We start from the raw sequence: 80,836 nt of genomic DNA, 5'->3' as shown, positions 1-80,836 counted from the left end.
TGCCTATGTTTAAGGCTTAAACGATTTTTTAATACATTAAAGTGGGAAATTCAGGAGTATAATTAAATTAGGAGGTTATTATGAAATTAAAGAAATTTTGAAAATATATTATTGGTTTATCTAGCATTTCAAGCCTTCCTTTAACAATGTCAGCAATTTTTGCAAATCAACCTAGAGACATTAAAAAATACAATCATTTATTTGATAAGTTATGAGATAAACTAGGAATCCACGAAAGAACTGATAAAAAGATTAAAATAGGTATCATCGATGGTGGATTAGTTGATTATCGAATTTTAAAATTTGATGGAAATACAACTTTAAATATTGATAAAGAAATAAATGAAGATAATTATAATATTCTAGGTTCAATTAATAATCCAAATGTTGTTAATAGTAACAGAGTTAAATATGACCCTAACCTTACTGATGATAAAATATATGATTTTTCCAAGATGAATCACTCATTTTTAGATTATTGAAATAAAAATTATCATGCAACTGAAATTGCTTCAATCATTGGTAGCGATTCTGGATTACTAAAAAATGCTGAAATTTATTCAACAAGTTATAATAGAACATATAATGCAAGCAATTATGACATATTAAAAGAAAATTTAGAGTTCTTTAGGAAAAATAATGTTGAATATATTAATATGAGTTATTCAACCTCATATCGCAAACTACTAGATCTAAATAAAATGAATGAATATTATAAAAATAGTAATCTTTCATATATAAACAATATTATAGATATTTTAAATGTAGAAATTAACACAGATTATCCAGATGAAGCCGCATTAATCGATGAATATGCATATAAATATAATATGAAATTTTTCATTTCTGCTGATAACGAAAATCTTAAAACACCAAATCATATAATGGAGGTTAATAAATGGATAAATGAAAAACTTAATTCTAAACCTACTACCTATCAAAAAATAATATTAGAAAAGTTAAGAGATACAATTAACCAGAACCCCACCTTTTGAAAAAAAGCTTCTTCTATCCAAAGAACTAAAAACACTTTTATAATCGGTGCATATAATTTTAATAATGATCAAATTGAAGATTTTTCAAATGGTAAAATTAAAGGTTTTGAGGATTCTCCTTTAGGTATAGGTCCAGATAAATTTAGTAATCAATCACTTTTTTTAAATGATCAATGATGAAAAACAGACACATTAGTTGATGATCCAGATTATTGACGATGATCAGGAACAAGTTTTTCTACACCTATTTATTAGCTGCTTCTGCTTTACTATCGGCAATAAAAAAACCTAATTCAAGTTATCAAGTTCCAGAATTAAAAGCTATTTTAATAGCAAGTTTTGATTTAAAACAATATAATGATAAAATCAATATATTACCATTAAACCTTGGTGCAGGATATATAAATTGAGACAGAATGAAATTTTATGCAGACAATGTTAGAAAATACAGTATATATGATTTATATTACAGTAAGTCAAAACAATTGACATATAAAAATCTAATCTCTGGTGGTGAAAAACCACTTGCTGCTTATTCTACATATTCTGATTTATGAAGATTATCAAATTCTGAGAGAAGAAAACTAAGTGTATCTGAAATACATAATCACTCTAATATATTTAATGTAGGTATGGTAGGTGTTATTTATGCAAATTCATGATGGATTTACAGACAATACCACCTTTCAACATTAAAAGTTAATTATCCAAATCTGAACAATGATAATAGCGATGCAACAAATCGCAATATGTTTGTAGCGGGTAGAAATTATCATTCATGACCATATGAATTTACCTTAACTATTAAACTAAGAAATGACTTTGAAAACACAAACCTTACAAACAAAAATGTCTATTACATTTTAAATGATAAATATGCTATTTATGAAACTCGTTCAAAATTAACAGCAGAAAAATCATGACCAGAAACCTAATAAAATTATTGAGTCTATGTTTATCTGGTCCTTTATTAACAGTTTCGATAGCATGTAGTCATTATGAAAATAAAACTCCTTGGGAAGCAAAAAACGAATCAGAAAATAATGATCAAGTAAGAAAACTAAAAGAAAATTTGAAATCTCAAAATTTAATTCTTGATACTAAATATTCAAAATTAAACAATATTATCGATAAAGAGCACTCTTTTTTTGCTTTAGTAACACAAAACAATGAACAAACTCTAACTTTCAAAAAAATAAGTAGTTCTTATAATTTTCAATGAAACTATAATAATATCAAGAACATATTTTCAAATGATAAAAATAATTTATTTTATAAAAAAAATAATAATATGGTAATCGAGATGTTACCAATTAAAAATGAAAATAAAGTTCTTATAAATTTATTATTTGTAAGAGATATCGAAGGAGATTTTTTTCCAATTCGTGTTTACAATTTGATTACACAATACGGTGCAGAACCAATAGGATATCCAAGTTACTTTTATTATTATCCTGACAAAATCGAGAAACTGAATAACAGTTCTATCAATACTGTAAAAAATGAAAATAATCAAATTAATATATCTATAAAATTAAAAAATAATAATATTAGTCCAGTAACTGAAACAAATCAAATATATACAAAGTTTAAAGATAACATTAAACTTCCCTCATATAAATCGTATTTATTCTATAGTAAAAACTATGTTCCAGATAAAACTCTTGTTCCTAATAAAATTATTAAAATTCAACAAAGAGAATTTGATGATATATGATATGCAATATATTATAATCACTTTGAAGGACGCATTTGAACTCGAAATAATGTAGAATTTGTTTCAAATTATGATAAATATGCTAAATTAACATCAAATACGCAAACATCTGTATTAAAATTACTTGCTAAGTCATATATAATAAATTTAAAAAATACTAAATTATCTTATGATAAAGATGGTAAACCAAATAATATAAAAATTACTCTTTCGTAAAAATAACACAACTATTTTTGGTTGTGTTTTTTGTGTTTTATACCAACTTTAAAATAAAAAACTAAGTTTTCAGAAGTATGTTTTCTTTTTTATCTAGTATACAGACAAATAAATTAAGTTACCATATTTTTATAGCAAAGAAAAAATGATAAAATAAACATAAGTATTTTAATACTTATTTTTATAAATCACAATAAACTAGGATTCGCTTGGGTGTGCTTGAATAATTATAAGTGCTAGGTGTTAGAATAGTTTATTTAGACAAAACAAACTAAAGGAAAAAAATGACAAATCAAAGTAAAACTGAAATTAAACCTGAAATTAAGGTAGAAAAAACTAATAAAGAAACAAAGGAAGTTAAAGAAAACAAAGAAAAAAATCCTATTGTTTCAAGAACAAAACTTTTAGAAGCCGGAGCATATTTTGGACATAAATCACATTCATGAAATCCAAAAATGAAGGAATACCTTGTTCCAAATAAAATGAATAAAGGTGCTCACATTATTGATATCTTTAAAACACAAAAATACTTAGAATTTGCTTACTCACTTGTAAATTCATTAGCCGCTAAAAATGCACAATTTATTTTTGTAGGAACTAAAAAACAAGCTCGTGATTCTGTTAAAAATGCAGCTGAAAGAACAAATTCATTTTTTGTTACTGAAAGATGACTTGGTGGAACATTAACAAACAATGAAACAATTATGTCTCGTGTTAAAAAGATGGAAGAATTAGAAGAAAAGGCAACTAATAATTTTAAAGGTTATACCAAAAAAGAGGCTTTAAATTTCAAAAAAGAATTAGACAAGTTACATAAAAATCTAAATGGTATTCGTAATATGAGAAGATTACCAAATGTTATGATTGTAGCAGATCCATTGCAAGATGAAATCGCCGTCAAAGAAGCTCGTAGAAAAGGATTAAAAGTAATCGCTATTCTTGATTCAAATGCAAACCCTGATGCAGTAGATTTCGGTATTCCCGCCAATGATGATTCATCAAAATCAATTAATTTAATTATGACAATTTTAGCTGATGCAATTGCTAAAGCAAGAGGCGGGCAACAATTATTTGCATATCAAGATGATGAAAAAGTTATCTTACCAGAATTTCAATCAAAAAATACAGAAACAAATAATTAGGAGTAAATTATGTCAGTAAATAAAATAGAACTTATAAAAGAATTAAGACAAAGAACTAATTCAGCATTAATTGATGTTAAAAAAGCTCTTGAAGCAACTAATTATGATATCGAAGCAGCTGTTAAATGACTAAAGGAAAATGGAATTGTTAAAGCTGCAAAAAAAGCTGGCAGAATTGCTGCTGAAGGTGCTGTTACTGCAATTACCAACAAATATCGTTCATTATTAATAGAAATAAACAGTGAAACCGATTTTGTTGCAAAAAATGATAAATTCTTAGAACTTGTTCAACAAATCTCTCATGCTATTTTTGATGCCAATGTATGAACTAAGGAAAAAGCATTAGAAGTTATTCTACCAAATGGTTTAACAGTAGAAAAAGCATTAATCGAAGCTACATCAGTTATTGGAGAAAAAATTTCATTCCGTCGTATGTTTATGGTAAAAGCAAAAGAAGGTGAAATACTAGGAACATATGTCCATGCTAATAATCAAATTGCTGCTGTTGTTAAAATAAAAGGTACAGATATTTATGCTGCAAAAAATGTTGCAATGCATGTTTCAGCAATGAACCCTGAAGTTACATTAGTTTCTGATTTAAGTGAAAAACAATTATCAGAAATAAAAGAACGTTTTGAAAAACCAGTGGCTTTCGAATCAAAACCTGCTAAAATTCAAGAAAAAATCCTTCATGGTTGATTAACTAAACAACTTTCAGAATTTGTTTTAGAAAAACAGGCATTTGTAATGCAAGATTCTATTTCAGTAGGTAAATACTTAAACGATCATGGTAGCCAACTTGTATCAGCAATAAGATTTGAAGTAGGTGAAGGAATTGAAAAAACTCAATCAAACTTCGCTGCCGATGTTGCTGAAATGGTAAGGAAATAATTTATATTAAAAAAAGGAGATTATGAAAATTCAAAAATTAAAAAAATGAAAATTACTTTCTAGTACATCTTTATTAACTTTGTCCGTTGCTTTAGTTGTTGCATGTACACCAGAAAAAACAACACAACAACCACAACAATCAAAGGAAATTGTTTTAAAATCAAAACAAATAGACGAGATGTTAAAAAGAGTAAATTTATACAATCTTAACTCTGAAAAATATCTTGAGAATAAAAATAAATTCGATGAATTAACTAATTCAAAAACTACTACCATAGAGCAATTAAATGCTTTATATAATAAAATATTATCTGATTATAATGCTGCTGCTTTATCAGTTATTCCAAAACTGTTTACTGAAAATTCTGATTTAAAAGTTGAAGTTGATTCACTTAAAAAAGAAAATACTAAAATTCAAGAAGAAAGTACTAAACAGCAAAAACAACATGAGGAGTTATTAAAAAAACAAAACGAACAAAATGCTCAGCATAACAAAGAAACTATCGAACAACTACAATCAGATAAAGAAAAATTAGAGAATGAAAACCAAGAAATTAAAAGTAGTTTTTTAAAGCGACATTATTCAGGCAAAAAAGCTTTGATTGAAATAAATGATTTTACTATCTTATTTTTAGAAAAAACTATAGAAGAAATTAGAGAAGCAAAAGACATAAGTGCAGCAAATAAAAGATCATTTATAAATCAAATTAATCGTTTAATTGAACCACTTAAAAATAATCGTGAAATATATCAGCAAACTGTAGAAAACCGTGCATCATTATGAAATATCGCTTCAATCATCGAATCTAGAATTTCATATTTTTCTCGAATTTCAACTGCATTACAAGATGCAAAAATTAAGTTACCAAAATTATTAGAATCCAATAAATCATTTATGAACGATTTATTTAGATGAAGATATGATAACATTGTTGCAATCGAACAACAAGTTAGTGCAACTGATAAATCAAAATTTGTATCTACAAACCAAACAGATGGGCAAAAAGTTAAGGATGAAAAAATCCAACAATCAAAAGTTTTTGCATTCACAACAGCAAGATTAGGTGGATTAAATCTGCAGACATTAATGTCAAATGATAAAAAACAAGATGCAAACCTTATTGCAGAAGCAAAACCATTTCAAGAACAATTAATTAATTATGCAACTTTTTTATCACAAATTTGAACTCCTAATTATGCATCAAAAGCAACTTCTTCTGATGGTAATCCAATAATTGACAAGAGCAAATGATTTATCGACTTTGTCATAAGTGACTTTCCACTTTCAAATGCTTTATTAAAAACCGATGATATTTTAAGTCTTAAAAATCAAGCTCAAGAGCTTCATAAAAAATATGCTGATTATTTAAAAACGCTTGGAGATGGTTTTAGAAGTATATACTACTATAAATTGAACAAACCTTTTTATTCCACTCTAGGTAATTTAAAATATATTGATTATTTTAATGGAGAACAAACTAAATTAGGAATTTTAGGATATCTTACACAAGCAAATTCAGATTTTAGTAAATATAAACTAACTGCAGATAATCTTAAATCTGATTTAGAAAAATTCAAAAAAGAAAATACTGAATACATTAAAAAAATTGATGACAAAATTACAGAAATAACTGCTAAAAAATCGCAAAACGATGGTAATCAAAAATTTCATAATGAAAAAATCGATCAACTTTTAAAAGATTTTAATACTGAGTATACACCAATTAAATCTAAAACTGAAGATGATATGCTAAAAACTTTCGATAAGAAACTTAAACTTAGATTTTTATATGAAAAATTATTAGTTTTATCTAATTTATACTTATATTGAGAAGATTTAGGCTTAAATCCTGACTCACAGGAGCTAAAAGATCAATTAGGATATCAAAAAGATACTTCTGAAAATAATAAATATAATTACTATATTCCTGGTCAAGAAACTATTGCTTGAATTCGTCAATGAACTAATTTATATTCTGATCAATGAAATGATTTATCATTAGAATCAACAGTAGTCGATACCGATGCTTATAATACAACTACTAAATCTTTATTAGATATATCGCAAAACGATGATATTGCTTATATCAATAGCACAGGTGCAAATTCATTTGCATCAACTTCACAATCTTTCGATGTAAAAACTTTTTATAAAGAATTTGATGCTCTAGAGAAAAATTACTTTTTAGCATCAGAAAAAGTATTTAAAGCAATACAAAGTAAAGATACCAACCTTGAACAACTTAAACAAGAACTAACAGATGCTCGTAATGCTTACTATACTAAATTAAATAATCCAAACATCAGTTTTAGATCGAATGCTTTTACTAAATTTGATACGTCTGTGTATGCTCCTGCAACACAAATCAAGGCTGCATTCACCCCATACACACTTGCAAATGCATTTGCAACTTTCAAAGCTTCATTAGCTGTTTTAGAACATTTAAATGTACTTTGAAACACCACAGAAACAACAAAAGTAACTTCAAATAATCCTAAATCACAAGCAAGCACTAATGAAAATCAAGGAGCAAAAGAACAGGTTAATACCGAATCTAATAACAAAACTACAAATAATCAACCTGCAGAAAACAAATCAACAAAAACAAATACAAACTCGTAGAGTTTGTATTTTTATTATCATTAAAATATACATAATTGTAAATTAGTTTTTTTGCTTTATCATAGCATAAAAAAATCAAAAAATATTTAAAAAATAATTTTTGATATTCTGCTTTTTTGTTATAACTTATATATAAATTATATGGAGGTTAAGATGTCATATAAACGTAAGAATTTCATTCTCTTAGCAGCTATTTCTGGTAGCTTAATTTTATCTAGCAGCATTGCTTCAGTAGTTTATCAAACATCAGCTCAAATTCTAAGTGGAAGCAAAACTGATTTATCAAATCAAGATGCTAGATTAATTCCTGAAAACAAATTAAACACCAATCTAGCAAACTCATCAAATATAGATAATAACTTGCAAAAAATTAAAGAGCAACCTACTAATCCGGTTGTTATTAATATCGCTCCAAGTCAACCACAAAAAGAACAACCAAAAGAACCTATCATAAAACCTGAAAATCAACCAAAACAGCCAAAAGAGCCAATTATAATAAATGCACCAGATTTTAAGCCACCACAAACACAACAAAAACCTATTGATTTACAAAAACCAGTTGTTATTACTACACAACCTGTAAAACAAGAGCCGATAAAACAAAAACCACCTGTGCAAAAAGTAGAGAGCAAACCACAACCTTCTGCACCTGTTATAGTCGAGCAACCTAAACCTATACAACAACCAACAACGCCAAAACCTACTCAACCTATTACAAATACACAGTATAACATTGACGGAATCGGAGATGGTTATACAGAAATAAATATTGCAAACACAACAGCAAGGGCTAAGGTAGATTTTAAGGTTATACCACATGAATATTCTAAACAAGATATCGAAGATGGAATTGCCAATCCGAAAGGATACCAAAATGTTACTACCGGAAAAATTATCTCTGTTGAAGTAACACCACAACTTATTGCAGCAGATGCTAAGGTTGCTATCGATGGGATTAATGCTAATGCAGGTAAAATTGCAGATGCTACCGATGATTCAGAATCTGAAAATGCTCCATATATACTATCTAAAGGTTTTTGAACTGGAATAAATGATCGTTTTGGTAGAATTGCCGAAGAAATTATTAGACATAAAAATGATCCAAGATATCTGCAATATATTAAACAAAACTATCGTGATATCTATTTAAAACGTAAATTTAATAGCTTCATAGAAGAAAAAGTTTATGTTGTTTTCCATCTCGATCGCAGCAAATTTACTAATCTTTCACAAAGAGCAATCGATTTTCTAAAAAAAGGTTACACACTTGATCCTGATAATGTATTTATTAATGAAAATGGAGAACTAGATAGTTATGGACAAGAACTACCTCCTGGATTTAACCGTGTAACTGCAAGAGTTACCAGAGATAACAAATACAAAAGAGCTTTTGGTTATGATGACTGACAAGCTATCACACCAGGAAATTTAGAAGAAGGAAATTATCCAGGTTGAACTAAAACCGATGTAACTAATGGACCAATTTTTAGCAAATATGTTAATAACACACCCGGAATTAAAGTTTATGATTATACCCGTGATGACAAAAGCCCAACCTTACGCAACCAAGGGTATGCGCTCTATATTGATATGAATGATACAAATGCTTACCAAAAAACAGCTTCTTTAATTAAAGAACTTGAAGAAAATAAAATACAAATTACTTCATATCGCTTTAATAACTTAGGTAAAGCAAGTGCTGCACAAAAATATATTGATATCTTTAAATTGCTTCCTAATCATATTCCACAACTACAATTATTCTTTGATGCTTCAGCAACTAATACATCTGCATTAATTGCTTTAAAAGACAAAAACATTGATGAACTAGGTTTATATACCTATGGAAATCCTGTTTTAGATGCTTGAAGTTATAACCCTTGAGCATTAAACAAAGTTGCTTGAATTAATACTAATGATTATAATCCTAACCAAAACTATAAAAAGAACATCCCGATAGCAACACGAATCATCTTTGATACCATTGCTTTTGATGAATCAAATTATTTAAAAAATACTTCTGATCCATATAAAGAAATTAATTTAGGTTTAAGAATGGTATATTGAACTCGCAACAATGAACCATTCTTTCAAGGTAGTTACGGATCTGGATTAGATCCAGATACCAAAGAAAAAGATAACTCATATCCTCAAGGACTTGATTTTTCTAGGGTACCAGAAATTAAATCATTAAAAGGATTAATATTTTTTGATAATCAAAAAGCATCAAATAATAAACCACGTAAAATCCGTCGTTTAAAGTTATATAATAATTCGCAAATTTTTACAATGACTGCAGACGATATTAATAATGCGGGATTTAATGAAAACTTTGTACTTAATTCCCCTCAACTAGATTCAAAAATTACCTTTAGCAACGGAGAAACTAATCAATTATATATCAGTGGTAACGGAACACTTACATCAATCGGTTTATCCGAATTAAGAACATTAACAAAAACCTTATACCAAGAATTTGCAAGTAAACCTATTTTAGTTGATAAAATTGCTACTAATTTAGCAGCACAATTACAACAAAACGGATACAATGTGCAAGTATATAGTGATCAAGATACATTAGAAATCACATAAAGGAAAATATGAAACACTTAAAATTAGATTTTTCAAAAGCCCCATCATTAGAAGAATTAAAATACTTACAACCTAAAATATCTCAAATCCATAATGATATAGTTAACAAAAATGTCGCTGAAAAAGATTGGTTAGGTTGATATAATCTACCTGCTGATTATGATAAAGATGAATTTAAAGCAATGCAAGAGAAAGCCGATTTTTGATTTAAAACTGGAATCGAAGTTGTTGTTGTCATTGGAATTGGAGGTTCATATTTAGGTGCTAAAAGTGGTTATGATTTTATCTACGGACCTTATTCAAGCAAAAAACCTAAAATGGAACTTTTATTTGCCGGAAATGATATTTCAGCAGAAACATTAGTTGCAAAACTAAAATATGTTGATGATAAAAAATTTGCTATTAATGTAATTTCCAAATCCGGAACCACATTAGAACCATCAATTGCTTTTCGTGAATTTAGAAAATTGCTTGAAAGTAAAATCGGTGATCAAGCAAGCGATTATATAGTTGCAACAACTGATAAACAAAAAGGTGTTTTATTTGAATTAGCAACCTTAAAAGGTTATCAAAAGTTTGTTGTTCCTGATGATGTCGGTGGACGCTTTTCGGTATTAACAGCAGTTGGTTTATTCCCGTTTTTATGTGCTGGAATCGATGCAAAAGGAATTTTAGATGCAGCAAACCAAACTAATAAGGAACTTTCTGAATCAAAACTTGAATCAAATCCTGCTTACTGATATGCTGCTGCTCGTTATCATTTATATAATAACAATTATGCTATCGAAATCATGGTTTCATATGAACCAAAACTACAATACTTCTTAGAATGATGAAAACAACTGTTTGGTGAATCTGAAGGAAAGGATGGAAAAGGGTTATGACCTACCAGTTGCTTATTTTCTACCGACTTACACTCGCTAGGGCAAATGATTCAAGATGGTAATAAAATTCTTTTTGAAACTGTTTTAACCTTAGAAAATCCTTCTGCTAACATTGAATTTTCAAAAGAAGCAATTTATTATGACAAACTAAATTACCTAGCTTCAAATAATTTACACCAAGTTAATAACATTGCTTTTAATGCTACTGCAAATGCACATCATATCAGTGGTAAAATCCCTGTAATTCATATGTTATTTGACACATTTAATGAAGCAACCTTAGGAACCTTATTTATCTTCTTTGAACGAGCATTAGCAATGAGTGCATATTTATTAGGAGTTAATCCGTTCAACCAACCTGGTGTCGAAGTATATAAAAAGAATATGTTCAGTATGCTAGAAAAGAAATAATGAACAAAAAACGATTAGGACAATTCTTTACTATTTGTAATCCATTTGATAATATTATTTTCTTTAAGTGACTTAAAGAAAATAATTTATTATCCCATAATATCATATATTTAGAGCCTTTTGCGGGTTCTAATAATATACCTTTCTTGTTATCACAACTTAATTTAAATAACCCATGAAAATGTTTTGATATTCAACATTTTTATGATCAAAACAACAATCAAATTAATCATTTTGATAAATATCAAATTAACATCAATGATTCATTAAAAAACTATCCTAAAGGATATAAATTAGCTATTACTAATCCACCGTATTTAGCAAAAAATAGTGCAACAGGTTCTAAGATAAATAATGATTTTGGTGGTTATGATGACTTATATAAATATGCTTTGGATATTATGCTTAAACATACTGATTTTGTTGCCGCAATTATTCCTGAAACTTTTATCACATCAACTAATTTAAATCTTAAAAGTCGCTTATATGCAGTAATTTCGTTGCAAATGAAAATGTTTAATGATACTGAATGTCCAGTTTGTCTTGCTTTGTTTAACAAAAATCCTACTGAGGATTTTTTGGTATATAAAAATGATGTTTTTATCGGTTGATATAAAGAGTTAAAACAACTTCAAAAGCAACCACAAAATCAATATAAATTTGTTTTTAACGATAATAACGGACAAATATGATTAAATGGCATCGATAATACAAAAAATGATAGTATTATGTTTTCGTTAGCAGATTCAAAATGCAAAAATGTCAATAATTCATCACGAAGTTATACAAGAATTAAATTGCCTAATGACTGAAATCTTGATGATAGTCAATTAAAAGCATATATCAATGCATTAAACGATTATTTAGTTAAATATCGCTGCGAAACTAAGGATGTGTTTTTATCTTCGTTTAAAGGTTTAAGAAAGGACTTTAAATACCGTCGTAGACTTAGCTGGACTGAGGCAAAACGAATAATGAGTGTTGTCTATGAATTAGGTGGTTATGATGATTAACTGAGATTTAGAATTAAAGAAAAGAAGAATGCATAATATCAAGGATGTTAAAAGATTGCTGATACAAAATGATAAATCATTGCTAGAAAAAATTTATAAGGATGCAAATAGATATGATTTAGATGTTGATTTTATTAAGGATAAAATCATAAATGAGGATATTTTTGCTCTAATAAGATATGCAAAAGATCCAAATAAACAAAACATCCACGAAGATATTTTACTCGAATACTTTCACAATCAACTTTATAATGTTACCATCCACAAATTACCCAAAACTGGTAAGAATGCTAAATTTATCAACAGTTTCGGAAACATCCTTAATTTATCTGATCGTGAATATAATGAAATTACAAACAAAAGTATCGACTTTGAATTCATCAAAGACGATATAATTTTTTATTTCACTTTCAAATATACCAATGAAAAAGGTGGTGCTCAAGATAATCAAAGAAACGATGTGATGATATTTATTGAAAATGCTAATAAAAATCAAGATGACAAAGTGAAATTCTTAGTCATCTTGGATGGAAATTACTATGTTGATCAAATTAATAAGATTAAAGAATGTATTAATTCTGAAAAGACATTTGTCTTAAATTCATCACAAATCTATGATTTCTTTGAATTTAAGACTTATCAAAAAGTAAAATAAACTATTTGAAGATATCCTTAAATTGATCAGGGTATAAATATGCCATTTTCTTTACAACCTGCTCAAAAGTAGTTGGATTATAAGGTAATCCACGATTTTTTAAATATGCATATTTTTGTGTATCAAAAACTAAAAAATTATTTGATCCTCAGTTTCCGGCTTGCTTATCTAAACCAACTACATTACCATCGCTATCATAAACCCCACTACCTGATGAACCACTTCCTCAGTCAAAATCTGGAACCTCTCCTCATAGTGCAGGGCGTACAGCATCAATGGTACTTTTATCATTACCATAATATTTAATCGGGTTATTACCGATTAAATATTCACGATAGCGTAATCCGGGATAACTTTCTTGATTACCTAAGGTAACAACCTTAGGTAGAGTTGCTATATAGAAGTTTAAATTATTAAAGGAACTAAGATATAAAGATAAATCCGAAATGTTTAATGGTTTAAGGTTTTTGAAATTAAGAAAGTGCTTTATTGCATTTTTTTCATGCTGAGTTAACAATCTTTCTTTGTATTTATATGTATCCAAATCTTTACCATCAAAGGTTGTAAAAATTGGTTTGAAATCTACAATAGCAACAATTGCATCGAGGTTATTATTTGTGCTTCTGCTGATAATTTCTCCATCAGTATTTTTAAAATTTCCATATGAATTTTGAACTTGTCCGCTAAAATCTAAAAATAAATCAAAAGTTATTCCTTGTTCACTGCTTGGTATTTCAAAATCAAACATATCACCATCAGGTGTTAGTTTTGGATATGTAAATTTTTTATCATTTGTATCATCCGAAGCATTATTTGCTTGTTTATCAGTATAAATTGGTAAATATTTATTGTTTTGTTGATCTTGGGTTGGTCTGTTAATATTAGTCGAAGAAATCAATTTAGGATGTTGAACTACAATTCTTTCATATCCGTTATGATGTTGCGTTCAAGTTCCAATCCCTGAATGACGATTGGTGTTTCAAACATGAAAATTAACAAAGGCATAATAACGAAAATCATTAGGATTATCATTAACTTTGGAAAAGATATTTCAAGTTCCATCAGCATCAGCATTTAAACTAAACACTCTGGATCTACCCTCTTCGATTGGTTTAACTGAATCTTCTTTATATAAACGTTTTGAACGGTCATCCTTGGCAGGTGCATCATCTAAAATATTATTTCTCGCTTCTATATTTTGAACTGTTTGATTATGTGTTTTTAATTCATATGTATTTTTATAACCAATTGATGAACCCTGAATTGAGTTTTTATCAAGTTTCTTAGCTTGTTTAAATTTAATTTTTTCATCTGTATCAGTTTCATTTTGAATTCAATTTACAAAAAATTCATTTCTCGAAATAAATGCTGAGCGACTAGTTGAATGATTATGTGTAGCAAGGATGTTATTAAAATGGATATTATTATTTCTTGTATGTAGTTTTAATGTAAGTTGATCATTTGTTAATGATAAACTAAATTTAATATTGCTCTTAATTTTTGAATACAGACTTTGTTGAAATGCAGGTGTTTCAGAAACATAATCATACATAAAATCAACATCATCAATATATTGGTTTTCTTGCAAGGTTTTCAAAGAAACAGGAACTCTAACACGCGAATGAATATTATCAAATTCATTTGCATCCTTAAACTCTCTTGGATTTAAATCAAGTTCAAAAACAAATCAGAAAATTATGTTCTCTTTATCAAAATCACTTGGGATAATAATTGAATTTAAATCTTCAGAAATAGATGCAGTAGCATTATTTTCGCTTAATTTAAAAATTGAATCATTAAGATATTCTCGAGTTTTAAATCAATGAATTTTTTGAGCTATATTATTTTTTGTAATTGTGTAATTACGGTCTGGATGGTTTTCTTTTGAATTTTTATATCTGGTTTTTCAGTTAAAATAATCAAAATTATAATCTAAAACTGCATTGAAATTTTCAGGTGAAAAAGTAATGTTGCTTTGATGTGTTGTAGATAATAAATCATACTTTTTTACCTTACTTACAGATGAACCATCGTCAAGTTGGTTTTTAAGTTTATTTTCTGATGTTCAGTCAAAATTATATGAAAACTCAATGTTCTTATTAGAAACTTCTTTTCTTGGAATAAAATTTAGATAACTTTTATTATTTACTACATCAATATATTTAAGTTTATACTTAATTTGTTCTTGAAAGGCTGCGAGTGAAAATTTAGATAAATCTTTAAAAGGGATATAAATTTTCTTACTTGCTGGCACAGCATTTTCAACATCAAAGGCTTGATCTTTGTTTACAATAACGGTAGGTCCAAATGGAAAATCTGTTTTCTTTTCTTCTTTATAAACTTTTTTCTCTACTTCAAAGTAGAAAACAAAAACTTTATCTGATAAAATTTTAACTTGTTCAGTTGTTCAATTAAATGAAGTTGTTGCAAAAATCTCTTTTGTGTTCTGATTTTTATAAATATCAAAGTTTTGCAACATTAAATTATCAAATGAATTATTTTTCTTAGAAAACTTATATTTTGACTGCAAATTAAAGGTTGCTACTTTATTATTATTAATAACAAGTTGGGTAATAATATAGTCATTTTGATAGTTACTTAGATTGTTTGCATTAAATGAAAGTTGATTACTATTAACACTTAAATCAATGTATTTTACTCAAGGATTATATTGGTCAAAACTTTTTACCAATGCTTTTGCAGATGTTATGCCTTCCGATGTGTTAGTAATATTTATAGTTATTGTATCATTTGTAACATTTATGCTAGAAACATCTACATTAGATGTTTGAGTATATTTGTTTTCAGTGTCATTTGAACTTGTTTTAGTAGTAGGAGCATCTAAATAATTAAAATATATAGGATAATAAGAATCTTTTGTTTTTAATGTATCTTTATTCAATTCATGAAAATCATTAGATGTATTAATATTTAAATCATTGCCTGAAATAAGATTAGCATTTTGCAAGGTAAAAATGTTACCATAGTTTTTGATATCATTATTTGAAACTGGTGCAGTATTTTCTTTTTGTGGTTTTTTTTCTGTGACAGTAAATGAATATGTGCCTGAGAAACTATTTTCAAATGTTTTTCAATTTCCATTTATATTTACTTGAAAGTTTTTAAATGTATATGTTCCATTCGAAAGATTGTTTATTGTAAAAGTATAATTTGTTGCATTATTTAATGTTATTTCACTGCTATAAATATCACTCCCATTTTTTGTTAATACTATTCTTGCAGATTTATTTTGATAAATATCTTTTATGTTATTTATAGTTACATCAACTTGGTTGTTAGCATTTGAATTTGGTTCTACCAATAGCGAACTATGATAAATATTAACATTAGTTACTTGATCTGGTAATGACAAGGTTTTAAAATTAAATTTGTTATTTGAATCGCTATAAATTAAATGATCTTGATTATCTTCATTATATGAAATAGATTTAATAAAATAACTTGTATTTTCACTTAAGTTATCTGCATTAATATTTAGTTTTAGCTGATTAGGACTTAGAATTTGGTAAGTAGCATTGTATCGGTAATCATTACTCAATATAAGTTTGAAAGTTAAATTCGGCTTAATAGTATTAAAATTTTTTGTTTGGATATTCAAAGATAAATTAGCAGAATTTGTAGTTATTTCAGATGACGAAAATTGTGCATTATTAAAGTCAAAATGATATTCATTTGGTTTTGACTCAGAATTGTTAGAGTTATCTGTTAAAGTTGTAAAAGAGATTTTTTGGGAATCCGAAGTGATTATATCGATGTTATTTAATAAAATTTGTGAAATATGATATGTAGAACTAGCAGCAAGGTCACTAATTTGGTAAGAAGATGTGTTGTTATTTACAACAAAATCCTTATCAAATCCACTTTTGAATCGAATTTTAAGATTATATTCTTTGTTAGGTTCCAAATTTTGTAAATCTAACGATAAATTTACACTATGTGATTTTATATCAGTTGTTTTAATACTTCTTAAAATAGGATTCGCTTTAGTTTTGAAGCTAAATTTATTAGAATAGTTATTGGTATATATAACTTTACTACTACCATTAGAAAATAAAATGCTTTTGACAAAATAATTTGTATTAGCTTTCAAATTAGTTGCATTTACAGTTAATTTAATTTGATTTAAATCGATAACATTATAACTAGCATTATAGATTTGATCATTATTTAATATCACTTTAAATGTTGAATTTACATCTGAATTATTAAAATTTTCACTATTAAAAGTTATCGATGCATTAGCTGAATTTGTTGTTATTTCACTTGTTTTAAAAACTGCATTATCAAAATTAAATTTATACTCTTTTTGTTGTGGCTGGTTAGTTTGCATATCATCTAATGTTTTAAAAGATATTTTTTGATTATCTGATGTAATAACTTCTTGGTTATTAAGTAGAATTTGAGCAATTTGATATGTTGTATTGGTTTGAAGATTATCAATCAAGAATGTAGCATTTTGAGATGTTAACAAGAAATCATTTTGCATTCCATTGGTGAATTTAATTTTAAGATTATATTGTGTATTTGTTTGCAAATTGTTAAAAGCAACATTTAAATTTGCACTATTTTTTGTTATATCTGATATATTTACAGATTTTAAGGCAGGATTTATTGTATCAATAGATGTTGTTTGAAAAGCAAACTTATTAGCATCGCTATTTTTATAAATTTCTTTGCTTTGTTCTTGATTAACTAATAAAATAGATTTAACATAATAACTTGTGTTAGCACTCAAACCACTGGCATTAATGCTTAAACGAATCTTATTGTCATCTAAAACATAAGTTGCATCATAGTTTTTGTCATTATTTAAAACTACTTTAAATTGCACATTATTATTTCGAAAATTCTTTGCTATAAAATCCAAAACAACCGATGCAGAATTTGCATCAGTTTTTAAAACATTAAATGTTGCATCATTAAAATCAAACATACTTTGATCATCAGATTTTTTAGTTGTAAAAGTAATTTTTTGATTATTATTGTTAATAATATTTTGCGAATCAAGCAAAATTGAATTGATATGATATGTTGTATTAGCTGTTAAATTATCAATTGTAACTTTAATAGCTTTATTAGAATTAACACTAATATGCTTAGAAATTCCATTACTTAATTTTACTTCTAGATTATAAGTTTTATTTGGTAATAAATTATCGATTTGTATTGATATAAGTGCATTATTTGAACTTGTTGAAACAACTACAATATCTTTTAAATGTGGTTGTTTATCCGAATTATTTGCACACGCAATAGTTATAATTGATGTTGCTAAAACAAGTGGGCTTATAGTTCATAATTTCTTTTTCATAACAGTCCTTATTCAGTTGTTTAATCCTTATTTATAATGTTGAAAATATCATTATAAAGTTCTCATTCAGGCTTTGTATCATTTTCTTTTGGTAGTTGGTAAGATATAACTTTATTTGTAGTCTGATTAAATACAGATTTTGCTTGCAGTGCCTTTAGCATCACTTGAAGTTTTGCTCTTGTATATTTTGATTTCTTATTCGGATAATTTTTATCAAGCAGATACATAATATATTCTTTTAAAAAACTTGCTAAACAAATCAATAAATTATATGCATCATAGTGGTTTTTTTGATATATATACCAAAATTCATTTCGAATATCATCTTCAAATAAGTCAACATTTTTTAGAACTTGTTTTGCATCTGAATCAACCTTTTTAATCATCGATGCAGTAATATCTATTAAATTAGTTTTATAAACCAAATAACCATCGAGTTCCTTTGATTTCTCAATTGATTCTAAATCGAGATCCATTATTGGGTCTTCATCTAAAAAGCGTCCTAAATCATATCCTGATAAATTACCCAAAGTTCTCTCATCTTCAGCAGTATTTTCATAATCTTCTAAAAATTCATTCCTTAACATCTGATCTTCATGTTCAAGTTTTTTATTTCAAATTATAACCTGTTTAATATCATACGTTTTTGAATCAATTTGTAGTTTTTTGTCTCTTTGTTTTTCTTTACTTCCATCTTTAAAATGTTTATAATCACCTTGATCCAGAATGTAATCAAAATCTGAACGATCACCATAAAATGCAGAAATTGATGTAATGAAATTTATATTGTTTTCAAGCATATAATGAATATTTTCTTCAGTTATCATTTCTTTTTCTATTGAAAATGTTGGATTTGAATTAGGAAACATTTTTAAATAAGCATCTAAAAAGTCGGTAAGATACTGGGATTCATCACCAAAAGTTACATTATAAGTTTGCACAAACACAGGAGCACCTAACTTGTTAAAAGCCGCAACAACATTCTTTTGGGTTCGTCAAAAATCATTATAGGAGTATTTTGTTCCTGCTTTTTTAGAATTATCGAATTCTGCATATGTCATAGGTTTAACTGCAACATATAAAATTTTGCTATCTGTCATTTGCTCACTAATTCTTTGAACATTTTTATATAATATTTTATGATTCTTTCAAATATTATTAAGTGCTTTTATGTATATATTATCTTTGTAGTCTGATTTTTTATATATTTTATCAAGTTCAATTAATTTATCCGATGCTCCCCTTACATCTGTTAAAAACAAATTAAGTAATGTCATAGTCACAGTGTTTTTTAAATCATCTTTATCATATTTAAAATGATCAAACAAACCGATGTTATTAATTAGTTTTGTTAATCATAATTCATTAGGATTTCTAGTTGGATAAGTTAATTTTGCTTCCGATAAAGCGTTTTCAATATATGCTTTTAAATCTGTGTAATCTTCATTAACTATATTTTTTAAATCATAATCACTAATAGCAGATTCAATCAATGGTATATGTCATGGATATTTTTTACTTAATTTAGTATATAATCCTAAATCCACAACATTAGTCATTTTATCCATACCATCATAATTCTTTTGTTTTGCTATATAAACATGAAGATTTTTATCTGCATTATTATCTAAATTTACAACTAATTTCATAGTAAAATTATATCACTATGAAATTAAAAAACTACATAGAAAACTATGCAGTTTTAGGTTTTTTGTATCATTTTATTAGTTTGCTTGCTTCAAAATATATAGTAAGTAATAATCCAAATAATATCGGTGCTAACCAATATGCAACATTATAATTAGTTATCTTAGAGATATCAGCCATTTTAAATGCTACTCTTATTCCAGGTATAAATGCTACAAAGATTACACAAATCAATGAAAATAGTGATGCTGCATAAACTAATTTATATTCTTTAATATTACATCTAAAGATAGATTTTACAGACATCAAATTAATTGAATTAATACTTGCACCAACTCCTAAGGCAATGAATGTTGCAGTAGATGTCAGTTTGATAAAATCATCGCCTTTGATGTTATTAGAAATGGCCACTAAAGCAGCTGTCAAATATGCTAATAGAGCACCAATTGAGATAATTACACTTTGAATAAGTAATTGCTTTCATAACCCATTTGCAAAAATACTCTGGTTCTTATTAATCGGTTTTTGCTGCATCACATCTAAATTGCTTGGTGTCATACCTAGTGCAATCGCTGGTAGTCCGTGAGTTAATAAGTTAATTCATAAAAGTTGTGAAGCCGATAGCACTATTACTTCAGCATCCGCTATGTGTTTTTTAAAGATAATTGATAAAACAAACAATCCGATAATCATTACAATAATTTCACTTAATGAAGAAACTAAAAGGTTTAAAATAACAGTTTTGATGCGATTATATGTTTCGCGACCACTTTTAATTCCTTTAACAATTGTAGTGAAGTTATCATCAGTCAAAATCACATCTGCTGCTTGTTTTGATACATCAGTCCCTGTAATCCCCATTGCAACACCAACATCGGATGCTTTTAAAGCAGGAGCATCATTTACTCCATCACCAGTCATTGCTACTACTTCATGATAACCTTGTCAAGCTTTCACTATTCTTAATTTATCAGTCGGTGACACACGAGCATAGACACTAATATTACGAACATTTTTATATAACTCATCATCAGTCATCGTTGCTAATTGAGCTCCTGTGATAGCTTTATCACCATATTTATAAATTCCTAAATCAGTAGCTATTGCTGTAGCAGTAGTAAGATGGTCACCGGTAATCATAACAGGGTGGATACCAGCTTGTTTTGCTATTTCAATACTTTCTTTAACTCCTGCCCGAGGTGGATCTTGCATTGCGATAAGTCCTAAAAAGACTAAATTATTTTCATCATCAAATGTAATTTTTTCAGCACTTGCATCCATTTTTTTATAACCAACTGCGATTACACGGTAAGATTTTTGTGCCCAACTTTCATTTAATTGGTATTGATATTCACTAGCATCCTTGCTCTTAGCAAAAATTACATCAGGGGCACCTTTAGTTATTAGAATTTTTTCTCCTTTCGGATTCTTTACCAAAACTGACATTGTTTTTCGATCTGAATCAAAAGGAAGTGAATCTAATTTTTGAAAAGCTTGATAAAACATCTGAGCAGAGTTTTGGTTATCTAGTCCAAACCTAAGTATTCCAGTTTCGGTTGGGTCCCCTACTTCAATGTATTCTCCATTTTCTCCTATTTGCACACTAGCATCACAACAAGCAACAAAAGCACCTAATGCCGAAGATTTTTCATATGGAACATCTGGATCAATTGCATCATATAAATGCATTACAGTCATTTTATTTTCAGTAAGTGTTCCGGTTTTATCTGAACAGATTACACTAGTAGCTCCTAAGGTCTCAACTGCAGGAAATGCTTTAATAATGACATGTTTTTTAGTCATTGTTGCTACACCAATAGCCAATAACACAGTTGTAAAAGTAATCAATCCTTCTGGAATAGCAGCAACAGCCAGTGAAATCCCTATTATTACAGCATTAGAATAAACTTCTGGGTTATTTCAAATGTTTGTGAAAACATTTGAAATAATAAACTGAATAACTGTTGTTATAACTAATAAAACAACACCTGATATTCCAAAAAGTTTACTTAATTTATTAAGTTTAATTTGTAAAGGAGTAAATTGCGGTTTTTGTTCTTGAATCAGTTTATTAATATTACCTATTTGAGTGTCTTTTCCAATTGCGACTACTTCTGCAACACAGTGTCCGTTAGTTAAATAAGTTCCCGCAAAAACGCGATTGGTATTTTCAATAATATTTTGATGTTGATTATCTTCTAATGCGTTTTTTTCAACAGGTAATGATTCACCAGTCAAGGCCGCTTCAACAACATTAACACAGTAAGCTTGCAATATTTTTGCATCGGCTCCGGCATAATCTCCTGCATCTAAAACAATAATATCACCTACAACCAATTCTTCAGCCGGTAAATGCATCAGTTGTCCATCACGATACACTTTAGAAATCAATTGATTGTTTTTTTCTAATGCTTTAACTGCTTGATCACTTTTTATTTCTTGATATGTACCTAAAATCGAATTTAAAACTATCACTATTAAAATAATTAAAGGTTCAATAAATCCAACAATAATATCCGTTTGACTTTTAGAATTTTTACTTACTGTTTCATATATTGCAACTGCAAATGAAAAAGCTGCAGCAATTAAAAGCAAAATAATCATAAAGTCTTTAAATTGTGATATAAAAACTTTAAAAATATTTAATTTTTTTTCACTAGTAATTTTATTAAATCCATTTTCTTGTTGTTTTTGTTTTGCTTGTTGTGATGTTAAACCACTATAAATAATATCTTGATTCAAAACTCTCCTTTCTTAGATATAAAAACACAAATTAATGTGTTTTTATTATTCTATTTTATCTTTTGTTTCTATATCAATGTCTTCTATATCTAAATTAATATTAGGATAAGAACTATTTATATTTAAATCATTAACTATTTTAATTTTATTTATCATTCTAAAGTTATGTATTATTATTCCACCTAATGCAAAAATACCTAATAATCCTAATGTGCTGACATAATTAAGGTATGGAATATTATGAGATGCAATGCTAAGTGCAAGCAAAGCATACATAAAAGGTCATAATTTCTTAATTTTCTGCATTTGAATACTTTGAAAATCATCGTGATAAAGGAAAACCAAGGTAACTATACCAATAATAAACATAATTGCAAAAATAACATAAGAAACAATTGCTACAGGGGATGAAGAATCAGCTAAAAAATTCAAAATTTTATATCCTGTTTCTGTTTCATTTAATTTTTCATCATCACTTATACTCTTTATTATTCCTACAAATAAAATAATTATATAAACAGTTGCAATTAATTGTTGTAAAATAAATAACCCAAAAAAACCTCAAGTCAAAAAATATATTCTTTTTTGTTTTTTATCCATAATTTGTTTATCCTTATATATAAAAATTATAACTATTTTTTATTTTATATTAAGGATATTATTAACTTTTTAACAACAACATAAACATAATAAATGCAGATGCGATAAAAACTACACCTAAAAATAATGGAATATTATACTTTGCTCGCTGCCAAGCAGGTAAATACATTCCGGTTGCTTCATAAGTAGTTTTTTTGTTTCTAGGGTTATCACGATTATATTCATCCATTTGTAACTGCTTATAATTACGAATTTTTGCTATGGAATATTTAGCATAAATTACAAAACAAATTAATGCTAAAATAACAAATAATACTCCCAAGGGAATTAAGGTGTTTTTAGGTATTTTTTCTGCTGCTCTACCTGGAACGTCTACATCAAAATACATAAACAAATCATTCAAATTAAATATCATATTTTTATTTTAGCAAAATTTATTTTTTGAATAAATTATTAGCTTTTTTGTACTCGTATAATTGCACCATCTCTTTAAGTTTCGCAACTGATGCACTATCATCATAAGGTTTATTATCTTTTTCATTAATTCACAAAATTACAAGGTAATAAACAAAGATTTTTTGTTGAATTAAATATTCTTCTCAATAATTTTCATAACGATCTAAGAAAATTTGTTCTTGTTCTGGATTTAAAAATGAACCACAAATAAAGTATGCTAAATCAAAATGCTTATCACCCATAGATGCATATTCTCAATCTACAAAATAAATTTTTCCTTGTTCATCTTTAACTATATTGCCAGATCATAAGTCATTATGCAATGGACGATTATTTTCGCTATGAGAAAGGATGTTATTGATGCGTTTATAATATTCATCGATAACAGGTACTTTCAAGCCTTTGTCTCTTATAATGCGACGGTATTCTTTAACACGTGCCGCATGATTAGTTTTTGGAAATTTTAAACCTGAATCATGTAATTTACGAAAGTTATCAGCAATTTGATGTAAATCAGATGTGCTAAAATCTACCTTTACATTTTTAATAAACTCCCATTTTGAATGATTTTGATCATTTTCAAGTAATTTTGGTACAAAATCAAACACTGAAAGGATGCTATAATCAAGTTTATGATTAAATTTATCAAACTTTTTATATTGCAAAAAATAATCACCATCGTGATATGATTCATTTGTATAACCGATATTAATTTTTTCCATTTTACTCCTTTATTTTAAAATATTATATATTTAAATAAAAATTCAAAGCATAAAATGTATAATATTAATTATGTCTATAAATAAAGAGAGTTTTTTAAAATCTAGATTAATCCCTGCATTAATAATGTTAATTGCATTAGTTGCTTTATTGGTGCTAACACGATATAGTTTTTATTGATCATATCCATTATATCAAAGCTCATTAGGTGGTTTTTGAGCAGTGCGAGCAATAGCATTGATTTTTGTTTTCATTTTTGCATATTGAATCTTTTTTGAAGTTTCCTTAGCCTTTTTACAGCATAAAATTTATGCTGCTATTCAAGCACTGTTGCTAAATTCATTAATGTTTTTAGGAACTAATTTTTTAAACTTAGTTATCACATCAAGTAATATAAGCAGTTTGGATGCTTTTGAATTAAGATTATGAACTGATTGACAAGCACACTTGATGTTATTGGTTAATGTTCTTATTTTTATTATCTTTAGAATTATCATTATCAAAAATCTTTATTTTACAGAATTATTTTTAAAGGCATTGTTGTTTTTACTAACTAGTTTAATATTAAGTTTTTTCATAAAAACATTTTTATTTTTAAACACTGTTTCATCTGGTTTAGAATATATCCTCTTATTTATTTTAATCGCTGTTAGTTCGGATATAGGTGGATATTTTGGTGGAAAATACCTAGGACATAAGATGTTTAAAAATAAAATGGCACCATTAATTTCGTCTAAAAAGACTTGAGAAGGTGCTTTTGTAGGGTATGTTGCTGCACTAATAATTAGTTTTGTGTTTATTTATGCTTATTTTGGAGTTGCAAAGGGGTATGATATTAATACCGATGTTGCATCTGTTCTAAATTCATCTAAAAATACCACTGCTGCAATAGTTATTTTACTTACATTAGCGCCAATTGCTGCAATTACAGGTGATTTATATTTTTCTTTTATAAAACGTAAATTAGCAATAAAAGATTTTTCGAGAATTTTAGCAGGTCACGGTGGAATTGTTGATCGAATCGATAGTATTTCACTAATCTTCTTTATTTGAACATTTTTAGCATTATTTAGGGGATAAAATGAGTTTTTACAAAGATCGCACCTTTGCAAACTTTGCTTCAGAAATTGGTTTAGGAAATATTGAAGCATTTTCTGAAGCATACATTGCTGCAATTTCAGAACTGCAAACACGAAATTCAAAAAGAATTATCGAAGTAGATTTAAAGCTACCATATGCACCAAAAATAACTGATTTAGTAAAGCTTCTAAAAGCATTAAAAAGCGAACGAGGAAGCAAATACCGTGTTATTTATAGCATTAATGACTATGTTATCGATGCTCCGATGTTTCGTGATTATATTACCACTATTATTAAGTCAAAAACAAAAAGTAAAATGTTTGTAAATTTGGATAACATGCTAAATCAAACACCTAAAAATCTTTATGTAAATCATGAAAATCAAAAGTGATTTATTTTATACGATGATGCAAGTATTAAGTACGAGGTAGTTGAAGCAATTGAATTTTTAACTAAAAAAATGCACGAATTTGGTTTATTGAAATTTCAAATCGGATCTCAATTTTATGAAAAAGTTATTGAAGAAGAGATCCCTGATGTTGATTTAAATTTAGTATATCAAAAACTCAAAGAAGAACAAGTTAGAGTTGAAATCCCTGCACAAAATAGCAATAAACCGTTAATCAAAAGAAAATCAAAAGAGTATTATAAAACATCAATCAAGGATATTGATAATTTAGACCACAATAAAGAACAGCATTATATTAGTGTTGAAGGAATGATTTATAAAACCGATATATCTGATAATGCAAATTACAAAATTAATAAGTACTTTATAACAGATTTTTCAGATGCGTTGCAATGTATTCAATATCTAAACAATGATGCAGAACAAGTTGAAACCTTTAAAATAAATGATTTTGTCAAAATCAACGGGGTATTAATTTTCAAACAAGTTGGTGCTGAATACCGTCGAACATTAAGAATTTATTCAATTACAAAAATTAATAATCCTATTTCACTAAGAGTTGATGATAATGAAGAAAAAAGAATCGAATTAAATACAAAATCCAAGATGAATGCAATGGACAGTGTCTTTGATGCAGCTGATATAGTTAAAATTGCTAAACAAATGGGACATAAAGCAGTGGCTATTTTAGATTCAAATAGTGTGCAATCTTTCCCCAAATTTGTTGCTGAAGCAAAAAAAGCAGGAATAAAACCTATTTATGGAGCAAGTTTAGATTTAATAAATGAAAATAACCAAATAATATTAACAAAAGACTTTGATGCACATATCAAATTAGTTGAAAGTGAATATGTGATTTTCGATATTGAAACAACTTCACTTTCTCCCAAACTAGGTGAAATAATTGAATTTGGTGCTACTGTAGTTCAAAATGGTAAAAAAATAGGTAGTGAACAATTTTTTATCAAATGCAACAGTAAGCTCTCTGAATTTACTCAAAAACTTACCAATATAACTCAATCGATGCTGGATGATTATGGATTAGATTTGAAAGTAGGATTGCAAAAAATCTATAATTTATTAAATAACAAAATCGCTGTAGCACACAATGCTAATTTCGATATGCATTTTATCTTACAAAAATTTATCGATAATAATATGCAACTTCCTAATACAGTTTTTATCGATTCATTGATGATTTCTAGACTTTTATTTTCTGATAAAAACAAGCACTCATTAGGAGATTTTTGCAGTTATTTCAATGTTGAATACAACTCATCTGTAGCACACCGTGCTGACTATGATGCAGAAATACTTTCTCTTGCTTTTATTCAATCGCTTTTTAGTTTTCAACAACAACAAGTATTGACACTAGGTGATTTATATCATTATTTACCTAATCCTGAAGCATTTTATAAAAAAGTTCGTTCAAATTATCAATACAGCATCTTGGCTAAGAATCAGTTGGGATTAAAAGAACTTTTTCAGCTGGTTTCAATGACTCTAACACAAAGATTTTGAGGACAACCAAAACTTTTTTATAATGATTTACAGGGTAAAAAGAATATTCTAATAGGTTCTGGTGGACTAAAAGGTGAATTAATTAATGCACTAATATATTCATCAGATTTGAAAATAAATGAAGTTATAGATCGCTGTGACTATATCGAAATTCCGCATATTGATGCATTAAAACATTTATATATAAACACTGAATATACAAAAGAACAGATTGAAAATCTTTTGAAACAAGTTATCAAATTAGCACTTTCAAAAAACAAAATTGTTGTAGCGATCGGGGATTGTCGTTATGAAAATCCTAATGATCAAATTTTTTATAAGAGTCTTGTTTATGCAAAAGGCCTAGGTGGAAGTCGTCATTTTTTACTTAAAACCAAAAATAGCAAAGAAGAACGTAGCAAAGATAATGAAGATGATAATCAAAAAGACATAATAAAACGAATTGATTTTACTGTTATCCCCGATTTATATTATTTAAATACCAAACAAATGCTTGAAGGCTTTAGTTATTTAAATTTTGAATTAGCTAAGCTAATTGTAATTGATAACAGCCATAAAATTTCACAGATGATTGATGATGACATCGTTGTTATTAAAGATAAATTGTATACACCTACAGTTGAAAACTCAAAAGAAAAACTTAAGAATTTAGTTTATCAGACTGCAAAAGATAAATATGGAGAAAATTTACCACAAATTATTTCAGAACGCATCAAAAGTGAATTAGATCCCATTTTAAAATATGACTTTGATGTGATCTACTGAATTTCACATCTTTTGGTTAAAAAATCACTTGATAACGGGTATTTAGTAGGAAGTCGTGGTAGTGTCGGTTCTTCTTTAGTTGCAACTTTAGCGGGTATTACCGAAGTAAATCCTCTTCCACCACATTATATTTGTGATAAATGCAAGCATTTTGAATTAGTTGAAAATCCACCTACCACATCCGGCTTTGATTTAGATGATAAAAATTGTCCTATATGTGCAACTATTATGGATAAAGATGGCAATTCAATTCCGTTTGAAACTTTTTTAGGTTTTAATGCCGATAAAGTTCCTGATATTGATTTAAACTTCTCAGGTGATTATCAAAAAAATATTCATGATGAAATCAAACATATCTTTGGTCAAGATAAAACTTTTCGTGCTGGGACAATCTCAACAATACAAGGACGTACAGGTTTCGGTTATATAAAAAATATGGCTGAAGAATTTAATATTCCATACTCAAACGATTTTATTGACTTTTTATCAACTAAATTAGAAGGTGTCAAGCGCACAACTGGACAGCATCCGGGTGGAATCATTATCATACCAAATCAATTTAGTGTTGAAGACTTCACCCCGATTAATTTCCCTGCTGATGATATTAAATTAGATTGAAAAACTACACATTTAGATTATCGTGCAATTCATGATAATGTTATAAAATTTGACATTTTAGGACATGTTGATCCTACAGCAATTAAAATGTTAGAGACTTTAACAGGTTTAAATGTCAAAACTGACATTCCTAAAAAAGATGCAAAAGTGATGTCGCTTTTTTATTCAACAAAAGCTATGAACATCAAACCAGATGACATCGGTAATGAAACAACTGGAGCATTAGGATTACCAGAATTTGGTACACAATTTGTTCGTAAAATGCTTGCTGAAGCACAACCTAAATCATTTGCTGATTTAATTTCGCTTTCTGGCCTTTCACACGGAACCGATGTATGAAAAGGTAATGCACAGGATTTAGTTAAAGAACACGGTATGTCATTGAACGAAGTTATCTCCTGTCGCGATGATATTATGAATTTTCTTATCTCGCTTGGTGTTGATCCACTTTATTCATTCAACATTATGGAAAAAGTGCGTAAAGGGAAAGGATTAACACCTGAAGAAGAAAATGAATTACGAACACATAATGTACCTGAATGAGCAATAAAAAGTATGAAATTAATTAAATATATGTTTCCAAAAGCACATGCTACTGCTTATGTTTTAATGGCATGACGTGTTGCTTGGTTTAAATTATATAAACCGTTAGAGTATTATGCAACTTATTTTAGTACTCGTGTTGAAGAATTTGACTTAGATACCTTAGTAGAAGATATTGGGATGCATAAAATAAATGAAAAAATTCGTGAATTAAATGCATTGGTAAATCCTAAAGTGAATGACAAACAACTTCTAACTACCTTAGAAATAGCACGTGAATGCTATGCTCGTGGATTTAGCATCAGTAATATAAATTTAGAAATTTCAAAAGTTAAGGAATGAGTTATTGATTATGAAAATAACTGTCTAATACCTCCATTTACAACTATTAAGAGTTTAGGTATTGCTGCTGCCGAAAAACTTGTTGCTGCCCGTTCTGAAATGAAATTTAAATCACGTGAAGACTTTAAAACACGAAGTGGAATCAATCAAACTTTGTATAAAAGGTTATTAGAACTTAAAATACTAGATCACTTGCAGGAAAATGATCAAATGACTTTATTTTAATCTAACAAAACATGTATTTTGTTCATACAGGTTTTTGTAAAATGAATAATAAAATCTGTAGAATTTGCTAATATTTTTGTATACTTAAAATAACATGTAAAGAGGTTATTATGAAAAATAAAAAATATAAACGCATCATTTCCAAATTATTTATTTCTTCTGCTATTTTACTTCCTACAATTGCATCAGCTTGTACATCAAATGATAATGGCAATTATGGTTCAAAAAAACCAAAAAATAATCCTAAAAATGATGAAAATAAAAACACTTTAAAAGTAAATAATATAACAGTTGATAATGTAACTGATAATTCTGCTGCTATTGAACTTTATTTTAGTGCGACATTGCATAAAAATGATCAATTAAAAATTGCTCTTATGGATTTGAAGACTTCTATAATAAGAAATATAGTGCAAAATGTGAATATAAACAGTAATCGTGTAAGAGTAAGTATCGATGGATTAAGTCCTAATACAACTTATAAAATAGATAATTTGTTGCAAAATAATAATAAGATTGGTTTTTTAAATACAGTTGATAATCGCTCTTTATCATTTACAACTTTAAATCAAGAATCAAATGGTAGCAAAGATGAAAATGGTAACAACCAACAAGGAAAAAATGGTGATGGAGATGATAAAAAAGGATCAGAAAATCCACAAAATCCACATTCTGGCAATATGCCTGATAAAGAACACGAAGAAAGCAAAGAACAAAATCCTGGTTCTGAAAATCAAAATCCAAATAATCACCAAAAAATTGATATTAATGCAACTGTTAGCAGTGTTAGCTACCAAAATCAATTCAATGTTTTGCTAAAACTTGATTCAGATCAAGATTTAGCAAATAAATTTGCACTAATTACAGTAAATCCAATAGACAGTAATAATCAAGTTATTAACCAAGATATTACATCAAATATTGTTACTATAAATGATAAAAATCTTTCATTTAGTTTTAATAATCTTGATTTTAATAGTAAATATCGCATTAAATCAATAGATTTCTTTGAACAAGGAAGCGAAAATCAACTTTCTAAGCTTGATAACATTTCAATTAATAATTATCCAGAATTTAATACACCTTCATTAAATATAAATGTAACTTTTAATGATAATCTAAGTCAAAATCAAGATAGTTATGTGTTAGGTTTTAATACAAATTCTGATTTTAATGGTTATATAGAGTTAAAAGTGGTAAAATCAAGCGATCAAAATCAAGAATATAGATCACTTAGATCGAGTTTGAAACATAAACAAATCAGTTTTTTAAACCTAGATCCGAACACAACATATATTATTAAAGGTGTAAGTCTTTATTCTGATGCAGGTAGTTCAAATCCATTAAATGTAAACATGACTTTCCAAAATAATAAAACTTTTACAACACCAAATCAAAAAATACAATCGAATGCTTTATTAGAACCTAAATATAGTGCAATTAAACAAAATAACATTCCTGTTGTTTATGATTTACAAAATACAGCAACTAGCAAAACAAGTGATCAATTAACTTTGGACAGTATTAAATCAAACAACACAAATCATAGTGATTATTTTACTCAAAAAGAAACAAGCGAAAACAAGCAAAATAATAGTACATTTGCTCAATTAAAAAGTTATATATATGATTCTACACATCAAAAATACAGATTAAATTTTTTAGTTCCTAACTCTTTTGCAAAAGCATACACACTAAAAATTCGTAAGAATAATGTCGAAGAAAGTATATCAGCAACCTCAATGAAATATGATCATTATCTATATGAAATACCATATGATCACTCTGCGACAATTGACTTAATTGGATTGATAGATGACAACAATCAAAGTATTAAAACATTCAATAGTAGTTTTGGAATCCATCCATATACATTTAATTTTGATACTACTGTTGATGCAAACATCAGAAGCATTTCAATACAACCTAAAACAGGTAATAACATCGATGTATTTGTTAAAGTTCGGAAGAAGACTTATCCAGATCGTTTAGCATATCTAAATAATACAAAATTAAAGGTATGACGCAATAATAACATCGTTGAAGTAACTGCTACTAGAAGAATTGATGATTATCATGCAACCATTTTAGCTGGTGATCAAATTGTATCATTTGTTTATAATACTAGCACCACCACACAAATACATGATTTACCATTAACTGAAATTAATTTTGATTCAAGTAAAAATACATATGATATTAATTCAATAACAGTTGATCAAAATGCTCAAAAAGTGAATGTTACATTAAATTCTAATGTTACAAATGCTAATAATCTAAGTTTTATAGTTAAAGGAATTGATCACAATATTCCATTTATTCGAACTATAACCCCAACAATTAATAATAATATTGCAAGTTTTGATATAAATCAACTTTCAAATGCAAATATTTCATATGTTATAACTAATATTTTATTAAATGATGGATTTATTGATTTAAGTGAAGATAAAAAATACCAATTTAATATAACAACAATTGAAAATAATAATTTAAGTGATTTTAATTATTATATGGATCAAAATACTAAAAAAGTTTATGCCTCTGCTTTCTTTAATTTTAATTCACATAACTTAAAATACCTAAAAAATATGTACTTTGATTTTATGTTTGAAAAAGAAACACAAAACTATGATAATCAATTAGTATTAGGATTTGAACCCACAAAGCACATAATGGTAAGATTTGATGATTTATGAAAATTTGAACTACCTAATTTTAATGAATATATTAAATATACACTAAAAAAAGTCCGGATCGTAAAACCTGTTACCTATAAACAATTAGCTACTATTGATGTTGCTGCAAACCTACAAAAAACACTGGCATATCATTTTAATTATGCAAGTGTTGATCAAAATAATTTCTCTGCAAACGGAATTGAACGCAGAACCACAAATGATTTTAGTCGCTATGATTTAAGAAAAAAATGACTAGCAAATGACGCAAACGATACTGTTGATTTTAGTTTATATAATCTATGATCTGTTTCAGAATATTTATCCGATTATACATTCATCAAGGATCGTGAATTTTTAAATCAAGCATATCCAAACCCGATTGTATATAAATTTAACAAAAATTCAGAAACCAAAAAAATTCAACTTTTTGGTCCAAGAGAACAAGTTAAAGCAAAATTATTTAACATTGATAATTCAAACAAAACCACTTCATTAACTAAGAAATTATCTAATTTTAAAAACCTTGATCAAATTCCTGAAAATGAATCATTAATGATGTTTGATTTTGAATTTGAATTACATGATCGCACAAATTATGACTTATACTATGCTTACACAATAAATTCAACAGTTCGTTTACCTTTTAATTTAACCAAACTCAAGCAAACTGGTAAATTAGAGAACTTAAACTTTTATTTTTATCAAATTTTTACTTCACAAGCTGTTCAAGAACACAACTATAATAAAATAAATGCAAAATTTAGTTTTAATTTATATTATGATAGTTCTAACAATACTATTACCTTAAAAGTAATTTCTAAGGATAAAGATTATAATTTTACCCAAGATATAGCCACACATAATATAGGTTTAGAAAAAAATGTTTTCATCGGGCCTGCTAGAATCGCTGTAATTCATACAAATGAAAATGTTAAAATCGAATACAACTCAGATAAAGTTGATGCATTATCAAACTTTAATCCAAAAATATCATACCTAAATGAAAATATAAATAAAAACTATGATTTTAGCTTTTCTCCAGGTATGTCAGTTGATGATATAAAAACTTGACAATCAAAACGTTTATTTAAAGAAGATAAATCAGATGCTGCTGACTTAATGCGACAACGTGCATTTAGAATCAGTGTAGGAACTTGAAACTTAATTGGTAAGGTTAAACCAGATGATGATAATGATTATCGCTTCTATGTAATGACTAACCACCATGTTGCTGTGCATGTTCCAGTTCCAAATACTCATACAAGTTTTTACATTCCAACTTTATTAGATCGTCCTGCTGCAGGAACATACCAAACTGGTCCTAGTGTACAAGATGGAAAATTGACTAAAATTTATGCGTTTGAAAATTATAAATATAATTATCAACTGATCAAAGATTACTATAATATCTGAAGTTTCATTGATAACGAAGGAAGATATCAAAAAGATAACAAAGCAGCAAATCAAGACTTAGTAATTGCAACAATTGATTTAAGATCTATTTTTGAGCAATATCAAGGAGTAGATTTATCAAAAATTCAAATGGATGCACAAACAAAAGAATCAATTAAATACATTTTAAACTGAAAAAACTTGGCACCTACAAAACTCAGTAATGAGGTTAAATACTTACAAGATTTCGATGCATTAAATTGATATGTTGCTTCCTTTCCTGGTGAAAGAACGATTGGTCCTGAAACGGTTAAATCAATCCGTTATCGAGAATACTTATTAATGTATATGCCATACTTTATGAATGATTTTGATTATGAAGAAACAAGATATAAATCAACCAAGATATCATTCAACCGTGAAGGGATTGATTTAGCCGGTGGTGCATCAGGTAGTGGTGTATACGATGAAAAAGGTAATGTAGTAGGTCTGATAACCGAAGGATGAAATTCATTTGATGGAGCTATTTCGGCACACTTATTCGCTGGACAAGTACGCAATGTTTTCGGTTCAAAAGACAATAAAATTAATCAAGATTCATTTTATGAATATATCAAACACAATAGTTTCTTATATCCTAAAAAATATACAGATATTTATTGAGATGATGACATAACAATCAAAAATAATCAAAAGACTAACTAGGAAGGTATAATGCAAAAAACTCTAAAAGAACTTGAAAACAAAGTTGTTTTATCAAAATTAAAAGGTGCAATTCTTTGTAAATTATTTGATTTTAAAGGAATGACATATTTTTTACTGGCTTATGAACGTAATAAAACTAGAAGAAGTATTAGGGATTTTGAAAATGAATATGATATTTTCTTAAATAATTCACTAGATTTTATTCCTGTTTATATTAATGTATCCACATTATATAGAATTGATAAAAAACTCTTTCAAACATCGTTTGTTAAAAATAAAAAAATTATCTTAGATAAAAACACCATTGATGTTTTTGCACATGAACATTTATTAAGTTCGGTATTAGATTTTACAAAATATGACACCGAATATAGAGGTTTAATTGAAATAACATCAGAAAATAATTCAACAAACTTTAATATCCTTTATTTAGGTAATGAAATAAAATTTTACTTTTACATCATAACTAATATAACTGAAATGGAATCAGAATATAATGATGAAATCGCAGAGATATCCAAATCATCTGATGATCCAAACAATAATGCAGCAAAAAAAGAATGAGAAGCAATCAATAGAAAGATTAATATAATCCATAAAGATATTTCATGAGAAATTAGTGATATTGAAGAACATAAAGAATTATCATACGAAATAACAAGAAGGTTTAAGAAGTTTGTAGAAGAAAATAACTTTGAACCCTATGCATATAGTCTTAATCAATTACATCTTATTTATGAAGGCTTATCTGATGGATTAAATGTAAAGGAATATTTAGACCCTAATTTAGAGCCTGCTGAGATGAGTTGAATTATGAAATCCTTGAGATCAAAAGATGAAATAGAGGAAAAACCTGATGAATCAATTTCTGATGGTGATAATATTTTTTTCTCATCAAGAATCATGAAACCATTAACCATAAAAAGTAAAATTAAAAAATAATTTAAATTTGTTTAAATACTATATATAGATAAAAAAGTCGTATTTATAAATATTTTATAAATATTACACAAAATAATGTTAATAAAATTTATTTTTGTGAAAATTAAAAAATGAAAAAAATAGCAATTTTTACCTTAATTATTGCTATTTTTTTAATCTTTTTAGTTTACTTGTATAATTTTGTGCTATTATTTTCATAACTTACTTTTTCATACAAAGTATATGCTTTACCAATAAAACATATAACTAAGGAAATTATGACAGCAAAACAGTTATTATCAACTTATTGAAACAAAAGTGCTTTTCTATTTGAGTTTTTCGCTTCTTTTACACTTGTATTTTTTATTTTGTTATGACTTTTAATAAAATATATGCATAAACCCAAAAACGAAAAGCTTTTTAATACCATCGGATTCACATTAGCTACTTTTTTAGCATTTATCATACCATGAGCTTTATCATACTTCACCGCAAATGTTCCTGCATTTCCACAGCTAAATCCATTAAGTGTGATTTTACAAACTAGATTGCAAGGATTTAGCATTTCTACAGGTGAGGCAGGGACATTAGATAAAGGTGTTTACTATTTAATAGGCGGGCAATTTTCAGGTGCTTTTGGTGGATTAATTGTTTTTGCTGGAATATTTTTCTTAGTAAAAAATTCATTATCTAAAAGTAAGGAATATAAAGAAATTTTTCAAACTTTACAAATTTGAGATTTATTAAAAGTAAGACATCCATATAATGAAAGTTGATGAAAATATATTATCAAAGAATTTATTTTTATTACAACTTTTGTTATTATCGTTCCAATGTTAGGTTATATCAACGACACAAATTATGGAACAAACCCTTACTTCAAACTTTTTATAACATTAATAGTTGTTTGAATCTTTTTATTTATTTCAAGTTTTTTTGGTTTCTTTGCCTTTGATATAGTTTTTAATGTGATTGCTTATTTATTAATAGTTATTGAAATTTTATATCATCTAAAAAGTATCAAATCAAATGATCAAAAAACAAAACAAATAAAACAATTAATGTTATTAGAGACTATAAAAATCACCACAACACTTTTATTTACTGTTATTATCCCACTCATTTACGGAATTGTTGCAGTTGAAATAGGCAAAAGTGTTCCAATGAAACTTAATTTCTAATCTATAAGAAAGGCTCTATGTTTAAAAAATTTAAAAAATTATTTTTGTCTTTATCCCCTATTGTAATTGCTCCAGTTGCAATCGCTTGTTCACACCAAGCGACCGTTAAAAAGGAAGTTGACCCAAAACAACAAAAAAGAGATGAAATTACAAAAGCACTTGCTTCTGATAAACTTACACCTGAACAAAAACAGGATTTCCAAAACAGAATCGGACAAGCAAACACCCTTGAAGATCTTAGTGCAATTTTTTCTGATATTAATGCAGTAATTCAAAAAGCAGCAAATACACAACAAAAAACCAATCCTGAACCAAAACCAGGTACACCACTAGACCCACAGCAAGTTGAACTTAAAGCACTTCGTGCCAAAGGAAATGCAGATAATAAAACAAAACTGACTAATGAAACATTATTTTTAAGAAGAATTAGTGATTATTTTAAATATAACGATGTTTCTTCACAAGTATTACAATTTAAAGCTAATACTAATGCATCAAATATAACTTTTAAAAACCTAAGTAATAACAACTATATAACTGATTACCTCGATTTTAACGATGCTGCATTTACACAAATATTAAAAGACAAAAAACTAGTAACTGATGAACAAGCTGCTAAGTTATCATATGAATATGACTATCACAACATTCGCCAAGATATCAATAATAATAATGACATCATAATTCCAATGAAAATTCTTATCCCTGTTGAAGCAACAGGAAAGAATTTAAATTTAAAGGCTGAAACCAAAGTTAATTTTGTTCTTAAAGGAATAAAATTATCAACAAGTGATGAAAAAAATTACAAAGATGTAAATGATTTATCTAAAAAGTTGCAAAATTTAACACAAGGTGATGCAATTAAAATATCTATTAAAGATAAATCTGATCCTGCTTTTGCTAAAATTCAAGCATTAATCGATGATAAATCAAATGCTATTTATAGTTTTGATGATTTAAATCGTAAACAACTTGCATCGATGTTTAATTTAACATATCCAGATTTTTCTAATTTACTTAGTCCATATAAAAATAAACAAATTATTAAAATTTTTATTGATGATGTTAATTTTACTCACTCACCGAAAATCGATCAGTTAACTGTTAAAATCAGAATTGCAAATGGTTATGATAATACCCAAAAAGGATATGAAAAATTTCCTTTTGCAAATGTAGGATTTAACAAAATAATTAACCTTACATTTGATAAAGACAACACAGTATTACGTGATGAAAAAATTCGGGCAAACTTATTAGCAAAACCCGCAAACTGAAATATTTATAACCAAAACTTTGAAGAACAAGGATTCAAAGACAATGTTTCAGATATTACCATTTTACCAATAAACTATGATTTTAAATACCTTAAAGACTCATTTAAATCAACTGATTATCGCAATGGATATTTAACTTTTACTGCTATATATGATGGTAAAATCGTAAAACTACAAAAACATATTGGAGTAGGTAAATTTGCTGAAATCTTTGATAGCAACTTTATGCAAGCAAATCCACATGCATATAACTTCCATGCTGGACATCTTACATATTCTGATTTATCAAGAGTTAATCAGTCAATTTATAACGATTATGGAAGCAACTTATTTTCAGGAGGTTATGATTCAACTCGTTCATTTTATTTAGATGATGTTAAAACCCCGATCGCTATCCATGTTGGTGAAGACTATTTAGCCAAAGAACACACCCCAGTTATCGCTCCTTATGATGGTGAAGTTGTCGCAGTATATAATGCACACCTTTCAAATGCACAAATCAAAACAGGACAAGGTGTAGGAACTGTAATGCTCACAAGAGTTAAATTAACAAAACTTAACCTTTCACCTAAAATTCTACAAGAATACTTCGGAACTTATGATACAAACGATGATCGTTGAGTATACATCGGATTTATCCACTTAGATGCTAACTTGACAATGAACAATAAAACCTTTAATTGATCACCTAAAACAATCACAATTGGAAAAGACAAGTCAGTTCGTGTATATGATATTTTAGATAATGTTTCTCCGGCACACCCACAACCTTTTAAAAAAGGGGATACACTTGCTTATTTAGGAACATCAGCAACTAACGGAGGTTGAATGCCACATGTGCATGTAACTACTTATGCAAATAATACATTATTGACAAACGACAACGACTTTCAAAAAGCATTAACATCCGCAAACCTTTATGGTGAACGTGTTGAAAAATATAACCCACAAGATCCTAAAGTTAATCCATTTACTGCTCGTGTTGATGGGATATATATTGCAAGAAACACTGACATAGAAGCGGGTAAAAAACCAATTTTTAAAGTTGATCCTATCACAGGGACACCAACAAAAGATACTGTTCCAAGCGAATTATTAAGATGAGTGTCAAATCCAATCCAAGGTTTTGAAATTCGTAGATCGGTTTTTGATCCTAACATCTTATTTAAAATCAGAGGCCCACAAAGTTATAGATTTGATATCGAAGACTTCTTTAGAATTAGTGATAATAAATAATTTTATAAAATCTCCTTTTTCAAATGGAGATTTTAATAATAAACTTTTTTGAATAATTATCCAGTTTTATTATCAAATGATTAAAAATATGATGTAAAAAACTTTTATAATTTTAACATCAATAAAAATAATATAAAATAAATATATGAAACGCTTTTTTGATACGGTGAAAAATACAGTCAAAGGTAAAAATTGAAAAGAAATTAGTTTGTTTAAAAAATGAACCATTAAAAATATGGTGATGGTTGCTATTTTAATTGCAATTTCTGTTAGTTTTACCATCGTTGTGGCTCAAATTTTACCCGTTGTCAATTTACCTACATATAAATTTTCATTTATCGGATTACCTGTAAAAATAGCAGGTTTTATCTTTGGACCAGTTGTAGGGGTCTTTGTTGGAATCATAAGTGATTTGTTATCTTTATTATTTATTCCACCTGCTGGTTATAATCCAATGTATACAGTTGCTACTGCATTAAATGGTTTTGTTTCCGGACTACTTGGGATATATTTTAATCAAATTCTTAAAACTGCATTTAGCAAGGAGTTTAGACTACAAAGAATAGGACAAAAATTAAGTATTCTTGCGATGGAGTATTTACAATTTAAAGCAAATGGTGAAATAAAAAAAGCCGAAAAATCAGCAATGAAAATGATAAAATTGAACAATAAAAAGAAATATATTGATCAACTTGCTTCAGATAATTATCTAAAAAATATCTATTTAATCACTGCAATTGTCCTGCTTTTAGTAGTAATCGCTTCGGTTGCTTGGTTTATTTCAGCCGCTTCACCTGAGGCAATTGAAAAAGGTATAATTAAAAACCGTTGAGTTTTATTAGGATTAATGAGTACAGGAACATCATTAATGATTTTCTTTGTGTTATTCGGAAGATTTTTCTTTAAAACTGAAACATTTTTATCTTTGGTTCCTATTGTAGTTTTTTGTGCATTTCTGGAGCTTGTAAATGTTCCTGTTTTAGCGTATGCAGACTTGATTTCATTAGGTAATGGGGAACAAAAAGATATTTTCTTTTGAATCACTCAACACATTCTTACAGGGCCTGTAAAAATATGATTTAATACCTTAGTTATTTATTATACATATGGGATTATTTCAAAATTAATTAATAAAAACAGTAATTTATCATATCGTTAGGAGAATATATGAGCAATGATGCAAAGTTTTTGTTCGTGCTTAAAAATTTATTTGAAGACTTTCAAAAAGGTTTTTTTACATCTAAAAAAAATAACAAACTCAGTATCAGCATTCCAAAACTTTTAATTAGCTCCTATACATCTCTTTTTTTTATTCCTGCTGTTAATACTAATTTAACATTTGAGACCCTATGAGATGTTATTAAAACAAACAAGTCAGTTGTTTTAGGTTTTCATGATCAAAATCAACAAAATTTTAATTTAATCACAAATAAAAAGAAAATATTAAACAAAATATCTTTTTTTGATGTATCAAAAATAAGTAATAACAAGGACTTAAGCATCCCATTCAACGAGATTTGAAAAGCCTGCATAGATTCTGAATATAAATATGATTGATATTTACAAAAAATCACAAACATCACTAATCAAAATACTTTTATTTTAAAAAATCTCTTCTTTAAAAGAATTACAGAATTTATCCCTTTAATTATTAACATTAACCAAGAATACAAGAGAGAGAAAGATACCTTAGATAAAAAAATTAGTGCTTTACAAAGTAGTAAATTGCTTTTAAATAAAGAATTAGAAGAAATAATTTATAAATATCGCTACAACCTGTATGAGTATCAAAATATGCTTTTTAAATACTTTGTGGACTTTTTGAAAGAACTAAAATCCGATATCGAAAGTGTTTTTTCAACCTTTGAAAATTCTAATTTTATCTTGCAAAAAGAAAAAATTAGTGAACTAAAAAAAAGATACGAATATTTACAAAAAATAAATAATACATCAATTACAAAAGTTTCAGGTGAAATTAAAAAACGAGATTTAAAAACTGAAATAAATTATTATTATAAGTTTTTAAAAACAACAAAAACCACTTCTAAAACGTTTATCAACCAGCAAATTTATAATTTAAATAAGGAAATATCACTTTTAAAATATAAATTTAAATATGCAAATATACAACACTCAGATTTTGTTGAATTATATAAAGATTACTGTGCAAAAAGAAAGTTATTATTTATTTGAAAAAAAAATAAGAAAAATCTATATTATTTAAATAATGAAGAATTAAAACTTCTTTATAACGATGTAACAAATAAAATAGATTTTTTTATTCATAATAGATATAAAACCAAAGAAAAAGATCATTCATTAATAAAAGAACAACTAAAAAATTATATTGAATATGAATTAGAAATCAATGTTGATCATTACACTTTGCTTTCAAAACAGCATTATCAAAAGATTATTAATAAAATCAACGATGTCAAGTCAAAAATTCGTAAATTTGATAATACCAATTACAAACAAATTCACAACCACAAATTTTTAGTTGAAATGAAAAATCTAAATCAACAGTTACAGTTAGCATCGGCCGAATTAGATTGAAGTAATTATGTTGAAAACAAAATTTTTGATAACTTATTAACTCACAAAAATAACAAAATTAATCAGTTTTCAATAAATTTAAAAAATGTAATTAAGTCATTTAACACATCATTTAAAAAGGTTTCCTATTTATTTAATTCAATTACAGATAAAGATGAAAATTCAACTAATATTTTCGAAAACCTTAGCTCCTTTTATAATTCACTTATTAAAAAACCGTGGATGATTAATCTTTTAGAACATATTAGTGAGTATTGCAGTAACAAAAAACCTTTATCAAAAACATTGTTAAACGAAATTATTGCGATGTTAAAATTTGTTTCATTACTTGAAAATATATCAATTTCGCAAAAGAACTTTTTAATCCCTTTTAAATACTTAAAAAACATTGATAAAATTAAAATTAAACTTATCAAATATTGAGTTGATGACAGTAAATTATTAATCATTAAAGATTTAAAAAATGATATTCCATATGATCATAAAAATGAGTTCATTCGTGTTTTAAATGTCTTTTCACAAAAATATAAGATTCCATATATTTATACAACCGATGATTTTAATATCTTGAAAAACGAATTTGATGAAATTTTTCTTTTCAATGATCGCAAACTTGTTGAATCAGGCGATTATAGTCAAGTTATTTCAAAGCCCTTTACAAAATTTGCTAACGAACTTATTAATGAACACAAAATAATGGACGAGGAGCCTACTGATGCATTTTTTATCAATGAATATATAATAAACTTACATACAAATATTAATCATCAAGTCTATACTAATTTAAAAACATACAAACAACATGGAAAAGAAGAGATAAATCAAAATTTTGATACCATAATTATTGATAAAACCCAAAATTCTGAGCAATATACCTTAACTTCTGTTTTTAATGAAATAGAATTTGATTTATCAAGCAATAGCGAGAATAATGATAAAGAAAATGCTTTTTTAGATTACGATGAATGAAATAATCAGATATATATTATTTCAAGTAATGATTTAGATAATTTTTAAAATTTTGTATAATATTTGCAAGGGCAGAGGTACTTGCAAGTTTTTGTAGGTTGAGAAACACTCTTAAGAGCCGATCTAGGTAATGCTAGCGTGGTGAGTCTTTCTTAAAAATTTTTCTGTCCTATATTAAGATAGGAGAAAAATGAAATTCAAAAAATTATTTAGTTTAGGAATTCTTACATCAACTGCATCAATATCAGTTGCAGTTTCTTGTGGAACTTCTACTAAAGCAGATAAACAAGAAAACCAAAGTGTAAAATTAAGTTTAGGAACCCCTGAACAATATGCACTTGGAAATTTAACACTTGACCAATACAAAAGTAAATTAGAAAATTCATTAAACGATGAACTCAAAGCTTTAAAATCAAATGTTAAAGTTGAAGTAATCTTCCGAGGACAAGAAGATTACAAAGCTACTTTCGATGATTTAACCAAAGGTACATCTGATTTTGCTTTTATTTCAGCTGGTTATCTACAATCGAATAAAGCAAAAGTCGGAGAACTTGGTTTTAAACTAGGCATCCAGACACTAACTCGTCAATTTAATGGTGATATTACATATGATTTCACTACCAAGGCACACGGACATTATACCGATGGACTCGATGATGATGATTTAAGAAAAATTGCAAAAAATGAAGATACACTTTTTCATGCTAAACCAAGATCTCAATGAGATGACAAAAATAATGGTTACAATTGAGATGGACAAATTTATCAATCATTATATAATGCTAAAACAGATTTAGTCCCTTACCAAAGAGGTTCAATAGTATTGATAGGAACTGATGATATTCGTTCTAGAATCAAGCAAGCTTGAAATAGCAAAAATTGAAATGAATTTATCAAATATGGTATTGTCACCGGTAAAAACACATCTGGTGGTAAATACTTATTACAACAAGCACTACTTAAAAAACACTTTGGAGCAAGTTTTAAACCACTAGCAACAGTTGCATCCGAAACACCAGACAACATCTTAATTGGGGGTAAAATCAAAGAAATGAACAACCCTAACGAAGCAAAAAAACACATCTTTTTTGATGATGAAACATCGTGAGCATGAACCAAATATAAACCACATGATGCATATGAAATTAATCAAAGCACTAGACCGAATGAAAAACTTGAAGAATTTATTGTCACAGAGGTTTTACCATATAATGTAGGAGTTTTTGGACCTAATGTAAGTTCAGATGCAATTAATCAAGTTACAGCTGCATTTGTAAACTTATACAAAAATGATAAAGATATTTTTGGTCCAACCGTTGGATTCAATGGATATCGTAAAATTGATAATCCTGATGTTGAGTTTTGACCAATTGTTGATAACATCTTAGGTTAAAATGATTCGTTTTAAAAATGTTGATTTAAAATATACCGATAAAATTATCTTAAAAAATGTCAATTTAGACATCACGACCAATTGCATTGTTGGTTTAATCGGAAAAAGCGGAACTGGTAAGAGTACAATTTTAAAATCCTTTTTTGATTTTGAATTAATTACTTCAGGTTATTATTTATACAATGGCGCTAAAATACCTAAAAACAAGTTAAAAAAGTATAAAAACGACATAATCTATATTGCTCCTGATGATAATTTAATAACTTCTTTAGATTTTTATAAAAATTTACAACATTTTTACAAAAAATACAAAAATCCTTTATTTAAATGACTTAGAATTTTCACCAAGCAGCAAAAAGAAGAAATTTTTCAACTTTGCAATCATTTTGGAATGTCAGAATTTATTTTTAAACCAATAGAACAGCTTTCTGCTGGGCAAAAACAACGTTTTGCTATCATCTTAAATCTCCTTAACGACACTAAAATCCTCCTATGTGATGAGTTAACTAGTAATTTAGACATCACTAATGCCAAACTAGTTTTTGACTACCTGCAAAGTATTAAAAAAAATAAATATATTATTATTGCACTGCATAACCTTTCTGATGCAGTTAAATATATTGACAAAATCATTGCAATTAAAAATCAAGAAATTCAAAAAATATATTATAAAGGTGAATATGATCCTGATGAGCTAAGGAAATATTTTGACTAAAAAGAAATTTTTAGTTAAAGTTTGACAAAAAACTTTAACTAAATGAACCCTATTAATAACCTCCTTAATTATTTTATTTATATTTATATATCAACTTAACATCAAACCATCAAAAATTGGTTTAAAGCTTTTTTGGGTTAATTTAAAAAATCTCTTTGAATTCCGTTCTAATTCACCTGATTTTATTAATGAAAATTTATGAATTTTAAATATTAAATATATGTGAATTACCATTAAATCTGTTTTTAGTGGAACCTTTGTCGGACTTTTTCTTGCTTTTATAACTGCTTATTTTAGTTCATTAAATTTATGAAGAAAAAACTGATGAACATGAATTGTGCGAATTGCTATTATCTTATTACGTTCAATGCCGATTTTGGTGCCAATAATGATATTCGGATCATCTTATCAAAAAGATATGATTGCGTTTATGATTTTTTGATACACAACATGATTATGATTGCATCGATATTTTTGTGATATCTTTGAATCAAGTAATACCAAAAAGTTCTGACAAGATATTAATTTAGGAATGCCACGTTATAAAAGTTTTTATATCAATATTGTTTTATCAAACAAAAACAAATTTATAATGAACTCCTTATTAGCAATCGAATCTAATATCCGTTGAAATTCTATTTTAGGTTCAGTCGGGATCTATGGAATCGGATTTGTATTCAATTTTTTCAAGGAAAAAATTGAATATTTAGGAATAAGTATCCTTTTTGTTGTTATTTTAGTCGGTTTTTTTGAGGGGATTTTAATTTTATTTAATAAATTTTTATTTGTTTCACCTAAAATTAAAAATCCATCAGAAAAAACCCCATATTCATTAGCATATAATTATAAAAAAATCCTTAAATATCTTATTTTTGCAGTTTTTTTCGCTATTATAATAACAAGTTTTGTAGATTTATCACAAACAAAAGTTAATATAGAGTTTTTAAAATTGTGATTTAACAACTTGTTTATTTTTGATTTTTCAGAAGTTACTATAGATCCAAATATATATAATTCTTACTGAAGTATCTTCAAACAGACCTATATAGCGATTTATTTAGCATTCTTGCTGGCTATTTTATATGCAATCTTGATGAGTGAAAAATTATTTAAACCGATTCAAACATACTTTTTTAAATTATTTATAGTGCTATTAAAATCAATCCCTGTTTTAATCTTTTTTATATTATTTAATTCAATCTTTTACTTTGAAACTGCAATTATTTTAGCCGTTATCATCATCGCATTTAGAGCTATGAGCAAGCAGTTTTCAGAAGTTATTAATCGAATCGATGAAAGTAAAGTTAAACATTGAAGAAAACTAGGTTATAGCAGATGATTTATTTATAAAAACATCTTGCTTCCTATGTATAAAAAGGCTATTATTTCCTTACTGCTCTTTGAGAGCGAAGGAACTTATCGAAATTTCATAACATATGGGGTGTTTTCTAACATTATAATTTACACATATATAAGTCGTTATGAAGAAAAACAAGAATTTGGAAAAATTATCCCTGCTTTTTTACCGGCTTTCTTTATTTATGTACTACTTGAATTATTATTTTTACTTTATAAAACATTTTTACTGCACAAATTATGAAAATGATTATGCGAACTTGTTATAAACATCTATAAAAAGTTGTGTAAAAGATTTAAAAAGCAAGTTCAAACTTATTAATAAACTAAATCAAAAGACAATTTATTTTAAAATTAAGATTTTACTTTTAAAATAAATAAAAAATTAACTACTTTAAGATAATTACAAAGCATCTAAAAAATAAAAATCAACAACTTTTTCTCTAAAAAGTCCAACTATTTTAAGACTTTTTGGAGATTTTTTTCTAAAATATTTGCATACTCTTTACTTTATTTTATGGTATAATTTATTTCACTTTTTATGTTTTTATGATAATACCACAAAAATGAAATTCATAAAAAAGAAAATTGCAATTTTCGAAAGGGTTAAAATGGAACAAAAAAAATATCGAATTCGTAAATTTGGTCCAAAAACTGAACGTAGAGATTATTCTATCACCAAACAATCTCTACCTCTTTTTGATATTCTTCAAACAAGCAAAGAATCTTTTGCAGAATTTATGAAGAATGGTATTCAAAATGCATTAATGGAAATTTATCCTATTACAACTGGACAAATTAGACTTGAGTGCTTAAAATCTAGTTTTGATGTTGAATTACCATATAAAAAAATCACTAGTGAAGGTGATGAAATCAACAAATGTAAAGCTAAAGGTATGAACTTTAGTGCAAAAGTTTATGTTAATTTAAATGTAGAAAATGTAAAAACCGGAGTTGTAAAACAAGAAAGAGTCTTATTAGGAGAAATTCCATATATAACTTCTGGTGGTAGTTTTATTATTAACGGTTCTGAAAAAGTTATTGTGAGCCAACTTATCCGATCACCTGGTGCTTATTTCGGATTAGGTGTACGTAACAAGCAATCAGATGACTTGTTTAACAAACTTGAAATTTTGCCAAGAATCGGTTCATGATTTGAAGTTTCGCACAAGGTTACTTCATCGAATCTGGATGTTGTAAAAGTTAAAGTCGATAAGAATAAAAGTATTGCATTAGGTACCTTGCTTGGTTCTTTTGGATTTACTCCAAAAATGCTGTATAAACTTTTTGGTAAGAATGAATTGCTAGTTGAAACCTTGAAAAAGGATAAAATTCTTGGTAATGAAGAATATAATCAACAAGAAATTATTGATTTTTCACAAGAGGAAATCTTCAAAACCATTCGTAAAGGAGATCGCGAAACAGCAGAAGCAAAAAAATCATTGCTTCCAAGTATGTTGTTTGATAAAAAAAGATACAACCTTTCTGTAACGGGTCGTTACATGCTTAATAAAAAACTTTCTTTAGTAGACCGTATTACTAAAACATACCTTGCTGAAGATTTAAAAACAAAAAACGGTGAAATCTTATTAAGCAAAGGTTCATTTATTGATTATAAAAAAGCACGAGAAATCCAAGGATGATTTAATACACGTGTTCTACCATCAGAGAAGTTAGAAGACATCGATCCAGAACATGTTTATCATAAAGTTTATCGTCCTGCTAGTGAAACAAATTCACATCATTACGAAAACCATCACGGATACAATAATCCAGAATTAAGAAAACGAACTAAAATTATTAAAGTCAAAGTATATCCGTCTAAAAAATGAATGGAAACTAAGCCGGAGCAACCTATTATTATAATTGGTAATGATCCTAAATCAATCGAAACACACTTATTAATTTCCGATATTGTTGCTGCTATTAGTTACTATTTCAATCTTACTGTTGGAGTAGGTCAAGATGATGACCCGGATTCATTGATTAACAAAAGAATTGTTTCTGTTGGTGAATTATTGGAAGCACAATTGATGATTGCTTTAGCAAAACTTGAAAAAACTACTCGCGAACGTATTGGTTCAAAGGAAGCCGAAAAAGTTACTGCAAAAAACGTAACTAATAATAAACTCATAACCAATCAGATGAAAACCTTTTTTAACTCTTCAAAACTTTCACAATTTATGGATCAAATTAACCCATTAGCAGAAGTTTCTAACAAACGCCGTGTTACATCATTAGGTCCTGGTGGTCTTAGTCGTGATACAGCTCAATTTGAAGTTCGGGATGTTCATTCAACTCACTATGGAAGAATTTGTCCGATCGAAACACCTGAAGGACTTAATATCGGTTTGATTTTAAACTATGCAACATTTGCACAAGTTGATGAACTTGGATTCTTAAAAACCCCTTATTATAAAGTTAATAATGGCGTTGTTGATTATAACGATGTTCGTTATTTAACAGCTGCCCAAGAAATCGGATATTCATTTGCCCAATCATCAGTACAAATTGATGATAACAACAAAATTATTACTCCTACACTAACTATAAGACGTGATTACAACTATATTGTTGGAACCCCAAAAGATGTTGATTTTTTGGAAGTGTCATCAAAACAAATGGTTTCCGTTGCTGCTGCAGGTATACCATTCTTAGAAAATGATGATGCTAACCGTGCACTGATGGGATCGAATATGCAACGTCAAGCAGTTCCATTAATAGAAGCTGAAGCACCTTTAATTGCAACTGGAATTGAAGCAGATATTGCTAAATACTCTTCTTATAACCTTATTGCAAAAAACTCAGGAACTGTTACATATGTTGATAGTTCAAAAATCTTTGTAAAGCGTAGCGAAAGTGGTGTAACTGATAAATATTCACTGCGTAATTTTGAAAGAAGTAACCAAGGAACAGTTATTCAGCAAAAACCACTAGTTCGTAAAGGACAACAAGTTAAAGCTGGAGATTTATTAACTGATGGTTCTTCTTTTAAGGACGGTGAATTAGCACTAGGTAAGAATGTTTTAGTTGGTTTTACCACTTGAAACGGATACAACTTTGAAGATGCTGTTATTATTAACGAAAGACTGGTTAAAGATGATGTTTATACATCTATTCATGTTGAAGAACAAATTATCCAATTCCGTAGTTCTCGTGCTGGAAACGATATATTAACAGCTAATATCCCACAAGTTTCTAAGCATTCGATTCGTCATCTTGATGAAACAGGTATTGTAAAAGTAGGTTCCGAAGTGTTACCCGGTGATGTTTTAGTGGGTCGCACATCTCCAAAAGGTGAAGAAAACCCTTCACAAGAAGAAAAGTTACTTCAAGCTATTTTAGGAAGTCGTTCAACCGGAATTAAAGATACATCCTTGAAAGTAAAAAATGGTCATGGAGGAACTGTTATCCATGTTGAAGTTCTTTCAAAAGAAAATAATGATGTTTTAGAAGAAGGTGTAGAGAAAATTGTTAAAGTTTCAATTGCACAAAAACGTAAGATTAAAGTTGGTGATAAAATGGCAGGTCGCCATGGAAACAAAGGTGTTATTTCAATTGTTTTACCAGAAGAAGATATGCCATATTTAGAAGATGGAACACCACTTGATATTATGCTTAATCCACAAGGGGTACCATCACGGATGAACATTGGACAAATCTTAGAACTTCATCTTGGAATGGCTGCTCGTAAATTGAACACCAAATTTGTTTCCCCGTCTTTTGATGGAGTAAAAAAACAAGATATTGAGGCCGCATTAGAAGAAGCAGGATTAGATAAAACAGGTAAACAAATTGTAATTGATCCCATTACAGGACGTAGGTTCGATAAACCTATTTCTGTGGGTGTAATGTATATGCTTAAACTTAACCATATGGTGGATGATAAAATGCATGCTCGTTCTGTCGGTCCATATTCACTAATTACTCAACAACCTCTTGGAGGAAAATCACAAAATGGTGGTCAAAGATTTGGTGAAATGGAAACATGAGCACTTGAATCATATGGTGCAACCAATGTTTTACAAGAGATATTAACTTATAAATCCGATGATATTTTAGGACGTAATGCCCTTTATTCTGCATTAGTTTCCGGAAAACAACTACCAACTCCAGGAACACCTGAATCATTTAATGTTTTAAGTCACGAACTTAAAGGTTTAGGAATGAAATTAGAACTTTCTGACACAATCGATGAAAGCGACCAAATAACCGAATTTGATATGATTCAATTTGAAACAGGAGGTGATGATGAATAATACTTTTGATAAAAAATCACCCATCAACAGAATTACCCTTTCACTTGCTACAAAAGCAGATGTTGAAAAATGATCTTATGGCGAGGTAACTAAACCTGAAACCATTAACTATAAAACATATAAACCAGAAAAAGATGGACTTTTTGATGAATTAATCTTTGGTCCAGTAACTGATTATAAATGTCCTGTGTGTGGTACTAAATACAAAAAAACTGATGAAAATCAAATCTGTACTAAAAATCCACAATGTGAAAAATATAAACCAGTGATTTTACCCAAAATTTCACGTCGTAGTAGAATGGGACATATCAAACTTGAAAACCCTGTTGTACACTTTTGATTTTTCAAAATTGATCACTCTATTATTTCAAAACTTCTAGGTCTTAGAGTTCACGATAGTAATAAACCGGTAACAAAGGCTGATTTAGAAAAACTTATTTATTATAAATCTCATATTGTTTTAGAAACAGGTAATTTAAAATCACTTAAAAAGAATACTATTGTAAATATTAACGAGGCACCTGAATTTTATCTTGAAGTTCTTCGTGAAATGTTAACATTAGAATACGATGATCCAGATGCTATCGAAGAAATTCAACAAACATTAGATGAACTGCTTGAATATGCACAATCTGAAGATGGAAAATCATTTGGAATTGACTTTTATTCTTACAATGAAGTTATTGAAGAATTTACCGATGCTAAAATTGGAACAGGTTCAAATGCTATTGAATACCTACTTAAACATATTGATTTAGAAGCAGAAAGAGCGGCAGTTCAAGCTGATATTGATGCAATAAACTTAGAAATTGAAGAAAACGGAGTAAATAATTCTGCTTCAAAAATCCAAGAACGAACCAAATTATACAAACGTCTTACTATTATAACTTCATTTATTCGCTCTGGACAAAAACCTACCGATATGTTAATTTATAACTTACCAGTTATTCCTGCTGATCTTAGACCATTGGTACAATTAGATGGTGGAAGACACTCAACAAGTGATATTAACGAACTCTATCGTCGCATCATTATTCGTAACACCCGTTTAAAGAAATGAATCGAACAAGATGCTCCAATGTTAATCAAGCAAAATGAATATCGGATGATTCAAGAAGCAGTTGATGCTTTAATTGACAATGGTAGAAAAAAACCAGCTCCGGTTTCTTCAAAAGATGGACAACCACTTAAATCTATTTCAGATGCTTTAACAGGTAAGAAAGGGCGCTTCCGTCAAAACTTACTCGGAAAACGTGTTGATTATTCAGGACGTAGTGTTATTGTCGGTGGTCCTAAACTTAAAATGTATGAAGTCGGTATTCCTCGTGATATGGCGGCTAAATTATTCGAACCTTGAATTGTTCGCGAACTTATTTCTAATGAAGATGGGGTTACAAGTGTTAAAACAGCTAAAAAACTCATCGAAGGTCTTGATCCAAGAATTTGACCATATGTAGAACGCGCAATTGAAGATAGACCGGTACTATTAAACCGTGCTCCTACCTTACACCGTCTTTCAATCCAAGCATTTTATCCTGTATTAATTCGTGGAAAAGCAATCAAATTGCATCCGTTAGTAACAACAGCATTTAATGCCGACTTCGACGGGGATCAAATGGCAGTACACATCCCAGTTAGTGATCAAGCCGTTCTTGAAGCAAAAGAATTAATGCTTGCTTCAAAAAATATTTTAGGTCCTAAAGATGGTGAACCAATTATTAACCCGTCACAAGATATGATTTTAGGACTTTACTATTTAACTATTGAAAAAGCAGGTGTTAAAGGTGAAGGAAATTATTATGGTTCATTCGATGAAATGATGCTAGCTTATGAAAGAGATTATCTAGATTTACATGCTCGAATTGTTTTACCTATTGCTGCATTAAATAAAAAATTCATATCAGAACAGACCAATAAACCTTATATTATTTCATCAGTTGGTAAATTTATTTTAAATCAAGCTTTCCCAGATGAATTTGAATTTGTTTTTGGTAAATACAGCGAAAAAACATATAAACAAGATTCTGATGGTAAAGAAATTGTAATCGAAAAAGAAGTAATTCATACTTCTGAAAATGCTTTAGATCGTTATACACTAAATTATGGTGAAAACTTTCGGGATGTAATTAAACATCTTGAAGTTACCCGTGGATTAGCTAAAAAAGATATTGCAAAGATAATTCGTAAAATTTACGAAAAATATGTGTATGTAGTAACCAAAGAAGATGTCGCTAACATAATTGATGCTACAACTTATTCAAACTACACTTTTAGATTAAATGATTGTGAAGCATTGCGTGATTATAATGGTGATTATATTCCATTAGAACATGCTAAATTAATTAACACATTTTTAGTTGAAGAGTTTGAAAAAATTAATTATAACAATCATCTAAAAGGAATTGATAACTCATTAGTAAGTTGAACAATCGATGAATATACAAAAGTTTTAGAAAATGTTTGATTCAAATATACAAATTATGTCGCTACAATTTTAGATAAAATTAAGGACTTAGGTTTTCAATATTCTACCATTTCTGGAACAACTATTTCGATGAACGATGTTAAGACATTAGAATCAACCAAGGAAAAAATAGTAGAAGGAGATGAACATACTGCAAAACTGCGTCAATTCTACGAAGATGGATACTTAACTGATGATGAACGCTACAATTTAACAATTCAGCATTGATCAAAGGTTAAAGAAGAAATTGAAAAAGAACTTAAAAAAGTTACACAATCAGATATTGAAAACCCATTATTTATGATGATGACATCAGGAGCCCGTGGTAATGCATCAAACTTTACTCAGCTTGCTGGTATGCGTGGTTTAATGAGCAACAACACCAAAATTTTAAAGGCTGATGCTGAAAATGATCGTGTGGTTCGTTCTACAATTGAAATCCCTGTTAAATCTTCTTTCCTTGATGGACTTAGCGCATATGAATTTTACTCATCAACTCACGGGGCGCGTAAAGGACTTACCGATACTGCTTTAAATACTGCTAAGTCTGGATATTTAACACGTAGATTAGTAGATGTCGGGCAAGGAATAGTTGTTCGTGAAGAAGATTGTGGATCTGATTTTGGTTTTGAGGTTAAGGCTATTAAAGATACCAAAACTGATACAGTTATTGAATCATTATGGGATCGGATTGAAGGTAGATATACCAACTCTGCGATTCTTGATAAAAACGGAAATATTGCAGTTGAGGCAAACATCTTAATAACTCCTGATATCGCAGATAAAATTACCAAGGAATTAAAATTAGAGAAAGTAGATATCCGTTCTGTATTATCATGTCATACACGTAATGGAGTATGTAAACACTGTTATGGAAAAGACTTAGCAACCAATCGTGTCGTAAGTACTGGTGAAGCGGTCGGGGTTGTTGCAGCTCAATCAATCGGGGAACCCGGGACACAACTTACAATGCGTACATTCCATACTGGTGGGGTTGCTGGGGTTGAAGATATTACCGGAGGATTTGGTCGTCTCATCGAGCTTATCGATGCTTATGATTTTCCGTGAGGAAAACCTGCTATTATTTCAAAAGTTTTTGGTAAGGTTGTTAAAATCGAACAAGCTAAAAACCGTGATACAGGACAAAAAACAGATATTTATATTGTAACAGTTCGTTCAACTGCACATAATGGTGAAATTATTGAAACACAATATAACGGAAAACTTTCTCAAAAATTGCGTGTTAAAAAAGGTGATAATGTTGTTCCTGGACAAAAGATTTTCGAAGGCCCTATTATCTTAAAAGATCTTTTAGAAGTTGCTGGACCTCGTGCGGTGCAAAACTACTTACTTAAAGAAACTCAAAGACTTTATCGTCTTCAAGGAATTACAATTGCTGATAAATATATTGAAATTATCATCCGTCAATTATTATCAAAAATTATGATTACTGATCCTGGGGATTCAAAATTCTTTAATGGTGCATTAATTGATACATTTGTATATCAAAAAGAAAACGGAAAACTACTTGCTGCAGGGTTAAAACCTGCTTATGGTGAAGTGAAAATCCGTGGAGCAAAACAAGTACCATTACTTTCAGATTCGTGGTTGTCAGCTGCTTCTTACCAAGAAACTGCTAAGATATTAGTTAACTCTGCTGTTGGAAATCGTGTTGATAAACTTGAAGGTTTAAAGGAAAACATCATTTTAGGACATAAAATTCCTGCTGGAACAAACAGTAATTTTGAACTAAAAGGAAAATATGATATCCGAAATCCCAGAACCTATTTTAAATCAAAATATGATCCGAATGCTCCTATTGATAACGATACTTTAGATAACATTCATGTAGACTTCGATGAATTAACCGAATCATCTTATGAAGATCAATTTGAATCAGTGCATGACAATGACTTTGGAGAATTTGAATACGAAACATTTGAATAAAATTCAACACTATAACATGTTTGTTATAGTGTCTTTTTTATTGATAAATAAGTTATGTGTCTATTTTAGCTAGATATTTTTTACGACTAAATTGTATTTGTTTTATCTTCTTTAATATTTCTTCATCTTTGATCTGTAAGAAAAAATTATTTAGGTTTATTTCTTGTGTATCCTTTATATCCGAATAACTATTTTCTCTTACAATCTTTAACATAGCCTTTACATTTATATCATTATGCAAATAATAAAGAATACTTCATAAATCCCATGTAACAACTTCTTCATCAGATAAATTTATTTTTACTTCTTTGAATGCTTCTTTATAGAAAATCAATTGCTTATAATCATATGTAATATGCTCAAAATTGCCTTCTATTAAATTTTTTAGTATTACATCTAAATAAATAGAAACTAACTTTGCATTAGTTGTTATAAATCAAGTTTTATCAATCTGTTGCATTATATTAAGATAATAATTAAAATCTTTATTATTAATATTTTTTATCATATTAAAGATGCTATCCATTAAATAAAATTCACATGATATTCTATAAACATTTTTCTTCTGAATATAGTTTTTAAATAATATCTCTTTATTTATAGTTATTTTAATTTCATTTTGATTTAGTTGATAAATTATTTTTGGTTTTAATACATCATTTATGTTAATATCATTGACTTTTGAATCTGTTTTATAAAAAATTAAATTATTTTTATTTATTTGTATATTTAATATTTGTAATCCCGAAACTTCTTCAGAAACCAAACCATATTTATTTAGTATTCTTGCAACTTTTAAAATTATTTTTTGTTTTTCATCAATTAATAAATTTTTAAAAGTCCCAAATTTTAATCTAAGAATCATATAAACTTGTAATGCATAAGAAGCATACAGCCTTAGATTATGTCTATACATATAAATAAATAAAAATTTAGATAAAAATCTTGCTAATAAATATAGAAAAATTATTGAAATTCCTAACATAACTCAACCGACACCATAAAAAATATCTAAATATATAAATAATCCAACATTAACTAATGATGCTATATATAAAAGCGATAAGATTATCAAAATTATATAATAAAACATATAAGAGTGTACATCATACCTTATCTTAAATTTATAAAGTATTGTATTTTTATTAGAGGATGCTATGAATTTATTCATTTAGTTTCTGCTTCACTTCAATATCTATTTGCTAACACAGATAATCTATATGCTTCATTATGATATATTCAATAAGAAATTGAAATTTTATAAATTCAGTGAACCTCAGATGATTTATTATACAATTTCATTAATACATCGGAAATTAAATTCATTGATACTCTTTTTTGAAACATTTGATCAATGACTTCTGCATATGCTTTTACACTTTCGCTAGGTATTTTTATTTGTGAAATTTCTTTTATCACCTGTGACAATGCATAAGCGAATTTTACTGGTGCAGCTAATTGCGATGGCAAACTATCGGAAGCTTCTATAAATGCATCAAATGAATCGGAAGCTCTATTTAAATTTTCTGAAATAAATGCAGCAACCTTGCTTATAATATTTTGCATAAAATTTCTATATGAAATAACATTATAAACATATGAACGAAATGATGAATATAGACTCTTTCATTGATATTCGCTTATATAACTATTAATAATAAATTTATTTTTATATTCATTCGAAATATTATAAGTTCTATTATAAAACCCTTGTAAATTTACTCAATCAATTGATCTTTCATTATTTGTATATCTTTTAGATTCTATAATTTCACGTACAGTTTTTAACGGGTTTGTCTGTTTTTGTTTAGCTATCTTAAAAAGACCTTCTAAGATGTCTTCTACATCTGAATCATTATATTGCTTTGCAAAATCTTTTTCTTTATTTTTTAATATTGCTTCAGTAATTCGTAATTTAATATTTTCTTCATCAGATGTTAGCATCTTTGCATTATTAATTTTTTCTTGTAATGGATAAACAATCATTTTCTCTCCTTTTTATATATATTTATTATATAAAAAATCTTTTAATATTTTGAAAATAAATTTAAAACAAATATTAAATCATTTTAATTATGAAAATAATATGAGAAACAAAAAAATGATTAATAAACAAAAATAAAAATTGTATTAAAATATATTCATGGATTTATCATTATTATTTCAATTACAAAAGAAACTGGATCAAAAAATAGAGCAAAAGCAGCAACTTAACCATCCTGAACTCACTAAATCAGATGTTTTAACCCAAAAAACCTTAGCTTTAATGATTGAAGCAGGTGAATTTGTAAACGAAGTACAAAGTTTCAAATATTGGAAAATTAACAAAAATGTTAATTTAAGAAATGTTACTGAAGAATTTGCGGACTTATTACACTTTTTAATCAACCTTGCTTATGCTTATGATGTAAATCCATTTATAAAACCGAGACAAATTTCAGATGATATCAATCAACAGTTTCAACAACTTTTTATAGGCATTGGTAAAATTATGCAAATGGCCAATAATGCTGATATACAGAGTTTGAAGACTCAAATCACAAAGGTTTTTGAAATTGCATTAGGGAGTTTTGTAATGCTTGGTTTTACATATGGACAAATGATTCAGGCATATTTTTATAAAAATCAGAAGAATTTTAAACGCTTATATAGCAATTATTAATTTAAATAATAATGATTATTACCAATATTTTTGGTAAAATATAAAATAATTAGGAGATATAATGAAAAAGATTTTAGTTATTAATGCAGGTAGTAGTTCAATTAAACTAAGCCTTTTTGATAAGGATACTTTAAAGTTAATCGCGAGTGGGCTTGCTGAACGAATCACCTTACCTAAAGGTAATATAACCATCAAATTTAATGGACAAAAACACGAAATAGATGTTGTGATGCCAAATCATGAAGTTGCAGTTGAAGAAGTATATAAATTAATGCAACAAATCAAATTAATTGAAGATAAAGCAGAAATTGAATTTATCGGATTTAGAGTAGTACATGGTGGAGATTATTTTGCTTCTACAACCAAAATTACACAAAAAGAAATTGATTTAATTTCAGAATGTGCAATTTATGCACCATTACATAATCCAGGTGCTGTGCAAGCGATGCAAGGTTTTAAGAAAGTTTTTCCAGATGCTAAATTAAGTGCAGATTTTGATACAGCATTTCACCAAAGTATTGAAAAAGTTAATTATACATATGCTATACCGCATGATTTAGCAAGCAAATTTAATATCAAAAAATATGGTATGCATGGTATTTCACATCAATTTATTACTGAAAAACTTGCTGAAATTCTAGGACAAAAAACTGTTTCTTTTGTTAATTTACACCTTGGAAATGGAGCGAGTTTAGCTGCAGTTAAAGATTCGAAATCAATTGATACTTCAATGGGACTTACTCCATTAGCAGGAATTATGATGGGAACTCGTAGTGGTGATATCGATCCATCTATTCACCAATTTGTCCTTAAGCAAACTCAAATGGATATTAATGCATTCACTGATTTATTGAACAAAAAAAGTGGTTTATTAGGTGTATCAGGTGTTTCATCTGATATGCGCGATGTTCGTAATGCAGCAGATTCAAATCCACAAGCAAGATTTGCTCTTGATTTATATGCTCAAAAAATTGCGGATTACACTGCTATTTATGCAAATAAGATTGGTTATCACCTTGATGCACTAGTATTTACAGCAGGAGTTGGTGAAAACTCAGCAGCAACTCGACAAGATATAGTTGATAGACTTTTCTTTAAGAAGATTAAGTTAGATAAAACATTAAATGAAGGTTCAATCGGTGATTATCAATTAATTTCTACACCTGATTCAGAAGTTAAAGTTTATGTAATTAGAACAAACGAAGAATTGGTGATTGCACGTAATGCCAAAGCAATCTATAAAAATTAATTCAGCATTGTATGCTGGATCTTTTAACCCTATACACAAGGGACATTTGGATATAATTCGTAAAGCAGCAGATTTATTTGACCATATTTATGTTGTAGTAAGTCAAAACCCAGATAAACCTAGTAACGATTTTAAAACTAATACTGCTATTTTGAAAGAAAAAACTAAATTTCTTGATAATGTCAAGGTTTTAGAAAATCAAAATATGCTTACTGCTGAATTTGCAAAAAAACTTAATGTTAAATACTTGGTTCGCTCAGCACGTAATCAAACTGATTATGCATACGAAATTGATTTAGCTTCTGGAAACAAACTGCTTAATTCTCAATTAGAAACCATATTAATTATCCCTGATGAAGACTACCTACAATACTCATCTGCATTAGAAAGAGCAAAAAATGTTTAAATTTATCAAATCGGCTACTAATAAAAGCAACTGATATGAGCATTCAAATTATGAAATCGCATTCTGAGGACGCTCTAATGTTGGTAAAAGTAGTTTGATTAACACGCTAGTTAATAATAAAAAATTAGCAAGGGTTTCTAAAACACCAGGTCGAACACAACTACTTAACTTCTTTGAAAATAATAAAGGTGCAGTATTTGTTGATTTACCTGGTTATGGTTATGCAAAAGTTTCAAAAACTCAACAAATGCAAATGATGCAAATGATTGAAGATTATTTAATTAATCGTAAAAATTTAAGATGTGTATATTTATTAATCGACAGTCGTCACTCTATGACACAAAATGATAAAAATGTGGTAGAATTTTTATATTCAATTAACTTACCTTTTATACCTGTATATACCAAAGCAGATAAGCTGAATCAAAAGGGAAAAAGTAAGTTATTAAAGAACATCAAAAGTGAAATGCAGCAATATAATTTTAATAAATATTACATTGTTTCTTCAGAAAATAATTATGGGATTGATAATTTATTATTAAGTATTAATGAAACATTGGAGGTTTAATGAAAAAAGTTAAGATTCTACTTCTTTCTTGTTTAGGTGTTGCTTCAACCACTGCTTTTGTAGCAGGTATTACAGTTGCAAGTTTAAATAAAAATAAGGATACATCATCATCTGATGTTATTAAAGATGCAACAATTAGCAATAATGTTAAATATAAAAATTATGCAAGTTGAGATTTTGGATTTAAACCAGGTAATGAACTAGAAAAGAAAATGTCATCTGAATTAGCAAGCAAATATGCTACAAATCCTTTGTATCGCACAGGAACAACTGTGATAGATAACAATTACTGATCAGATCAATTACTACCTAAAACAACTTTAGATCAAAAACAACTTAATACATTAGATTTTTATGCATTAAACCATTCAAATGTTCCATTAAATGTTTTTTTAGACATCAAAAATACTAGTGATGGCAAAAGAGAATCAAACAGTGAAAGTGAAGGTTATAACTTAAATTTTTATTCCTTTGCAAATGACAAGGATGGAATTTTATATTTACAAATTACCTTTATCCCAAATGCTAAAAATAAAGATCCAAAAACATATAGAACACTTTATCAAATTAAAGGTTTTAAACAAATACAACTTACTGATATTGATCAACTGATGTATTTAACTCCATCCCTTAACAAAGATTCTGATATCTATAAAAACGCTAAAACTTCAGAAGATATAAAGCAAAAATACGAAGCAGACAAAGATGATTTAACCAAGAAAACTAATTTCATTAATTCGCTGCTTAATATAAATAAAAATAAACTTGAAATTGATTATCAAAAGACAACTCTAGATTTTGACAAGGATAAGTTAAATATTAAATTTATAACACATCCTATTATCAATTGAGCAAAAGTTAATAAATTAGATGATTCACAAGTTTATGATCAAATTTCTAAAGAAATTGATGTTCAAATTTCCCTTGAAAAATAAACCTTTATGAGGTTTATTTTTCATTATAAAAACTTTTTCATTTTTCATATCAAGACATTATATTGATGCTTATGTAATCATGAAAATCTTAAAAAAATCTACTTTTTACATAGATTTTAGATTAAATTTTATAAAATATTAATACACACATTTGAAAATTTAAAAAAGGAGTATATGAAATTCAAAAAATGATTCACTACCATGTTACTTTCAACTGTAACATTAACCACTGTTTCTTGTGGACAATTTAAAGAAAGTTTAAAAACTAACACCCCAAATGATCCTGAGGACCCGAATACAACAGATAATACAACCCCTGAACAACCTAACAAAGATTTACAAATGCAAAATTTTATCAACATAAATCTTAATAACATTAAAAGCAATTCATATAATAAATTAATGTCAAATGTTAGGAATTGACTAATCAATCAAGATCTTAGTGATGAAGAAGTTGTGTCAAAATCTAAATTACTAAATAACCTTGTCTTACAATTAAATGAATTCGATTCTAATAAACAAAATTACGAAGAATGAGCATCGCTATTGACAGAAACCAAATCATTTTTAAATAATGGTTTTAGTGATATTGATTTATTTTTGAATCAGTTAAAACAAAAAATTAATAACATCCAAAATATAGTTTTAGATGATAAAGGTCCTGAATATAGAAGTAATATTAAGGATATTTTTGAAAATAATTCATCAATGTTGAATCAAGTTAATCCAATTTTCGATAAACTTAAATTATTTTTGTTAAACAAAAATAATTATGTACCACATTTAAATTCAATAAACCATAATTTTTATGATAATCTACGATATATAACTCAATTATACAATCAAATAATTACACAAACATATGAAAATGCTGCAAATGCTATATATCCTTTTGATAACGAACTTGAAAGTGAAATAACATCTCTAAATAATTATTTAAATCAAGGTGAATTTGATAACTTTTTTGATCTAAAAACAACTGATAATTTATTGGAAAAAATCAAAAGTATCCGTAAATTACAAACAGGAAAAGTGGAGTTTTTCAGTTTACAAGAAAATTCATATAAATCCTACCTTCATAAGGTTAATGCATTGAATGATTCAGATGAAGTAATTAATTCTAGTGTTTTTGAATTCTTTTATAACAATAGATACACATTCTACATAAAATTTAGATATGATCCAAATAATGAATTTTTAACTGAAGCAAAAACCCTTAATGATAAAATTAATTTTATAAAAACCATGCAAGATCAATATTTTAAAAATTCACAAAACACTTTGTTACAAAAAATCAACGATGACATCGATTTGTTCATAATGTCTATACCTGGATACAATGAATTTGAAAAATTAGACAATGATTTAGATGCTCAAACTGATAAATTAAAAAAATATATAACAGATAAAGATTTGATTCCAAGTGAATTAAAAGACAGAATAAAAGAATTAAAAGAAAAAATTACAAATGATAAGTATATTGATGATTTTCAAAGAGATGAATTATTAAATGAGTTATCACAAGTGATAACACTGAATCAATTCACAAAAGTACGGAATAAAATAAAACAAAGTGATAAAAACATTGAAGATGATAAAAAGGCATTACTAACACAAATATCAAAAATTCAAGCACCACAGAGTTTTTATAACTATAATGCTACTAAAATATATTTTTTATCAGATGCAACTTCTTATGATAATTATAAAAATAATTTATGAAATTTTATAACATCATTTAATAGTGCAAAAGATGCATATCAAGCATATAAGAATAAACGAGATAAAAAACAAATAGATACCAATGCTTTATGGGATTTTTTACACTCAGATATTACTTTAAATGCTAATAAAATTTATAATTTTATAACAGATAAATTTCAGGATTTTGACTATACAAATATACAAGAATCTATTAATACCCTCAATAAATTTAAACAACTAATTGATCAAACTTTAAGGACAGCAGGTGTTTTTAATCAAAATGACTTTGATTCTAAATTAAATACACAAGCACAAGGAAACGATCATATAGAACTTTCTGATGATGCAAAAAGATATGAATTAAATAATTACCTATATTCAGCATCCATAAATAAAAATAATGCAAAATTTTATTTGAATAACTTTAACACAGAGTTTTTAGATTATCAACCAGTAAGTTTTGAACTTAAAAACAATGACAAGAATACTTTGATTATTCATTTAAAAGCATTCTTAAAAAATGATCCAAGTTTCTTTACAACCATTGATAAAGAAATAACATTTAGCAAAGATGTGAACCCGATTATTAATGAAATTACTTTAAATAATTTAGATCAATTCTACCAAGTTGATTATTTCAATCTTAAAAAACTTACACTTCAACAATGACAAAACTTATCATTGCAAGATAAAAAAAAGTATTTTAAACCGAAAACAAGTGGTGTTGGCAAATTCTTTAAATTTGATATTAGTCAATTTATAAAATACGAAAATTCTAAGTTATATTTTAAATTTGATGTACTTTTTGATAGACAAATTATCAAAACTTCAGAATTATCAACTGATTCTACAATTCTTTTTTCTCAAAATCCAAGTAATTCTGATGCAATAAATTTACAGGCTATGCTGGATTTATTAAACAAAAAAGATGGAAATGTAACTTTTTATAACTTACTTAAAATAAAAGACGGAAGAAATTGAGGACACTCTCAGTATTTAGCATCAGAAGCTAAAAAAGCATTTGACGAATCATATGATTTACCAAAATTCGGTAGATACCAAATGATAGTAAAAAGTTCAAAGGTTAAAAACCTACGAAAAGGTGAAGCATTATTACAATTTTCTTATAGTATCGATGGTGTTGAAGCAAATGTATCAAACGAGCAACTAAAAAATTGAGAAAGAGAATTTCCTTATTTCAAATTACTTGATTTTGAAGATATTCTACCCAAATCAGGTAATAATATGACAGATTCAGATTTTACAGGATACACTTCAATTGATGCTAACCATCAAGCAATAATTGATAAGTTAAATGAAACTAATTTTAGCATTCGTAAAAATGATGGAAAACATACCAATGGTCCGAAATTTAATCTTTTTGATGCTAAGGATTTTATTGCTGCAAATGTTTTCAAAAAAGCTAATTATTTCATCAATATTTCAAATGGGGTAGATAACAAAGCAACTAACTTAGATGATCAACTTTATGTTCCTTATCAAACTAATATAAATCCAACTGATAATCCTGTCAATCCACTTGATAATGAGCAACGAAAAACATTAATATTAAACTACTTTATCTACTTTTACGATTTCAAATTAGAAGGAAAACGTGGTTTGAAATTTAAGCTCGGATTCATCAATAAATTTGATTCAAATAAAAGATATTCTAATTTGAAAGAATATCATCTTATTAATCTTGTTAACGATTATAAACAAGTTCATTATCCAAATATTATTTTAAACAACATCCAACATAGCAACTTACAAATAAACCAGAAAGAAATAGCTAAAAATTCAGCAAAATACTTTGCTAATCATCTTGATCAACTAAATGAATATATAAAAGTTACATCAAACAGAGATGATCATAACTTTTTATATAATAATTATCTTTTCCCAGAAAATCAATATAAAATTGTTGCTATCGGAGGATATAAAAATGATACTGCATATATAAAACTAGGTTATACCAATATCGATAATCAACTAGTTACAGCAAATGTATGATATAAAATAACAGGATTTAAAAATACATCGGATGTTGAATCGCTTGATAAATTAACTTTTGGTTCTGATAAATTACAAGAAATTTATCATCAACCAAACCAAATAGAAAGAACAAGAGTAATTGAGCCATATTGACAGGATGCGATTTGAAACTATGATGCTAACTCCAAAATTGCAGACTGAATCTTAAAACGTAAATATCTAGAAAAAACCTTATTGAACCCTCAGAATAAAAATAATCAAGTTTTAACTCATATATATGGTGGTATTTTGGCCAAAAATACTTCTATAAGTGGTTTTGATATAAATTTTGATTTAAATAAATTAATCGATGCAAAACGATTAAATTTTACATATGATTTTAATCATTCTGAATATACAGTAAAAATTAATGTTCAAGTGCATTGAGATGCAAAACAAGGTGTTATTTATCAAATTTGAACTGATAATAATACAGATATTGTAGTCGATCAAAACAGAGATATAAAATTTGATGAGAACAGTAATTTTAATCCGAAACAACCATTTATTATAAATAACTATGGAGCAAGAGTTAAAATCAAATATACATCTGATTCAGCATCGGAAGACTTTGAACAAATAACAAACGAATTTGATTATACTAATACCGAGCTTTCTTCATACTCTACCCCATTAGTTATATATACTAAACCGCAATATCTATGATACCGTAGAAACAAAGGGACATAACTGATCCGTTATCGGTGTAATAATCATACTCCTTTTTCAACCTTATCAAAATTTATTTTTATTCTTTTCAATATATTTTTTACTTTTTTTAACAATCAAATTTAATATCTTTGATATTAAATTACACGGGTGTACGTACACGCTACTTTAAAGTGCAAGAAAACGACGCTAAAATACCTAACGGCATCGCTATGAAATTTATAAAATAGAATATACATAGTATATTCTAAAATTTCAGTTTTCTTTTAAAAAAGGTAAAAACATTTTAACCTAATGTATACACTATTTTAAAAACACTAAAAATTGTTGTAAGAAATTATCAAAATACACCCCGTAGGGGTGAACACTAAAAACTTTTAGTAAACAAAAAAATATTTAGAGAAAACTTTTATATAAACACTTTTAAATTACCTTTATTTATACCTTATCAAATGCTATATCTTAAACCCTATTAAATTTTGATAAATTTATCAACAAAATTCTTAAAATCATTTAATTTAAACATATCAATAAACATTAAATTGATCATTTTTTGATATCAAAAATTCTTTTAGACGATCTAAAGAAAAGAGACTAAATCGTTTTGAAAGGGGAGTTTTGATATAATGATTAATATAAGATTCTGATCATCCCATATCGATATTTTGATATTTAAAGGCATTAAAAATAGCCAATTTATTCTTTTCAAACATCCTTAAAAATGATCGAATTTCTTTATATTTTGATCTAAATTTTGTTGAACTTTGTACATCTTTTTCGATCAATTTTGCTAATTTCAACACCAAATTTAACCTCTTATTTTGTATATATTTTTGTAATAAAGCAACTTGTTTTAACAAATTTAATTCTTTAAAAATTAACAAATTTTTCTTTAAAGTTGTTTTGTTATATCAAAAAACTTGATTAAATTTTTTTATAAAATGAAAGCGATCATAGACGCGATGCGCACCTAAATTGATCGCAAATTGATTAAAAACTTGTGCCCCATCAGCACATAAAAAGGTATTATTTTGATCATAATTTTCAGCAAATAATCCCTTAATTTTGTTTATCATTTCTTGCGTATTAAATTTTTTTACATCGAAAATCATTAAAGACTTTTGCTGTTTTTCATTATTTATTATCACTAACCTTAAGCATTTTTTTATCTTTTTAGCACCCTTATTTTCGATAATATAAGTATCATCAACATTAATTTTGATTAAGTTTTTATAATCAAAACCCTTATTTTTAAATGAATTTATAACCTTAAATTTATAAGAATTACAATGATATTTCACTATATCGCTCGGGATAAAATCCCTTATTTTACTACCACGACGAGCATAATTTTTCTTATAAAAAGCATCATAAATATCGATTATAAAATACTTTAAGCGTTTATTTTTAGCCAATATTTCATTATGATAATATGTAAATTTTTTACCATTTTTCTTGTTTTTATACACCCCTAATTTATAAAAATATATCGATCCTTGAATTAAAATTTTACGAATTCTTCATTTTACAAATCATCAATTTTGATATTTTTCTTCACTTTTTCTAACCACATTTTTAAAGTTTTCAGCTTGTTCATTTCAATTTTTGATTAAATTTAAAGTTTGTTTTTGATAAAAATCTTTTACTTGTTCATAGTTCATAGCAATAAAATTTTACATTTTTTGTTTTAAAAAATAATGTAATTATATTATAATATAATTACACTTTTAAATATAGCAGCAAATTATAACAAAAACTTCTTTTGAATACTAAATCAATCCCACACTTAAAATCAACTTAACCATATCTAAAGAACACATCACATCAATTTTTTATAACAAATCTATTTATTACATTAAAACCAGAAATTAAATAATATAAACAAAATATAAAATCATCACCTTATGAATTAAAAGTTAAAAAGCAAACAACAAACATTTAAAAACCCCCTTTGATTAAACCTACACAAATTTATAATCTAAATGTTGCTAAGAACAATTTAAACATTAACTTTTATCTTTATCACATTTTGATTATTTAAATAATAAGAATTTAAACCAGAAATTAATACTAATATTTAGTTTTCAAATAAATTTAACGATTAAAAATACAATCATATTTAAAAAAATCACATAAAAATATATTTAGAACAAAGCAATATAGAATTTATTATCTTTTTAAAAATAACCAAACTAACAAAAAAAGAATTTACATCATAAATCACCTATATAAAAACATAATATCGTATGTATGAGTGAGCACACACACGTACACACATTATACACGAGCACACATATAGCAAATATCAATGATAAACCATACTTAACCAAAAATTTAATAAACTAAACACAACCAAAAACAAAATAATTATTTAAATTAACCCCTAGCACCTTTTTAAACCACTTATTTTTATTTTTATATAATTTTGTTTATCTTTTTTATTTAAACCCCTTTAAAACACTTTATAACCATTATTTTAAAATAATTAAAAATTTATTTTGTTTATCTTTTTTTTATTATTATGTTATAATAATAAAGTTAATTAAGAATGTTTAGTTTTTGATTAACAAAAAATATTAAAAATCTTTTATAATTAAAAAATCAAATCTTAAAGTTTTCTATACAAAAAATTAATATATTGGATAAGAAGTTAAAGATATCGAAAAGACTCCGTTCGGGAGTCTTTTTTTATTATTCTACATCATTAATTATTTCACTTTTATTTACTTGATATAACCATTTTAATTTTAGTTTAAATGGACTTGTTTTAATCTTAATTTTAAATTTATAAAATCGATATGTAGCAAAATCATTAGTTACTAAATATGATCTAGCAGTTTTAGACGCTAAACCTAGTTTTCAACCATATTTTACAGCTAAAATTTTTGCTAAAATTACCGATCCAATAATCGCACCTAATAATGCGATTCCACCAAAACTATAACCAATAATCTGCGATATTGATCGATTAATCTTTTTAGCATCTAAACCAGGTAAGATATGTTCATTGTTTTCTTGATCGATATGTTTTTGGTCAGGAGTTTTATGTTCACTTAAATCTTTAATGCGATCTTTAGTAATTTCTTCACCAGTTTTTTTAACTTGTTTTAAATTATTAGAATTTTTTGGATCATTAGTAATAACATTTTGTTTGTTGTTTTTAGGATCTTGTAGTTCACCATTTTTAAGAGCATCAGGATTTTTTTGATTAACATTTTGATTATTAGGATTATTAGTATTTTTTGTTTGTAAACTTGCTATTTCTTGCTTTGTTTTTAAATTTCGTTCTTCTTGTCATTTTTTATTTAACTTCTTTGTTTCTTCATTTAATGTTCTTGCTTCTCGATCCACATATTTATTAGAATTTTGTATTTCAAAAACTTGTTCAGGCGATAAATGATTAATTATCTTACCGTATGCAAAACCAAAACTACGATTCTTGATCGGCATAATTACTAAATTTTTTAAATATATAGCATCCTTAGGATAATCTTTGTTTGTTGCTTGTTTTAATCTTACTTCTTGATCATGTAACTTGTTTTTTAATAAATTTGTAAGTTCGCGATCCGTTCTTATATTAGGCACAAAATCAATTTGTTTTTTGATACCACTACCATCATCATAAGTATTTTCAGTTAAATAAAATTCTCGAAAAGTTCTTATAAACGGGATTCATTTTTTATTAATATCGATATTTTTTTCATCAATATTTTCTTCATTAAATAAATAATAAGTTCTAAAATTATTTATCGCTAATGCTCGAGTATATGCATCTATATCTTTGCTTTGAAGTTCATTTAATTCTTCTTGCGTATATAAATTAACAGCATCAGTATTTAAAATCACATCTAATCACGGGATATTATAACCAGCTCCATATATTAAATAATCTTTATTAGCATATAATCCTATACTTCGACTTTGATCTTGAATGTAATTAGTTATTTTATACCTAGCATCGGATGTATTATCAACATTTAAAATCTTATCATTAGTTAATAACACATCAGATAAATCATTTAAATTAACTTCATCGTTTTTACCGATATTCTTAAATTTAAAAATAAATGAATTAATAATGTTTATGTTATTAGAAATTATTTTTATATTTAAATTATTATTAGTATTTTTTAATAACATTGTATTTAATAAATAATTATCAATTTTTACATCACGATCTAGTTTAAGAGGTTTATATAACATTCTTTTTGGATCGTTTTCTAATAATTTTTCACTTTCTTTATTTAAATATTCTTGTACATATTTTTTTAGTTTATTAGCAATTACTTCTTGATATTTTTTATCTACATAATTAGCAAATAAATAATCATCCTTTAACAACTTTATAATATAAGATAACTTTAAGTCTTCAAATTCTAAATTAATTATATTATCAGTATCTAATTTTGCATCAGGATTCTTATTTTGTATTACATTAACAATTTCACCCTTAATATCAATATCTTGCTCGTTTTTAAACGCATTAATATCAGTTATATGATTATCTACTAATATGTTTTCAAAACGCTTCACTATCGCACTTCTAATTGGTTTTTTATTAACTTCTATTTCATGATCGTTTAAACTAAAATCTTTTAAATCGATGGGAGGATAAATAACATTTTGCGCACTATTTAAAAATTCTAATTCTACAAATCCACCAGCATATTTACCTAATCCTTTTATTGGTAATTTATAAATAATTGGATTGCTAGCAACAATTTTATTTGGATCGGTAAATGTTTTAGCAAAATTATTAATTTCTACGTTATTAATTAAAACATTAAATGGTTGTATTACATAATCAACACCATATTTTAATGGATCAGATCCTATCGATAAAGAATATTTATACATTAAATTATCAGCATAATCTAACAACTTCTTAACAATCCCGTTCCCTTGATTCTTATTAATATCATCAGGTTTACCATCCCCGTTTAAATATCATAATTGGTTTATAGTAATCCCGTTTAAATTTAATTTATCATTAGCATTAAAATTATAAACATTAAACGGATTGGTAAGGGGTTTAACTTGATCATAATTATATGCATAAGAATTATTAACAAAGTCCATATATTCTTTAATCGTATTATTTAAATTAAAACTCGTTATGGTTTTTAGATCAAAACTTCGTTTTTTAATTAATCAATTAGTAAACGTTGATGGGACTACATTTGAATCATTTCATAAATAATTAATATAATCATTAAAAGTAACATTTTTAGGTTCTTTTGCTAAAATATCTTGCGCCTGTTTTAAAAATTCTTGTTTTTCATAATAACTTTTTTGATCATAATTATTTAAAAAATTTCTTACTAAATTTTTATTTTCTACTTTCTGCACACTATTTAATATATCTTGTAATCACTTTTTGATATTTTGTTCTTCTACTTCTCGACGTTGTTTTTCTGCAGCGGCATTTAATTTATCATTAAGATAAGGATCGTTTGGATCATTACTTTGCTGCGCATAATTATTATTAACTACCTTATCTTTAATCGCATCGCTAAAATATTGATCAGGTTGATTATCTTTATCAATTAATACCAGTTGCACATTAGAAATTTGATTATTACTACGACCTACAATAAAATAAAGTCCTTCCGTCGACATATATGAACTTTCACTATTAGCATTTAAGGTTGGTAGATCGATAATTTCACCACTTATATTAAAGGTATTATTAACTTTTTTATACAACTGCACAACATAATAATTAGTAGCATTTTCATTTAACAATAAATTTCTTAATGCCCCTTTACCTAGCACAGCAGCATTAGCGAAAATACCTAAACTCAGATCCACATTAGATAAATTAGGATAAAGAAAATAAAGTTTTGGTAAAACGTTTTTAAATTTATCTAAAAATTCTTTTTTAATCCATACTAATTGATCCTTAGTTCCAGTATTTGGATTAATCAATGGATCATATTTTGGATTCTTAATTTTTTTACCTTGATCATCCTTTAATACTTTACCTTGTTCATCATATAAGTAAGGAGTAATAATTTCTTTTTGTTTTGGATTTACATCAGGATTTCATGCATAATATTTAATATCTTGCGCTAAAGGATAAGAATTAATTATATAATCTATTTTATAAGTAAAATCTATAACGTAGTTATTAGTATCAGGTTTAAATTTAATTACTTCGATCTTATACTCATTTTTTAAATGTGAATTATTTTCATTTGGTTCTTGATCACTATTAGGATCATTTAACACTCTTTCTTTATCATCTATCCCGTTTCGTTCATCGCGAAGTTCTATTTCAAAGTGTCCATTTAAAACATCCACCCTTTGTCCATTTACAATTAAAACTTCATTTTCAATATACTTATTATTTTTATTTAATACATCGAAAATTACCTTAATCGGTCCTTTTATTTCTCATTTACCACCATAATGCTTTAAATTTTCAGGCGGTTGTAATTGCTTAGGGGTATCTTTAATCCATTGTTTATTAATCCGATCCGATCAATTTTTTTGATCATCATATAAATTATTTAAAGAATTAGCATCATTAACCACATAAGAATAATCTATTTGTAATCGCGATGCTAATTCTGCATTAGATGCATATCGATTATAAAGTTCACTATTTTCTAATACAACCGGGATATTATTTACCACAAGTTGCGATCCTTGATCGATTACACCTTTTATCAACTCCAGCATACTTTCATAATAATTATAACGACTAACTTTATAACTATCATTATCACCACTACTATATAAATTAAGTTTATTTAAAAATTCCCTTAGTTCATCCTTTTTTGTTAAGGTATATCATATCTTACTACTTAGATCATTTTTAATCGAAACGTTATTATATAAAATATCTTTTAAAACTAATTTTAACCCTAATTTATTATTAGTATTAAATGCTGCTTGAAATGAAAACACAATTTTTAAATTACCATAATTAACTGTATAACTTTTGCTATTTACTAGTTGATTAATTTTATCTAAATTACCTTTACCACCAGCATCAGCTACTTCTTTTAATAAATTATTATCATTTAACTTAGAATTTTTACCAGCATCTGTTATCAAATGGATCGCATTATCTTTAATTCAATCTTTAAATACATACTTTACATATTTATTTTGATTATTATTATTAGATATATTATTTAAAACATTATATAAAACTTCAAACTCATCGTTTCTTAAATCATATAAAGAAGTTGTATTATAAGTATAATTTTGTTTTTGTTTAACTTTTAAATAAGTTATATCTGGATCATCTGGAGTATGCGTATTATCATCTAATAATAAAATAGAATTATCGTTTGCTGTTTTAATTCCTTGTATATAAGTCGATGGCCACAAAAAATCTTGTTTTTGTTGATAACTAAATAAATAATTACTATAATATGCCCCTTTTTTATATTCAGGTGTTGGTGTTCACATATTTGTTTGTTTATTTATAGGTTGAATTTGTATTGTTTGTGCTTTTAATGCATTGGTTGGAGGATGTGATCAACTATTACCTAAATTAATCCATAAAATTTTATTATCAGTATCATAATTAGCATATATTAGTCGATTTTCACCATACCCTCAGTTTGATCAAAAAGTTCTATGTCCATAATTAGAATCCCATATTTCTTCAAGTTTAATATTAGATTGGTATGTATGATCTTTATTATAACTAGTAAAAAAATTATTTACTGTTTTTTTGTTAAAAGTATAATAAACTCAGTTATTTTGATTTGCTAAATCTTCTAATTTCATCCCATATTGTTCTAAATAATTTTCTAGTTTTTGTATATTTTTTATACTTATAACATATATATAATAAAGTCCTCTAATTCAACCGTTATCCTTTGAAGTATAATAAATATCATTATCTTGGATTCCTGCTTTTTTAAAAAAAGCATACATATTTTCACTAAAATAATTTTTAAAAAAGTTTTTATTTATTTTTTGATAACTGTTTATAAATCTAACTGCATTACTTTGATCCAAAATCCCCCATTGTCCACTATTTCATTCTTGTAATGTTATTTGTTTTTTCTTGATATTTGTAAATATATTATAAAAATAAACATCATCTCCAGCATCATAAATATCATGATCATAATAACCATAATAATCATCGCGCAAAATATCTTCAACATATGCTTGATTCCAGTATATATTTTTATTATCACCAAAATTAAAATTTAATTCATTATTAATATCTTCTTTATAATACATACTATGATTCAAAAAATCTACATTAGATCTTCATTTCACATCATTAAATGTATAAGAACTAGTATTTACATCCTTTAATCATACATAATCATTATTTCACCTTGCTTTATTTAAAGTTCCAACATTATCTAATGCTACACTTTCACCAAAGGGGTGATTATCATTATCATAAACATAAGAAATAGTATTTAATGTTAAAATAGGGGTCAACATAACCCCTAACATACTAATCTTCTTCAAACCCTTCTTCATTTTCAACCTCCTCTTCATCATACGGATTACCACCATTCATTTCAGTTCTTAAATATCTTTCAAAAGTTTTTTCTATTTTTTCATTTATTTTTTTACTTTTACTTTCGATATTCTTAGCACGTTCATAATTATATTTTTTTAGTTGCGCAAAATAATTTAGATCCTCGACATCACTTTCTTTTAAATTATATAAATTTACCTTTTCATTTTGCATATTTAACAATAAATTTAACTTCTTATCGATAATTTCATTAGTCATTAACAATAAATTAAAGGTATTATCGATATGATTAAAATAAGGAGTCATCGATGCAAACAATGCTTTACGCAAGGCATAAAATAATCGATCTTTACCTTTTTCGATAATTTCCTCTTCATAAGTATTATCGATAACTTTTAACACAATATTTCGCAACACTTCATAAGGAGTTTGTTTTTTTCTTTTTAATGCTGCTTTTCATGCCCAAAGTTTTTCAACATTTTCAGCACCAGTAACACGGGTTGTTATTTGCACAAAATCTTTTTCTTTCATATTATCCTTTCTTAAAGAATAACGATTTTTCATAATCGTTATAATGTAAATTAACTTTATATCTTATATTTTCATTAATCCCCAGCAAACACTGTCCACGTTGCTTTTGCGCTAATAAATTAATTTCGCTAGGAGTTAATGGATTTGCAGAATTTTCATACAGTTCTTTTACAGCATTAATATCATTACTTTTCATCCCTAAAAAGATACTATAATTACAGTTTTGTATGATTCTTGATGCACTTTCAATTACTTCACTACTTGATCGATAATCGCTTGGATTTTGCGTTGTATGAATAGTTGAACCATCGAATTTTCTAATCGTTTTAGTTGCTTCGACAATATAATCTAAGGTAGCAGGATTCTTAGCATTGATATAAATATGTTCTTCATCGATACATAAAATAATTCTAGTTGTAAGTTTATCAATTTCTTCACTACTTAAATATGTTAAATTATGTTCTTGTTTATATAAATTTCGCTTCTTTTCATTTTCGATAAAATTTTGATATATCACTTCATTACAAAAACTTAGCACTAACATAATCCCTAATTTAGCAGAAATATGCTCATTGGTATTTGTTAAGTTGTTCATTTTAAATACAATAAAATCATTTTCTAAATTTATATTTGTAATCCCATTAAACAACATTTCATACTTACCATGATGCAAGAAGGCATTATCAAAACGATCAATTAACATCGAAATAACTTTTTTACGATTCTCGACATTAAAAATGTTTTCATACTTATATTCTTTCATAAAGTTTATAAAATCACTAATGATCGGTCACTGCTCATGTTTTAATTTACTTATATCTTGTTGATAAAAACCATAACTAGCATAAAATTCTTTAAATAACGATTCTAAAATATATCATTCTTCATCGATACTTCATAATGTTTTAAAAAACTTTTCTAGCAATGATACATGCGAATTAATAAGTTGCGCCACACTTAATTCTTCAATATCATCCCTTAGCGCATTTCGAACTTGCATTAGATTAATAGTAGTTTTAGCACCACCACCAATATCAATAATTTGTCCACCAAACTTTCTCGCAAAATCGCTATACTCATTTTGCGGATCGATAATAATTACCTTATTTTTAATCGCTAAATTAGATGCTAGTATTTTAGAAACAATCGTACTTTTACCAATCCCAGAACTACCTAACACCATCATATTATGATTAGTTCGATTACTACTTTTTAAATCAAAAATATCAAAAGATATTGGAGCAGATGATCCTTGCGATAAACCAAACACTAAATTTTTATTATCATTAAATATTTCATATAAAAACGGATAACCGTTACCTAACACATAAGAAGTCATTTGATATGCTAAATTAGATAATTTATAATTTAACGATAAAGAAGTATCAATAAATGCTTGAAATTGTAAATAAGAAAGATTATTTACCTTAATATTTTGCGATCTTAACATAACATTATTTTCCCGTTCTAATTCTTTTAATGTTGTAAAATCATTAGCACTATTAATAATAAAGTAATTTACATCGTAAAGTTTATGTTGTAATTTTGTTATTTGATAAATAAACTCGTCAACAGCCTGCATATCGATATTTGCTTTTAGCATTTTTGTTGCTTGTACTTCAGTCTCGATATTATTTGTAGAATCCATATTTGCTTTATTTAAAATTCTATCAACAGCATTTTTATCATTATATGGATAATGATTGCTAATTATCACCCCATTTAAATTAAAAATCCCAGCACTTCAACTTTGATCCAGTTCATAAGGTAATTTTGAAACCCCTTTAATTGAATAAAACTTATCATTTATCTTAAAATAATTTCTATTAAATACAACTTCGTTATATGAAAATAGTTCATCCAAAATATCGCCACATTCTTCTTCATTTTGTATTTTTGCTAAATTTCTTGTATATCAACTTACTATTTCATCTTCACTAACACCAAAACCTCGATAATTATTTAAAAACTTCAAAAGTTCAACACCCTCGAGTTTTGAAAGATAAATTTTACTTTCTAAAAACTTATTATATATAACTTGTGCTTCTTCGCTAAGTTCTTTAAAATTAGGCCCATTTACAATTAAATAATAATTGCTAACTTGTAAATTTTCATTAATCGAATTTAAATCTTCATAATTAGCATTTAAATAATCATTTCATTTTTCATTATCTATTTTATTTTCATCTAAAAATTTTATATTTTCTTTAAAATTAACATTTTCATCTATTTTTACAAAAGAAAACTTATTATTAAATGAATCTAAACTTTGGATGTAACGAGTTAACATAATTTCTTGTGTTTGTGGATCTTCATTTTCTAAATTAAATCCATGAATCGCAAACACACAAAACATGTTCGAGTTAATATCTTTTTTATTAATCCCTTCCCCCAATGTTTTCTTATTTTGCACAATATCAACACCATACAACCTAGCAAAAGGATTTAACTGTTCACTTGATCTAGCACCTTTACTAGCAAAACGAGTATATTTTTTCGGCGCTAACCAATATAAAAACATTCTATATATTAAATGATATACTTTGCCGTTCGATCCATGATGTGGTAATATTAAAATCCCAAACACCAAAATTAACACTAACCAAAAAACATATTGAACCCAACCTAAATAAAATTTAGCAAAAGAAATATAAGATATCCCATAACTTACAATTAATACAATTAAAAATTCTATCCCATCTTTTAACGAAAACCATTTAGTAAGTTTCATCCAACGTTTTTTTAATCTTTTTGGCTGTAGCATTATTCTTTACCTTTTTCTTGTTGTTCTGGACCCTTTATTTGTTGTTTTATCATTTCATCATAACCATGTTTACCTTTTTGTATTTTATCAAAAACTTTCGTAGCGCCTTTTAATAAAGAAAATCCCGACATTAATTTAACACCTGTTTTTATACCAGTAGCAAGTTTGCTATTTGCTGATTTTTTAACAAAATCACCAAACTTGCTATTAGATAATTTTCGCATAGTTTTATTGTTCATTAATTTCTTTGCTAAATTAGTAGCAAAACCAAGGGGGTGTTTTTTCATAGCAGCCGACGCTAACCCGGCTACAGCACCTCCGGCTACAGCACCTCCGGCTACAGCACCAGCGCCTCCGGCACCCTTAGCGAAGGCTAATCCACGACCAACTTTATATGTTGAACCAAGAGCTCGACCAGTACTACGACCTAACCCTAAACCATTATTAGAGGTCCCGAGTTCGCCACCAATAAATTTAATCATCATTTGCGATAATGTTTTATAAGAAGCCACCGAACCAGTTAAAACTAACAAGGTAGGAATCATTTTTAATCACCCTAAATATGAACTTAAAGAACTTTGGATCAAACCTTCTTCGGGTGAACCATATAAAATAGGAAATTCTTTTTGAAATGCTTTAGAATCGATAAAAGTATTAATTACATTTATAAATATCATTAATAACTTTAAACCAATAACATAAATAGATAATGCTAATAAATTCGCTAAATATTCATCCTTTCATATCGCGACTTTTTTACCACCATCCGAAATCGATCACGGAACCACAAATGGAAAGAACAAAAATAACACTAACAAGTTCAATAATTTTGTTATTACATCGAAAATTATTGAAATAAATGTTTTTACCACTAAAAATAAAAATACTAACATTAACAGCATAAAAACACCCATCCCAATAAAACCATCGACACGATCATATATATTAGAATAAGTTGATCAAGCAAATAATTGCGTAGTACCTTTTAAAGGTTCACCAGTATAATTAGGAAAAAATGCATTTAACATTGCATTAGCAAAATAATTACTTATTGAATCACTAGAACCACCACGAAATACTACATCAGCAATTTTTAAAATTACATAATTTATACCATACACTAAAAAATGTATGATTAACAGCAATCCCACCCCTTTAAAAGCAGTTAAAATCGCCACTTTTAGCATTGATATCGACTTTTCACCTTCAGTATTTAAAGCAAAACGAATCCACATAATTAAAACAATTAACACCCATATTACTAAAGATACAATTAAAAATTGATACCAGGTGCTAGCAATCGATAAATCCGTTTTTTTATTAATATCAAAAGTAAATTTAGATAAACCAAAAAACATATAGTTAGGTAGTTGCAGCGAAAATAAATAAATTAATTTTATTATCAAAGTAATAATATAAATACATATTAATAATGGAATGACTAATATCACATAACCTAAATAACCAATCGAAAATTTAATAATTAAATTAGTTAATGGAGCTAATATAGCACCTAATATAGCACCCATTTTATACCAACATATTTTTTATTTTTGTATTTACCATTATCCCAACATCCATTAACGACTTTTTTTTCGATCCATCAATAAATATTTCACCAGCATTAACTTGTTGCACAATCAACGCGACAATCCCTCAAGCAAATAATAAAAATACTAAACCAATTAAACCCCATAATATTTTACGATTATGTTGTTTACGTTGTTGCGGATCGGCGGTATGCGAATTTTGTTGAATCGACACAATAATAGCAATAATCAGCGCTAGCGCAGCCAAACCAGCGAGCACCCCAAACACACTATTTATAATCGTTCATGTTTGATTAGCGACAGCTCGAAATGTTGAATCATTAATCGATCCATCTTCAAAAAACTTTGTAATTTTTACTAACATAAATCCTTTCATTTTTTACAATTCTTTTATCTTTAATTATCAAACCTTAAAATTTTCATAATTTACACATAATTTTTATTATATAAATATATTAATTTAACACCTTATTAATAATTTCTTTTGCTAGTTTTATAATATTTCTGCATTTTTTAATTCTTGAATAATATCCGATTCTATTTCTTTAATTTCATTATTATATTTTTTATAAATCATCCCATTGATATCAGTAGGTATATCTACATTTCCTTTTACCAAAAGCATTATTTTATCTTTTGGTAATTGTCCATATAATACACCCATTTCAAAAATAACATTTTGTCTAGCCCTTTCTTGTCTTGTTTCCATCCCTAAAACTTTACTATAACCTAAATCATCCGGTGTTAACAAAACAAAAGCAAAAGAAGATATTTTAATATCTCTTATTACACCATCTAATATAGTAGAACCTCCAGCATATTTATCCTTACTTACAACAGGTAAAAGATGAAGTTTTGTTAAAAATAATTGTAATTCTAAAAGGGATTCTCGATCATGTCCATGAACAATATAAATATTTTTATTTTCTTTAACAGTTTTAAAAAACATTTTATTTGTTTGACTATTATCTTCAGTTTTTAAGTTTTTAATTTTATTAATTTCATTAATTAATTTTATTTTTTCTTCTTCTATTCAATTTCCCATAAAACTAATTTTTTCTGTTGATTCATATCAATTAATTGAAAAAGTTAATTTTTTTGCTTGTAAAGAAATATTTCCTAAATTTTCTTTTATTAAAAAATTCTCTTTATTTAAATATACTTTTAATTTATGAATTTGCTCTTTATTTAATATTATTGAGTTCATATTTTTTCCTTAAAATTTTCATAATTTACACATAATTTTTATTATATAAATATATTAATTTAGCACCTTATTAATAATTTCTTTAGCCTTTATTTTATTATTTTTAGCTAGTTCTTTTTTATAATCGCTATAATTAATTCTATTTATCTTATCTAAATTATTTTGCGCATAAATAGTATTTAAATAAGTAAATAAATAGTTATATGATGCAACATTAAATGCTATATTAGCATCTACATCATACCCCGGCAAGAATCCATCAAGTAATGTATCTTTTGCTTCACCATTACCTAACACAGTATACCACCCCAGCACTTCGTTATTAAGTTTTTCATTAGCATCCTTATACATAAACTCGAAATTACTATTTTTACCATAAGGTAGCATATCCACTAATATTTGATTCAATTTTTTTGTTTGTGGGAACACACTTTCAGTCCCAATAAAGTTATTAATATCTAAAATCGCTATTAGAGCACTAGTATATGCATTTAATTTATTTTTAAAATCATTAAATATCTTTTTTTGTTCAACATATCTAACATCATTATTTTTATTAAGTTCTTCAATTTTTTCGATCAATGATGCTTGTTGATCACCGTTTTTCTTATAATCCATAACTTTAAGAGCATCATTTAATTTTTTTAATGCTTGCTTATATTCTATTAAACTAATAAAATATTTTCTTTGATTCTCATCGACGGCCATAAATTTACCACCCGAATCCGTTGCTTCATCCACTAATGATATCGGAGCATATAAAAATAAGTTCTTAGTTTGTAATTTCTTAATATCTTCACTTGGATCTTTAAGGCCATAAAGAGCATCATTTTTTAAAATCTTCATTCCTTTATCATAACTAAACACATCCATTTTTGGATCATACACCCCATTTAAATTAAAAG

The 80,836-nt window shown here is 27.1% G+C and carries 45 protein-coding genes; 29 read left to right on the top strand and 16 right to left on the bottom strand.

Annotated features, from left to right (window positions below):
* The first annotated feature begins 80 nt into the window (after positions 1–80).
* The 10 genes from ACXYRN_RS00755 (at position 81) to ACXYRN_RS00710 (ending at position 13,139) form a co-directional block, all read left to right on the top strand.
* Positions 81–1,250: a S8 family serine peptidase gene (locus ACXYRN_RS00755; protein ID WP_458607309.1), complete on the top strand. Its 1,170-nt coding sequence runs from the start codon at positions 81–83 to the stop codon at positions 1,248–1,250.
* On the top strand, positions 1,214–1,930 hold the full coding sequence (locus tag ACXYRN_RS00750) for a hypothetical protein (protein ID WP_458597314.1): 717 nt from the start codon (positions 1,214–1,216) through the stop codon (positions 1,928–1,930). The genes ACXYRN_RS00755 and ACXYRN_RS00750 overlap by 37 nt, the downstream gene beginning before the upstream one ends.
* Positions 1,915–2,928, top strand: coding sequence for a hypothetical protein (locus ACXYRN_RS00745; RefSeq protein WP_458607308.1), 1,014 nt, complete (start codon positions 1,915–1,917; stop codon positions 2,926–2,928). Before ACXYRN_RS00750 ends, ACXYRN_RS00745 begins: the two co-directional genes overlap by 16 nt.
* 284 nt (positions 2,929–3,212) lie before the next feature.
* Entirely contained in the window at positions 3,213–4,070 is an 858-nt protein-coding gene (rpsB, locus tag ACXYRN_RS00740) for a 30S ribosomal protein S2 (protein WP_458607307.1), read from the top strand.
* Between the two features lie 9 nt (positions 4,071–4,079).
* Positions 4,080–4,961, top strand: a complete 882-nt coding sequence (tsf, locus tag ACXYRN_RS00735) for a translation elongation factor Ts (RefSeq protein ID WP_458607306.1) — start codon at positions 4,080–4,082, stop codon at positions 4,959–4,961.
* A gap of 22 nt (positions 4,962–4,983) precedes the next feature.
* Complete coding sequence (locus ACXYRN_RS00730) at positions 4,984–7,584, top strand: coiled-coil domain-containing protein (RefSeq protein WP_458607305.1); 2,601 nt, start codon at positions 4,984–4,986, stop codon at positions 7,582–7,584.
* 153 nt (positions 7,585–7,737) lie between these two features.
* Complete coding sequence (locus tag ACXYRN_RS00725; protein WP_458607304.1) at positions 7,738–10,176, top strand: putative immunoglobulin-blocking virulence protein; 2,439 nt, start codon at positions 7,738–7,740, stop codon at positions 10,174–10,176.
* Positions 10,177–10,184: 8 nt separating this feature from the next.
* On the top strand, positions 10,185–11,471 hold the full coding sequence (locus tag ACXYRN_RS00720; RefSeq protein WP_458607303.1) for a glucose-6-phosphate isomerase: 1,287 nt from the start codon (positions 10,185–10,187) through the stop codon (positions 11,469–11,471).
* Positions 11,471–12,484, top strand: a complete 1,014-nt coding sequence (locus ACXYRN_RS00715; RefSeq protein ID WP_458607302.1) for a hypothetical protein — start codon at positions 11,471–11,473, stop codon at positions 12,482–12,484. The genes ACXYRN_RS00720 and ACXYRN_RS00715 overlap by 1 nt, the downstream gene beginning before the upstream one ends.
* Positions 12,477–13,139: a hypothetical protein gene (locus ACXYRN_RS00710; protein ID WP_458607301.1), complete on the top strand. Its 663-nt coding sequence runs from the start codon at positions 12,477–12,479 to the stop codon at positions 13,137–13,139. Before ACXYRN_RS00715 ends, ACXYRN_RS00710 begins: the two co-directional genes overlap by 8 nt.
* 1 nt (position 13,140) lies before the next feature.
* Here ACXYRN_RS00710 and ACXYRN_RS00705 read toward each other — a convergent pair whose 3' ends face one another.
* From ACXYRN_RS00705 to ACXYRN_RS00680, 6 genes are all read right to left on the bottom strand, one after another.
* The gene (locus ACXYRN_RS00705; RefSeq protein WP_458607300.1) at positions 13,141–18,471 is read right to left on the bottom strand and encodes a hypothetical protein; all 5,331 of its coding nucleotides are present in this window, start codon (positions 18,469–18,471) and stop codon (positions 13,141–13,143) included.
* 20 nt (positions 18,472–18,491) lie between these two features.
* Complete coding sequence (locus ACXYRN_RS00700; protein WP_458607299.1) at positions 18,492–20,120, bottom strand: hypothetical protein; 1,629 nt, start codon at positions 20,118–20,120, stop codon at positions 18,492–18,494.
* A gap of 43 nt (positions 20,121–20,163) precedes the next feature.
* Entirely contained in the window at positions 20,164–22,860 is a 2,697-nt protein-coding gene (locus ACXYRN_RS00695) for a cation-translocating P-type ATPase (RefSeq protein ID WP_458607298.1), read from the bottom strand.
* A 45-nt stretch (positions 22,861–22,905) separates the two neighbouring features.
* Positions 22,906–23,460: a hypothetical protein gene (locus tag ACXYRN_RS00690; RefSeq protein WP_458607297.1), complete on the bottom strand. Its 555-nt coding sequence runs from the start codon at positions 23,458–23,460 to the stop codon at positions 22,906–22,908.
* 61 nt (positions 23,461–23,521) lie between these two features.
* Complete coding sequence (locus tag ACXYRN_RS00685) at positions 23,522–23,875, bottom strand: hypothetical protein (protein WP_458607296.1); 354 nt, start codon at positions 23,873–23,875, stop codon at positions 23,522–23,524.
* Positions 23,876–23,894: 19 nt separating this feature from the next.
* Positions 23,895–24,638, bottom strand: coding sequence for a phosphotransferase (locus tag ACXYRN_RS00680; protein ID WP_435130382.1), 744 nt, complete (start codon positions 24,636–24,638; stop codon positions 23,895–23,897).
* Between the two features lie 70 nt (positions 24,639–24,708).
* Between ACXYRN_RS00680 and ACXYRN_RS00675 the strand changes: the two genes are divergently transcribed.
* From ACXYRN_RS00675 to ACXYRN_RS00615, 13 genes are all read left to right on the top strand, one after another.
* Complete coding sequence (locus tag ACXYRN_RS00675) at positions 24,709–25,716, top strand: phosphatidate cytidylyltransferase (protein ID WP_458607295.1); 1,008 nt, start codon at positions 24,709–24,711, stop codon at positions 25,714–25,716.
* Position 25,717: 1 nt separating this feature from the next.
* Positions 25,718–30,139: a PolC-type DNA polymerase III gene (locus ACXYRN_RS00670; protein WP_458607294.1), complete on the top strand. Its 4,422-nt coding sequence runs from the start codon at positions 25,718–25,720 to the stop codon at positions 30,137–30,139.
* Between the two features lie 110 nt (positions 30,140–30,249).
* Positions 30,250–34,917, top strand: coding sequence for a hypothetical protein (locus ACXYRN_RS00665; RefSeq protein ID WP_458607293.1), 4,668 nt, complete (start codon positions 30,250–30,252; stop codon positions 34,915–34,917).
* 9 nt (positions 34,918–34,926) lie between these two features.
* Positions 34,927–35,859 carry a hypothetical protein gene (locus ACXYRN_RS00660; RefSeq protein WP_458607292.1) on the top strand — a complete coding sequence of 311 codons (933 nt, stop codon included), beginning with the start codon at positions 34,927–34,929 and terminating at the stop codon, positions 35,857–35,859.
* A gap of 257 nt (positions 35,860–36,116) precedes the next feature.
* Entirely contained in the window at positions 36,117–37,019 is a 903-nt protein-coding gene (locus ACXYRN_RS00655) for an MAG4940 family membrane protein (protein ID WP_458597296.1), read from the top strand.
* Positions 37,020–37,036: 17 nt separating this feature from the next.
* A complete protein-coding gene (locus ACXYRN_RS00650) occupies positions 37,037–39,529 on the top strand; it encodes an MSC_0775 family lipoprotein (protein ID WP_458607291.1) in 2,493 nt (830 codons plus the stop codon).
* 145 nt (positions 39,530–39,674) lie between these two features.
* Positions 39,675–40,688: an ECF transporter S component gene (locus tag ACXYRN_RS00645; RefSeq protein WP_458607290.1), complete on the top strand. Its 1,014-nt coding sequence runs from the start codon at positions 39,675–39,677 to the stop codon at positions 40,686–40,688.
* An 8-nt stretch (positions 40,689–40,696) separates the two neighbouring features.
* On the top strand, positions 40,697–43,102 hold the full coding sequence (locus tag ACXYRN_RS00640; protein WP_458607289.1) for an MAG1360 family OppF-related protein: 2,406 nt from the start codon (positions 40,697–40,699) through the stop codon (positions 43,100–43,102).
* Between the two features lie 142 nt (positions 43,103–43,244).
* Positions 43,245–44,447: an ABC transporter thiamine pyrophosphate-binding lipoprotein p37/Cypl gene (gene cypl, locus ACXYRN_RS00635; RefSeq protein WP_458607288.1), complete on the top strand. Its 1,203-nt coding sequence runs from the start codon at positions 43,245–43,247 to the stop codon at positions 44,445–44,447.
* Position 44,448: 1 nt separating this feature from the next.
* A complete protein-coding gene (locus ACXYRN_RS00630; protein WP_458597291.1) occupies positions 44,449–45,162 on the top strand; it encodes an ATP-binding cassette domain-containing protein in 714 nt (237 codons plus the stop codon).
* Positions 45,155–46,840, top strand: a complete 1,686-nt coding sequence (locus ACXYRN_RS00625; RefSeq protein ID WP_458607287.1) for an ABC transporter permease subunit — start codon at positions 45,155–45,157, stop codon at positions 46,838–46,840. The genes ACXYRN_RS00630 and ACXYRN_RS00625 overlap by 8 nt, the downstream gene beginning before the upstream one ends.
* 289 nt (positions 46,841–47,129) lie before the next feature.
* Complete coding sequence (gene rpoB / locus ACXYRN_RS00620) at positions 47,130–50,777, top strand: DNA-directed RNA polymerase subunit beta (protein ID WP_458597289.1); 3,648 nt, start codon at positions 47,130–47,132, stop codon at positions 50,775–50,777.
* Positions 50,767–55,188, top strand: a complete 4,422-nt coding sequence (locus tag ACXYRN_RS00615; protein ID WP_458597288.1) for a DNA-directed RNA polymerase subunit beta' — start codon at positions 50,767–50,769, stop codon at positions 55,186–55,188. Before rpoB ends, ACXYRN_RS00615 begins: the two co-directional genes overlap by 11 nt.
* Before the next feature lie 52 nt (positions 55,189–55,240).
* Here the strand turns inward: ACXYRN_RS00615 and ACXYRN_RS00610 are convergent, their stop codons facing one another.
* Together ACXYRN_RS00610 and ACXYRN_RS00605 are read right to left on the bottom strand one after the other, a co-directional pair.
* Positions 55,241–56,263, bottom strand: coding sequence for a hypothetical protein (locus ACXYRN_RS00610; protein ID WP_458607286.1), 1,023 nt, complete (start codon positions 56,261–56,263; stop codon positions 55,241–55,243).
* 80 nt (positions 56,264–56,343) lie between these two features.
* Positions 56,344–57,174: a hypothetical protein gene (locus tag ACXYRN_RS00605; RefSeq protein ID WP_458607285.1), complete on the bottom strand. Its 831-nt coding sequence runs from the start codon at positions 57,172–57,174 to the stop codon at positions 56,344–56,346.
* Between the two features lie 157 nt (positions 57,175–57,331).
* On the opposite strand from ACXYRN_RS00605, the gene ACXYRN_RS00600 reads away from it, so the two are divergent.
* The 6 genes from ACXYRN_RS00600 (at position 57,332) to ACXYRN_RS00575 (ending at position 65,436) form a co-directional block, all read left to right on the top strand.
* The gene (locus tag ACXYRN_RS00600; protein WP_435130350.1) at positions 57,332–57,850 is read left to right on the top strand and encodes a dUTP diphosphatase; all 519 of its coding nucleotides are present in this window, start codon (positions 57,332–57,334) and stop codon (positions 57,848–57,850) included.
* 61 nt (positions 57,851–57,911) lie between these two features.
* Entirely contained in the window at positions 57,912–59,099 is a 1,188-nt protein-coding gene (locus tag ACXYRN_RS00595) for an acetate/propionate family kinase (protein WP_458597285.1), read from the top strand.
* A complete protein-coding gene (gene coaD / locus ACXYRN_RS00590; protein WP_458597284.1) occupies positions 59,074–59,505 on the top strand; it encodes a pantetheine-phosphate adenylyltransferase in 432 nt (143 codons plus the stop codon). Before ACXYRN_RS00595 ends, coaD begins: the two co-directional genes overlap by 26 nt.
* Positions 59,498–60,073, top strand: a complete 576-nt coding sequence (gene yihA / locus ACXYRN_RS00585; RefSeq protein ID WP_458607284.1) for a ribosome biogenesis GTP-binding protein YihA/YsxC — start codon at positions 59,498–59,500, stop codon at positions 60,071–60,073. Before coaD ends, yihA begins: the two co-directional genes overlap by 8 nt.
* The gene (locus ACXYRN_RS00580) at positions 60,073–61,008 is read left to right on the top strand and encodes an MAG1430 family protein (RefSeq protein WP_458607283.1); all 936 of its coding nucleotides are present in this window, start codon (positions 60,073–60,075) and stop codon (positions 61,006–61,008) included. The genes yihA and ACXYRN_RS00580 overlap by 1 nt, the downstream gene beginning before the upstream one ends.
* Before the next feature lie 174 nt (positions 61,009–61,182).
* The gene (locus tag ACXYRN_RS00575; RefSeq protein ID WP_458607282.1) at positions 61,183–65,436 is read left to right on the top strand and encodes an MGA_1079 family surface serine endopeptidase; all 4,254 of its coding nucleotides are present in this window, start codon (positions 61,183–61,185) and stop codon (positions 65,434–65,436) included.
* A gap of 497 nt (positions 65,437–65,933) precedes the next feature.
* On the opposite strand, the gene ACXYRN_RS00570 is transcribed toward ACXYRN_RS00575, so the two are convergent.
* The 8 genes from ACXYRN_RS00570 to ACXYRN_RS00535 form a co-directional block, all read right to left on the bottom strand.
* Positions 65,934–67,076: an Mbov_0401 family ICE element transposase-like protein gene (locus ACXYRN_RS00570; protein WP_458607281.1), complete on the bottom strand. Its 1,143-nt coding sequence runs from the start codon at positions 67,074–67,076 to the stop codon at positions 65,934–65,936.
* A gap of 1,030 nt (positions 67,077–68,106) precedes the next feature.
* Positions 68,107–73,878 (bottom strand): Mbov_0399 family ICE element protein, encoded by a 5,772-nt coding sequence (locus ACXYRN_RS00565; RefSeq protein WP_458607280.1) that lies wholly within the window; start codon positions 73,876–73,878, stop codon positions 68,107–68,109.
* Complete coding sequence (locus tag ACXYRN_RS00560; protein WP_458607279.1) at positions 73,853–74,410, bottom strand: Mbov_0398 family ICE element protein; 558 nt, start codon at positions 74,408–74,410, stop codon at positions 73,853–73,855. Before ACXYRN_RS00560 ends, ACXYRN_RS00565 begins: the two co-directional genes overlap by 26 nt.
* Before the next feature lies 1 nt (position 74,411).
* Positions 74,412–77,174 carry an Mbov_0397 family ICE element conjugal transfer ATPase gene (locus ACXYRN_RS00555; RefSeq protein ID WP_458607278.1) on the bottom strand — a complete coding sequence of 921 codons (2,763 nt, stop codon included), beginning with the start codon at positions 77,172–77,174 and terminating at the stop codon, positions 74,412–74,414.
* On the bottom strand, positions 77,174–78,703 hold the full coding sequence (locus ACXYRN_RS00550; RefSeq protein WP_458607277.1) for an Mbov_0396 family ICE element transmembrane protein: 1,530 nt from the start codon (positions 78,701–78,703) through the stop codon (positions 77,174–77,176). The genes ACXYRN_RS00555 and ACXYRN_RS00550 overlap by 1 nt, the downstream gene beginning before the upstream one ends.
* Before the next feature lies 1 nt (position 78,704).
* Positions 78,705–79,088, bottom strand: coding sequence for an Mbov_0395 family pilin-like conjugal transfer protein (locus ACXYRN_RS00545; RefSeq protein WP_458607276.1), 384 nt, complete (start codon positions 79,086–79,088; stop codon positions 78,705–78,707).
* Positions 79,089–79,217: 129 nt separating this feature from the next.
* Positions 79,218–79,931, bottom strand: coding sequence for a TIR domain-containing protein (locus ACXYRN_RS00540; RefSeq protein WP_458607275.1), 714 nt, complete (start codon positions 79,929–79,931; stop codon positions 79,218–79,220).
* A 54-nt stretch (positions 79,932–79,985) separates the two neighbouring features.
* Positions 79,986–80,836 (bottom strand): hypothetical protein (locus ACXYRN_RS00535; protein ID WP_458607274.1); only part of this gene is annotated, 851 nt, incomplete at its 5' end.

Source organism: Mycoplasma sp. 4423, from assembly GCF_054353855.1.
This window is presented reverse-complemented; position numbering and strand designations above follow the sequence as displayed.